The following is a 114,243-nucleotide window of genomic DNA, read 5'->3' as shown; positions in this document are numbered from 1 at the left end:
TTAATGACTTTTCTACAATGTCTTGCAGCTTCTTTTTATTTTTGATGCCGTGAACTCTCGGTCCGTAAGCAACATTATCAAAAATTGATTGCGGAAACGGGTTTCCTTTCTGAAATACCATGCCGATATTTTTGCGTAGATCTACGATATCGACTTTATCCTTTAAAATGTTGCTGCCATTATAGTTCAGCTCACCCGCAAGCTTTACATTCGGCGTCATCTGAATCATTAAATTCAATGTTTTAATAAATGTCGATTTGCCGCATCCTGACGGCCCGATAATCGCCGTGACTTCGTTTTGATTAATGCTCAAATTGATATTTTTCAAGGCATGGTTTTCCCCATACCATAAATTCATTCCGTTGACTTGATATACTTCCTGTTTCTTTACAGCTTCGGTAGCAATACTCATTGCCAGCCTCCTATCCGAATTTCCCGTTAATGTAATCCTCTGTTTTTTGCTGCTTCGGACTTGTGAAAATTTGTTCGGTTTGTCCGTATTCAACGATCTCGCCGTTTAAAAAGAAAGCCGTCCGGTCAGACACCCGCAAAGCCTGCTGCATATTGTGAGTGACAATAATAATTGAGTATTCGCTTTTCAATTCCGTAATCAATTCTTCTATTTTCGCATTCGAAATCGGATCTAGCGCTGAAGCAGGTTCATCAAGAAGAAGAACGGCCGGCTTCATCGCGAGCGTTCTGGCAATACATAAACGCTGCTGCTGACCGCCTGATAACGAAAGTGCAGATGAATGCAAACGGTCCTTTACTTCATCCCAGAGCGCCGCTTTTGTTAAGCTTTCTTCCACGATGTCATCGAGCACTGATTTGTTCCGCTCTCCGGCATATTTTAATGCATGCGTGATATTATGGTAGATCGATTTTGGAAATGGATTCGGCTTTTGGAAGACCATGCCGATTTCTCTTCTTAAGCTGACAACGTTAATATTGCTTCCCAGTATATTTAATCCTTCATACAAAATTTCACCTTCGCTTCTTGCAGAAGGAATTAAGTCATTCATGCGGTTAATATTTCTAAGAAAAGTAGATTTGCCGCATCCTGACGGCCCGATCAAAGCAGTCACCGCATTTTTTTCAATCTCCATATTCACGTGACGAACAGCCTGTTTGTTTCCGTAGAAAATAGACAGATCCTTCACCTCGAGCACATTTTGCTGCTGAGGAATCATAACCACTCTCTCAGGCTTTTCTTTTACCATTTGTTCAGACATTGTTTTCGCCTCTTTCCGGTCTAATTTGCCGTAAGCTTTTTATAGATTATTGTTCCAAGCCATCTCGCCGCGAGATTGAAGATTAGGACTGAAATCACCAGCACTGCAGAACCTCCGTTGGCAATCGCTTCAGCATCCGGAATCATCCCTTGCGTATTTACGTTCCAAATGTGGACCGCAAGTGTTTCAGCGGGTCTGAAAATATTAAGCGGCGATGTTTCAGAAAACGGATTCCACTCTGCAAAATTGAGACGCGGCGTTGTAAGCCCTGCTGTAAATAATAAAGCCGCCGCTTCCCCGAACACCCTTCCTGACGCTAAAATGGCACCTGTGATGATGGAAGGGATCGCACTTGGTATTAAAACGGTTTTTACGGTATGCCAGCGAGAAACACCTAAAGCGAGCGATGCTTCCTTCAAATCTTTAGGGACTGAACGGACCGCGTCTTCTGTCACACGCACCATAACAGGAAGATTAAAGACCGTTAATGCCAGCGCCCCGCCTATGATCGTATATCCCCAGCCTGTCAGGTTAACAAACATCAGTAAGCCGAACATCCCAATGACAATTGATGGAAGAGATGAAAGGACCTCAATACACGTTCTGATAAAATCTGTCACTTTGTTGTTAGGCGCGTATTCCGCCATGAACACTCCGCCGCCCACTCCGAGCGGGATGGTAATCAGCATCGTGATAAACAGAATATAAAAGGAGTTAAACAGCTGGTCTCGTATCCCGCCTCCTGCGACAATGGCGCTTGATTTTGTCGTAATAAAATCAAAGCTGAGCTGAGAAACACCGTTAATAATAATATAGGAAAACAGACCGACTAGAATCGCGGCGATAATGGCTGCGCATAAACCGAACATTCCAGTCGCCAGTTTATCTGTTAATTTGCGGTTCATTACACTTTCCTCCTAGATGACAAGTAGCGAATAAGCAGGATGAATAAGAATGACATCACCAGCAGAACAAGTCCCATTGACCACAGCGTATTATTTTCAACGCTTCCGTATGTGGTATGGCCCATATTCAGCGTAATAATGGTTGTCAATGTTCCTGCGGTGTCAAACAGACTTTCAGGCAATACTCTTGTATTTCCAATGACCATTTGGACAGCCAGAGCCTCACCAAACGCACGCGCCATACCTAGGACAACGGCAGTCATTAATGTCGGAAAAGCTGCAGGAATGAGCACTTTTCTAATGGTCTGCCATCTTGTCGCACCGAGAGCGTAAGAACCTTCTCTTAAGCTTTTCGGAAGTGATGCCATCGCATCAGCTGAGATAGATGTAATCGTCGGCAGAATCATAATAGAAAGCACAATCGTTCCCGCCAATAAACTGTGTCCTGTTCCGCTCGTTTTGAACTGAGCAATAAAAGGCACCAATACTGTAAGACCTATGAATCCATAAACAACAGATGGGATGCCGACCAATAATTCGATCACCGGCTGCAGCACTTTCTTCCCCCAATTCGGCGCAATTTCTGTCATAAAGATCGCACCTGCTATGCCGAGCGGCGCAGCAATGAGAGCGGAGAGAATCGTTACTGCAAATGAGCCAAAGATAAAAGGCAGCACTCCGTATTTCGGATCAGAATCTGTAGGGTTCCAATTCAGACTCGTTAAGAATTCAATTGGGCTTACACCATTTACAAGAAAAGATTGCAGCCCCTTAATGCCGAGGAAAATAGTGATCGCCACAGATGCCGCTATCATTATAAGCGCGCAGGCTGTCACGATCATTCTTCCCCGAACTTCATCCAATTGCCTATTTTGCCTTGAGCTGATTAAACGTTCGCTCACAGACATATTTTCTCTATTGTTTATCATTGTTTTACACTCCTATGAATGTGTTAAGAGGAGAAACGGAAGTCTCCGCACTCCTCTTTTTATTTAGATCAGCTTTGCTTCCCTTTGGCATCGCGAGTTACTTTCATATCAGTCACCGGAATGTACCCTTGGTCAGTTACAATGCTTTTTTGAATGTCTTCACTCTTTAGATAATCAAGAAATTCTTTCGCTAGATCTTTCGCTTCGCCTTTTGTATAAGAATGCTGATAAGCCCAGATTGGATATTCTCCAGTTGTAACGTTTTTCGCTTCCGGCTTCACACCGTCAATAGATAAAGCTGTTACTTTGTCATCTGTTAAATATGAGAATGCAAGATATCCAATCGCTCCCGGAGTATCAGCAATGATTTTTTTCACAGTGTTGGAAGAATCCTCAGTAATGCCTTCTGCTGGTTCTTCTCCGTCAAGCGCGTATTTTACAAATGTAGCACGTGTACCTGAAGAATCAGGACGGTTTACAAGCGTAATTTTTTGGTCCTTTCCGCCAAGCTCTTTCCAGTTTTTGATTTTGCCAGTGAAGATTTTTTTCAATTCATCTTTTGAGATATCTTTTACACCTGTATCAGGGTTTACAGCCGCTGCCATACCGACTACTGCAACTTGATGATCTACAAGCGCTTTTGCGTCGATACCTTCTTTTTCTTCAGCGAAAACATCTGAATTTCCGATTTGAACAGCTCCTTCAGAGACTTGAGAAAGCCCTGTTCCAGACCCCCCTGCTTGTACCTGTATATCAGCATCAGGGTTTTCTTCCATAAATTTTTCTGCAGCTGCAAGTACTAATGGCTGCATGGCCGATGAACCAGAAATGGTTAAAGAACCTGATGCCTTTTCTTCTCCTTTTGCAGAGCCGCTATTTGTTTTTTCACTTTCTCCTGCGTTTCCGCATGCAGCTGCAATCATCATAAAAGCAGCCATCAGAAGCATAAGCACCAATTTGTTTTTTTTCATTTCCTGAATTCCCCCTGCGTATAATGTGTAATTTGTCCTACACGTATAGAGTAAAGGTTCTATGTAAAATAGGTTTAAATCGAATGTTAAGGTTTTGTAAATCCGTGCATTTTTTTTGTATAAAAAAAACGCCCACATGATGTGGGCGTTTCTGTTTAGTTATCAGAAGACGTTGTGTTTTCTGCTTTTTCTTCAATTTTGTCTTTATTTTTTTGCTGAGTATCTTCTTTGTCCTGCTTCGATTTCAGCTCAAAATATTTATCCAATACTTCTCTGCCGATTTCGTTCGTAATTGAATATCTGTCATTATAATCAATGTAGGTCCAAGGAACCACCACAGAAATGGCGATCTCAGGATTATCAGCAGGTGCATAAGCGACAAGTGTCGTATTGTAAGTTGCTGTTCCTGTTTTTGATTTATCTGGCCCGTCATAAAATGACTGTGCTGTTCCTGTTTTGCCGGCAGGCTGATAGGATGCTGAAGCAAATTGAGTGGCAGCTGTTCCTTTTGTCATCACTCGTCTGAACCCAGCCTGTACCTCTTTAACGTATTCATTCTTCATGTCAATTTTATTCAGCACTTCCGGCTGAACAGATTGTACAACAGCACCGATTCCTTTTTGAGCATTTGACTCTCTGACTTCCTTAACAAGCTGAGGCTTCAAGCGGTAGCCGCCGTTTGCAATCGTTGATACGTATTGCGCCATTTCCAGCGGTGTATACGTGTCATACTGGCCAATCGCATAGTCCAGCAAGAATCCCGTCAGTCTGTCTGTTCCTTTATAGCCTGTCATTTCATTCGGAAGATCAATTCCCGTTTTGACACCTAATCCAAATTGGCTAAAGTGATTACGGAATGTATCAAAAGCTGCAGTATCAATCGGTAATGCTTGATGAGGTTTATACTCGCCTTTTCCGAGTGCGATTGCCGTTTTAAACATAAATACGTTGGAAGACTGCTCTAAGGCTCTTTGAATATTAACCGAACGCAGATTTTTCCATGATTTTTTACCGATTTTATCTTGACCGATATACAAAGGTTCATCATAAAATACTGTATTCAAATTGATAACGCCGGTTTGCAAGCCGGTCAAAACAGTTGCACCTTTAACAGCTGATCCCATGGTATAGGATGAAGTCATATTTCCTAACGCATAATCATCAAACTTATAGGCTCCATTTTCTCGTTTAATCTGCTTTCCAGCCATCGTCAGAACTTCACCGTTTCTCGGATCCATCATGACAACGAATGCACGGTCTAACAATTCGGTACTCGGTCTTGCTTTAGCAGCTTTAAGTTTTTTTTCAATAATTTTTTCCACTGATTTTTGTAAATCAATGTCAATTGTTAGCACAAGATCTTTACCGGGTTTACCTTCAGAAACGGTTTTCGTTCCCGTGACATTGCCCTTTGAATCTGTAATGTTTTCGACTTTTGCTTTTTGTCCCTGCAGAAGGCTTTCGTATTGGTATTCCAGATAACTTTTTCCGACCCTGTCATTCCGGCTGTAGCCAAGCGAGAGATAATGGTCGAGCAAGTTAGACGGCAAACCTTCATCAGAGCTGGATACACTTCCGAGCACTGAGCGGAGAAGACTCTTATACGGGTATTCACGTTCCCAATCTGACGTGACATCGACACCCGGCAGTTCATCTAAATGTTCACTCACTACTGCCATTTCCTTCGCCGATACATCCTCATTTTTGATATATTGAGGGGTCAATGCATATCCTGAATCCATCTGTCTTTTGATGGCGAGGATCTGCATGTCTTTATCCGTCAGTTCATTCAGCTGCTTCTCATTAATCCGTTTCAGCTGAAGCTGATATAAATCGTCATCGGATAATTTTTTGTCTTTTACCTTCTGTCTTTCTTCAGAGGTAATCAAATTTTTGGCTTCTTTCGGCCTAGTCAAAATCCAATAATCCTTTTTATCCCGTTCTGTTACTTTTTTTGTCTCGACTTTAATCATATCTGCCAGCTTTTTTGCGATTTTCAAACGCTGTTCTTGCGTTGTAGATTTAGATCTGGTGTATGTAATCGCATTTAAAGCCTTATTTGTTACAATGGCATTAAAATTCCGATCATAAATTTTCCCGCGCGGCACCGCCGAGCTGACTTCACTTTGTTCCTGCTGATTGGCTTGATTTTTGTAATCATCGCCTTGAACGATCTGCTTAATGCCAAGCTCCACAATAATCCAGGTGAATATAACAAAAGCGGCTAAAAATAAAATATTCAGCCGGATCGGAAGCGACTTCTTTTTCTCTTTATGATTTTGCTTTTTTTGTTTATTTCTCCTCATAACATCACCTTTTTCTATTTACAGAAAGAAAAGACACTCAAGTAAGAGTGCCATTTTTCATTTTAAAGGTTTTTTCGACTTTTTTCTACAGATAACCCCTTATTGCCAAAAAATTATCTTTCGCCTTTTAAAAGGTTCGGTTCAGTCACCCGTTTGTGGCCGTCTTCTTCCATAGTTTCATTTTCCTCTTCTTTCTCTTTAAAACGAATATCCTTGACAAAGTAATAAATGAGCGGATGTCCGATACCCAAGATGGCAAGCGACAACGGTATACCCATATCTTCTTTAAAAAGGGCCACGATAAGGAGAAAGCATAAAATCGAAACAATTCTGCCGGCGTTTAAAAACATTTCTCTCAGCACGATATATTCAATTCTCGCTTTTCTGGCATGTCTGGCCCGTCCTATGACATCATATGTAAGCGATACATAAGGCACGAGCAAAAGAGGATAGCCGATCGCAATAAACACGCCGTACGTCAATAATGTCGTAAAGCTCATATGAAAGAGTATCAAAAACAGCGCACCATAGAGAATAAGGCCGCCCAGCAAAATTGATTTTTTACGGGCCTTCTTCTTGATCAGCCTTGAAGCAAAATAATAGGCAAAAAAGGAAACAGCAGAGTTGACGAGACCAAAGGTTCCGAGGGCCAGTTCGCTGTTTGTTTCAATAAACACAAAAACACTGATTAAAAAGACGAAAATCCCTTCTCTCAAGCCCTGAAAAAAATGCGCATTTGTAATTCGCCGCCAGTTCATATTAGTGTGGCGTTCTCCAAATACCTTACTCAGCATAAATTGGCCCTTTGATTCTCTCCGTTTTAGGAAGAAGCTCATCACGACAGCCAGTGCAAATAAACTGAGGGAGAGACTGAAAATGACAGTGTAACCCGTATTATTTTCAAGCCTTGAGATGACAAATCCTGCAACAATCGGACCAATCATTCCTGCGGATGAGGACAGGATGCCCATAAAGCCGTTGAAAAAATCCCGCGTATCAGGCTCTGTTATTTCAAAGGTGAGCACATTAAACGCGAGCCAGTAAAATCCATAGCCTACTCCGAGCACCGCTCCGATGAGAACAAGACGTGATGCAGCAGTTTCTCCAGCCAGCAGCACACTTAAATAAAATGCTGCTAAAAAAATCACTCCAAATCTAAGAATGAAAACCCGGTCTATTTTTTTGGCTAAACGGCCAGCTAAATAAAATGTTATCGGCTGCATCGTCACAATCGATAAGTTGTATATCGCCAAATCAATAAATTTTCCTGACTGCTTCCAGAGATACACATTCACAAATGTATTGGAAAGCGCAATTCCTAACGAGTAAAGACCGCCAACGGTCAGCAAAAGAAGTAATCCTTTATTTACATTTACATCTCCAATTACCTTTTTTAGTTTGCTCATTACTGACTCCCCTTTACTACCCCTTAGTCTGTCTCACTGAAACAGAGATATGTAAAGAGAAGACATAAAAAAACAAGGCCCTTTTATGAGGGCCTTGTTTTGCGTTATTATTTTGCTGCGCTGTAAAGACGAGCAACTTCGTCCCAGTTTACCACATTCCAGAAAGCTGAAATGTAATCAGGACGGCGGTTTTGATAGTTAAGGTAGTAAGCATGCTCCCAAACATCAAGACCTAGGATAGGCGTTTTGCCTTCAGAAAGCGGAGAATCTTGGTTTGGCGTGCTTGTGATTTCAAGTTTGCCGTTATTTACAACAAGCCATGCCCAGCCTGAACCGAAACGTCCAGCTGCTGCTGCAGCGAATTGTTCTTTGAATTTGTCCAAGCTTCCAAATACACTGTTGATCTCTTCAGCAAGCTCGCCAGTTGGCTCGCCACCGCCGTTTGGAGATAAAAGTGTCCAGAATAATTTGTGGTTCGCGTGTCCACCGCCATTGTTGCGGACTGCTGTGCGGATGTTTTCAGGAACAGAATCTAGATCTGCAACAAGCTCTTCAACTGATTTGTTTGCAAGAGCAGTGTTTCCTTCAACCGCTTTGTTTAAATTTGTAACGTATGTGTTATGGTGCTTCGTATGGTGAATATTCATAGTTTCCTTGTCGATATGCGGTTCTAAAGCATCGTACGCATAAGGTAATTCTGGAAGTTCGTAAGCCATGATAATTCCTCCTTAATATATATGTACTGAAATGCCGCTTCACAGCGAGCCTTTCTTCATTCAATGTAACAAAAGAACGCCGTGTAATCAATGAAAAAGCTCACAATTTGGCTATTTCAGCAGACATATTTCACTTTAACCGTTACTTTGCCCCCTTAAACCTCCTGACAGCAATTCTTACAGGACAGTCCATAAAAAATATCCGATCATTAAAAGCTGAATAATTCCCTTTGCAATGACCCCCGTTAAAAAGCCGATCAATGAGCCTAGCCCAATTTTAAACGCTGATTTTACATCTTTTTGATGTACGATAAGCTCTGCGCAAACAGCTCCGATAAACGGCCCTAAAATAATCCCCGCAACCGGAATCACAAAGGGACCGATCAACAACCCGATCGTACTCCCCCAAATAGCAGCTTTGCTTCCGCCGAACCTCTTTACACCAAGCAGATTGGAAACGTAATCTGCGGCGAATAATACTGCGGCGAATACAGCTTCAACCAGCCAGAACATATAGGAATACGGACTGAAAGAAAACAAAAATCCATATAATACAAAACCGGCAACGATAAATACAACACTTGGAATAACAGGATACACAAGCCCGATAAAAGCGATGATAAATAGTGCCGCGATCAACAGCCAATACAAAATATCCATAGAATCCATCCTCCTCATTATGCTTACATCTCTTATCTTACACTTCTGCCAATGCAGGTCTTCCTTGTATTCATACGCAGGCAACGATACAATAAGCAACATATATTGTATAGCTAGGAAGTGAAGACAGTGAATGTATTTCAGCTTTTCATCAAAAGTACATACTCTCCACGGGATATTGCAAAAACAAGATTTCAAGGAATCGGAAAAGCGATTCTTTATGTATTTTTGCTTTCTGTCCTTTTTGCGATCCCCACTGCTTATTATGTAAGCTCAGGGACCGTCCAATCTATGAACGGCTTTAAATCCGTTTTAAACAAAGATTTCCCTGATTTCACAATTTCAAACGGCAAACTTCAGACGGATGAAAAAAAAGCCACAGAATCAAAGGCAAACGGCTTTGTCATTGTGTTTGATCCGACGGATGCATATGGCACTGAACAAATCGAAGCAAAGCAAAACGCAATAGGTATACTTCAGGATAAGTTTGTTTTGGCCATTGACGGACAGGCCCAAGAGATGGCTTACTCAATGATGCCGTCAGATTTAACCAAAAAAGATGTCACTGCAGGGTTAAACCAAAATAAAACAATGATCGTGACTGTTCTCTCGGTACTCATTTTTCTCGTGACAGCGGCGGGAAAATTTATTGAGGTATCATTCTTGGCGCTTATCGGGCTAATCATTAAGAATTCCCAGAAGAAGCACCTGTCCTACCACCAGCTCTGGAAGCTTTCTGCCTATTCCGTCACCCTATCGACTGTATTCTTTACGATCATGCGCGCGTTAGAAGTGACAGTTCCAAGTGAATTTTTGCTGAACTGGTTTGTCAACTTTGTCATCCTGTTTCTCGTGTTGAAAGAGATTCCAACGAAAAAATCAATTGAAAAAGTTTGAGAAAATTGCATTTATTGATACCCTTAAGTAGAGAGTGTTATAGGACAATTACACTTTCCTACTTAAAGGGTAATTGTCGAAAATGGAAAATAGTTGTTCAACTACAGAAGCCCAACAAATTTTAACCAATGGGTGATAAAAAAGAAGGAGCAAAAAAGAATACTTTCGGGACAGAAATTTTGAGAGGTTTTTTTATCAATAAATCTAATGTATTTAGAGTATTATTTTTAGCAAACTCCAAATTATTAGACCCATGTGATTGAAGGTTTAGCAAATTTATTTTTCACTTAAATAAAAAGAAGATTACTTAACTATAAATTAAATAAATTTCAAAAAAAGCTAGATACCAATAGGCATCTAGCAATAACATACCAAATATTTAAGTTGTATTCCAATAGACTTCAAATAAGTTTCACACTACTATCTTCTTTGTGGATTTATATATACAGATGCAGCCCCATAGGCTTTTCCCTTATGTACGGATAATCCTACTGCCCAAGAGACTCCTGTTGGTTTTGGCAATTTACTGAAGTAGAACTTCTTGGTTGGGGTTCTATTTGAAAAGTACCCTGAATAGTGGTGCCCGATCGGTCCTCCCTCAACTATGGATATACCAAAGTCATTATAATATAGTTTACCGCATTTTCCATTTGTTTCAGCGTAAGCATCGATAGATGTTGCACTCTTAGTATATGTATAGGCATCTGTAATAACTCTTATTTTACAACCAGAGATGCCACTCACCGGTTGCCAACCACTACTTGCCGCCTCTGCTTTCTCTTTAGGTACAGCTACCAATGCTAACATAAGTAGCAAAATTAAAAACACTGAAAATTTTCCTTGCTTCATTTTTAGGTCCTCCTTTAAAACTATTACATAATTATCCTAACAAACCCAGCGTCCATTGTAAATACTAGATATAGAAGTTTTATATTATAAAAGACCCTTTTTATTTCTAATTTTATACTATTTTCTAACTGAAGATAATGTTAATTGGAGAGATCCCATCAAAAAAAGCTGCTGTTTAATCTGATATTGCATTCGCTGTCTCTTTTCTTTATGTCATGAATCCAAATGGACAAGCATACTATGTTATAAAATTTTGTATGCGGGAGGCAAAATCAATGAAACGTCTCACTTTTGTATTCAGCATTCTCTTTATCCTTTTTATTATTTTTTATGATCTTAAAATTGGAACGATCCCCATTCAGAACCTCCCTGTCTATAAAGCATCGGCAAAAACAGCTGTACAGGAAACAGCGTATAAAACGGTGACGGTAAAACCGGGTGACACGGTCATGTCAATTGTCGGGTCTGCAAGTTCCCCTGACGATATTGTAAAGGATTTTGAAACGCTTAATCCAAGTGTAAAAGCCAATACGATTCAAGCAGGAACAGCATACAAATTCCCGGTCTACCCATAATTAACGTTAATTTCTTGTCAGTTCGGCGAATACACTGTTACAATATAATTTGTAAAATACATTGACATACACCATACTAGGTTTATTCTATCTAGAAGCGGCAACTACAATTAAGGAGCGATTGACAAGTGAGTGAAATCACCCATCGTACAAAAACGCGTCCCGTTAAAGTGGGACCTTTAACAATAGGCGGTAACAATGAAGTCGTTATCCAAAGCATGACAACAACCAAAACACATGATGTAGAAGCAACGGTTGCGGAAATTAACCGGCTGGCTGAAGCCGGATGCCAAATCGTGCGGGTGGCTTGTCCGGATGAACGGGCGGCAAACGCCATTGCGGATATTAAGAAACGCATCTCCATTCCGCTCGTCGTTGACATTCATTTTGATTATAAGCTTGCGTTAAAAGCCATTGAAGGCGGCGCAGATAAAATACGAATCAACCCAGGCAACATCGGCCGCCGTGAAAAAGTCGAAGCGGTCGTTAAAGCGGCAAAAGAAAAAGGGATTCCAATCCGAATTGGTGTAAACGCAGGTTCATTGGAAAAACGGATTTTAGAAAAATACGGATATCCGACAGCAGACGGCATGGTAGAAAGTGCTCTTCATCACATTAAGATTCTTGAAGATCTAGATTTTCACGATATTATCGTCAGCATGAAGGCTTCTGACGTAAACCTTGCCATCGAGGCTTACGAAAAAGCGTCAAAAGCATTTGATTACCCGCTTCACCTCGGAATCACCGAGTCAGGAACGCTGTTTGCCGGTACAGTAAAAAGCGCAGCCGGACTTGGCGCGATTTTAAGCAAGGGCATCGGTAACACCCTGCGTATCTCATTAAGCGCAGACCCGGTTGAAGAGGTTAAAGTAGCGAGAGAGCTATTGAAATCCTTTGGTTTGGCCTCTAACGCCGCAACCCTCATCTCATGCCCGACTTGCGGCCGTATCGAGATTGATTTGATCAGTATCGCCAACGAAGTGGAAGAATACATTTCTAAAGTGAAAGCGCCTATTAAAGTCGCCGTTCTCGGATGTGCGGTAAACGGCCCGGGTGAAGCGAGAGAAGCTGATATCGGCATCGCTGGAGCACGCGGCGAAGGCCTTCTGTTCCGAAAAGGTAAAATTGTCCGTAAGGTTCCAGAAGAAACAATGGTTGAAGAACTGAAAAAAGAAATCGACATACTTGCTGAAGAGCACTACGCAAAGCTTGAGGCTGAAAAAGCGAAATTAGCTGAAGAAACACAAAAAGCTTGACGGGAACCCGTCAAGCTTTTTTGTATTAGAAAAATGGAATAATAAATATTCCAAGCACTAATGAAACAACACCAATCCCCATGGCCCATGCACCCAGGCTTTGGGCTCCTCTTCTTCTTGCGATATAGCCGACAATAATACCGGCAGCTCCCAACAAAACAGGAAGAACAAACAATGAAATAATGGACAAGGCTAAAGCGATATACCCTAGCCCCCGTCCTTCATTGACATTTCCGCCGCTACGGTCATTCTCTTGGTCACCGCTTCGGTCAGAAGCACGGAAAGGTTCTGCAATTTCAGCAGCCGTTTCCTCAAAAAAACCATCATTGTCGCGGGTAATATTTGTTCCTTCAGAACCATGATCTACATAGTAACTGTTGTTATCACGTTTTTCGTAATCGTTTGCCACCTTCAATTCCCCCTTCTGTTTTATTAAAGGAGCTTTTATAGTTTGATCCATTTTTGCTGATTCATGTTTGCTAAACTTTTCTGGTAATGTTAATTGTTTATGTTACACTTGAAAGGATGAAACTGAAGGAGTGTGGGCATGTTACGGTTAGGAATAGATATTGACGGCACAATCACGGCTCAGGATACATTCGTCCCTTATTTAAACCGCTCGTTTAATCTTTCCATTTCATTAAACGATATGACGGATTATGATTTAACAAAACTGTTACATATTACACAGGAAGAATTTTGGGATTGGATGAATCAAAATGAAGCAATCATATATAAAGAAGCACTTCTTGCGCAGCATGCAAAACAGTCCCTTGACCTCCTCAAAGAGGAGCACCGGCTGATTTATATTACGGCGAGAAGGACTCATTTAAGCGATGTTACGTTCGAATGGTTTGACAGACAAAACATCCATTATGACCACATAGAGCTCGTGGGCGGGCATCATAAAGTCGAAGCGGTCAAAAAACATGACATCGACTTGTTTTTTGAGGATCATCACGGAAACGCAATGATGATTGCAAAAGAAGCCGGTATACCGGTGATTTTATTCAATTCGCCTTATAACCAGCTTCCGATCGATTCAAATATCATTAGAGTTAACAACTGGCTCGAAGCGGTTCAATGGATAAATGAAAATAAACATTATTTCATACGTGTGAAAAATTAAAAAAGGAGCCTGATCAGGCTCCTTTTTCTCTATCCTTAACTCTTACGCAGAAGGTTGATCTTGCTTTTCCTGTTCACAGCTTGGACATCTCCCGTAAATCTCAAATTTATGCCCGCTGATCTGATAGCCATCTAGGTCATCATAGAGCTTATCCATCGGACAAGACTCAATTTCCTTTGTTTTGCCGCAAGCCAGGCAAATAAAGTGATGGTGATGATGAGTAAATGAGCATTTAAATCGGAACAGCTTTTCACCGGAGAGCTCAGTCGTTTCCAAAATACCTAGCTCTTCATATAAAGAAAGGTTTCTGTAAATCGTATCAAAGCTTAAACCGGGATAATCATCATTTAGTGCAGACAGTACATTTTTAGCGGTCAGATACCTGTCCGAATCAGCAAAAAGCTGAAGCATATCTTCCCGTTTGCTTGTATATTTATATCCGTTTTCTTTCAGTAAGTTCAGCGCTTCTTGTACGTTCATGAAGGGCCCCCCTTTTCGCTTTGCTTAAGAACGAACGTATCTTATATATCAAAAAGAAAATGGCAGCTGTCTGACCAGCAAGCCATCTTCTTTACTACTGATAAAATTATACCCATAAAATGAATAAAAGTAAATGAAAGCCTAGTGGATTGCGGTTTTGAATTTACCGCCTCTTGTTTCATGAGTATTCATAATTGTAATAAATGCATTATCATCGACTTCAAACACAATGGATTTGAGCTTGGTCACTTCCAGCCTTGTGACAACTGCATAAATCACATCTTTTTCCTCGTCTGTATAGCCGCCTTTTCCCTTCAGCTTCGTTGTTCCGCGTCCGAGACGGTGTAATATAGCGTCAGAAATCTCATCATACTGGTCCGAGACAATAATCACAGCTTTTGTTTCATCAAGCCCTTGGATGACCGCATCAATGGTTTTCATGGCAATGTAGTAAGTCATGAAAGAATACATAGCTTGCTCAGGACCGAACACAAAACCGGCCCAAATAAAGATAAATACATTGATGAGCATCACAAACTCACCAACTGAAAAGGGCAGTTTTTTCGTTAGAAGGATACCGAGAATTTCTGTGCCGTCCATTGAACCACCGTTTCGAATCACCAGCCCGACACCAAAGCCGAGCAAAAGACCTCCGAATACTGTAGCCAGAATAGGCTGTGTCGTAATGGCTTCTACGTGGTGAAGCGAGGATTCGATTAAGGCAAGGCCGACAATCCCGATAACAGTAGAAACGAGGAAGGTCTTACCTATATATTTATATCCGAAGATCATAAAAGGAATGTTTAAAATGACAACGAATACAGCGAAATTCAGAAAGGGGTTTGACATAAAGAGGTGGTCTAAAATAAGTGATACACCGATAATGCCTCCATCAATAAAATCATTGGGGACTAAAAATAATTCAATACTTACCGCCGCAGACGCAGCTCCAATCAGAATCATGATGACCCTGAATATAAAGTGGGTAAATGATTCTCTTTTGTGTTGTTTTGTTGGGGTCATAAAATCTCCTTTCCTGCAATAACTATTTTAAATAGACTATGACTCTATTTTACCATGAAATGCTGACACATTTTACTGATTTGCCCATACATTATGTCTGAGAGGTGGAATGTTCGATGATATTATTTCAAAGAATTATTTTGCAGAGGCTCAATCAAGCCAGTGCTGAAGATTTATTGAAGTACTCTAAGCAATACGGAATCAGTCTGTCAAAACCGCAGGCAGTTGAAGTAGCAAACCTGTTATACGGGAAAAACGTGAATATTTTTAATGAGCAGGAACGTACGCGGCTGCTGAAACAAGTAGAATCCATTACTTCAAAAGAAACAGCCCAAACCGTTCATGAACTTTTCAAACAGTTCACAAGCTGAAAAAAGGGGGGAATTCAATCCCCCCCTTTTTTTATTGCTGTAAAATCTTTTCGAGTAATGTGTTGTCAAATTGCTTTTCTTTCAGCATTTGAATCTCAAAACGGTACGGCGGTTTTTTGTTCTTTTTATCTTCACCGACATACGGCGTTTCAAGAATTTTCGGGATGTCTTTTAACTGCTCATGATGAACGACATATTGCAATGCGTCAAACCCGATTTCCCCGAATCCAATATTTTCATGACGGTCTTTTCTCGCGCCTTTGACATTTTTGCTGTCATTGATATGGAGCACTTTGATTCTGTCAATACCGACAATTTTATCGAACTCATTCAGCACTCCGTCAAAATCTTCGACAATATTGTAGCCGGCATCATGTGTATGGCATGTGTCAAAGCATACAGATAACTGCTCATTGTGTGTCACGCCATCAATAATTTGCGCAAGCTCTTCAAAGCTTCTGCCGCATTCAGATCCTTTGCCTGCCATTGTTTCTAATGCAATCTGCACATTTTGATTCGGATCAATGACTTCATTTAAGCCTTCAATGATTTTTTTAATGCCTTCTTCGGCTCCCGCCCCAACATGAGCACCCGGGTGAAGGACGATTTGCTTCGCGCCGATAGCAGCTGTCCGCTCAATTTCAGAGCGGAGAAAATCAACACCAAGCTCAAAAGTAGCCGGATTGGTCGTATTGCCAATATTAATAATATAAGGCGCGTGTACGATAATCTCGTCGATCCCGTTTTCCTGCATGTGAGCGCGGCCGGCTTCTATATTTAAGTCTTCAATTTTTTTTCGGCGCGTATTTTGCGGCGCACCTGTATAAATCATAAACGTGTTCGCCCCGTAAGAGACTGCTTCCTGACTCGCAGCCAGAAGCATATGTTTCCCGCTCATAGAGACGTGTGAACCTATTCTCAACAACCGGTTCCCCTACTTTCTTTTTTTAGATTGATTTCTTCGCTGTTTTTTCTTAATTTTCTCCATCTCGTAGCTCATTTTCTTTTTATATCCCGGCTTAACCTTCTTCGGCTTTTTCACGAGACGATGGGCGATTTCATCTGCTTCGTTTGGCGTCTTTTTACGCTTTTGGCGGCGCTGGCGGTCATCGCCTTTTTTCCATTCACCTTTTTCAATCTCCAGGTAATCAAACTCAATGCCCATTTTCTCAAGCTTCACCAATGCATCCTCATCAGAAAGCTCATAAATGGTCATGGCCTGTCCTGAAGAACCCGCGCGCGCTGTTCTGCCCACACGGTGAACATAGAAATCAAGATCATCAGGCAGCTCATAGTTGATGACATGGCTGACACCTTTAATATCAATGCCTCTTGCGGCGAGGTCAGTTGCAATTACATAAGTGAATTCCAAATCATTAATCTGCTTCATGACTTTTTTCCGCTCACGAGGCGTTAAGCCGCCGTGCAGAAGTCCGATTTTCATACCTTTGCCCATCAAATATTTGGCAATATGGTCGGCAGTGTTTTTCGTATTGGCAAACACAATGCCTAAGTATGGGTTCAGATTAGACATGATATCGAAAAGGAGCTTGTCCTTATCACGGTGCTTTGAAGGAATAAGAATATGCTCAATTTTCGCAGCAGTGACCTGTTTCGGCTCCACGTGGGCATATTTCGGGTTTTCCATATATTTTTTCAAAAACGGTTTCAGCTTTTCCGGAATTGTTGCAGAGAACACAAGCATCTGCAGATCCTCTGGCATACGTGAACCAATGTAATCAACGTCTGCAAGGAATCCCATATCCAGCATTAAATCCGCTTCATCAATAACAAGAGATTCAGCTTTATGAACACTTAATGCCTGTTCTTTGATTAAATCCGCAATCCGTCCAGGCGTTCCGACGACTAGATGCGGCTGCGTTTTCAGTTTATCAATGGCTTTCTGCTTATCTGTTCCTCCGATAAAACATTTCGAACGGATCGAATCGCCTTCTGCACCCTGCGTGATTTTCAGCGCTTCCTGATAAATCTGGTTGGCAAGCTCGCGCGTCGGAGCCGTGATGACCACCTGAACGACATCCTTAGCAGGATCAATTTTATTTAACAAAGGAAGCAAGTAAGCGTGAGTCTTTCCGGTTCCCGTCTGAGACTGTCCGATGACGCTTTCTTTTTTTAATACAGCAGGAATCAGCCTTTTTTGAATATCAGTCGGTTCATAAAAACCAAGGCGATGTACTGCATCTATAATAAACGGTTTCAATTCATACACATCAAATTTAGTTTCTTTCATTTTTCCCAGCTCCTTAAAGCGGCACATTATGTGTCCATCATCACATTATACCCGATTTACCTTAAAAACACCACGTTTGGAAGGCGTTTGTTTTATTCAGATAAGGAAAGCAAATACCGAAACCCATGCATATTGTAATAGCAGAGAGAGCTGAAAGGAGGTACAAGTATGTTTTCACAGCAGCAGCCAATGAGAAACTATCCGCAGCCCGGTCCGCCCCGCCCTATGCAAAACCAGCGCATGATGGGAAGAACAGCGCCTGAAATGCGAAGACCTTCATTTGGTCCGCCGCAGCAAGGTTTCCAGCAATCAGGGCAGCAATTTCTTCCTCAGCCAAACGCCGGAGCAAGAAATGGGGCGGGCACAGGCTTAAAAGGGATGCTGTCCAAATTTCTGCCCGGCGCAGGAGGCACAGGGGCCCCCGGAGCAGCCGCAGGCGGAGGAGCAGGTCTGCAAGGCATTCAAAATCTCGCTAATCCGGCATCGTTATCCAGTATGCTCAACAATGTGCAAAAAGTGCTCGGCATGGCGCAGCAAGTCACCCCTATGATCCAGCAGTACGGACCCTTAGTCCGCAATCTGCCGGCAATGATAAAGCTTTACAGTCAATTAAGCAAAAACGATGATACAGAGGGCACTGAAGAAGAAACGAAGACAGAATCGGAAGAAAGTGCAGAAACAGAAAAGAAAACTGCGTCCAGCGACTCTGCCGAAAAGAAAAAATCAAAAGCAAGCAGTTCATCACCTGCAAAAAAAACAGAAGCACCGGACTTGAAGGAACAAGAATCAAAAACATCTGTCTCAAAGAAAAATGAAACGCCCTCTCCTTCCTCGAAAAAAACATCAGGCAGTTCAAAGCCGAGATTATATATTTAACATTCTTTGATATCTGGAGTGAGTTTGGCTATAATGGAGATCAGAAGAATGCAAGATTAGAGCCGTTTGATTACGGCTTTTTATATTGCCTTTACTCACTTCTGTATTGGAGGACAACCGAAAATGGACGTAATTAAAATTTCGCCGCGCGGCTATTGCTATGGTGTTGTTGACGCTATGGTAATCGCTAAAAACGCGGCACTGGATAAAAGCTTGCCAAGACCCATTTATATACTCGGGATGATTGTTCATAATAAACACGTCACTGATGCGTTTGAGGAAGATGGCATTTATACATTGGACGGCGCTAATCGACTGGACATCCTGAAGCAGGTTGACAAAGGAACTGTCATTTTCACAGCGCACGGCGTTTCTCCCGAGGTTAGACGAATCGCCGAAGAAAAAGGATTAGTCGCAATAGATGCTACATGTCCGGATGTAACGAAAACCCATAATTTAATCTTAGAAATGAAAGAAAAAGGATACCACGTAATCTATATCGGCAAAAAAGGCCATCCGGAGCCGGAAGGAGCGGTTGGCGTTGCGCCTGATATCGTTCACTTGGTTGAAACGCCGGAAGATGTCAAAAATCTCGATATCCAAGCTGAAAAATTGATCGTAACAAACCAAACGACAATGTCTCAATGGGATGTTCACGATATTATGGAGCTTGTGAAGGAAAAATATCCTCACGTTGAATATCACCAAGAGATTTGCCTGGCTACCCAGGTACGGCAGGAAGCTGTATCGGAACAGGCGAAAAAAGCGGACTTAACGATCGTTGTCGGCGACCCGAAAAGCAACAATTCAAACCGGCTCGCTCAAGTGTCAGAGGAAATAGCCGGCACAAAAGCGTACCGAATCGGCGATCTAAGCGAATTAAAACTGGAATGGCTTAAAGGCGTAAATACCGTCGCCGTTACTGCCGGAGCTTCAACACCGACACCGATCACCAAAGAAGTGATTCGCTTTTTAGAACAGTTCGATCATGAAAACCCATCAACTTGGACAATCGAACACAATGTTCCGCTCAAAAAAATCCTTCCGAAAGTGAAAGCAAAAAACTGAGGCCCTCACAGCCTCAGTTTTTTTATAGAAAAGTAAATGGATTTGTATCCGTTTCGGAAATAAAGATATTGACGTCTACTTTTTTATCCTTACACATTGACGTCAGTTTTTTTGTGACGCCTTCTTTCATGATTTTTTCAGCGTAATGGCCTGGATCAATGACATTCAGACCAAGCATCATCGCATCATGGGCAACATGGAAATATAGATCACCTGTAACGTAAACATCTGCGCCTTTTCGTTTTGCCTGGTGGATATACTTGTTCCCGTCTCCTCCGAGAACAGCTACTTTCTTCACCATGCTGTCAGCCTGTCCCACCATTCTGACGCCGTTCACTTGAAGCTTGTCTTTCACAAACAAAGCGAATTCCTGAAGCGTCATTTCATTTTTAAGTGTTCCGACACGGCCTAGCCCTTTTTCAGCTGGTGACTGTTCGACAGGATAAACATCATAAGCCACTTCTTCATATGGATGGCTTTTTATCATTGCGTTTATAACGGCTTTTTCTATGCTTTTAGGAAACACAGTCTCCAGTCTGACTTCATGAACGAGCTCAAGCTCTCCTACCTCTCCGATAAAGGGCTGTGCGCCGTCCAGTGGCTTAAAGCTGCCAATGCCCTCAGATGAAAACGCACAATGGCTGTACTCACCGATATGGCCTGCCCCCGCATTTCCCAGTGCTCCTCTGACCTGCTCCTCATATTCTTTCGGCACGTATACGACCAGCTTTTTAAGAGGATCGGTATAAGTAGGGGCCAATACTTCAGTTTCACTCAGCTCCAAGGCCTCAGCAAGCAGATCATTTACGCCGCCGTCAGCAACATCTAAGTTAGTATGAGCCGCATAGACAGCAATATCATGCTTCAAACACTTTTCAATCAGCCTTCCGCCGGGCTGATCAGTTGAAATATGCTTTAGCGGCCGGAAAATAGGAGGGTGGTGCGCAATGATTAAATCAACATCTTTTTCAATCGCTTCATCGACGACGCTTTCCAATACATCCAGCGTAACCATCACATTTTTAACCGGTTTATTTAAACTGCCGATTTGCAGACCGATTTTATCGCCCTCAACTGCATAAGCTTTCGGAGAAAATTGTTCAAACAGCTGGATGACTTGCTGTCCGTTTACCGTTTTAGCCATGATCGATAACCTCCTTTAATAGCTTCATTCGATCGGTTAGTTCCTTCAATTTCTGTTTGTTATCTTCAGATGTTGCAGCACGGCTGATCTGTTCATATATATTTTGAGTATGCTGAAGCTCTTGTGTCCATTTTTTCAAAAATACAGCATTCTTTTCTTTTGCCAAAAATGGGCCTACGAGCATTCCGGCGAGCAAAGAAATTCCGACATAAGCTGCATCTCTGTCTCCGGCTTCGGCCACTAGCACCTCATAGCACTTTCCGTCTTCGTCAAGAATCACTTCATCAATAAGTGCGTATCCTTCTTTATACAGCCACTCTCTAATATGAACGGCATGAATATTCGGCTGTAAAATAAGCCGTTCTTCACCTGTCAGTTTTTCTTTGCCTGCTTCTAAAATATGAGCGATCAGTGACCCGCCCATACCGGCAATTGTTATGGCGTCAGCCTCACCTTTCTGAAGCACTTCCAGGCCGTCTCCTTGCCTTACCGTTATGTGTGCGCTTAAGCCCGATTTTTCGACCTGCCGTTTGGCAGACAAGAATGGACCGTCTGTTATTTCTCCAGCAATAGCTTTGCTGGCTTTATGATTCAGCACCGCATAACAGGGAAGGTAAGCATGGTCAGAACCAATATCCGCTACTACTGCTCCATCCGGTATGTACTCCGCTACTGTTTGTAATCGTTTTGATAATTTTAATTCGTTCACTAGTCATCACAACTTTTCTCAATCATTTTTTCCTTTTCTATCATATAAAAAATCAGCCCGGAATCCAAGCTGAGCGAATGAATTTCAGTTTATTTCTTTGCAGGAACAACATCAAGTATGGGATGACGGACAAAAATAAAAGGCTGTCGAGAACATCTCGGCGGCCTGAGAACGTATAAGGAGAAAGATACATCCTTTATTTAATTTTAGACACCCATTCTGCCATATCATCAAGCTTATCAGCCGGAACAAGACCAGAAGGCATTCCATTACCGCCTTTTTCAATCTTTGTTTTGATTTCAGCGACATCCTTCTTATCCCCTACACCTTTTAAACTCGGACCCGAAACTCCTTCATAATTTTCCCCGTGACACGAGATACAATTCGCCTTGTAAATATCTTCCGGTGAAGCGTTTGCATCATCTTTTTCAGCAGACTTGCTTTCTCCACCGCTCGCAATCTCGCGAGAGTCATCAAGCCCCTTTATTGATAAAAAGAAAGTCAGACCAATTCCTAAAACAGCGATCAGTAAAAATGGAATAAGCGGATTCCATTTCATTTCCCTTCCCCCTTTATGATCCTTCCCCCTATGTAAACACTTCTAATTCTAACTTATTTTTACAAAAAGTAAATGGATTGGCATACAAAAGTTTTTTATTCACACTTTATACAAAATTGAATCAAAACATGCCTATTTCTCTAACATTCCTTTTATTCTATTGTATAATGTATTGTATACGCTTACAATAGAAAATATGGATTGGTATATTGAAATTTTTCATCACAATGTTCATTTGCAAATGACATCATTTTTCAGTAAAATAAAGGCATATTATCCATATATCTTTTTAAAAAAAGAAGAACGGATCTGCAAGACCCGTTCCATCTTATTCTAGAAAATCTTTCAAACGTTTACTTCTGCTAGGATGTCTTAGTTTCCGCAGCGCTTTCGCTTCGATTTGTCGAATACGCTCTCTCGTAACTCCAAATACCTTGCCGACCTCTTCCAATGTTCTTGTACGTCCGTCATCAAGACCGAATCGAAGCCGCAATACATTTTCTTCACGATCTGTTAACGTATCAAGCACGTCTTCAAGCTGCTCTTTCAATAGCTCGTATGCCGCGTGATCTGAAGGTGAAGTAGCCTCTTGATCTTCGATAAAATCACCAAGATGGGAATCATCCTCTTCACCAATCGGTGTTTCAAGGGACACTGGCTCTTGTGCTATTTTTAAGATTTCACGTACTTTTTCAGGTGTTAAATCCATGTCTTCCGCAATTTCTTCAGGTGTTGGCTCTCTGCCTAAGTCTTGCAATAGCTGACGCTGTACGCGGATTAATTTATTAATGGTTTCAACCATATGAACGGGGATCCGGATCGTTCTCGCCTGATCGGCAATGGCGCGTGTAATCGCCTGTCTGATCCACCACGTAGCATACGTACTGAATTTATAACCCTTACGGTAATCAAATTTCTCAACGGCTTTCATCAGACCCATGTTACCTTCTTGGATCAGGTCAAGGAATAGCATTCCGCGTCCGACGTACCGTTTGGCGATGCTGACAACAAGCCGCAGGTTCGCTTCAGCCAATCTGCGTTTGGATTCTTCATCACCTTCTTCAATTTTTTGCGCATAGGCGATTTCTTCCTTTGCAGAAAGAAGGTTAACCCGGCCGATTTCCTTTAAATACATACGAACTGGGTCATTGATTTTGACACCAGGCGGTACACTTAGGTCATTAAGGTCAAATTCTTCTTCGGCTTTGGCAAGCTGCTGAATATTAGGATCTTCTGTTTCTTCATTCTCACTAATTAATTCAACACCTTGTTCACCTAAAAATTCATAATACTCATCCATTTGGTCTGATTCAATCTCAAAGCTGGACATACGCTCAGCAATTTCTTCATATGTCAAAACGCCACGTTTTTTACCAGACTCGGTTAATTGTTCTTTCACTTGGTCGAATGTTAATTCAGTTTCGTGGGTTTGTTTATCAGCCATTATGGATCCCTCCTTCCAAAGCTTGCAACGAATTCTAAAAGCGGTATGATTCTTATTCGGTCCATTCAGGCGTTTTCTATGTGAACTGCCTTTAACAATGTGCGAATAATGAAATGACAATTCATGATGAGGTCAAGCGATCTATTTGCTCCTCCGCAAGGAATCATTGCCAATGAAAGCTCCTCATCAGTTGTCCCGGTTATTTTAAAGATCGGTTCAAAGTAACGATTTCTTGAGCCAGAGATGCCGCTCTCAAAAAATCTTTTTGCCTTTCGGCTTCGGCTCTTTCCGCCTCTTTTTCTTTTATCATTGACCATTTTCTGTGATTCAACACTTTTTTCACATAATCTGATAACTCGGCCTCGCTGAGTTCTTGATTAATCTGAAGCATTAAAATATCAGACAGTACCTGGCTTATATGATCATCCGTCACCCTGGCCATAAGGTGCTGAGGCGTCAGCTCGGCACCCTCTTCATAAAAAGCGTACAGATAGGCGGCCAAAGCGCGGTGTTCATCAATATTAAATTCAAACCCGACCCGGTCAATGACTTTTTTTATGACGCCCCTGTCACGAAGCATATGCGCCAGTAAAAGCCTTTCTGCATTTTCATACGCCGGGCGCAGCCGTTTTTGCCTTGCCTTAGTTGTCAGATGCGCTCTTCTTGTTTTCGTTTCACCGCTGCTGTCAGCAGGTTTGTTTTGCCTGCCGAATACAGTCAGCTGCTCAGTTAATGACTCCTGGGAAATCGAAAATTCGGAAGCAAGCTGTTTCACGTAGACTTCCTGTTCAAGTGATCCTGACAGCGCGCTGATTTCTTTAAGTACTTCTTTAATGTAGGCTAATCGATCGCCTTCATCGGACAGGTTCTTTCCTTTCCGGAAATATTGCATTTTAAACGCCATTACCGTAACGCTTGCATCGACAATGTCGTTTTTGAATTTTTCTCCGCCGTACTGTTTAATGTAATCGTCAGGGTCCAATCCGTCAGGGATCATTGCGACTCTGACTTTACAATCTTTTTTCTGAAGAAGCTCTGCAGCTTTCAAGGTGGCTTCATATCCGGCTTTATCAGAGTCATAGCAAAGAATGATTTCCTCCACGTTTCTTCTCAGAATCTTTACATGATCATCTGTCAGAGACGTGCCCATCGTCGCTATACTCTCTTTTACGCCTGAGTTTACCGCTGATATGACATCAGCGAATCCCTCGAATAAGACAGCTCTTTCCTGCTTTCTGATATGAAGGCGGGCCTTGTGAAAATGATAAAGCAGCTTGCTTTTATGAAAAAGCGGCGTTTCCGGACTGTTCATATATTTTGGCTGCTGGCTGCCAAGCGCTCGGCCTGAGAAAGCCACAACAGCTCCATGATGGTCATGGATCGGAAACATGATCCGGTTTCTGAAACGGTCAAAATATCCGCTTCCGTCTTCGCGTCTGATTAGCAGACCCGCTTTTTCCATTTGTGTTTCACTGAAGCCCCGCTTGACGAGAAATTTTGTTATGAAATCCCAAGAATCAAGAGCATAGCCGATCTGAAATTCATCAATCAGCTCTTTTGTAAACCCTCTTGCAAGCAAATAATCCAGCGCTTCTTGACCTTCTTTTGTATTTATTAACAAATGATGGTAAAATTTCTTCAGAAGCTCATGAGCCTCCGCCATTTTTTGTTCTCCGGAGGATTCTGGCCGGACTGCGGTGTGAACCGTTATATCATCTGGAAAATCAATGTGGTATTTGTCCGCAAGGTGGGAAACCGACTCAGCAAACGAATAGCCCTCCATCTGCCTCAAAAAAGAGAAAACATTGCCGCCCGCTCCGCAGCCGAAGCAATGAAAAATCTGTTTGTCTGGCGATACGGAAAACGAAGGTGTGCTTTCTCCGTGAAAAGGACAGAGTCCAAAGTAGTTTCGGCCTTGCTTCTTTAATTGAACATAATCACCTATGACTTCAACGATATCTGCCGACTTTTGCACCTTGTCTACAATTTCATCTGGTATCCGATTTCCCATCTTATAACACTCCGTCGTACATTATTCGATGTTTTAGTGCAAAATCCCTTCATCGTTCGACAGGATTTTTTGCAGCAGTGTAACAAATCGTTCTCGATCTTCATGATTCAATTTTTTAGGCCCTTTGGCATATATGCCTTTTCTCCTTTGTTTGCCGGAAACATGACGGCCTTCAAGGGCAAAATCAATCGTATCTTCCTTGTAAAGACGCCCTCTCTCCGACATGACGGTGACATTCCTGTTCACAAGCAGGGATGCTAAACCAATATCCTGCGTCACCACGACATCTCCCGGTTTTACATGATTTGCGATATATAAATCAGCAGCTTCTTTATGAGGATCAACATACTTCCATTTTTCTTCCTGACTTCTGGAAAGCTGGTAATGTTCAAATGAAGCGACAAAAAGAACTTGAACTTCATAATCGGATGCTGTTTGTAAAATTTCATCTTTTACGGGACAAGCATCAGCATCGACAAAAATCGTCTTTTCTTTTTCATTAAGAAGAGTAATTCTCCATCCCTCCATTAAACTCCTGCATAAAAGCAAGCAAAATCGCACACCCTGCAAAAATGCGGGTGTATATGAATTTGTCGAAAAATTTCCGGGAGAAATTCTTGACATCTTACCCATAATAGTTTATTCGTATCACACTAACCTTAAACCTAAAATTAATCATTTTATCACAATTTTTTATTATAATACAAACTTCACAAAGATGCTATTGTTTTTCATTATTCCCTTTTGGCAAAGTCAAAAACCCAGGATAGAGCGTCCTGAGTTACATGTTTTTCGTTTTGAGATGATGGATAATATTTGCTGTTTCTTCTACTGCTTTATTTGAAACATCTACAACCTGGCAGCCGATTCGATCCACGATCTTTTCGAAATATTCCAGTTCCTCTTTAATTCTGTTGATATTTGCATAGATGGCCTTGTCATTGAGGCCAAGCGATTTTAACCGTTCTTTTCTGATATGATTCAGTTTATCCGGACTAATCTTCAGGCCGATGCATTTTTTCGGGTCAACATTAAAGAGCTCTTCCGGCGGGTCAACCTCCGGAACAATCGGAACATTGGCAACCTTCAGCCGCTTGTGGGCAAGATATTGAGATAACGGTGTTTTAGAGGTTCTCGATACACCGATCAAAACGATATCAGCTTTTAAAATGCCTCGTGGGTCACGCCCATCATCGTATTTAACAGCAAATTCAATCGCTTCGACCTTTTTGAAATAATCTTCATCAAGCTGGCGGACCCGTCCCGGTTCATATTTCGCCGTTAAACCGTAGGCTGTTTCCATTTTATCAATTAACGGGCCGATAATATCATAATATAAAACATTTGCTTTTTCCGCTTCGGCAATCAAATATTCTCTTATTTCCGGCACCACAAGTGTAAAACAGATAATGCCTCCATCTGCTTTTGCAAGTGAAATCACTTCATTGATAGTGCCAATGTCTTCAACATAAGGAATTCTTCTTACATGTGTATCATCCGCTGAGCCGTTAAATTGGCTTAATGCAGCTTTGACTACCAATTCGGCCGTTTCACCGACGGAATCCGATACAACATAGATGATGCGGTTATTCATATTATCCCCCCGTTAGTCTGCGCTCTTATAGGATTTCATTTTCTGATAAACTGACAAGTATTTTGGTCATATTCGTTTTCGTCACTCTGCCGATCACTTCATATCCTTTATCGGTATCTTTGATGACAGGCAGCGCATCGATTTGTTTTTCAATTAAGTGCTTTGCAATGTCCATCACATAATCCTCGCGTCTGCACACTGTAATATTCGGCATTCTAGTCATAATAATGTGCACAGGGACAGAAGTAAGCTCCTGCTGGCCGATGCTGGCTCGTAGTAAATCCTTTCGTGAAAGCACTCCGACTAAAACAGCATCACGGTCCACTACAAACAGAGTACCTACATCTTCTAAAAACATGGTGCAAATCGCATCATATACAGAAACGTTCTCGTGAATAACGACGGGGATAGATTGAAAGTCTTTCACCTGAAGCTTTTTCAGTTTATCTGCCAAAAGCTGCGTGCCGGTTTTTCCAGTATAGAAATAACCGACTCTCGGGCGCGCCTCAAGGAAACCTGACATGGTGAGTATGGCTAAATCCGGACGCAGTGTTGCTCTCGTTAAATTCAGCTGTTCGGCAATATGCTCCCCTGTAATCGGTCCGTTTTCTTTTACAATCTGCAAAATATGTTCTTGCCGTTTATTTAGTTCGATCGTACTCACCACCTTTTCACTTCGTATCTATGTAAAGAAATAATAAACCATATTATAACGTAAATGCTTTGTAATCAAACAAAAAAACTTTCAAATGGGGAAAAGACGATTACCGATCCCACAGCAACCGCCTTTTCTTTCTTTATTTTACAATAAGGGCATTCATATTAGCAAAGGACTTGATCTGATCCGCCAAGCTTACCATTTGCGCTAATCGGTTTGCCTTTAATGTCTCGTTATCAGCAATAACCATCGTATGGTCGAAATAAGCATCAATCGGTTCCTTCAAGGCCGCAAGGGAAGAAAGTGCCGCCTCATAATCCTTTTTGCTGAAGCTTTCCTGCAGATTTTGTTTAGCAGCTTGATAAGCTTCGTACAGCTTCGCTTCGTATTCATTTTCAAACAAATCAGGCTGAATTTCCGCGCGAACTCCTTTTTTGCTGATAGAGATCACTCGGCCTAAAGCTTCTGCTGTTTCCTTAAAGCCTGGCGCACCCAATTTTTGTTCCAGCACTTGCGCTTTGTGGAGCGCCGAATATGGCTCAAGCTCAGAGCTTTCCAGCACGGCATCTATTACATCATGTCTGATCTGCTCCGCATTTAAGACGTATTTTAGACGCTGAGTGAAGAAATCTAACAGTTCGGTTTCTTTTTCGGTTTGTACGAAAGTCAGCAGTTCTTCAAACGAAATGCCCCAGTTCCGGTCAAGCAGAATAGCGACAATACCGCTCGCTTGGCGGCGCAAGCCGTAAGGATCCTGTGAACCAGTCGGAATGACGCCAATAGAGAAGAAGGATGCGATTGTATCCAGCTTATCCGCCATGGCAACTACCGCCCCAGTGAAAGTGGAAGGCGTTTCTCCGCCTGCAGATCTAGGCATATAGTGTTCGTTGACAGCTGCGGCTACAGCATCATGTTCGCCAAGCATTTTCGCATACTTTTCACCCATAATTCCTTGAAGCTCAGGGAACTCATATATCATATGTGTCACAAGGTCAAATTTAGAAATTTCAGCAGCACGTTTCACATATTTTAATGTATCTTCATCAGCTTGAAGACGGACAGCAAGCTTCTCTGCGATCGCTGTTACTCTTCTTACCTTATCAGCGAGAGAGCCAAGCTCTTCATGGAACACAATGTTTTCGAGCTTCTTTACATTTTCATCAATGTTCAGTTTCTGGTCTTCCTTGTAGAAGAAGGAAGCATCTGATAAACGCGCACGCAGCACTTTTTCATTGCCTCGCGCGACATTTTCGATCGCGTGGCTGTTTCCGTTACGGACTGTGATAAAGTAAGGCAGCAAATCTCCGTTTTTGTCTTTAACAGGGAAATAGCGCTGATGCTCTTTCATTGTCGTTACAAGCACTTCCTCAGGAATGGACAGAAACTCAGATTCAAATGACCCGTAAAGAGCCGTCGGATATTCTACTAAATGATTGACCTCATCAAGGAGGTCCTCGTCAACCGGAATACTCCAATTGTTTTCTTCGGCCATTGCTTCCAGCTGCGATTGAATCATGTGTTTGCGAACATTTGGATCAGCAATAACATGCTGCTGTTTCAGCTGTTCTTCATAACTTGAAGGTGATTCAATAGACACTTCATGCCCGAGGAACCGGTGCCCCTGTGTCGTCCGGCCTGACTCAACATTTGTGATTGCAAACGGAATGACATCCTGGCCAAATAAAGCGACAATCCATTTAATCGGTCGGATATAACGCAGATCTTCATTTCCCCATCTCATGTTTTTCGGGAAATGGAGGCTTGTAATTAAGCTGTTCAGTTCAGGCAGAAGCGTTTTGGTTTCTTGTCCTGCTTGGAATTTTTGCACAAAAACATATTCCGTGCCTTTTATTTCTTTCATATACAAGTCTTCCACGCTGGCACCTTGACCTTTTGAAAACCCAATCGCCGCTTTTGTCCAGTTGCCGTCAGCATCAAGGGCAATTTTTTTTGCAGGCCCTTTTGCTTCTTCTTTTATATCATCCTGCTTTTCTGCTACACCCTTTACTAAAACAGCAAGGCGTCTCGGTGTATTAAAAAGCTTCACTTCACCGTGTGCAATATTTTTTTCTGCAAGCCAGCCTGTCAGCTTTTCACCAAGCTGAACCATGCTTTCATTCAAAAAGCGCGCCGGCATTTCCTCTAATCCGATCTCTAAAAGTAAATCCTGTTTACTCATGAGAAGAACCCTCCCCTTTAAGCATTGGGAACCCTAGTTTTTCTCGTTCCTCATAATAGGTTTTTGCGACTTTTCTTGCTAAATTCCGCACTCTTCCGATATAGCCTGTCCGCTCTGTAACAGAGATTGCCCCTTTGGCATCAAGAAGGTTGAATGTGTGCGAGCATTTAAGCACGTAGTCATATGCGGGATGCACAAGACCGTTATCCATTTGCTTGATCGCTTCTTTTTCATACGTGCTGAATAATTGGAACAGCATATCAACGTCAGATGTTTCAAATGTATAAACGGAATGCTCGTACTCAGCCATCATGAATAAATCTTTCACAGTAAACCCTGACGTCCACTCAAGATCAAATACATTTTCTTTATCCTGAATATAAGAGGCCAGACGCTCAATTCCGTATGTAATTTCCACGGAAACAGGCTTACACTCAAGTCCCCCAACCTGCTGGAAATACGTGAATTGTGTAATTTCCATCCCGTCAAGCCATACTTCCCAGCCAAGACCCGCACAGCCTAAAGACGGATTCTCCCAGTTGTCCTCAACAAAACGGATGTCATGCTCAAGCGGATCAATTCCGAGAGCGCGCAAAGAGTCTAAATACAGCTCTTGAATGTTATCAGGTGATGGTTTAATGATGACCTGAAATTGATGATGCTGATAGAGTCTGTTCGGGTTTTCTCCGTATCGGCCGTCAGCTGGGCGTCTTGACGGCTCAACGTAAGCCACTTTCCACGGCTCAGGACCGATACTGCGCAAAAATGTATACGGGCTCATCGTGCCGGCCCCTTTTTCTACATCGTATGCCTGCATGAGCACACAGCCTTCATTAGACCAATGCTTCTGCAGGGTTAGAATCATGTCTTGAATATTCATTTCAAGCACCTCCACTTTTCTTTCATAAAATTGCTGCGGCAGCAACCCAAAAACTCCCGTCTCTATGCTTGCCAGCCGCAAACATAGGGACGAGAGTTCTCCCGCGGTTCCACCCTAGTTGCTGAGAACAAAATCCCAGCCTCTTTTTTAAAATTGCTCAAGAATGCCTTTCGTTGCGCGCTCATCCTTAGCTTACACCGTCCTAAGGTCGCTTTTATGAGGTAAACGCAAGTACTTCTTTCTCTCACTGCAACATATTTTATAATAAATGATCATATAAAAAGATGGGCCATATGTCAACTTTTGTTTTCACCCATAAGATGTTTCATGCTCTCCATTTGATCTAGAAAACGCTTCGATTTCAGATAAACCCCCGAATATTCTTCGTAGTACAAGTCAATTACTTGCTTTAATTCATCTTTCGTTTCCTGTTTTAAAGACACATTGCCAATTCTTGAAAGGTCGAAGTAATAAAACAGTCTCAAAAGCCTTGCCGTTTGCGGTTTAATCGGCACCTTGTAAGGGTCTTTGTCAAAGCAGCGATGGCAAATAAAACCGTTATCGCGAACAGAAAAATGGAATGTCCCATCCTGGCTTTTACAATGCACACAGTGATTAAGCTCAGGATACAGTCCCATCACAGCAAGCATCTTCATTTGAACAATGAAGGTAATAACATCTGGGTCTGTTCCTTCGTCAAGCTGTTTAAAAGATTCTAAAATAAATTCAAACAAATAGGGATTTGGTTTTTTTTCTTCTGTGCCTTTGTCAACGAGCTCAGCAATAAAAGCTGCATATGCAGTTAAAAACAAATCCTCTCTGATGCCTCTCATGCTGAGAATCATTTCACCCTGCTGAAGGGTTCCGAGGCCTGTTGTTTTCTGCATTAGGAATGAACCATACAAAAAGGGCTGGCTGACTGCTGATAAACGGCTGTTCGGTTTTTTGGCTCCTCTGGCCATAACACCTATTTTTCCGTGTTCTCTTGTCAGTAAAGTAACAATTTTATTCGTCTCTCCGTAATCATTGGTACGAAGAACGATTCCTTCACATTTTGTCAGCATTTCCGCACCTTCCTAAAACAGGAGCGGTCAAGAGGTCTATAAAATTGGAAAATCAAATCGGGCTAGCTCATCTTCTAGTTCTTCGGGTCTTTCCATGTTCTCTTTTTCCAGTTCTTTAAAAAGAAGATACGTATCAACATTTCCTGTTTGAGAAAATACGTTCCAGGTAAAATTCAACACAAGAAACCCACCTTTCTGTAGTTAAACTAGCTTACCTAAACTCCAAATTCTTACCTTTATCTTGACCAGATGTCCTCCATTTCATGTTAAACAAAATTTGCTAATGTATCCCTGTTCATGTGAGATAATGACACAGCAAGTGATTAATATTCATCCTCTTTAAAGCCGAAGTCGCGAAGCTGGGACATTTTGTTACGCCAGTCTTTCTGCACTTTTACCCACAATTCTAGATAGACGCGAGAACCTAAGAGGGCCTCGATATCCGCTCTCGCTCTTTTTCCGACTTCTTTCAGCAGGCTGCCTTTTTTTCCGATGACAATGCCTTTTTGAGAATCCCGTTCGACCACAATTGTTGCCGCCACGTGCACGGATCCGTTGTCCTGCCCTTTAATCGATTCGATGCTTACCGCAATGCTGTGCGGGATCTCTTCCCTTGTCAGATGCAGCACCTTTTCCCTGATCAACTCAGAAATGATAAAGCGCTCCGGATGATCGGTCACCTGGTCACTCGGATAAAACTGCGGACCTTCAGGCAAATATGCTTCAATCTGCGCCAGCAATGTTTCAATGTTATTTCCCTCTAATGCAGAGATCGGAACAATTTCCTTAAAAGGATATCGCCTGCGGTATTCGTCAATTAGCAGAAGCAATTGATCAGGATGAATCTTGTCAATTTTGTTTACGATTAAGAAAACAGGTGTCGAGGTATTCTGCAGTTTCTCAATAATGAACTCGTCGCCCTTGCCATAGCCTTCCTCAGCATTGATCATAAATAAAATCAAATCGACTTCTTTTAATGTATTTTGCGCCACTTTCATCATAAAGTCCCCAAGCTTATGCTTAGGCTTATGAATTCCTGGTGTGTCAATAAAAATCGTTTGTGATGTGCCTGTCGTTAATACCCCTTGCACCTTATTTCTTGTTGTTTGGGGCTTATCACTCATGATCGCGATTTTTTGGCCGATCACTCTGTTCAAAAAAGTAGACTTCCCTACGTTTGGTCTTCCGATAATGGATACAAATCCTGATTTAAAGCTTTCGTTCGTCATGTAAATCCTCCGATGAAAATGCGCCTGGCAATAATTCTTCTGCAGTCATTTCTTGTATTTGTCCTTGTAAATTGGTCAGCACGATAATAACGTCCTTTGTGCAGAGCTCAGAAATCACCTGCCGGCAGGCTCCGCACGGTGATACTGGTCCCGGGGTGTCAGCAGCTACTGCCAGCATCTGAAACTCAGTATCGCCTTCAGAAACAGCTTTAAACAAAGCGGTACGCTCAGCGCAGTTGCACATGCTGTATGCCGCATTCTCTATATTGCAGCCTCTGTACACTTTTCCATCTTTGGTAAGAAGAGCGGCTCCTACTTTAAACTTGGAATACGGTGCATATGCCATGTCACGCGCTTTTAAAGCTTCTGTTATCAATTTCTGTCTGTTCATGTGTGCATGTTCCTCTCTTACCTATAATGGTACCGCTATCACTTTATATTTTACATAATGGCGCTCCTTTTTTCACGCCCATTTCTAAAAATGTAAAATAAATGTAAGAATTTTCAGCCATACAGCTTTGGCAAAAAAATAAGTAAACCAATAATACACGAAATCACGGCAAAAACGCAAACAGCCCCGGCAGCAGCGTCCTTAGCCGCCTTAGCAAGCGGGTGATGCTTATCTGTTACTAAATCAACCGTGTGTTCAATAGCTGTATTTAAAAGCTCCAGTGAAAGCATTCCGCCAATCAAAAGAAAAATAATAGCCCACTCTGTCAGGCTGAGATTAACGAGAAAACTGCAAATGATAACGGCGCAGGCAGCCGCGGCATGAAATTGAAAATTCCGCTCCGTCCGCGCCGTTCTCCATATGCCCCGCCCTGCGTGCACGAAGCTCATTAGGAATCGCTTCAGCTCATTTCTATGATCTCTTGAGTCCATAGGCGTCCAGCAAATCCTTTTGCTTAGTAAACATCTCCTCTTCTTCCTCTTTCGTCATATGGTCATATCCTAAAAGATGCAGGAATCCATGTACCGCTAGAAAGCCAAGCTCTCTCTTGAAAGAATGGTTATATTCTTCAGCCTGCTCTCTTGTACGATCTGCACTGATGATAATGTCACCTAGAACCGGCGGCATTTCAGCACCGACAATTTCAACTTCGTCTTCTCCCTCTTCTTCAAGAGCAAAAGAGATGACGTCTGTCGGCGTATCCTTTCCCCGATACTCTTTATTGATCTGCTGAATGTCTTCATTGGTAACGATCGTGACAGAAACCTCAGCCTGGTCCTGAACTCCTTCGCGCTCAGCGGCAAATTGAAGCAGATTTTCTACTTCTTTAAGCATCTCTTCAGAGACACTTCCGGTTTCATCTACGATATCAATCAATAAACTCATCTATTTCACCTTCTTAGTAGCCTCCGGATATTCAATCCGGGAGTGGAAAATTCCTTTTAATGTTGCACAAAGCGTTTTTGCGATTGTATCAAGCTCTTTAAATGTCAAATCGCATTCACTAAACTGTCCGTCCTGAAGCTTATCGGATATAATACCCCGGACAAGCTTTTCAATTCGTTCAGGATTTGGATTATGCATCGATCTGACAGCCGCCTCGACACTGTCTGCCACTGATATAATCGCGGCTTCTTTTGACTGCGGCTTCGGTCCCGGGTAACGAAATTCTTCCTCTGTAATCTGATCGCCTTTTTCCTTCGCTTTATAATAAAAGAATTTCAAAAGAGAGGTCCCGTGGTGCTGCTCAGCAATATCCACAAGCTCCTTTGGAAATTTATAGTTCCTCAGCATATTCGCTCCGTCAGTGGTATGCGAAATAATGATATTTTTACTGAGCTGCGGAGAAAGCTTATCATGCGGATTGTCAATATTCATTTGATTTTCAATAAAATACTGCGGCCGCTTTGTTTTTCCGAGGTCGTGATAATACGCACCGACTCTTGCAAGCAAACCATTTGCCCCTACCGCCTCGCAGGCGGCCTCTGACAAATTAGCGACCATGACGCTGTGGTGATATGTACCTGGTGTTTCTGTCAGTATTTTTCGAAGCAACGGATGGTTAGGGTTAGACAGCTCGATCAGCCTCATTGTGGACAAAATGCCGAAACCTGTCTCAAAAAACGGCATAAGCCCGATAATTAATACGGAGGAAGCGAAACCCGACACAACCCCCATCAGCATGAGCGTCCCGATTTCCAAGCCTGACAGCGCGGTGTTTTGAATCAATAATAGAGATAGAACCACAATCATATTGATAAACGCCACAAAAAGCCCGGTCTGCAAAATTTTTGATCTGCCATTGTGTTTTCCTAAAAACAAAACACCGGAAATACCGCTGATCAAATAATAAATACCAATGACATAATTAAATGTTCCTGTCACACCTTGATTAAACATCATACTTCCGCAAATCGCAAGAATGATACTTCCTAAAATAGCGATCCGTTCATTCATCAGCAGCTTGATTAAGATTGCACCGGCCGCAATGGGGACAAGATAGCCAATATTGTTATATTCCATCTTTTGAAATAAACTGACAACCTCCATAATAACAAGCAAAAGCGTTGTAATAATGGAGAATAATAGGATCGACTTGTTTTTGAATTTCAGATTTTGATTCTGTTTTTCGAAATAGTAAACGAGTGTAGCAATGAAAAGCCCGATCATAATCAAAAGGCCGCTAATCGGCTTGAACAAATTGGAGTTATTTAACAATCCGGTCAGCTCAAGCTTTCTGTACACTTCCCGATCAATGAGGTCATTTTCTTCCACGAGCACCTGCCCCTGTTTGATCTGAACCTGCTGAACATTGTCTGACGCTTCCTGGCGTTTTGCCTCTGTTGCTTTTGGATCGAAGACGTAATTCGGAATAATGGCGTAACGCCCGATTTCCGTGGCGGCTCCCAAATATTTAGACGGGATAGAATTACTCTTCAGTTCTTTTTGCACTTTATCTTTTGCTTCAGATAATTTATCCGACGGGATTTCACTGCTCATCACTGAGTTTACTGCTGTTATGACAGTATCTCTGACAAATGAAAAATCTTCATGGTCCGCCTTCAGCAAAGTCTTGATGGCATCCTCTGATATAGAATCATTCACATCTGACGTCAGCTTATTTTTCACCGACTTAATCATTGTTTTTTCTGATGGTGAACTGCTGTCTTCTTCTGCTGATTTTTTCACTTCACTGATACTGTCGAATATCGATGACACAAGATCAATTCGATTGTCTGTATAATCTTTCTTTAAGGTATATTGATCTTCGACCGCATCCTCAGCAGCTTGCTTTTTTTCCTCTGTCGCTTTTTGATCTTCCACAGTTGCCGGAGCATAAATGGTCTTGTCGCTGACTGAAAATAGGTCTAAATCAAGCGTTTCCGGCTTCACATGTACAAAAAGCAATGCGAACATAATCGCAGCCAGCAGAAGATACAGCAGTACATGCATGGAACGGGCATTTTTAAAGCCGCGCCACTTTTTTGAGCCGCTTTTGGTCTTCCCCTTCTTTTTCAACACAAGAACCTCCTCTAGAAAATCAAGCTCATAAGCAAAAATGACCCGATAACGCGCGATCGGGTCATTCAGGATTAATTTTGCTTATCGTATGCTTCAATAATTTTCGCAACAAGCGGATGTCTGACCACGTCTGTCTGGTCCAGTTCAATCACAGAAATGCCGTTGATTTCTTTCAGCATCTCTCTCGCTACTGCAAGTCCCGATTTGACGCCTTTCGGCAGATCAATTTGGCTAACGTCACCTGTAATGATCATTTTAGAGCCAAAACCCAGTCTCGTCAAAAACATTTTCATTTGGGCAGGCGTAGTGTTCTGTGCTTCATCAAGTATAACATAGGCATCATCAAGCGTCCGGCCTCTCATATAAGCGAGCGGAGCGATTTCAATGACTCCTCTTTCCAGCAGCCGTTCTGTATGATCTGTTCCAAGGACATCATGAAGAGCGTCATACAGCGGGCGCAAATAAGGATCTACTTTCTCTTTGAGGTCACCTGGTAAAAAACCGAGGCTTTCACCGGCTTCTACCGCAGGTCTTGTTAAAATGATTTTTTTAATATGTCCGTTTTTCAATGCGTGGACTGCTTTTACGACAGCAAGGTACGTTTTTCCGGTTCCCGCCGGGCCGATGCCAAATACAAGATCATTTCGTTTCATGGCGGCTACGTATTCCCGCTGTCCCATGGTTTTCACACGGATCGGTTTGCCTTTTGCGTTTTTTGTAATTTCTTCTTCGTACATGCTTTCAAAATATTCAAGTTCATTCTTTTTTGCCATCTTGATGGCGGAAATCACATCACGTTCAGAGATCTCTATCCCCTTGCGAATTAATGCGAGAAGTGATCCCAGAAGCCTGTCGGCAATCTGAAACGATTCTTCATCGCCTGAAATATAAATCGTTTCGCCCCGCGTAATGATATTTACATCCAGATCTTTCTCCATCAGTGTCAAAAAAGAATCTTGATTCCCGAACAGTGAAAGCGCCTCGTCCGGGCTTTTCAGTTTTTGATTCATCGCAAGTAAATGTTCTGTCATTCTTCAGTCTCCCTGACAATAGGTGTGGTTTGAACGATATCTTCTATAACTTGGTAGAGAATAATCAACTTTACTTTACCATTCTCGACTGTCTGGTGCAAAACTTTTTCACTTTTCACCTCGCCGTCCTCGCCTATTTTACTCTCTACATCCCGTTTACCCATTTTGATTCCTTCTTGAACTGCTTCTTCTTTCGTATATTTTCGCAAAGCCTCTTCACTTTCTCTCGTTTGCTCTTTGATATAAGAAACAGGGAGCTCCAAACCGAGAAAATGAAGCGAATGCTTCTCTTGTTCTGTTTTTGGATGTTTTAATTCTTCTTTTTTAAGCGTTATCCCCCAGATTGGGAAAGCCCATGAGCCAAAAGAAAGCTTGTGCTTTGTCCTTACTTTGCCCGTATAGACGTTAAATAATGTTTCAAGGGGCACCGTTACTTCAGATCTGTACCAGGTCTCGCCGTAAATTTCAGCTTTAGAGGCGACTTCCTGCTGCTCATCTTCGCTTCCGATTAAGCCGGAGACAAGCATTTGCCCCTTTTCCACATGATCATGGATTGCGGCCATGGGCTGTCCTTTCTGAACAAACATTCTTGTAATGGTTGCTTTCTTTTTGGCGACAATGTGGCGCGGACTGACATACTTTTCTTTTTCAGGCTCATTTTTCTCTACAACTTTCATGTGGATGGTCGTGCCTTTCAAATCGACTCCGACCCACGTGATATTGTCTATTCCGTTGGTTAACGATTTTTGTATTTTTTCGGGAGACTGCATTAAAAATTGCAATCGCCCTTTTTTGACGCCGATTTCCTTCAAATGCTGCATCATTTGGTGCTCCGTTTCAGGCTTGGCACCAGTCACTTCAATTTTCCACACCATATTGGAGAGCAAAAACAAAAGGATAAAAAAAAGCGCAAAACCAATGGTAAAACCTAAATTCAGTTTGGATTTCAGCAATAAGAACGGGAACCCTTTTCGATTGATAAAACGGGCTTTACAGTCAAACTCTCTTCTGACACGCCGAAAGGCATGTACATCCTGAAGCTGTATATATAACAAGACGGCTTCTTTCTTTTTTTTCAGATGAAAGATCGGAATCCCTCTTCTTGTGCATTCATTAAGGAGCCGTTCAATGCCTCGTCCCGTCACTTCAAGCTGGACCTTACCACCAAAAAAAGACAGCCATTTATTTTTCACAACATTTCCCCCTCGGCTTTATGACTCAACATATCGAACGACATCAATCGTACCCTCCAAAAGTATTTCTTCCGGAAGAATCGCTTTGATAACAAAGTTTTTTCCTGATATGATGCACTGGCCCTGCTTCAGCATCAGCCTCACTTCATTCTCACTGAACAGCAGAAGGCCTCTGTGGTTTTCTATGTAGATATGAAGTCTGCCGACCATTGTGATCCGCGGCAGATCCATCATAACGTCCGGGGGAATTTCCAATGCTCTTGTCAGCCAAGCTTTTAAACGATTCTTTCTTTGCCCCATACAAAAAGAACCCCCTTTCATCTCATATGTATGATTTGAAAGAAGGTTCTAACACTTAATTTTTGCGGGCTGCACGCATTGTGTGATGAGGTTTTTTTGCCCTTGGCGGACCGAATACCTCGCCTAAGACTATGCCTTGCACCACAGTGTCTTTATTGACCTGAAGCAGTTTTTGCTTGGTATACACAGCTTTATGTTTGGCGGCAGTAAGATCCCGCTCAAGCCCTTTCAGGTTTCTTTCCGTTTCCTTCCGTCTGTCTTCAGCTTCTTGTCTCATCTGTTCCAAGCGGTTTGGAATAGGAGCTTGCGTTTCTTCAGCTGATTGTTTATTTTGAACAGAAGCAGGTTTCATTGTCTGCGGCTTTTTTCTTTTTTGATTTTGATTGTTTTTTTCTTCTTTTTTCACTTTGCCGAAAATCGTTGAAATAATTCCGATAATCGCTGCAATAACAAGCGGATTCGTCAGTATATCTTCCATCACTATTCTCCCTTCTGTATAGAGAGATTATGATTTGCGGTCTTCATCCGATTGGTCTTTCGTTAATTTACCGAATGAATCACGCATATCTGTGTCTGCATCAATGTTTTTAATATTCATGTAGTCCATGACGCCGATATTTCCTTCGCGTAAGGCTTCGGCCATCGCAAGCGGCACTTCCGCTTCGGCTTCAACCACTTTAGCTCGCATTTCTTCTACACGCGCGCGCATTTCCTGTTCTTGAGCAACAGCCATTGCACGGCGTTCTTCGGCTTTGGCCTGTGCAATATTTTTGTCGGCCTCTGCCTGATCCGTCTGCAAGATCGCCCCGATGTTTTTACCAATGTCAACATCAGCAATATCGATCGAAAGAATTTCAAAGGCGGTTCCTGAATCCAGGCCTTTACCGAGAACCGTTTGAGAAATCATATCAGGGTTCTCCAGCACTTTTTTGTGATTTTCGGATGAACCGATTGTAGAGACGATCCCTTCGCCTACACGGGCTACAATCGTTTCCTCACCCGCACCCCCGACGAGGCGGTCGATATTGGCTCTTACTGTAATTCTCGCTTTCGCCTTCACTTCAATTCCGTCCATGGCAACGCCTGCAATAAACGGTGTTTCAATGACCTTCGGATTAACGCTCATTTGCACGGCTTCCAATACATCACGGCCGGCAAGGTCGATGGCTGCACAGCGTTCAAATGTAAGCTCAATATTAGCACGCTGAGCTGCGATAAGTGCGTTAACGACTCTATCTACATTCCCCCCGGCAAGATAGTGGCTTTCAAGCTGGTTTGTTCCAACGTCGAGTCCCGCTTTATGCGCTTTAATCAGCGGATTAACCACCCGGTTCGGTATGACGCGGCGTAGCCTCATCCCTATTAGAGTGAAAATGCTGATTTTAACTCCGGCTGCTAAAGCTGAAACCCAGAGCATAACAGGTACAAATGTAAAAAATACAGCTAAGACAATGATCCCTACTACGACAATAGCCAGTATCATTAATGTTGATGGGTCCATGCTACTTCTCCTCGTTTCTGTTTAAATTTCTCTCACGACAATGCGCGAGCCTTCCACTTTGATTACTTTTACTTTTTTATCTTTCTCTGTAAATAATCCTTCAGATACCACATCAAGACGTTCGTCATCGATAATGACGGTTCCCGCGGGGCGCAGCGGCGTAAAGGTCACGCCCTCCTTGCCGATTAAGTCCGTGCGCGTTTGGTTTGATACATAACCGCTCTCTGTATTTGTAGAATCATTTAATATAAACTTCTTAAAGAATTTCATACGCTTTCCCAACACCCTTGTCAGTAAAATGAAAGCTGTAATGGAAACAGCTGAGGCGATCAAGAGAGAAACCGCCATGACTGTGAAGCTTCCCGCGGCTAAAAATAAGCTCGCAACAATTGCTCCCAAGCCAAGTAAACCAATAATTCCTCCGGGGAGGAGTATCTCCATCAGGATCAGAATCACCCCTGCTATAAAGAGGAGAACCGTTTCATATCCGGCAAGACCCGTTGCAAGATGTCCGTAAAAAAACAGGATCAAAGCGATAAATCCTGCTGTTCCAGGCAGACCGACACCAGGAGAAAAAAGCTCAACAGTAAGACCTAAAAAGGCAATTGTCAATAAAATAGGAACAACAATCGGACTGGTCAGCCACCTTGCTGCCTTTTCTGCAAAGCTTTCCTCAGCATAGCTGATATGTGCATCTTCGTATCCAAGCTTCTTCACAAGCGCGGAAAGATTTTTAACAGTTCCTTCTGAATAGCCTACGTCAACAGCTTTTTCCGCAGTCAGCGTAAGCAGATCTCCCTTCGGCGCGCCCGCTTCTCTTGCATCTACATCAGGGTCTGCCATGGCACGCGCATATTTTGGATCACGGTTGTTTTTTGCTGCAGCATCTTCCAGCTCCGCAAGCCAGAATGATTCAGCTTTTTTGTCAGCAGCATTGCCTTTACCGTCTATGATCGCCGCGGCTCCCATTTTCCCTCCGGGTGCCATATAAATGGCGTCAGCCTGTAACGCGATATATGCACCAGCAGACAATGCCCGTTTGTTTACATAAGCAGTTATCGGGATATCTGTTTCGTTGATCGTGTCCGCTATTTCAATAGCTGATTTCACCAGTCCTCCCGGTGTGTTGATATCAAGAATAATATGGTTTGCATGCTGAGCCTCTGCATCTTGTAGCGAACGCGACAAAAACGAGGCAAGACCCTTTTCGACATTTTTTTCAACGGGAATGACGTAGACGGTTTGTTTTTCTGCTTTTGTGTGCAGCTGAACTCCTAATAATGATAGTAGAAATATGCTCAAAAGAGCCGCTCGGAATCCTTTTGTTTGAAGCAAGGGCGATGTATCCCTCCTTCCTCGTATATTAAGTGCCTTCTCTTCATACGTAACAAATGTATCAAAGGTTTCATTTTTTTATGTATAAAAAAAGACATCTCTCTTAGAAAGATGTCCTTTTCTTCGCCATTTAAGACAGTTGACTGCTCACAAGCTTATTAATTAAACTTCCGTCAGCTTTACCTTTTACTTTAGGCATAATTGCCCCCATCACTTTGCCCATGTCCGCTTTTGAGCTCGCACCGACCTCCGCGATGGTTTCATTTACGATTGTACGCAGCTCTTCTTCTGATAGCTGCTGTGGTAAATAAACTTCTAAAATGTCCAGCTCTTTTTGAACTTTATCTACTAAATCTAAACGATTAGCGTTTGAAAATTCCTGGAGGGAGTCTTTACGTTGCTTAAGTTCACGAGAAAGGACAGTGAGTTCCTCATCCTCGGTCAAACTGTCTTTCTTAAGCTTAATTGCTTCGTTTTGAAGTGAAGCTTTAACCATTCGAACGACAGTCAGTTTGTCTTTCTCACGGCTTTTCATATATAGCTTCATATCTTGGTTAAGTCGCTCAAGAAGACTCATAAATCCACCCTCTTTTAGAATTTGCGTTTTCTAGCAGCTTCAGACTTTTTCTTGCGCTTTACGCTAGGTTTTTCATAAAATTCGCGCTTTCTTGCTTCTTGCAAAGTACCTGTCTTTGATACACTGCGTTTGAAGCGACGAAGAGCATCTTCAAGCGATTCGTTTTTTCTAACGACCGTTTTTGACATTCTCTTTCCCTCCCTCCGAATACACCAATCGACTACCTTTAAGTTACACATATAAACATGTACTTTGACATTATAATATAAGCCTTCAGTCAGGTCAACTAAGTGAGTTCACTTTTCTGTCATGAGCGGGACTGCCTGTCTATATAATGATAGAAAGGGGTTGGTGAATAAAATGTTGCTTCTGATTAGTTTTACCGCTCTTATATTATTCTTTCTCGCAGGAATGAACATGCTTCGGAAAGGTTTAATTTCGCTGACGTATTCAAAAATTGAAGAGCAGCTGCTGATTTTTACGGATCATCCATTAAAAGCATTCCTCATCAGTATTGTTTTTACAGGATTTCTCCAAAGCAGCTCCGCCTTTATGGTAATTGTCATCGGATTTGTAAGTGCGGGGGCCCTTTCTTTCAAACGGACAATACCGATGATCCTTGGAACAAATGTCGGATCTACCTTTACAACCGAATTTCTTGCAATCAAAATGGATGTGTTGATTTGGATTCTATTGATTGGCGGTTTGCTGTTTTTTCTGACGGGCAGGTATCCGTTCAAACAGCTGGGAACAAGCTTCCTCGGACTCGGAATTATCTTTTTTTGCATCAGCGGCTTCAGCCGTCTTGCAGAACCGCTTACTCAGCTGAAAACAGGTGCAGGGATTCTTCATCATGTAAACGACTCAAACTGGTCTGCTTTGCTTATCGGCATGGTGTTAACTGCAATCATTCACTCAAGTTCTGTCTGCGTCGGCATTTTAATGAGCTTTATGAATGAAGGCGTTATTGGACTGACACAGGCAATGAGCGTTGTGCTTGGGTCAAACATCGGGACATGCATTACCGCTGTCATGGCTGCTGTATCCGGTGGATATGCGGCAAAACAGACAGCGTGCGCCCATGTTTTGTTTAACATAATCGGCGTAGCAATTGTATTCCCGTTTTTGGCGGCAGCGACCGGCTTTGTTGAACAGCTCTCGGCAGACCCTGCCCAAAGAATCGCCCATTTCAGCCTGCTATTTAATGTCGTATCAGCTCTTTTGTTTTTACCGCTTACCAACTTGTTCTACAGCTTTATTAAACTGCTTATTCCAGCTAAAAACTGAACATAAAAAACCGGCACATTCAGATGCACCGGTTTTTCAGATTAAGAAGACATACGCATTTGTTCTGTTATGTCATCCTCAACAATACGGACAAACTGTCCTTCATTGTATGGATAGCCTGCTTTTAGTATTTTTACTTTCACGATTTTGCCGATCATGTCTTCCGTACCTTTGAAAACAACTTTCATGTAGTTGTCTGTGTAGCCGACATACATGTTTTCTTCATCTGATTCTTTAAATGCTTCCTCAGGAATAATTTCAAGGACTTCATTTTCATAATCAGAGGCATATTCCTTCGCAAGCTGGTCAGAAAGTGCAATCAGGCGGTGTACACGTTCGTTTTTGACGTTTTCTTCCACTTGGTCTTCCATCCGCGCAGCTGGGGTTCCCGTACGTTTGCTGTAAGGAAAAACATGCAGTTCAGAGAATCTGTTTTCTTTAATAAAGTTATAGGTTTCCATAAATTCTTCTTCTGTTTCGCCAGGGAAGCCTACAATGACATCGGAGGTTACGGCTAAGCCCGGAAGTGCTTTTTTCAGCTTATTTAAACGGTCAGCGAAAAATTCCATAGTGTATTTGCGTCTCATCCGTTTAAGCACTGTGTTTGATCCGGATTGAATCGGAATGTGCAAATGGCGCACAATCTTATCTGAACGGTCTAAAACTTCAATCACTTCGTCTGTGATCTGGCTTGCCTCGATGGACGAAATTCTGATCCGTTTCACACCTTGAACACGGGCGTCAAGTTCTCTCAAAAGCTTGGCAAAGTTGTAATCTTTCATATCTTCACCGTAGCCGCCTGTATGAATACCAGTAAGTACGATTTCTTTATAACCCGCATCAACAAGCTGCTGTGCTTGTTTAATAACTTCCTCCGGGTCACGTGAACGGAGAAGTCCGCGCGCCCACGGAATGATACAGAACGTGCAGAAGTTATTGCAGCCTTCCTGTATTTTTAATGACGCCCTTGTCCGGTCTGTGAAAGCAGGTACATCAAGCTCTTCATATACTCTAGCTTTCATAATGTTGCTGACGCCATTGATCGGCTGACGCTCTTCACGATATTGATCGATGTAGCCAAGCATTTTTTCACGATCCTGAGTTCCGACTACAATGTCAACACCCGGGATTGCCATAATCTCAGCTGGCGAGGTTTGCGCATAACAGCCTGTGACGCAGATGACGCCGTCAGGATTTTGACGAATGGCGCGTCTGATCACTTGGCGGCTTTTTTTATCTCCCGTATTTGTTACCGTACATGTATTAATGACATATACGTCAGCTGTTTGTTCAAAGTCTCTTCTTTCATAGCCCGCATCTTTGAAAAGCTGCCAGATTGCTTCTGTTTCATAATGATTGACTTTGCAGCCAAGCGTATGGAACGCAACAGTTGCCATTATTGATCACCTCTTAATAACTCTGTATGATAAGAAATTGCGCTCAGCGCGTATAGCGGAGCGGTTTCTGTCCTTAAAATTCTCGGTCCGAGGCCGCACGGAACAGCGTTTTTCGCCGTGAGCCGCTCAACCTCCGCTTCTGTTAAACCGCCTTCGGGACCGAATACGATCAAAAGGGATGATCCTTTCGGAAGGCTGCTTACAACTGCGCTGAACGAGCTTGTTTCTCCTTGCTTCGATGACTCTTCGTATGCAACGACACATTTATCGAAATTCTGCACCTTTTCAAGAAGCTGCTGAAAGGAATGGATATCCAGCACTTGCGGCACTTCGTTTCGGTACGATTGCTCCGCCGCTTCCTTCGCAATTTTTGTCCATCTTTCCCGCTTTTTCTTAGCTTTCTTGTCATCCAGCTTGACAACAGAGCGTGCGGCTTGCAGAGGAATAAAGGCATGAGCTCCCAGCTCAGTCCCCTTTTGGATAATCCATTCAAGTTTATCCCCTTTCGGGAGGCCGCTTGCAATATAAACCTTTATCGGAAGCTCTCTGTTTTCATTCGTCCATTCTATCATAAGACAGGACACTTTTTCTTTGGAAACAGATTGAAGTTCACATTTTGCTTCGAAGCCGTCCTGAGAGCAGCAGATAATCTCGTCTCCCTCGTTCATTCTCATGACATTTACAATATGATGAACATCTTCTCCGGTAATTGAAATAGCCGGCGCTTCCTCCATTTGCTGCTTCGTGAGCTCGATAAAATATCGTTGCATACGCTGTGACACCTACTAACTGTTATTTTTTCGCAATAATGCTGACCCAATCTTCCATTGAGAGAATTTCCACAATCGTAAAGCCAGCCTGTTCCAATGCTTCTTTTACCTCTTGTTTTTTATGGCTGATAATTCCTGAAGTAATAAAATGCCCGCCGTCTTTCAGCAGATGGTATGCCTGTGAAGTAAAACGAAGGATGACTTCAGCCAAAATGTTAGCAACGATCACATCATGTTCTCCTGAAATCCCGTCTAGCAAATTATTTTGTTTGACTTGAGCTATATCGCTAACCTTGTTTAACTTCAAATTGAGACGTGCGCTGTCTACAGCAACGGGATCAAGATCATAGGCATGAACCGATTCAGCCTCAAGCATTGCAGCCGCAATACTTAAAATTCCGGAACCTGTACCTACATCAATCACCTTATCACCCTTTTGCACAAAGCGTTCAAGCGCCTGAATACAAAGTACGGTTGTCGGGTGTGTGCCTGTTCCGAATGCCATTCCCGGGTCCATTTCAATAATTAGCTCATCCGTATGTACCGGCGTATATTCCTCCCACGTCGGCACAATCGTAAACTTTTCAGAAATTTTCACGGGGTGGTAATACTTTTTCCAGGCAGTCGCCCATTCCTCTTCGTTCACTTCGGAAATGGTGATATGGTTTCTGCCCAAATCAATATCATAAAGAAGCAGATTATTAATTGTTTCTTTTATGCCCTCTACCGTTTCTCCAAGAAAGCTGTTGACCGGCAGATACGCTTTGACAATGACACCCTCGTTCGGATAATCATTGGGGTCGAGCTGGTAGATTTCCCCGTACACATTCTCACGTTCTTTAATTAAATCAAGCGGGTCCTCTATCACAACCCCACTGGCACCAGCTTCATGCAAAATATTTGAGATAGGTTCGACCGCTTCATGTGTTGTGTGAATGCTTAATTCGGACCATTTCAAAACTACCAACTCCTCATCCAATAATTAATCGCCTTTAAACGCGCGTTTTACCTTATCAAAGAAACTCATTTCCTGTTCATCAGGCAGGTTTCCGCTGACTTCGGCAAATTCGCGGATAATATCTTTTTGTTTATCTGTCAAGTTTGTCGGAGTGACAACGCGGACGACGATATGCTGGTCACCCTGTCCATAGCCTCTGACATTTTGAACGCCTTTGCCTCTTAATCTGAATTTTGTTCCTGTTTGTGTACCGGCAGGGATTTTCAATTTCACTTTCCCGTGAAGCGTCGGAACTTCCACTTCATCTCCAAGCGCGGCTTGAGCAAACGTTAACGGCATTTCACAGTAAATATCATCTCCGTCGCGCTCAAAGAATTCGTGGGCGCGCACGTGGAATACGACAAATAAATCCCCGGCAGGGCCGCCGTTTACGCCTGGTTCACCCTGTCCTGAGAGTCGCAGCTGCTGCCCGTCATCTACACCGGCAGGAATTGTGACGTTGATTTTTTTGCGTTTTTTGATTTTTCCTTTGCCGCCGCAATCCGCACATTTGTTTTTAATGATTTTACCTGTACCTTCGCAGTGGTGGCAGACTCGTCTGTTGACAACTTTACCAAACGGCGTGTTTTGCTCCACATTTAGCTGACCGGAGCCTCCGCAGTGTGAGCACGTTTCCGGATTTGTACCAGGTTTCGCCCCTGAGCCTTTACATGTATCGCATGTTTCCTCACGCGGAATCTCGATGGTCGTTTCTTTTCCGAAAACGGCATCCTCAAATGACAAAGTCATCGTATATTGCAGATCCGCCCCTTGGCGCGGTGCATTCGGATCTCTTCGTCTAGTGCCGCCGCCGAAAATACTTGAAAAAATATCATCGAAACCAAAACCGCCGAAGTCGCCGCCGCCAAAACCGCCGCCGCCGAAGCCTTGGTTAGGATCAGTATGGCCAAATTGGTCGTAATGAGACCGTTTTTGGTCATCAGACAGCGTTTCGTATGCTTCTTTGACTTCTTTAAACTTTTCATCTGATCCGGCTTCTTTGTTAATGTCAGGATGATATTTTTTTGACAGCTTTCGATAAGCCTTTTTTATTTCATCCTTTGAAGCGCTCTTACTTACACCCAGCACTTCATAGTAATCACGCTTACTCATCTACTTCACTCTCCCGAATTTCTCACATAAATTAGATTGTATCATTTTGAATTATGATTTTTCAATTCCTTTTATCCCGGGCAAGAAAAAAAGTCAAAGCCAAGAGATGCCTGACTTTGACTTTCTAACCATTGAATCAGATTATGAAATATGTTCTTTTCGGCCAGCCCAAAAGCGGGCTGACTCAGAAAGAAACTTATTTTTTGTTTTGGTCGTCGTTTACTTCTTCGTATTCAGCGTCGACAACGTTGTCATCAGCTTTGCCTTCAGCGTTTGCTCCGTCTTGAGCTTGCTGTGCTTTAGCAGCTTCTTCGTAAAGCTTCATAGAAAGCTCTTGAACGATTGCTTGAAGCTCATCTTTTTTCGCTTTGATCTCTTCAAATTCGTTTTTCTCAATCGCTGCTTTTAAAGCGTCTTTGGCATCGTTGGCTTTTTTCACTTGTTCTTCGTCCACTTTGCCTTCAAGATCTTTTAATGTTTTCTCAGTTTGGAAAACAAGCTGATCTGCTTCGTTGCGGACTTCGATTTCTTCTTTTTTCTTCGCATCAGCGTCAGCATTTTCTTCCGCTTCTTTTACCATGCGTTCGATCTCATCATCAGAAAGACCTGAAGAAGATTTGATTGTGATGTTTTGTTCTTTTCCTGTGCCTAAGTCTTTTGCTCTTACATTTACGATACCGTTTTTGTCAATATCGAAAGAAACTTCGATTTGAGGCACGCCGCGCGGTGCTGGCGGAATATCAGTAAGCTGGAAGCGGCCGAGTGTTTTGTTGTCGGCAGACATTGGGCGCTCACCTTGAAGAACATGGATATCAACAGCTGTTTGGTTATCGGCAGCAGTTGAGAACACTTGTGATTTGCTTGTCGGAATTGTTGTGTTGCGGTCGATCAGTTTTGTGAACACGCCGCCCATTGTTTCAATACCGAGAGAAAGCGGTGTAACGTCAAGAAGAACAACGTCTTTTACGTCACCAGTGATAACGCCGCCCTGAATTGCAGCACCAAGCGCTACAACTTCATCCGGGTTTACGCCTTTATGCGCTTCTTTTCCAGTTTCTTTTTTGATTGCTTCTTGTACGGCAGGAATACGAGTTGATCCGCCGACAAGGATGACTTTGTCGATTTCGCTTGCAGAAAGTCCTGCATCTTGAAGCGCTTGACGGACAGGGCCCATTGTGCGCTCTACTAAATGAGAAGAAAGCTCTTCGAATTTAGCGCGAGTTAATGTAAGTTCAAGGTGAAGCGGTCCTGCTTCTCCAGCTGTGATAAACGGTAAAGAAATTTGCGTAGAAGATACGCCGGAAAGATCTTTTTTCGCTTTCTCAGCTGCGTCTTTCAAACGCTGAAGCGCCATTTTGTCTTTTGACAGATCAATGCCGTTTTCTTTTTTGAATTCAGACACAAGATGATCGATAATGACTTGGTCAAAATCGTCTCCGCCCAGACGGTTGTCACCGGCAGTTGAACGTACTTCGAATACACCGTCGCCAAGTTCAAGGATGGAAACGTCGAATGTACCGCCGCCAAGGTCGTATACCAGGATCGTTTGATCTTCATCTGTTTTATCAAGTCCGTATGCAAGCGCTGCTGCAGTCGGCTCGTTGATGATACGTTCTACTTCAAGACCTGCGATTTTACCAGCGTCTTTTGTCGCTTGACGCTCAGCATCGTTAAAGTATGCAGGAACTGTGATAACTGCTTTTGATACTGTTTCGCCAAGATAGCTTTCAGCGTATGATTTAAGGTGTTGAAGGATGATAGCAGACACTTCTTGAGGAGTGTAATCTTTTCCTTCAATTTCAACTTTGTAATCTGTACCCATATGGCGTTTGACAGACATAATTGTGTTAGGGTTTGTGATAGATTGGCGTTTAGCCACTTCCCCTACTTGGCGTTCGCCGTTTTTGAATGCGACAACTGATGGAGTTGTGCGGTTTCCTTCAGCGTTAGCAATAACTTTAGGCTCGCCGCCTTCAAGTACTGCCACACATGAGTTTGTTGTACCTAAGTCGATTCCGATAACTTTACTCACTTGAATAACCTCCTGCTATGTAATTATTGATTCACTTTTACCATGGAAGGGCGAATGACGCGATCCTTCAGCTTGTAGCCTTTTTGCATTTCCTCAACGACAATGTTGGAACCGTAGTTTTCATCTTCAGCCTGCATAACGGCTTGGTGAAGGTTCGGATCAAATTCCTGTCCTACAGCTTCGATTGCTTCTACGCCTTCTTTATTCAAGGCTTCTACGAGCTGGCGGTGGACCATTTCCATTCCTTGGAGCAAACTTTTCGTCTGTTCATTGTCGGCTTCAACCTGAAGCGCTCTTTCAAAGCTGTCAAGAGCCGGCAGCAATTCAGTAACGATGTTTTGAGAACGGTATTTCTGTGACGCTTCCATTTCTAAGCGGCTGCGTCGTTTATAGTTTTCAAAGTCTGCTTGAACACGCAAAAGTTTGTTTTCCTTTTCCTCAAGCAAACCTTGCAATTCGTTAATTTGATTTTGAAGAAGTTCGCTTTCGTTTGTTTCTTCCTGCTGTTCTTCAGCGGCAGCTTGTTCTTCAATTACTTCTTGCTCTTCTGTTTCGTTTTGTTCCGCGGTTTGTTTTTCTTCTGACATTGTGTTCACCTCCCTCAAAAGTGTAAGGAGAAGGGCGGGTGATGCCCTTCGATAAAATTTGCCAAATTTCCCTTACTCATCATACAAACTTGTTAATGCTTTTGACAAGTCTGAAGTCACATGCTGAAGCAGACTGACGACCCGTGAATAATTCATGCGGGTTGGTCCGATGATCGCAATTGAGCCTATTTGCTTCTTATCTACTGAATAAGAGGCTGTAATCAGGCTGCAGTTTTCCATCTCTTCATAGTCATTTTCTTTTCCGATTTTAATCGAAATGCCTGTATCTGAAGATTGGACGAGCTTCAAGACGTCCTGCTCCTTTTCGATTAGAGAAAGCAGCGACCGCACTCTGCCGATATCATGGAACTCGGGCTGGTTCAGCATATTGATTTTCCCGCCGAAAAACAATTTTTCAACGTGACTTGTCGAATGAAATGTTGACCGTAGCGCTTCAAGTATGTTGTCGTAGTTCTTAATGTGCTGCCTTAAGTACATGACAACTTCTTTAAAAATGCGTTCATTCAGTTCATCCATCGGAACACCGGTTAAACGGTCGTTCAGTATATTTACCAGCTTTTCAATATCAGACAGATCCATTTTGGTTGGAAAATTAATCGTTTTATTTTCCACATGCCCCGTATTGGTAACGAGAATGGCTACCGCTTTATCAGGCTGAATCGGTATGATTTGAATCTGTTTAAGATAATTCTCGCTCAACTTCGGCCCGAGTACGATAGACGTATAATTCGTAAGATCGGACAAAATTTTTGCTGATTTTTGAACTGTCTTTTCCAGCTCGAATATTTTTTCTTTGAAGATCGAGTGGATTTGGTCTAGGTCGGTTTTTGTCAGTTTGACGGGCGACAGCAAATGATCCACATAATACCGGTACCCTTTTTCCGACGGAACACGTCCTGAGGAAGAGTGGGTTTTCTCAATAAAGCCCAGTTCCTCCAAGTCAGCCATCTCGTTTCTTATTGTTGCAGAGCTAAATGTGATTTCATCTTTTTTCGAAAGAGTTCTAGATCCGACAGGCTGCGCCGATTTAATAAAATCGTTGATTATGACCTGAAGGATCAGCAGCTGACGATTTGTTAACATCATCATCACCTCTGTTAGCACTCTCAACAAGCGAGTGCTAAATCTATAACAAAAGTATCAAACCACAAGAAAAATGTCAATTATAACTCACCCAAAAAAGCGCCAAAAACTTCATTACCCAATAATTTTCCCTGATGAGTCAAACAAACGGCAGATTCTGTGTTAAGAATCAGTCCCTTTTCAGAAAGCTCTTTTAAAACGCCGGGAAAAAGTTTATCAAGAGAACGACCGTATTTCTCTTCAAACCGTTTTTTGCTGACTCCGGATGTTTTTCTTAATCCCAAAAACATCTCTTCTTCAATTTGTTCTTCCATCGTCACTTCATGTGTATCGCGATAAGGAAAACCTTTTTCAGCTATCAGGTCAATATAATGTTTAACAGGTCCGACGTTTACTGTTCGAATTCCGCCGATATACCCGTGGGCTCCTGCTCCGAAACCGAAATATTCCTCGTTGCTCCAGTACGTCAGATTGTGCTTAGATTCCATGCCTTGTTTTGCAAAATTGCTGATTTCATATTGATGAATACCGGCAGCTTCCATCCGGCTCATCACCGTTTCGTACATTTCGGCTTCCTGTTCCTGCGCCGGCAGATGAAGCCGCCCTTTTTGCATCAAATTATAAAATACCGTTTTCGGTTCTACAATGAGAGAGTAAACGGAATAATGCTCTGCGTTCAGGGATAAAGCAGTTTTTAAAGAATGATCCAGATGTTTAAGCGTTTGTCCGGGAAGACCGAACATCAAATCGAGACTGATATTATCAAAACCAATTTCCCTTGCACGTTCAAAAGATGTAAATACGTCTTTTTGTTTATGCACCCGTCCGATTTTTTCTAGAAGGTCGTCTTCGAATGTTTGCACACCGAAGCTTAAACGATTAACGCCCGCTTCCTTGAGTATTTTCAGTTTTTCTGCCGATAGGTCGTCCGGGTTCGCCTCAACAGCGAATTCCTTTAAAGTGTCTGAAGGCTTCAGCACACGGCTGACCATGTCCATCAATTTTTTGAGCTGGTCCTCTGAGAGGGATGTCGGCGTGCCTCCTCCGATAAAAATCGTATCCAAATCAGGCTGCCCCGTTTTTTCTATCGTATTTATCATTTCCTTCTCGAGTGCGTTTAAATACTCGCCGACGGGCTGGCTTTGAATAAAATATTTATTGAAATCGCAGTAGTGGCAAATATGCTCACAAAATGGAATATGGATATAAGCTGATTTCAATGTATTCACCTTCTTTACAGAAAGAAGCCGCAGTACAGGACTGCGGCGGCTTCTATTATTTTTTCGGACTGTCGTCCATTTTCAGGACCGCCATAAATGCTTCTTGCGGCACTTCAACTGAGCCGACCTGCTTCATTCGGCGTTTTCCTTCTTTTTGTTTTTCAAGAAGCTTCCGTTTCCGCGAGATGTCTCCGCCGTAACATTTAGCCAATACGTTTTTACGCATCGCTTTAATGGTAGAGCGGGCCACGATTTTCTGGCCGATCGCCGCTTGAATCGGTACTTCAAAGTGCTGGCGCGGAATAAGCTCTTTCAGTTTTTCTACAATTACTTTTCCGCGTTCGTACGCGTAATCGCGATGCACGATAAATGAAAGGGCGTCGATTTTTTCTCCGTTCAGCATAATGTCCATCTTGACAAGTTTAGACGGTTTGTAGCCGATCAGTTCGTAATCAAAGGACGCGTAGCCTTTTGTGCTTGATTTCAGCTGATCAAAAAACTCATAAACGATTTCCGCTAATGGCATGTCATAGACAATGCTGACACGATTTGCGTCTAAATATTGCATATCGATAAAATTGCCGCGTTTTCCTTGACAAAGCTCCATCACCGCACCGACATAATCGTTCGGCACCATCATTGTCGCTTTTACATACGGCTCCTCGATTCTTTCGATCTTTTGTGGATCAGGCATGTTGGACGGGTTGTCGACAACAACCTTTTCGCCGTCTGTCATATACACATCATAGATAACACTCGGTGCCGTTGTGATCAGGTCGATTTTAAACTCACGCTCAATCCGCTCCTGGATGATTTCCATGTGAAGCATACCTAAAAATCCGCAGCGGAAACCGAATCCGAGCGCTTGGGATGTCTCTGCTTCATATTGAAGTGATGAGTCATTCAGTTCAAGCTTTTCAAGAGCTTCCCTTAAATCATTGTATTTGGCCGTATCGATCGGATACAAACCGCAATACACCATCGGGTTCAGCTTGCGATACCCAGGCAATGCTTCGGCAGCCTGATTGGCGGCGCTTGTTATCGTGTCACCGACGCGTGTGTCACCGACATTTTTGATCGCAGCAGTTAAAAAGCCTACATCGCCGACGGTCAGTTCATCTGTCGGAGTTGCTTTCGGCGTGAACACACCGACTTCTGTCACTTCAAACTCTTTGCCGGTTGCCATCATTTTGATTTTTTGCCCCGGCTTTACCGTTCCTTCAACGACTCTGATATAAGCCACGACACCGCGGTAAGCGTCATAAAGCGAGTCGAAGATCAGCGCTTTAAGCGGCGCTTCTGGATCTCCGGTCGGAGCAGGCACCTTTTCCACGATCTGCTCTAATATCTCCTCAATCCCGATCCCGGCTTTTGCTGAAGCGAGCACGGCTTCCGATGCGTCAAGGCCGATGACGTCCTCCACCTCTTGGCGAACACGTTCCGGCTCTGCGCTTGGCAGATCGATTTTATTAATAACTGGAAGAATTTCAAGGTCATTATCAAGCGCCAAGTAAACGTTCGCAAGCGTCTGCGCTTCAATTCCTTGCGCCGCATCCACGACAAGTATCGCTCCTTCGCAGGCAGCAAGGCTTCGGGATACTTCATATGTGAAATCGACGTGTCCCGGTGTGTCAATCAGGTGGAAAATATATTCCTCTCCGTCTTTCGCTTTGTATTTAAGCTGAACAGAGTTTAATTTAATGGTGATGCCCCGTTCGCGTTCAAGATCCATAGAATCAAGCAATTGTTCTTTCATTTCTCGTTGAGTGATTGCCGACGTTTTTTCTAAAATACGATCCGCTAAGGTCGATTTTCCGTGGTCAATATGGGCGATGATGGAGAAATTCCGAATTCTCGACTGCCTCTCTAAACGCTTTTCTTTATCTGTCACAATCTATCACTCCTACTATTAAACGCAAAATACACTAGCTTAGATTATATCAATAGGATTGTAAAGATTCAATGTAAAACAAGAAAGAGAAAAGTTCCCTCTCATACTGGGGCTGCTTTTCTCTTTCAAGCACTTATTTTCTCATATCCCGTACCCATTCATACATCGATTGGGCTGTGTTGGTCACTGTGTCAGAAAGCGTTTTTCCGGCTTTAGAGAAAACGTTAAAGGTTTCCACCTGTTCCAGCTCTTTTTGTTTCTCTTCTAAATCTTTCGAGGTTACTGTTTCCCCTAAAACGGTCGCTTCTTTTTCATTATTTTCTCCGTCTGTGAGCGTAAACGCGCCTTTCAGTGAAGGATCATGATAGCCTTTCATGCTCAGCATGCCATTATTCGCCTGCTGCATGCCGAACAGGACGCCTATAAACATCATCGCCACAAGAAGCAAGCATTTGCCAAGATATGCAATCAACTCGACCACCTATTTCTTATTGTTTTTTCGTCTCGCCGCTTTCAGCGTTAACCTTTTCAGCATCCCAGTACATTTCGCTGAATACGTCAGCGGTTGCGTCAGCCGCCCGCTGCAGCTCTTCGAGATTGTTATCCACTCCGCCGAATTCAAGCAAAAGCGCTCTGTCGTTTAAGTCTTGGTTGTAAACTCCGTTATCGCCTGGTGAGCCTTTAGAAAAAACCCCTGTGCTGAGTCCCGGGTATTTTTTCTCCATCAGCTTGTGAAGCTCACTTGCAATTTTGTAGTTTTCTTCGAAATTCTTGCTTTTTTTGCCGACCACAAACGCCACCCGGGCATAGCTTTTCCCTTTAATGGTTGCCGTCGTATTTTTCTTGCGCCTGGAGTCTCTATGGATGTCAATGATATATTGCAGATTTTTGTTTGACGCAAGGGCTTCCTGTACGACCGGCCTTGATTCATCGTAGGATCTGGCATAATTCAAACCTTTTTTGCTCAGTTTTGCCTGTATATCCGTTTTATTAACTGTGGCTCCGATACCTTGAGATTGCAGCGCTTTTCCGAACATGTCCCCCACGAGGGTGACGTTTGCTTTAGAATGACGCGCCATATCGGGGTCCGTCTCACCTTTTAATAGCGGGAGATAAGATTCCGTATTATGCGTGTGATAGATAAAGACAACCTTCTTATCGCCGGTTGTTTGTTTTGGCGGGTCTTTTTGCGTATTGTCTGTTTGCGTCTGCTGTTTTTCAATCTCCGCCAAATTCGCTTCTCTTTCTTCCTGCATCACCTTTGAAGGCGGCGGGGATTCCGACGGCATGTTTGTATAATCGGTGCCTTGTCCCGCTAAAAGAATCTCTGTGTCAAATTGCGCAAACCCAGGCAGCTCGCGTCCAAGAAAACTTCGCGGATCTTCGAGATTAATACTTGTCGCCAGCTTTAAAGAAAGACGTGATAGATGAAATGAGCTGTCGGTTTGAGAAAGGTCAGAAGCGAAATAATGGTTTTCCATCCGCAGCAAGTGTGCAAATACGTCACCCGGCAGTTCGTCGGCAACCCCGTAAAAAGAGTCAGACGAAGGCCTGAGTTCCGGCCGGAGAGACGTCAGCACACCAGATAAAACAAAAATCACTACTAGGCTTGCGATAAATAGAAAGATCGCCTTTATCGCTTTCCCGCCATTCACCGCAACAACAATTTGTCTGTTTCTGCGTTTATTTCTCATTGAATCCCTCCAGCGCTTGTCTAGTAATTACTCTATGAACAAGCTAGAGGAAGTAGAACCGTTTAGTGATTATAGGAGCCTTTGTTTTCTTGAGACACCTTTTCATGAAGCGCTGTATTTAATCCGTTTGCCAGCACATTTGCCATATCGTCAATAAATGAATCGACTTCCTTCGGCGTGACCATCAAATTATGGCCCAGAGGCGCCAGCACCTCATGAATGAGCTGCCGCTTTTCGTTTTCTTCAAGAGTTCCGACAATGCCGAGAAACGATTGACGCTGCTTTGGGTCGGGAAGATCCTCTTCAGTAAGCACTTTCTTTTTCCCAAACGTCATCCCCGCCGGAACAAGCGATCTCGACGGACTGTCATCTCTCATTTCTCTGCCAAAATGCTTTAATATGTAGTCAACCGTATCGCTGGCAATTGTTACCGCGTCAACGACCGTCGGTACACCGATTGCAATGACAGGTACGCCCAGGGTGTCCTTGCTCAAGTCTTTACGTTTATTTCCGACGCCTGACCCCGGGTGAATTCCTGTATCTGATATTTGAATGGTTGTGTTGACCCTTTCTACCGCACGCGCCGCAAGTGCATCAATGGCAATCACAAAATCAGGTTTTGACTGTTCGATTACCCCTTTAATAATGTCGCTTGTTTCGATGCCTGTAATTCCCATGACACCAGGAGCAAATGCGCTGACAGGTCTGTAGCCCTCCTGCACATTTTCAGGCTGGAGTTTAAATAAATGTCTTGTCACCAATAGATTTTCTACAGCCATCGGACCGAGCGCATCAGGTGTCACGTTCCAGTTGCCGAGGCCGACAATTAAACAGCTCGCATCCTTTGAGATCTTAAGGCTTTCCAGAAAGGCAGAGAATTCTTCCGCAAATACAGCAGAGACTTTCTCTTGCATTTCCGAGTCATTTTCTCTGATCCCTTGGGCCTCAATCGTTAAATAACGTCCTTCTTTTTTTCCTGAAAGCTCAGCGCCTTCCTTCGTGATATCAACAGTGCGGATTTTTATTCCGCCATGATTGCGTTCTTTTTCGATAAAACCTTTTATCTCTTTTGCAGGCACAGCCTGCTGATTAGCCATGGCTTCCTTCGTTTCAACCGCTAAATCCGTACGCACTAAATACTGATTTACATCCAGCTCACTCTTTTTCATACAGGGCCTCCTTCGATATTCAGTATCCATATTGTTTCCATTTATAAAATGAATCATGCTTAAAAGCATTTCTTCAATGAAAAATACTTTACATTTATATTGCAATCTAAAGGTGTGTTTGATAGAATACAATTTGTTCTATTGTGAAGAAGATTTAACCTTAAGACACTGTGCTACAGGTTGTATCTTAGGAGGTGAAACACATGCCAAACATTAAATCAGCGATTAAACGTACAAAAACTAATAACGAACGCCGCGCTCATAACGCGACAATCAAATCTGCTATGCGTACTGCAATCAAACAAGTTGAAGCTTCTGTTGCAAACAACGAAGCTGACAAAGCGAAAACTGCTCTTACTGAAGCAGCTAAACGTATTGATAAAGCAGTGAAAACAGGTCTTGTACACAAAAATGCCGCAGCTCGATACAAATCAAGACTAGCGAAAAAAGTGAACGGACTTTCTGCATAAAACAAAAACGATCCTCATAATTGAGGATCGTTTTTTTCATTTCTTTTTAACAGCTGCAAGAGAAAAAGCTCTAGTAAAAGCTGCTTGTCCTTTTTCCCGGTTTTCATCTCATAGTCCATAACGGCAAGCTGTTCAATAATAGACCGGAGCTCGGCTTCTGAAAAAAGCCTCGCTTGATCCATCGCCAGCTTTACCCGGAATGGATGCACCTTTAAATTAGAAGCAATCTGTTTTTGTCCGTACCCTTGTTCCGCGAAATATTTCGTCTGCAGGATCAGCCGGAACTGGTTCGATATAAGAGCCATAATTTTGATCGGTTCTTCATTTTGTTTGAGCAAATCATAAAAAATTTGCAGACTCTCAGTTCGTTTCCGATTGACGATTTTATTAATCAGTTCAAAGATATTTTGTTCCAGGCTTCTCGCCACAAGCATTTTCACATCATCCAGCGTAATCTCTTCACGGTCTCCAATAAACGTGCAGAGTTTCTGAATCTCCTGAAAAAGAGATGACAGATGCCCGTTTACAAGCAAAACCAAATGCTCTGCCGCCTCGGTGCCGATCGTTTTCTGCTCGGTTCTCGCCAGATTGATCGTAAAGTCTGTCGTTTCCTTCGCGTTTAATTCCTTTGCCTCCATCATGAACGCCTGCTTTTTTAGCGCTTTGGTCAGTTTTTTCCGCTCATCCAGTTTTTCATAAGGCGCAAGCAGAACAAAGACCGTATATGGTGCCGGTGATTGTATATACGATTCAAGCGCGCTGACGTTGTGCTCAACTTTTTCTTTCTTTTTCTCACCCGTTAAAAAATATGGATTTTTCACAATGACAAGGCGCCGCTCCCCCATAAACGGGAACGTTTCAGCGTCAGCAATCGCCTGATCCAGCGGGTCTTCTTCCAAATCAAAAACAGACAGGTTGAAATCTTTTGTCTCTTGATCAATCACCGTCTGTCTGATCCTGCTGACGGTTTCTTGGAGCAGATACGTCTCTTTTCCGTATAAACAATAAACCGGATGGACTTCTCCTTTTTCCAGTCTTTTCCACACATCAAATACCATTGTTGTACGACTCCCTCTCTTTCATCATCCCCTTCTATCCTAAATTGTGTTTGCAAAATAGTAAAGAGGAAGCCTGACAGCTGCTTCCCCATTTATATTAAACGCCTGTTCGCAAGCCCCCGGGACAGCTTGTAAAAAGGCGATAATCACCAGAACAGAAAACGTTACCTTAGCTTCTAGATTTTTCAAAACGATTCCATTATACTTAAGTCAGTCAGGGGGGATGAAATTGAATGATTTTGAAAAAAACGTTCAAAGCAAACGAAATGATGCTGTAGATTCAGCGGTTGGTTTTGTTGTGTCCTTCGGATTTTTCGCCTTATTGTTTGTCATGGCAACGGTTATTCACCTGGTTGGTTCATAACACGACTGCCCGGGCTGCTGATTTCTCGGCAGTCTTTTTTAATTCGTCTCTGTCATATCTGATGTATCATATGGAGGATAAACAGAAAAGGTTCCAGATCCGCTTTTGTACATGTATTGGATCGTGCCGCTTTGATCAGTGCGCAGCACACGGATGGATCGGCTCTTTAACAATTGAAGAACTTCTTGATGCGGATGATGGTACCTATTGTTTTCACCCGCTGAGATGACCGCCGTTTTGGGCTGAAGCTGTTTGATGAATTCTTCACCGGTCGAGCCCTTGCTTCCATGATGCCCCACCTTTAACACATCCGCTTTTATATTTGGGAACACATTGATAACCTCCTGTTCCCCCTCTTTTTCCAGATCACCCGTCAGGAGCCAGCTGAGCCTGCCTGTTTTCATCCATAGAACGAGAGAAGAATTATTTTTACTTGCCGGATCAGGCGTTTCCGGTGACAGCACATGAAACTGTAAGTCCTTTATTTGCAATACATCACCCCGCTTCACCTCTTCAATTGTCACACCCTCCTGTCTGGCAGTCCGCAGCACTTTCTCATCATGAGATTCAGAAACAAACCCTTTCGGAATGATGAGACGGTTCACTTTATGATGCTTCAGCAAAACCTCTGCCTCTCCGATATGATCTTGATCTGCGTGCGTCAGTATCAGCGCATCAAGCTGCTTGATGCCCTTTGCCGTTAAAAAAGGGATCAGCACCTTTTCCCCCAGTGAAAAAGGATGCTGTTTTTCCCGCCAAGGCTCTGACGAATAAGACAAAGTGCCTCCCGTATCAATTAAAACACGGCCTTTCTGATACGGTGCACTGACAAACATACTGTCACCTTGTCCGATATCAATCATATCTACTTCTCCCTCTGAACTAACATAAGGGAAAACAAAGAGCAGGATAAGCGTTGCACAAAAAAGGCTTGTGGACACTGTCAGCCGGGGAAACGAGGGTTTCTCAATACTCATAAGCAATATGATGACAGCGAGCGTGAATAAGAGAAGAAGAGCAGGTGCAGGACGTGAGATGATGATTGTGAATATATCTATATCAGCGATTTTAGTGATCAGTCTGTTGGTCCAGGTCATCATTACATCAAACCAATAGAACAGAAATTGACCGACGGACGCTGAAAAAAATAATAGAATAACTCCTATAATAGCAGCCGGTAAAATACAGAATGTATAAAAAGGCACCAACACCATATTCATCGGAATGCTAATGATAGAAAACTGCTGAAAATGATACAGAAGAATGGGTAGTGAGCCTAGCTGGGCAATAACAGATACGATCGTCAGCTGTCCCAGACTCGTTTTGATATGCTGAAAAATAGATGATGAGAGAATTAAAGAAAAACTGACCGCAAATGAAAGCTGAAATCCAGCTTCAAAAAGGTAGTAGGGATTAAAAAGCAAGAGGACAATATACGAAAGACAGATTACCCCGGCAGAATTCACCCGCTGCTGAAAAAGGCTTCCCGCTAAGTAGATGCCCGACATCAGAGCGGCTCGGAGAACAGAGGGCGCTGCACCTGTCAAAATAACATAGATCGGCAGAAACAAAAGCAATAGGATTGACGCATTTTCTCTTGTTATGCCCAGACGGATCATTGCGTAAAATAGGCCTGCTGTCAAAATTCCGATATGGAGCCCTGAGATTGCTAACAGATGGACAACGCCTAGATTTTGGTAAGCATTAAGCACTTCGTCATCCAAATAAGATCTTTCACCTACTGTAAGCGCCTGTACGATTCCTGCTGAATCTGGCGGAAGCTGTGTGTTCGTGAATGATATGATGTATTTTCTCAAACTGAGAAGCTTATATCGGACACCTGAAGGCTCGCTGCAATTTCCAATAGATGTGACAGAATAGCTCCAATGAATATGCTGCCGGTAAAGATACTGTTGATAATCTAATGTTCCCGGCACTGTTGCTTGTTTTGGCTTCTCCAAATCACCAGTCAATTCGCATGCCATACCCGGCTCTAGATGTGACAGTTTGTCTTTTTCAGCTAAAGACTGAATCCGATAAGAGGCAGCCCATTTTTCGCCATCGGGCGTCTTGATCAGCATAGACATCCGATCCCCGTCAATTTTAGGAATACTATGAATAACCGCCTTGAAGTGATAGCTGCCCTGCTGATACGAAGAAGTATTTTGAGAATCTGTGATCTTAAACAGGGCAAAATTGAGTACAAAAGAGAATAAACAAACAAAAATGAGTGGAGCGTGCCTTGTTTTGATTGACACAATAAGAAGAAAGAGGAAGAAGAGAAAGACAGCGGAGAAATAAGAGGCGGCAGCAATTCCAGCCGTTGTTGAAGCTGCCGCCAAAGGCAATAATAGACGCGAATTCCGCATCAATCACACATAACTCGTAAAAAGTTTATTAGCCTGTTCATGTATTGTCTTCAAATCTTCCTCTGCAAGACCGGCATCCGCTAATTTTTCTAAAAGCCCCGCTACAAATGAAAGCTTTTCTCTGTTTTTCAGATCAACGATCATTTCATCGAGTTCAACCTGTTCAACCGTAACGCCTGATTGCTCAAATAGCTCCTGGGCATACGGATGTGTTTTATAATCCTCAGCGTAATATACTGTTTTGATACCGGCTTGAATGATAGACTTACAGCATTGAATACACGGATAGTGCGTGACATATATCTCCGCTCCATCTGTCGGCACTCCAAATTTAGAGCATTGAAGAATCGCATTCATTTCCGCGTGAATCGTTCTCGCGCAATGATCGTCTATCATTAAGCATCCTTCGTCCGCGCAATGTACGCCGCCTGCGATTGATCCGTTATAGCCTCCTGCAATCATGCGTTTATCTCTGACAATGGTAGCGCCGACAGACAATCTCGGGCAGGTGCTGCGCAGTGCCAGTAAATGGCTTTGAGCCATAAAATATTGGTTCCATGAAATTCGTTCCACGTTGTTCCCTCCAAATGTTGTGTTGCCTGTTCTTTAGTTTACCTATCATCATGCATGACCGTCAATTCACTTTACTGTAATGGAAGACTTTATTTTTTCAAAAGATTTTTCGCCAATTCCCGAAACCTTTGTGATATCTTCAATTGTTTGGAAACGCCCGTTCTCTTCCCGATATGCAATAATCGCTTCAGCTTTTGAAGGCCCTACTCCCGAAATGTTTTGTAAATCCTCTAATGTTGCTGTGTTGATATTGACCAATGTCTCCTTCCCCTTACTGCTTTGTACAGCGCCGCCGGCCGCTTGCTGTGCCGCCTCTTCTCCCTTACTCGGTATATACACCACTGTACCGTCCTGTAAAAGTTCCGCCAAATTCACTTGTGTTTCATCTGCTTTTTCACCAATGCCGCCTGCTTTCTCAATAGCCTGCGATACTCTGTCTCCCGTATTCATTTCATAAACGCCGGGATGCTTAACAGCGCCTTTTATATCAATTACAATATTTTCTTCCTCTTTGTCTTTTGCCGCTTCCTGCTTGACCTCCGCATTTTCCTTTTCACTAGATACAACTTGTTTTACAGGCTCTTTGTTATTTCCGCTGAAAAAAAAGAGGCAAAGAACTGCAATGAGAACAGCAGCAGAGCCAACTGACATGATTATCGTTTTATGTTGATTCAACCAATTCAACTTGCATGCGCCCCGCTTTCGTCATATTTTGTTTCTTTATCACATATGGTTTAGAGGATAATAGCTCAAAGGAGGGGAAATCATTGAAGATTGGCTTTATCGGCACTGGAAATATGGGTACGATCCTTATAGAATCATTTATTGAATCACAAGCAGCCGATCCCTCAAACATCACAATCACAAACCGCACAATTGAAAAAGCGTTGAAGATAAAAAACCGCTACAACAGCTTAAACGTAACAGAAAGCCTTGAAAAGCTTGTTGCAGAAAATGAGATCATTTTTATCTGTGTAAAGCCGCTTGATATATATCCATTATTGTCAAGGGCAGTCCCTTATTTAACAAAGGATCACATTCTCATTTCAATTACAAGCCCGCTTCAGACTGATCAGCTGGAACAGTATGTGCCATGTCAAGTGGCACGAGTTATCCCGAGTATTACAAACCGGGCGCTTGCCGGCGTTTCTCTTGTCACCTTCGGTAAAAGCTGCGGGGAGGCAGCAAAAACAAAAATCAACGAGCTGATGAAGCACATTTCTAATCCGCTGCAAATTGAAAGTGACATCACAAGAGTAGCGTCAGATATCGTAAGCTGCGGACCCGCTTTTATGAGCTATCTGGTTCAGCGGTTTATAGATGCAGCCGTTACGGAAACGTCAGTGTCTAAACAGGACGCTATACTCATGTGTAAAGAAATGCTTGTCGGTCTGGGAAAACTGTTAGAAACCGAATTGTATACCCTTCCTGCATTACAGGAAAAGGTTTGCGTAAAAGGCGGCGTGACAGGAGAAGGCATTAAAGCACTCGAAAGCGGTGTACAGGATATGTTTCATCGGGTGTTTCAAAATACGCATTTGAAGTACGAAGAGGATATTTCCGCGGTGAAGAAGCAGTTTCATGTGTAAAAGAGTATGTCATAGCCGTTTGTTGTATGCAAAAGGGTAAAAAGGCATTTTAAAAACCATCGTCTTAGTAAACGATGGTTTTTGATTTCTGTGCTTTAAAGAACAGGCGTTCAGATTGTGGTGACGGCGCTGAATCGGTAAAATCAGCGGTGACCTTATGAAGCTGAAAGCCGCAGCTTGCCAGCATTTCTTCGTATTCATCCACTCGGAACGTTCTTTGCTCATGTGTTTCGTCGAAGCGGTCGTACGCCTCTCCGTTCCAAACAAAAAACGACATATCATGAATGGCGGAAAGCTCTTCACTTCCGGCAAAGCTTTGCCAAATATAGCTGATATCTTCGTCCTGATCAGCAAACGTGCTCCCAGGAAAAACCTCGGTTATTTTATACGGTGAATGAACATCAAACAGCAATATGCCGTCCGGCTTCAGCACCTGAAATACACTTTTAAAGGTATTCATTACGTCATTTTTCGTTTTTAAATAATTCAAGGAGTCACAGCAGATCACAACCGCGTCAAACTGGCCTTCAAATCCGGTAATCTCTCTCATGTCCTGCTGAAGGAAAAGAATCGGCTGTTTAGCTGGTCCTTTTTGCTGGGCGTAAGAGAGCATTTCTTCACTGAGATCAATCCCGGTGACTTCAAAGCCTTTTTCGGCAAGCCGGATTGAAATCTCTCCGGTGCCGCATGCCAAATCGAGAATACCGCCTTTTTCCGGTAGAGATGTTTCAATCCACTTTGTCCATTTGTCGTAAGGTGCGTGAGACATTAACTCGTCATACACGCTTGCAAAGCCTTGGTAAATCATTGGTTCAATCCAAGTTCCAGGTCTGCGAGCGGAGCGTCTCCCCACAGTTTTTCTAGGTTGTAATAGCTTCTTTCATCCTTATGAAACACATGGGCAATGACATCCCCAAGGTCAACTAATACCCATCTTGCTTCATCGAAGCCTTCCATCTTTTTGACTTCAATGCCGTTTTCTTCAGCCTGGTCCTTGATTTCACGCGCAATGGCCTGCACTTGTTTGTCTGAATTACCGTGGCAGATCAGAAAATAATCAGCAACCAGAGAAATTCCTTCCATATCCAGTGCTAAAATATCCTCTGCCCGCTTATCGTCGCAAGCCGCAGCTGCAATCTTTAAAATGGACGTTTGATTCATTCACATATTCCTCCTGTTCATTTGCCAGACACAAGCCAGTTATAAGTTAAACATGTATCTGGGAAAACCTGTTGATTTTTTTTCATTAGAAAAATCATTGTATTTTTGATCGACTGAATCAACGCTTGATTCAAATCCGTTTCTGCAAGTTCACGCACCTCATCGACACCGGGAAATTTACGGCCTGGTTCAATATAATCAGCAACGTAAATGACTTTTTCCAAAAGCGTCATGCCCGGACGCCCAGAGGTATGGTATCTGATCGCGTCAAGAATATCTTCGTCATGAATTCCCGCTTCTCTCTGGACTAGGTAAGCGCCGACCGGAGCATGCCACAGCTCCGGGTTGTGATCCAACAGATGCGCGGGCATTTTTTCTCTGGCTATAATTTGTTTCATTTCTTCTTTCGGGCGGAATTTGGCGTAATCATGAAAGATAGCCGCCGTTTCCGCTTTTTTGGAGTCGGCGCCAAAGCGCTCCGCAAGTTCAATCGCCGTGTTCATTACGCCAATTGTATGGATATATCGATGCTCGGTCAATTGCTGCTTAACGCAGGCAAGTGCCTCCTCACGATTCATATAAACCATTCTCCTCTACATACTTCTTCACTTTATCAGGGATTAAGTAGTCAGTGGGCTTCTTGCTTTTAAACCGTTCCCTTATCATAGTCGATGATACCTCAAACTCCGGAACGTCTGCAAAGAGAAGCGGATAAGGGGTTTCAACAAGAAAACCGGGGCGCTTTACTCCGATAAATTGAATAAGGTTCAGCAGCTCGTCCAGCTTATACCATTTAGGCAGGTATTCAATCATGTCAGCACCGATAATAAAGAAAAGCTGATCATTCGGATATCGCTGCTTTAGTAAAGAAACGGTATCAAAGGTATATGACGGCCCTTCTCTTTCCATTTCAGCCAGCTGCAGCTTAAAGGATGGATTAGACTGAATAGCAAGCTTCAGCATTTCCACCCGATGTGTGCTGTCTGTATAGTCTTCATCCTGTTTATGCGGAGGAATTTGATTGGGCATAAACCAAATTTCGTCGAGCTCCGCCTGATACAGCACCTCATTCGCCATTAAAAGGTGACCGTTATGCGGAGGGTCAAACGTGCCTCCGAAAATTCCGATTTTCTTCATTTCAACCACCTTAAGGAAGCTCGATTTGTTTATTTTCCTTTGATTCCTTATATAAAACAATCGTATTGCCGATCGTCTGAACCAACTGTGCGCGGCTTCCTTTTACAAGAGCTTCCGCAACATCATTTTTATCGTCTTCGCAGTTTTGAAGAACGCTGATTTTAATCAGCTCTCTCGCTTCAAGCGCTTCAGAAATTTGTTTAATCATGTTGTCATTGACTCCGCCCTTTCCTACTTGAAAAATCGGGCTTAAATGGTGCGCTTTTGAACGCAAGAAACGTTTTTGTTTTCCTGTTAACATTATTTTCCTCCTAATTTCCCTACTACAATAGATCTCATTTTTTCAACATCAGGCTCATGTCCCGTCCACAAGCGGAAAGACAATGCCGCCTGCTCAACAAACATGCCGACTCCATCCAGTGTGTTCAGACCTTTTTGCTTTGCTTCTTTTAATAGTGAAGTCTGAATCGGATTATACACGATATCGCAAACAACCGCACTGCTTGCAGCACGCTGCAATGAAAGCGGAATATCTTCCACGTTTGGATACATCCCTACAGATGTTGTATGGATAATTACATCATACTGCTCAAGCTGTTCTTCTGCTTCATTTATGCTTAGCACTTCTACATTGCGGAACGAGGAAGCAGATTCTGCGAGCTGTTTGGCTTTTTCTATCGTTCGGTTGCAAATATCAAACTTTTCCGGATTGCAGCGGACGATCGTTGTAAAAATCGCTCTGGCTGCCCCGCCCGCGCCGATCATCAAGAAAGACAGTTCGGAGATAGGTTTGTCCAAAATTCTCATTAAAGATTTCACAAAGCCTTCTCCGTCTGTATTATATCCGACAAGCTTGTCTCCTTCTCTTCTGACAGTGTTAACGGCACCAAGCACTTTTGCGCTCTCATCAATATGATCGAGATGATCCATGATGGAAACCTTGTGCGGAACAGTCACATTGATGCCTTCTACACCAAGAGCTCTTATCCCTTTTACCGCATCTTCCAGACGATTCTCTTCCACCTTAAATGCATGGTAGTGTCCGTCCAAACCAAGATCCTTCAAAGCCGCGTTATGGATATCCGGCGACATGGAATGCGCAATCGGATTTCCGATAACCCCGTACAGCTTCTTCATACTCCTCTCCCCTTTTTGTTAAATTAATGAGCGCCGAACAAATACGTGAACGCCTTTTGGCGCATAAGCCGTTATTTTTTTATTCGCGTCATGCACCGTTACCCAGCCTAACCCAGAGAAAACGATATCTGTCTTTTGCTCTTTCATCGTAAACGTATGGGCAACCAGCTCTGGAAACTCATCCATATCATCTTTTCCCGGCGGTGTGAGCAATTCCCCTGCGTGCTTTTCATAAAGCGCGTCTGCATTTTCCAGTTTCGTTCTGTGAATCATTAATTCATTCGGCATATAGCAGACAAAGGCAGCTCTTTCACCTGAAACATAATCAAACCTTGCCAGTCCGCCGAAATACAGCGTTTGCTGATCGTTTAGCTGGAATGTGCGCGGCTTCAGTTCCTTTTTGGGCGAGAGTACTTTTAAATCCTTTTTGTTTACATAGTGCGCCATTTGATGGTGATTGATGATTCCCGGTGTATCATAAAGCGCAGAGCCGTCATCTAACGGAATTTCAATTGCATCAAGAGTTGTGCCCGGGAATTGGGATGTCGTGATAATGTTGTCTTCACCTGACACTTCTTTAATAATCCGGTTAATGAACGTTGATTTTCCTACATTGGTACAGCCGACAACGTAAACATCCTTGCCGTTACGGTAATGCTCAATCGCATCAATGACTTCTCTGATTCCCTGGCCGCGTCCCGCACTGACCAAAAATACGTCAATCGGTTTTAAGCCAAGCTCTTTCGCCTCGCGCTTCATCCACTGGATCAGCCGTTCTCTTTTGAGCGATTTAGGCAGAATATCTGCCTTGTTTCCGACTAACAATATAGGATTGCCTCCGACTAAGCGCTGCAATCCATTAATCCAGCTGCCGTTAAAATCGAAAATATCAACAATTTTAACGACGAGAGAATCCGTTTCTCCAATTCCATGAAGGATGTTTAAAAAGTCATCATCCGTTAAGGAAACGTCTTGTATTTCATTGTAGTTTTTCAGTCTGAAGCAGCGCTGGCAAATCACACTTTCTTTAGAAAGCGAAGCCGGCGGCGCGTATCCCAGACCATTTTTGTCTTCGGTTTGGATTGTGACTCCGCAGCCGATACAAACAATCTTTTCCATTCTTACTCCTCCCACTGAATGTGCCCTTTTCGTTTAAGAGCACTCAGTATTCTGCGTTCGACCTGGCGGTTAAAGCGCGTAATAAAGCCATCCGAGGAAGCGACAGGCACAACCAGGATCGTATGGTAGCCGTTACGGTTCCCGCCGAGTACATCAGTCAGCAGCTGGTCTCCGATGACAACACAGTCCTCTTTTTTCAGCTCCATATTGCGCACTGCTCTATTAAAGGCTTTGCCCATCGGTTTTCTTGCTTTATAGATGAATGGTATGCCGAGCGGTTCCGAGAAAAGTTTTACTCTTCGCTCATTATTATTAGAGACAATCGTCACTTTAATGCCGTGCTCTTTCATTTCTTCAAACCACTCGATCAATCGCGGCGTCGCGTTTGGTCTGTCCCATTCAACAAGTGTATTATCCAGGTCAGTGATAATTCCTTTTACATTTCGTTCCTTTAATTTTTCAGGTGTAATATGAAAAATATTTTTAACAAACTCGTCAGGTAAAAAAAACTTCTTTAACAAAACCCGCACCCTTCCCTTTTCTTTCTCTTAAAATTCATGTCGAAAAAAATCGAACTTGCGCTTAAAGAAAAACTGAGCAAAAAAATTTCGACAAAAATTGGGTTTCTTCACCAGGTGTGGATAAATTTACACACACTATCCACTCTTATTACATCACTCTTTAGACAAATTATAAACACGATACTCACAAGTTATCCACTTTTTGGTGTGGATAACAGAACGATTGTTCTTATATGCAATTCATGGTAGATTAAAGATAATCTTCAGCTTCAGATGAACGCAACCTATAAATGTATGTCACAAAGTCATGAATGATTCCAACTATGAAGGAGGTGCCTCTCCCATTAATTGGGTTCCTAGCATGAGAAAATTGTCTGATGAATTATTAATAGAATCTTATTTCAAAGCCACCGAAATGAATTTAAACCGCGACTTTATCGAGTTAATCGAAAACGAAATAAAAAGAAGATCGCTCGGACATATTATTTCCGTATCTTCTTAATAGGAATTTGTCTATTTTTTCCGGGCGTATTTCCTTTTTTTACTCAGATGACTGATATTATATCACTTCAGTTACGCGCTTTACTACTGTTTTCAGCAAAAAACACCCCTAAAAAGAGGTGTTTCCAGGGCTGGATTTCATGTGAACCAATACACTCCGCCCACAATCAGGAGAACAACAATCAAAACAACGATAAAAGCGTATCCGTATGCTCTGCTTGCGCCATATGGCCAGCCGCCGAAAGGATACGTGTATAAATAACCGCTGTACATGTGAAGCGCGCCTCCTTAAAAATGTTTCTATAACAGCCTATGTAGGAGAAATAAAACGGCTTAGGCCTTTGTCCGGATCAGCGCTTCAGGACCTGCCCATCTTGTATTCCTTCATAAACTATCCTTGCTCCTTTAGGTGTCATATGATTGCCTGAAGGATCTATCAAGCCGGATTGGATCAGCGCTTCATCAGTAGCTTTTCCGCCGTCTGCTTCTATAAAGTGCTTCCAGTTGTCTACAAGAGGCACATTCATATGTTTCGCGACATCTCTTGTAATATCATTGTATGAGTTATGCCACTTTCTCGCCCCGCCTTTTGATTCAAAAGCAGCCGCTTTATACCTGGAATAGTAAAAGAGGTGATGCTTCCCGTTTCCTTCAATAATAGGGATACACGTCATTAAAACAGGCTTGATGCCGTGTTTTCTGCTTTCTTTTATAAAGTAAACCAGATTCTCTCTGAAACGCAGCTTTGACACTCTTGGCTTTCCTTCAGCCAGAATCCCAGCGTCATTAGTGCCAAACATAATAAAAAGATGCTTAGGTTTTTGATCGAGTACATCTGTTTGAAACCGTAAACGGGCATCTTCAGTCGTTTGTCCTCCAATTCCTGCGTTGAGGATATCAAGATTCCCGCGTTCAGCCGTTTTTAATATATTGACCCACTGCTGCGCTTTTGGATAGTCACGATAATCCCAATTAGAGCCGCGTGTATTGCTGTCACCAAATGCTACCACGTCTTCGTATCCCTTTCCTTCACATCCTGCTGTAACGAACAGCAGAAGGAAAAGGATGAACATATACTTCATCTTTACACCCCCAAAAGCTTCATCTTTATGTTATACCTCTGTTCTGTTTCATTCAACGCAGAGTTTTTTCGTTATAGCGTTCTCTCTATTGTTAACGTGTCCCTCTCGACTAAAATCATTCTGTTTCCAGTAAGGGGTGAGATATCTATTTCAGTTCCCGTCTTTTTCTGCGAAAAAACACTTCAGAGAGTTGAGTGCAATAACCTGCTTCCGCCAGAGGAAACAGGCTACTGATTACCTCTGCATTTATTTTAATTTCGCTTTAAGCTTGGCCTTTGTTTTTGGTCCGTAAATACCATCAGCTTTTAATCGATTCATCAGCTGAAAACGTTTCACGGCATTTGCTGTTTTCGGTCCATAAATGCCGTCAATACCGTTATTCTTCGCGCCTTTATCGGGGTAAAAATGAAGTGCGGCTAAAGCCTTTTGCAGCTGAAGAACTTTAGTGCCTTTTCTATAAGGCGCAGTGAGTTTTATTACTCCTGAAGGCAGAGGATAAGATTTGGGTGATTCTTCAGATGGCGTATCAGAGGAAGAAATTCCGTTTTTGAAAGCACTCCATTGATGTAAGAGTTTGCGGGGACATTCTTTTCCAGACCATTTTTTGTGGGGAACAACACGATCCAGCGAAATATTGTGATCCTTCATCAATTTTTTGATCAGCCACTGCGCATTAGCTACTGCTTTGTCAAAATCGCCGTCTGCATTTTCACAGATTTCAATCCCGATTGATTTGCGATTCCCTGTCCCATTGGTGCCGTCGCCAGCATGCCACCCGTTTTCAGTAAGAGGAAGATGCTGATAGATGTCTGAATCGTCTACTGTAAAATGCCAGCTGACAGATGTACTTGGGTTTTTCACATAATCAGCGTGCATTTTTGCATCGGCACCTTTGGCGGTATTTGCTGTATTGTGCACGGTAATATATGCAGGTGTCATCGCATAGCCGGGACGGTTATCGTTTGATTTTGGTATAAAATCCTTTTTTATCGCTACCATTTCTATCCCTCCCTGCTATTAAAGAATGCAGCAACAAGAGAAATGGACAGCCTATTTTACTAGATAAAAAAGAATTGTATTTCCCCCCACTCGTATTACAGTTGAACCACCGAAACGGTACAAGTTATACTAACGTAGATGCCGGAGATTCTGCCTCCTGACATCGCCACAAGTGTTGGGAGTGGATAATTGATATGTTAAAAAAGACTTTAGGTATAATCTTGATCATCGCCGTTATTGCAGTCGGTTTCTATCAGAAAGAAGCTTGGCTTGATGCTATAAAAGCAGGCGGATTGATCTCCGTTTTATGTAGTATGCTGCTGATAGCCGCCGACGTCTTTTTCCCGATTGTGCCGTTTGCAATCATTGCAGCTTTAAATGGCGCTGTGTTCGGAATTGCAAATGGTGTTTGGATTACACTGGCCGGTTCAATGCTTGGCACGATATTGCTGTTTTTTCTTGCGAGGTACAGCTTTCGAGATTGGGCCAGAAAAAAAATAAAAGCTTATCCTGCTATACAAGGCTACGAGGCTTCATTCGATAAAAATGCGTTTACCGCTGTTTTATTGGGAAGGCTTATCCCTGTTATCCCTTCTCTTGTCATGAACGTTGTATGCGGACTAAGCAGTGTTCGGTGGCATGTTTTTTTCTTCGCCTCTTTAATAGGAAAAATTCCTAACATTTTAGTTGTTACCATTGCCGGCGCCAATTTCTCCAGCAACAAATTGCTTTCTTTCAGTATTTACGGGGCCTACGTTCTGATCCTGATGCTAATCATATATATAAAGTTTCCTCATCTGGTGAAAGCGTCAAAAAAATAAGGGCGGCCCGCTTCGCCCCCCTTACTTTTTTTCTGTTGCATGTCCTCCAAATTCATTACGGAGCGCAGCAACGACCTTTCCTGTAAACGTATCGTCTGTTAACGAACGGTATCTCATCAAGAGGGACATCGCGATCACCGGAGCTGCTGTCTGCAGATCTAGTGCCGTTTCCACTGTCCATTTCCCTTCCCCGGAGGAATGCATGACGCCTTTGATCTGATCCAGCCTCGCGTCTTTAGAAAAAGCTCGCTCAGTCAGCCCCATAAGCCACGACCTTATGACAGAGCCATGATTCCATACCCTTGCGACTTTCTCATAGTCAAATTCAAACGGACTGTTTTCCAGCACTTCAAATCCTTCACCAATGGCAGCCATCATTCCGTACTCAATGCCATTATGAATCATTTTTAAAAAGTGGCCGCTGCCCGCTTCTCCGGCATATAAATATCCATTTTCAACAGCAGTATCCCGAAACAGCGGCTCCGCGATACGCCATGCTTCGGGGTCTCCTCCAACCATATAACAAGCCCCGTGACGCGCTCCCTCCATACCGCCCGAAGTTCCGGCGTCGAGATAATGAAGACCGGCATCTTTCATTTGATTGTAGCGCCGGATCGATTCTTTATAATGAGAATTTCCAGCCTCAATGATAATATCCCCTTCGTTTAATAACGGTGCCACATCACTCAGTACAGCATCTACAACGCCGTGCGGCACCATCACCCACAGAATTCGCGGCGTATCTAATAATGAAATCAACTCTTTTATATTTGTTGTCCCCTCAGCCCCATAAGATATCAGTTCATCAACAGCCGCTTGATTCACGTCATAACCGATTGCTTGATGATTGCGGTCGATCAATTGCTTTCCTATGTTTATGCCCATTTTCCCTAAGCCGATCAATCCTATTTTCATGTGAGTTCCTCCTGGTTGTCTAAACTCTAAAGCCATTACTCTTTATGTTCCCTGTGAACTGCTATGTGATACGTCCTGTTTTCTCAAAGGCCGCGATCAGCAAGAGTAATTCCTTTTATCCCCAGTAACTTACTGCTCCGTGTCATATCGTTTTTGTATGATCTTTATCATAAAGAAGGCTTGATAATCATTTGGCGGCTTCATGCATGACAGCAAAAATCGCGGAAACATTCTTGATTTCCTCTCTATTTAAGTTAAAATATGGGAAGGGAATTCAACTTATTTCTAGTTAAGAAGGTGACAACTTGCAGGATCAAACACAAACTATCATTGGAATTACGAAAACCGCGAAATGTTTATTATACGGTACACTTGCAATCATCGGTCTTCTCATTGGTTATTTTTTTCATCAGCTTGCGAAATGGGCATTATCCCTGCCGTGGATTCCATTAGAAGGCCCTCTTCGGCTTGTTACCTCTTTTCACGGATCACCGGTTAAGTTTATCACCGCGCTGCTTGGCCTGATTGCAGGTATATGGTTCGCTCATTCAATCATGAAATTGCTGTTAACTGTACAGATTACAAACGACTCCGTAGCATTAATGAAAGGCAAGTATGTTCAAACGATCAACTCCGAAGACATTGCTCTGGTATTTATTGATCACAAACGGCTTGTCCTCTTAGGAACAGACGGATATGAACTGGCACGTGAAGAAATAGATGAAAAACCTAAAATCATTGAGCAGGCCTTTAAAAAGCACCATTACGTGTGGTCGGCTGAAGGTGACCCGTTTAAAGATAGATTTCGGCGATGGGTACCTGAATCACCCGATCTCTCTCCAAGCGCTCATGCTATATTGAAGGCTCGTCAGAAAGCACTGAAAGAAGAGGAAACAGACGACATTGAAGATTTCCGTCTTGAACTCGCAAAGATCGGAATTGTTGTACGTGAAGAAGGAACACGCCAGTATTGGCGAAAAGCAGAATCGTATCCTCCTCAGGAAAATCAGCCTAGCGGCAAAATAGGATCATAGCAAAAGAGGCTCAGAATTGAGCCTCTTTTTTTATTACTGAACAATAAACAACACTTTGGTGCCATCTGGATAACTGCTCATTTGATTTCCTACCCATGAACCGGCACCGCGATTATCAGAAGGCGTTACATATCGGACATCGGCTCCGGCGCCTCCTTCTTCACAAACTGCCATCGGCCATTCATCCCGATCGTAGCCAGGCTTCGTCGGAATTCCTTTTAATGATTCCTCCCGCCTTTTGTCCGCTCCATCACGATCAATTGTACATATATCAGAATGTCCTTGGGCAATCGCATCTCTTATATGATCGCCGGTTTCCGGATAACGAGACAACGGAAAGTATAAAATTTTGTCATATAAAGCAGCCCCCTTGACCTGTTGCGGAGCCGTCATATCCTTTCCCAACAAACAAAGAAAAACTGCTGCCGCCAGAAAAAGCATTGCCATCCATCTTTTCATCCTCATCCCCCCATACAGTTTCGTTCATTTAAATGTATGGGGGCAGCGTAAAGATTATTTAAAAAAACAAAACCTAAGCTCTCCATTGAGAAATTTCTCGGTACAGACACAGACAGCCTTCCGATCACATACATTGACATATAGGCTTTTGCCTACATAATCATGTGGAGGTGACGATGGTGACAGGTGTTTTCGCAGCGCTCGGTTTTGTAGTTAAAGAGCTTGTCTTTTTAGTATCTTACGTGAAAAACAATGCCTTTCCACAACCGCTCTCAAGCAGCGAGGAAAAAAAATACTTAGAGCTCATGGCTAAAGGGGATGAACATGCCAGAAACATGCTGATTGAGCATAATCTTCGCTTGGTCGCCCATATTGTAAAAAAGTTTGAAAATACAGGTGAAGACGCAGAGGACTTAATCTCCATCGGAACAATCGGGCTGATCAAAGGAATTGAAAGCTATTCCGCCGGAAAAGGGACAAAACTGGCGACGTATGCTGCGCGGTGTATTGAAAATGAGATTGTAATTACAAAAGGGGGGTGCATACACCCCTCTTTAATAAGTTTCAATATATACGGTGTCAGAATCCACAACGGTAACCTCTTTCACGATAAAGTTTACAATTGTTTTTTTATCTTCAAGAGTTAGGTTATCCGCACCGATTGATTGAAAATAGTCGATAGCTCTTTTTAGAGCATTTTCGCTTGAGCTTGTATCATCTAATACTTTCATTTTCGATTGAATTTCGTTACACTTTTCAGTAAGCTGGTTTTGCTTTTTTTGCAGCTCAATAATTTGTGCTTTGATTTCATCAATATCTAAATCATCGTCATCGCTTAGGCTGATTAGCGTTAAAAGACGCTTGCGGCCTTTTTTTGTTTTCTCTATCTCTTTTTGAATGAGTTCTAATTCATCAGACAGGTGATTTGATTGTTCAATCTCTTTAAAAGAAGCATACTTTTGGGGATTTGTGATAAATTTAAAAATCTCACCCCATACATGCCGGTTTAATTTATTCTCAGACATTTCTTTTCCGCAGCCGCGGTCCTTTGCTCCAGAATAATTTTTCCGGCAAGTATACACATAGTAGTCTTTACCGTGTGATTTTCTTTTCTTTCCTGTCATTGTATTTCCGCATTTCCCGCATCTAACCAAACCCGATAACAAGTAATTGTGAGGGCTGATACTCAAGTGCTTTCTTTTACTTTGACCTAAGAGTTCTTGAGCATAATCCCATTGTTCCGCTGGGATTATTGCTGGAATTGACACTGTGATCTGCTCCTCTTCAGGTCTTATTTTAATTATTGATTTATTCCCTGCCTGTTTTGAAACATAGGAACCCTCTGTATCATATTTATACTGTCTATGTTCACCCTTATAAGAAGAGTTCATTAATATCTGTCGAACAACCTGCCTGTGCCATACTTTGGCACCTTTTTTTGTTTTAACTCCCATCTGAGTTAAATGCAGAGCAATACCGTTTACTCTGCCGAAAAAAGGGCTTTTATGATCGGTGAAATATTTGAAAATCATCCGAATGATTTTTGCTTCCTCTTCAAATATCTCAAGAGTTCTTTTCTCTTTAACAAATTTATAGCCATATAGTTTAGAATCTTTAATGATCATGCCTTTTTTCATTTTCTGAAGTCGGCCGCTTGATGTCCGTTCTTTGATTTTGGCTTTTTCAAATTCTGAGATTGCTCCGCGCATAGCGAAAAATAATTGACCTTCTGGAGAATTGGCGTATTCACCATTTACAAAAATCAAGGGTATGTTTCGCTTTCTCAGTTCATCATCAATGATAAGCTGATTCATTAATTTCCGAGAAAGACGGTCAGGATCGTAACAAATGACTTGACTTATAAGTCCTTTGCTTGCATCCTCCCTCAAGCGATTCAAAGCCGGTCGTTCTAAAAGCTCTCCAGAAAACCCTTCATCTGCATACTTCAGCACATCCTTAGTCCCTGCTTTCTTTATGCAGGCCTCGATCTGGCTGTCGATGCTCGATCCCTTGATCGCTTGTTCCTCGGTCGATACCCTTACATATATTGCTATCACCCTGGATCTCCTTCCTATAAAGTTTTATTAAATAATGATAGCAATCGTTAATGCATTTGTCAGCTTGCGGTCCCTCGATGATTATTACCTTCATTAAATGCATCACCCCTTGGGTAATGCTATGTAAAAGGTGTTTGTCCTAATGAGGTAATTTTCAATATGAAAACAGATAAAAAACCGCTAGTTTGAAACCATCGGTTTTTATCTGACATTTACTAATGCCTAAGTCCCCAATAACGATTTTTCTTTTATAACTAGGCAAATAACATGCACTGGTGCCATGTCCACTAAAATAATCACAATAAAAAACTAGCCGTATATTTTAAATCGACTCAATTCTTTTAAAGTAATCACAGGTTCACCCGTTTAGCTACTTAATGACTTACACTGCCAAGCACCATCTCCCGAAAGAGTTTTATCCTCTAATGCCTACTTTGAACATATTTAATTGATTTTCATTTAAGAAACAATTGTGGCTTCTGGTTCTCCGTATTTCATACCATGCGGGATTCTAGATTGCTCAAACTTATGTAGAATATCAAAGCTCATCTTCCGCAGCCTCTGCATCTACTCTTTACTTTGTGATGGTGAAGTTTTTCTTGTAATTAACCACAACAAATAATTACAGAATATTCCCTATTTATTGAATACGCAATATCATCAAGAATAATTTTGATCGTTATATTAGTCCTACATAACATATCATTTTGATTCATAAAGTTCATCACAATTAAGCAATTTATAAAACCAAAAATTAACGGACTTTCTTTTTAATTCTACATTGTTAGGTAGAACAATTATTGTTAAAGCAAATATGTAAGCTGCTTATGAACAACAGTGTCTTAAAATCTTCTAAGTGCTCATAATTGCATGATAGAATTCATTACATCAGTAAATAAATATCTCCTTTTTTTAAAATACTAGAATTATTGAGCTCTAAGTTTAAGCGATTTAAGTTAAATTACATACATATATTAAATAGAATACAATTGAGAGGAGTATTAAAATGACTGGTTTACCTATAAATATTAACAATGTGTCTGGAAACGGAGTTGTTAATGTTGGTGGGGCATTTTCCATAAGTCCCTTAACAGTTTCAAAAACAGCATACGGGTCGGGAGGTTCTAATACTGGTATTGTCTTTCAATATAATTTTATTAGTCAAACTAAATCTTTAAATAGTCAGTATTCGGATCAGAATGTGACAAGAACAATATAACTTACTCTCCACTTATAAAAGTACGGGGAAATTAATTCCTTTGAATCAATTTCTGAATAACATAGTAAAAATTTAAACAAGCGCCTCTGAGGTTTTTTCTTGTTATCTTGCTTATTGAGAAACTATCGTTTAATTTTTTCCCTTTTTAAAATACGCCAACTATTAAATAACAGGTACGTTAAAATGACTTCTACAATCATTCTTAAAGGATAAAATTTGTACTTGATCACAATAAAATCATTCCTTTATTTCCCCTCCCTTTTAAATCATTTTTACCTGCTTTATCCATCTAAAACGTTACAGTAAATCATGATTCAAGAGATTGATATAAAGCATTCTGTACAGAAAGATGTAAGGGCGTGATGAGATGCCATCCACAGTGATCAACCTATATTATTTGAATATAAACTGCATCGGGCAACGGGTCAATTACAATAGACGAAGCTGCGTATAACAGGCCTATCATCAAACATCTATTGGCAACTCTGTTACTTCTTTTGAAGCCCCATGTAAATTACCTAAGGGCTTTTTTTATTTCAATCTCGCTTAAAGTTTCGCTTTAGTCTTAGATCCATAAATCCCATAAGCAGAAAGTTTCTTGCATTAATCGGATCGTCTAACTGCATCTTCTGTTGTTTTAAAGTTATAACATCAGATCGGGACAATTCCCCCAACAGTTCAGCTTAAAATCTACAGGGAATCCAATTAATATAAATTTTTTGCGTTTGCCAGCAAGTTTTGCATTTATTCTTTATCAATAGAATAATTTATAAGATCTTCATATGTATCTATATAGATATTTCTATCAGGTGAAAATACTGCATAAAATACTTTATCTGTGGATAGACCCCGCTTTTTCAACTCAGCTTGCAACCATGCCTGAGTGAGTTGATTTTCTTTCAAGTTTTCCTCTTTCATTTTCCCATCCATGATTAACTCGATGGGGAGCTTCCCTTCTTGTGCAGTAGCAACCCATAAATCCTTATTTGTCACATTTCGAAATTGAGGTTTTTTTAGTACTGTTAATGTCCCGTTTGTTTCAATGATCGCATAGAGCACTTCTTCAATTTTGAATACATCTTTTTCCCTTAATTGTTGATTTAAATAGTCAATTGTATAACGCATCTTGCGCATGTTGTGTTCAAGAATTTTCCCGTTTTCAATCACAACGGTTGGATCTCCAGCAAAGAGTTTCCGAGCTTTTTGATTCCAAAGTGATAAGTAGGCAGTGGCCAAGATAACAAATACTAATATAAAGAAAGCAAGTACCATGTGATGAATTTTAAGAGAAGTATTAAAAGCCAGATTTGCAGTAATTGCTCCTAATGTAATTGAAGCAATAAAATCAAAGATATTCATTTGTGAAATTGTTTGTTTTCCCAATAATCTTGACCCTACCAATAAAATGCTAAAGGCAAGAATCGATCGAAGGATTACTTCAACATGTTCACTCATAGATCTCACCAACTTATTGTATTTTCTAAAAACATCATAGACAAAAGAGATCTTATATATACTAGAACGATTCTTAATCAATATATACATGCACTCATTGTTGTATCAGACATATGCTACATTAGTAAATTCCGCAAATAGGACGGTGAAATTGTGTACCCTTATTTTATTTATAACCCTTATATAAGCGATACATTTCGTATGTCTACTGACAGGAAACTAATTAATGACATCCACAAGGCAATTAACGGAGAGTATAGCGCCATTCTCTGTTATAAGCAAATAGCCACACAAGCCCCCACAGAAGAAATAAGAAAACAAATACTTGAAATTAGACAAGATGAACAACGGCATTTTGAAGAATTCAGCACGATTTACACTAATCTTACAGGCAGAAAACCAATTCCAAAAATTACGGAAGAATGCCCTAAAAGTTTTAGAACAAGCCTAGAGTCTGCTTTTAAAGATGAGCAGGAGACAGTGGATTTTTATTTAGATTTAGCAGATCGAATACAAGATAAGTCAATTAAAAAGATTTTTCAGCGTGCTGCCGCTGATGAACAAAATCATGCAGTATGGTTTCTATTTTTTTTAAACCCTCGGTCTACACAACAAACCCGTCAAGTTAATTATGGGGCAAAGGGGGCTTTAAATGCCGGTAGACTCACCTTACCACAAATGCTTACCTTTGCCATTCAGGATGAGTACTTAGCTCAAGCAAGGTACAATGCAATTCTAAGAAACTTCGGGGATATCCGAACCTTTGTACAAATTAAAGAAGCAGAATTACGTCATATCAATGCATTACTTTCTCTTTTTGAACGATACCAAGTACAGATACCTAAAGACACCTCACAATTATATGTCACTATACCAGTAACCCTTAAGGATGCATATGCTGCTGGAGTCCAAGGAGAAATTGATAACATCTCCATGTATAACAAGTTTCTAACTTTTGATCTTCCATCAGATGCAAGAACAGTTTTTACTTCATTACTCAACGCATCATTAAATCATTTAGAGGCTTTCCGAAGAGGTCTTGAGAGATTAGACTAAAACTTCTAAAATCAACATTACAAAAAGAAAAGTTCAATTTGTAGGGGTAGAAACAAAGCTTTTTACCAAATTTAAGATTGTCATAATCTCAAAGGTCTATCTTTTTGTATTTCCACATAATCCTTAGGGGAACTGGCACTACCAAGAGAATACCGATAATACCTTCGAAACCTTATTACATTTATTGAACGTGACCAAGTGTCATAACATAAATAGGAGACCAACGATTGATGAACTTGTTGACCTTTCATTCAGCTGACTCATATTAAAGGATCTCTAACCAAATTTTAATGGCTGTCGCTGATATTAATAGCGCCAAAATCCATTGCAGGAATTTTGTATTTGCTTTTTGTCCAACTATTGCGCCAATAGGAGAAGCAGTTAAACTAGCAATAATAAGAACAAGAGCCGGTATAAAAAGAACCTGGCCCGTGATTACTTTTCCAACTGTTGCGCCAACAGATGAAAGAAATGTAATCGCAAGAGATGAGGCGACGGTGATTCTAACAGGAATATTTAAAATCGATAACATAATGGGGACCAGGATAAAGGCGCCACCAGCTCCTAAAATACCTGATACGCCACCAATGATAAACGCAAGGGACGCAGCCAACCATTTATTAAATATCACTTCTTCCTCTTCCCTATGTCCTTGTCCATTTTTAGGTATAAACATTAAAACAACAGCTATAATTGCAAGAATTCCGTATATAAAGTTAATTCCTTGTTCAGATAAGCGATGAGAAAAGTAACTCCCCAATACACTCCCTAAAAGGATGCTACTTCCCATGTAAATAATTAATGCTTTATTTAAAAAACCACTCTTCCGATAAGCCCAAACACCGCCAAGTGTCGCAAAGAAAACTTGAATAGCCCCTATCCCTGAAACTTCATGGGCAGTTAATGACATCACTCCCACTAAAGAAGGAATGTACAATAGCATTGGATAATTAATAACAGATCCGCCAATACCAATCATTCCGGAAATAAAGGCACCAATAAACCCTATAATGAAAAGAGTTATGATAAAGGCAATATCCATTCGGGTTTCCTCCTTTTCAAAGGAAAAGGGTATCTTTTTATTCGATACCCTTTCACATTAATTAGCCTTTTTGAACCCAGAATTTCAGTACATCTCCTTCTTCAGCTTGCTCTAAGACGTCATGCCCACCTGATTTAGACCAAGCCGCTAGGTCACTTTTGAATCCTTTATCCGTTGCATGTACTTCTAGTATTTGACCTGATTCTAATTCATTCATAGCTTTCTTTGTTCTGACGATTGGCATTGGGCATGCCAGTCCTTTAGCATCTAATACTTTATTTGATTTCATGGTCATCTCTCCTCTGTTGTTATTGATCATGTAGTATTACCGAATTGCACAACGGTTTGGTCCAATCTCCATTTCACGCTGTTTTTCTTCATCCGGGTTGATTTTCCCCATATTTGTTTCACGAATCTCTTGATACGCATTGGGTTGCGGAGGCAAATGATCTGTCACTAAGTGCCTAAAATCTGCTTCATCAATCATGTTCAAACCGTGGTTCTCGGCAAATAATGTACTTAATTTTTTACCAACACTTCCATCTTCATTTAGCTCATCAATGATCATAAAGTGTGCAGGTAATACAATTAAATCCTTTGATAATGCTTTATAACGACTATAAAGAGTTTGCCTTAAATCTCCTACCCAATCTTCTGCCATACCTGCTAAATCCGGTCTGCCGATGGAATCAATAAACAAGACATCACCTGAAAAGAGATACTGATCATCGACAATGAAAGAAGTGGAGCCGATGGTATGTCCTGGAGAATAAATCGGTTGAATTCTAATCCTTGTATTCCCAATAATAATGTCATTTCCTTCTTCCAACGGCTGATAGTCGAATACCACTTTTTCAGCATCTTTAGGCGGTAACCAGTAGGTTGCTTTTGTTTTTTCAGCAATGACTCTGCCGCCTGAAATATGGTCCGCGTGAAGATGTGTATCAAATACGTGAGTAATCGTTACACCTTTCTCCTTTGCAAAATCTATAAACACTTCTGCCATACGCGTAGCATCTACTATGGCTGCTTCTCCATTGGATAATATCATGTATGATAGGCAACCTTTCCCAATTCGAACAAACTGATAAATTTCCCCACCATCTTTTAAATCCCCGACTTTTACTGGCTCTAAATGTTCACTCCATGCTTTCATTCCGCCTTTAAGATAGAATACAGAAAGGCCTGCTTCTGAAAGCATCTCGGATACCATTACTGATGAACCTTCTTTTGCGCAAACGACTAGGACTTCTTTATCGGAAGGAATTTTCTCTAATATATCTTCTACGCCATCTAAAAGATCGAAATAAGGAACATTCAAATGGTCAAAGTCATGCCCTTCAATCTTCCAATCACTAAAATCATTTTCATTACGCACATCCAAAATAAATAAAGGTTCTTTGTTAAAGATTTTTTTTGTCACTTCTTTTGGGGTCATTGCCTTTACGGTCATGTTTAAATACCTCCTATATCGAATCTTTTTTAACGGGACTAAAATGTTAAGGATACATCAGCATCTTTAGCAAAATTTAAAAAGGTAACAGCCCCGCCTACTTCAATTCCTTCTACAAAATCATCTTTTGTTAAACCCATAACGTCCATCGTCATTTGACAACCAATAAATGTAACACCCATCTCTTGTGCCATTTCAATCAGTTCAGGAATAGACTGCACGTTTGCTTTCTTAAATCCTTCCGCAAAGTGTTCTTTCCCTTTCGGCATTTCTAATTCTTGATGCGCTTGCTTATGAATCAGATTTAATCCCTCGAATGTAAAGAAGATAGATACTTCTTGATCACTTGCTGCTGCGGCAGTCGCAATATTAAAAACTTTATAGGCATCAAATAGACCACCATTTGCCGCAATAATTGCTACTCTTGTACTCATTTGTTATCATCCTTTTCTTATTTATTCTGTTTTACCTGTCCAATCACGCATACCAGGGACAACATTAATAACCTTTTTAAAACCTTGTTTTTTCATCGTTTGGGCTGCCATTTCACTCCTTCTTCCTGAATGGCAAATAATATAAATTTCATCATCTTTGTTTAACTCGTTAGAGCGCTTTTCTACTTCACCAAGAGGGATATGCACAACTCCTGGGATATGAGCTTCTTCATACTCATCTAGCTCGCGGACATCTAAAATGTTAAGAGACTCCTCACTTTCTACTTTCTGTTTGAAAATTTCTAGTGAAACCTCAGGAATAGAAGGTGTGCTTTCTGATGAATGTTCTCCTCCTTTACGAAGAAAATGATGAAGTATTTCTCCCTCTGTTTCAGTACCTAGATATTCATGAACTGTGCTATTTGCCCATGCTTGTAGATCTGCCGTAGAGCCTTTATCTGTTGCTTCAATTTCTAGTATCTCACCAGCTTTTAAATCCTTAATTTTCTTCTTCGTTTTTACAATGGGCATTGGACACGTCAAACCTTTAGCGTCTAACACAATATTTGCCTTCACCATTTTTTCCTCCTTTTTAAATAGGGGTGGGGGTATATAAATATACAAAAAAATACTACCTAAGGTTCTATGACCATGTATTCATACCACCTTTAATATTTGTGATATTTTTAAATCCTTGTTTTTTCAATACCTTACTCGCCTTTAGACTTCTCATTCCACTTTGACAAATAATAAAAACTTCTTTATCTTTCGAAAGTTGATTGGTTTGACGAGGCAGATTTGACAAGGGAATGTTTTTAAACCCTTGAATATGTCTTGTACGAAATTCATGAGGTGTTCGTACATCGATAAATTGTTTGCCTTTATTTTTTAGCTCTGATTTTAAATCAGCAGTTGTTATTTGTTTAACACCTTGCACTGGTAAAAAACGTCGAAATACAATCCAAAGTAAAAATAAAATAAGTAAGGTATTGATGATTACGCCACTATCCATTGTGTTCCACCTCCTTTATTTAATTTGCAATTGGTAACATTAAATAAATAAGTTGACACTGCCTTCTTCAGCATCTGCCAAATAAGCTGCTACACCCGCATAGTCGATATCATCTGATAGTTCTTTTTCCTTTAAACCAAGAAGATCCATTGTCATCGTACAAGCTACGAGCTTTACACCCTGTTCTTGAGCCATCTCAATCAACTGAGGCAATGTAAGTGCATTGTGCTTTTTCATAACATTTTTAATCATTTTAGGGCCCATACCTGCAAAGTTCATTCTAGATAAACCCATCTTATCAGCACCGCGAGGCATCATCTTTCCAAACATTTTTTCAAGCAAGCCTTTTTTCACAGGAACCAGCTCTTCTTTACGCAAAGCATTTAATCCCCAAAAAGTATGAAAGATCGTCACTTCATGATCGTAGGCAGCAGCTCCATTTGCAATAATATAGGCTGCCATCGCTTTATCATAATCTCCGCTAAATAAGACAATCGTTGTGCGTTTTGTTTGTTCTGGCATGTTTCTCCTCCTAAACTAAATTACCCCCATGGGTATTTCAAATTCTAAAAATTTTTGAATGAAAGATATACAATTACGCAATCCGTTAAAACTATATACCCACAGGGGTATATTATTCCACAAATAAAAATTCGTCAACCTTAAAGATAATAGGTTGATGAATTTTTTATCGACTCTTTACTAATAAGTCTACTGCCTCTTTTACTAAGTTTGCTGTGTCTTCTCCCTGTTCTATGCTTTCACGAACACAATGTTCAAGATTTGTACTAACTATAACACCTAAAGCTCGGTCGATAGCATTGCGTGATGCTGCCAATTGAGTCACAACTTCTCTACAGTCTTTTCCTTGCTCCATCATAGTCAATACACCTTTAATTTGTCCTTCTATCCGTCGTAAACGATTTTTAATCTTTTGATCATAGTCCATATATCGATGAAATCCTTTCTATAATTTATTTTTACATTTACATGTTGCCAATTCATAACTATTTACATGGATACCTTTGTTCTTCAGAAAACGCACTCCTAAATTTAATTCCACCCTATCATGAGCTATTATGTGTATTTTATCACGTGGAATCTCTAAATAGAAACGTTTTAGATACGCGTATGGAATGTTTAAAATAATATCATCCGAAAAAGTGGGTACATCGTTATAATGGCGAATATCTAATATTGTCATGTCCATAGCCTCTAATTTATCTTTATGAATACAAGAGATTCCGACTATAGGATAATAACGTCTAGACGTGGCAATGGTAATAACAAAAATAATCAGGAATGCAATAACTAAATAATTGATACCTACACCACCTTATTAACTCTATGTTATTCACAAAATAACTATATACCCCCACAGGTATATAGTCAAGTGTGAAAGTTAATTTCTTTGAACTGTTAGATTAATTTTAATCTCTGAAGTTTGAAAAAGTGCTTACATTTCGCTAATGCCAATTCGACTAATAGTAACTCGAATAAAGAAACAAGCTGATTTTAATTTAAATCGACTTGTTTAATCAGTTACTTCTAAAATGTTCATCTGCTCAGCAACTATTTTTAATACGCTGCACAGCATGCAATCCTCCGCTGCTTGGATATTAAATTGAGTTTCATTTGTATAAGAACAATTTGTAGGTACTGGTTCCCTATGTTTCATGCCGGATGTGACTCGAATTACTCAGAATTCTGCAGAATATTATGCTAATCTTTCCGCAGCGGCTGCATCTGCTTTGGTTTTATGAACTGTACCAAATGGATGGTTTGGAGGAGCATAAATTGAGTATAGTTTTAACGGCGTATTACCTGTATTAATCACATTGTGCCAAGTGCCAGCAGGTATAACAATGGCAGAATCATCATAGATATTTCTTTGGAAATTTAAATTATCTTTGCTCTTCCCCATTTTAACGATCCCTCGACCCTGCTCAATCCGTAAGAACTGATCGACGTTTGAATGCATTTCCAAACCAATATCTTCTCCAATACCGATACTCATCAAAGTTACTTGAAAATGTTTTCCTGTCCATAAGGCAGTACGGAACGTATTGTTTTGTTTTGTGGCTCTATTGATATTTACAACAAATGGCTTTGGTCCATAATCCTTTAAGAGAAGGTTTCTATCTTCATAAGAAGAGCGCAAATCGGCACATCTGTGTACGTGCTCCATCTCATTTGGAATAGTCCAATAATTAGATCTTCCATCGTTATACATCGGTACAGTCACATAATAATAACATTGAGGCGAAAAAGGTATATAGTACATATTTTGATCCCCACAATTATAAATTTTTGTGATAGTATCCTATGCATTTATTAAGGGAGTGTTACTAAATCAAGAAAATTCATATTTAACACAAAAATGGACGTCTTAAATAATGTAAAATGTGTTATTTAAAAAGACCTGCTTTGTATGTCACTTTACGAATTCTCATAAAACCTATATTCATAAACCCTGATTTATTTGCACTAGATGCTTCTATAATATCGACTTCTAAGTAACGTTTTGTTCGATCACCGTTTGATTCACGAATGAACAATTTATCGCCGACCTTATAATCGTTTTCTGCAAGTTGAATTTCACTGACCTTTGTTAACAAGACATCAAATACATCGGACGACACTTTTATATGATGGATTATCAAAGGTCTACACTCCTAAATGTTTTTTGAACATTTACATAGTACTACAAACGGGTATACGAAAATCTGTTGTTTGTCCTCCTTTCCCTGCTCTTTAGATTTATCTCTTCGATAGCGCTACAAACGAGGTTTGTAATTCTTTACTTATCTTCACCTATATTTCCTAATTCAAACAACGATATTAGTAACACGATAGGCCCCACGTATCATATTTGTGTTTGTCTAAATTCAGGTTTGTAAAATCCCTAAAATAATCTGCATAGACTATTTTGATTAGATCAGGCAAAAAGTTATTGCGGTCTCACCGAAAATTTAAATTGCGGTGCCCTATTGCCTTTTTCTCCGAATGAAAACTTGTTAATATTTACATTACTAGCAGAGTTAAGGGAAGGGTGAATATCTTGATATCAATCACATCAGCTGAAGTGGGAATGAAAATTAATGAATGGCATAGGCATATTCAAAAATTCAACGTAACTGATGCTGAAATGTTAAAAGCTGAAATCGAACGTGATATAGAGGTTATGGAAGAAGATCAAGACTTGCTTATTTATTATCAACTAATGGCCTTTCGCCATAAGATCATGTTGGAATACACGCTACCTTCTGATGAAAACCGAATGGAACTTTCAGAATATTTGAAGAAAATCGAAGGACATAAGAAAAAACTAGACAATATGCGGGCATATTATTATAACTTCTTCCGCGGGATGTATGAGTTTAGAAACGGTGAATACACAAAGGCCATTACATATTACAAAAAAGCTGAACGCAAAATTCCAACGATTTCCGACAAGATTGAAAAAGCTGAGTTTTATTTTAAGTTATCCGAAGTCTATTATCATATGAAAATGACTCATATCTCAATGCACTACGCCGAGCTTTCATACAATATCTATAAAAAACATGAACTTTATTCTGTTCGGCGTATACAGTGCCATTTTGTCATTGCCGGTAACTATGATGACCTTGAAAATCATGAAAAGGCTCTCCCCCACCTTCAAGAAGCTTTAAAAGGTGCCGAGTTGCTTAAAAGTAAAAATACTCACATCTATGCCACCGCATTTTTCAATCTCGGTAACTGCTATCACAAAATGGACAACTTAAATAAGGCTGCACGTTACATCGAACAAGCCTTGGTTCAATACAGAAAAATAAACTCTGACGTACTTCCGCAAGCTTATCATGACTTAGCGTTGATTTATTTTAAACAAGGCAAAAAAGAACAAGCAATGGATTGCTTCCGCAAAGGAATAAGAAGTGCTGTAGATTTTAAAGACGAACTTTTTATGAACTTATTTGAAGCATTAGACGTTCTTTATATAAGAAATGGCGATACACCTAAACTCCTCAACATTTTTTCTCGTTTAGAGAATGGCAAAGGATACCCTTATCTGGAAGATCTGGCATTGTTAGGAGGCAACCTTTTCGATTATAATGGAAAAATAGAGGATAGTATCATCTGTTTCAAGAAGATGGTATATGCTCAAAAGCAAATATCGAAAGGGGAATGCATGTATGAAATCTAAATTGTTTATCAGTTTATCCGCCGTTTTAATTGGACTTGCCTTTTTTGGATCTATGTCTAATGGCGAAATGAAGGAAGCATCCCGGAATGTAACTCTAGCACCTACTCATGAATTCCTTGTTTGATTCGATAAACAACATTAGTTCTGATTCCCTTTAGCCGTTTCATAACGGCTTTTTCTTATTTTAGACATCAAGAACCTCTCGACCAACTATTACACCCCCCAAACAGGTCAAAAGACACAGATCAAATGATTCATTTCCACCATTTGATCCACATAACAGTTAGTTTCATCATTCTTCCATGGTAATATTTTGTTATATGATTAAATGAGAGGGTATGAATATGAAAGTCTTTGAAGCTAAAACACTTATGTCCGAAGCTACAGACCGCGCCAAAGAATATAAAGAACTAAGGACGCAAATGGTCAACTTGAGAAAAGCTTTACAAAGCGTCGCTGAACTTGACGACAGCGAATTCTCAGGTAAAGGCGCTAATAACATTAAAGCATTCTATCACGATCATGTTGGTGTCACTGATCAATGGATCGACTACATTGACATGAAAATCGCATTTTTTAACAGCATTGCTGGAGCTGTCGAGGACAAAGGTCTCTCTGATGCTTATATTGAAGAATCTTTTCTAGAACATGAACTAGCTAACGCCCATAAAAAATCAAAGTCCATCATGTCTGAGCAGAAAAAAGCCATGAAAGATATCCTAAACGACATTGACGACATCCTCCCGCTCGACTTGTTTTCAACAGAAACCTTCAAAGATGAGCTTGCAGATGCCAATGATAAACGCAAAAAAACAATTGAAAAACTAGGTGACCTTGACGAAGATTTACTGACAGAATATGCTTTGTCAGAACCAAATGAACAATTCATCAAGTCAGATTTCCAAAAGCTCCAAGAAGCAACGGGCAAAGGAAAAAACGCTACACCCATTCACTACAACGCCAAGGCGTACCGTGAGAGTGATATACATAAGAAAAAAGGCGATATTGAAAAGCGAACGGAAGCTTATTTGACGATTAAAAAGAAAGAAGAAAAAGAACGAGAAATTAAAGATTTAAAGAAAAAGCTAGCTGACGGAGTGACTGACCCGGATGAATACTTAGAAATTGCCAAGAAGATCGGGTATGAGAACCTTGAGCCTGCACAGTTACAATATGTGGTGCAGCTTGAACAAGCAAAACAGCTCGAAGAAGTTGGTGAAAGTGTGATCAATGCCGGTAAGGCAGCAATTGATTTCATCGATGGAGTTAATGATGGACTTAACGATGCGATTGACGATACGATATATGGCGTCAAAGACTTGTTTGTGGGCGCTTGGGAATATTCACAGCTTCCTACCGAATTAAAACTTACAAAAGCAATAACAACAGTATTAAGCGTCCCCTCTTATTCAAAAATCATCTGGACAAACCTAGTCGACTCATGGAATGATAAAATGGTAAATGGCGATGCATACGAAAAAGGGCATTATATCAGTTATGCGATAGGAAATATCATTGGTCCAAAAGGTGCGGGTGCCGCAGTGCAAACCACTACCAAGCTTTCTAAAGTAGGTAAAGTGGTTGAAGGTGGAACAGCTGCTGCTCATGTCAATAAAGGGATAAACAAAGGCAAAGCTTACATTAATTCTATTGTTAGAAATAAGAATGATCTTGCACTTGTCGGGATTGCCCAAGACATCGATAATACGTATAACGCAAAAAACACTCCTCTACTAAAAAGTATTATTGAAGATAAAAAAGAGAGTGTACTTAGAAAATCTGAGACGTCTAACAACATGGGTATAGGTAATGTCAAACAAGGTGATAGTACCCCTCTCGCACCTGGTGGAGGATTAGCTGCTCATGAGGCAAAAGGCGGGCATCTTATAGAAAGACATGTTGGGAAGACTGATGGCGAATTATTTCAACGTTTAATAAAAGATACAAAAATCTCTGGGTCTTCTTCATTTAAAGATAGAGCTACTGCAGAAAAAGTCGCCAGTTCAGTTCTAAGTGATCCAAAAAACATTAGTAAAATAAAAAAATGGCTCTCTAATCCTAACAGTAGACCTACTCTTCCTTTAAGATACAAAGGTGATGGAGAAGTTCTCGGCAGAAGGGTAGAAAAAGGTTCAAATGTTGCTAAGGATGCTACCAACGCCACAATAGTATTGAAAAAGAGTAAAAATGGGGAGTTTATTTTAACTGGCTATCCTACAATATAAAAGGAGTTCTGAATAACAATGTACGAGAATTATGATACTCTGGAAGAATTAAGTGATTTTTTAGAAGGAACATTTCACCAGGACATGGGTTCACCAGAACATGCTCTGAAAGAATTTATAGCTGAATCAAGTAAAGAATGCTTAGTTTTCACAATAAAATTTTGTGAAGAGTTTTTAAATGAAAACATATCTGATCAAGAGAAAGAAAGTTTTATAAAATCAAATACAGAGATTTATTTTCCGGCAATCGATTTAACTCCTTTACAATGGTTGAAAAAAGTAATTACAGAAATAAAAGAGGCTATTTAGTATATAAGCAATGATTGAAATTAAAGTTTGTGATCCTGTATTTAGATTTCTCGGTGGACATTTCCACCAAGATATAGAGTCTCCGGAAAAGGCCCTTGATGAATATTTAAATGAAGCATCACAAAAACTAAAAGAAAGAGATTTAATAGCACTAACTGAGTTTGTAAATAATGATTATTCAGAAGAAGACAAGAATGAATTTATAGAAGAAGCAGCTGATGGTATATACTTTCCTGAAGATGATATAACTCCATTAGAATGGCTTAAGCAAGTCATTAAACAAATTAAAGAACACCTTAAAACAATATAGTTAGAAAAGGAGCCCCTCTTTTAAGAAGGGCTTCTTTTATTATTTCAAGAACTCTTCAAGTTTCGCTTTAGTATTAGGTCCATAAATGCCATCGGCTGAATGCCCATGCATTAACTGAAACTACTTATTTAAGATACGAGAGAAATTGTGAAATTTCAAATGCGAATCTAGTCTATTTTTGTCGAAATTCACTAAATAAAAATTATTTCAGTTATTATAGATGTAAATATCTTGATTTAATAGAGGGAGATCATAAATGAATGAATACAAAGAAAATTACTTTAAAACTGCTCAGCCAAGTATCTTAGATAACAAAGGATTACGAAGAGCACAGAAGGATGCCTATATTAAAATTTGCAATCATTTCTTATTGGATAAATCAAAAAATCATGCTGTTGCAATTTTACCCACTGGAGCTGGTAAAACTGGTGTTATGGGCCTAGCCCCATATGGTATCTCAAGAGGAAGAGTGCTAATTATAACCCCTCAATTAGTTATTAAAGATCATGTCTTAGATTCATTAGACCCTTCGTCTCCGGATAATTTTTGGCTAAAGCATGGAGTCTTTGAAGATTATAGTGATCTTCCAAAAGTTGTTGAATATGATAAAGAAACGTTTATGGAGGAACTGGAAGAAAGTAATATAGTCATTCTTAATATTCATAAGCTAAGCACCCAAAATCGAAATTCATTATTAAAAAAAGTCGAAAGTGACTTTTTTGACATGATAATTATTGATGAAGCACATCATTCACCGGCGGAAACTTGGTCAAAAGCTTTAGAATACTTTAAAGACACAAAAGTTTTAAAAGTTACAGGTACACCCTTTAGAACTGACAGGAAGCAAATTGAAGGACAAGTAATAATGAATTACCGGTTAGGAAAAGCTATGAAGGAAGGGATAGTTAAAACCCTTAAAAATTTTGTGTTAAAACCTGAAAAGGTTTACTTAACATTAGACGGAGACGAATCAAAAAAATACACACTCAAAGAGTTTGAACTTTTAAATATAAAAGAAAAAGACTACATATCAAAAAGTGTTGCTATGTCAAAAGAATGCAATCAACAAATCGTAAATGCAAGTATTGAACAACTTAATGAACGATTATCAGTTAGTGATGTGCCTCATAAAATAATTGCTGTTTGTTGTAGTATTAAACATGCAGAAAAAGTAAAGTTACTGTATGAGGAATCAAATTTAAGAGTTGTAATTGTTCATAGCAAACTTCCTAAAAATGAGAAAATAGAAGCATTACGGAAAATAGAAAGTCATCAAACAGATGTAGTAATACATGTTGCTATGTTAGGGGAAGGATATGATCATCCTTATCTTTCGGTTGCAGCTATTTTTAGACCTTATAGAAGCTTAGCTCCATATTCACAATTTATTGGTCGTATTTTACGAAGAATCCCTGATCAAGCAACAGCAAATCCAATTGATAATATTGGTACAGTTGTTGCACATAGGGACCTGGGATTAGATCCCCTTTGGAAAGAATATATGCAAGAAAAAAGATTTTGTGAAGTATTAGAAGCTGTAATAAAGAACGAAAAAAAAGAATCAAAATTAATTAACTCCTTCAAAAAAGAAGAACCAGATTTAGGTCAAGTTATTTTTGATGGAGAAATTGATACAGAAGAAGAATATTACGAGTTCACAAGTGCAGCTGAAGCATACGAGGCATACGAAAAAGAAATTGAGGAAACTGTTGAAAAACTCAAAAGTATATTTCCAGATAAAACTGAAAAAGAATTGTCAAATTTAGCTCGAAAAGAAAAAGCTGAACCAGAGTTTAATCCTCTCCTTAAAAATCCTAAGAAATACCGAAATGTATTACGAGAAGGATTTAATGAGAAAGTTCAATATGAAATACCTGCACAATTAATACTTGAGTTCGATCTTACTAAAGAAGGTGTTGAATTTAAAAACCTTCCCCTACAGCGTGTACATCAATGGACGTTGCAAAAACCTGATAATACTGCAATAATAGCAGCATATTTAAACAGCTTCTTTAAAAACAAATATGGTGAAAGAAAAAATTGGGTGGTAGATGACTATTTAAATGCAAACAAAGAATTGGATGCTCAAATCGAATATTTAAGGATGTTAATAAGAGGAACGTTAAAGAAGGAGAGTTGAAAATTGTTAAATGAGTTAAGAAACCAGTTATGGAAAGCAATGCACCTAAATCCGGTTTGGCCGTCAGACCTTTTAGTCAATGCCAAAGACCCTGATTACGAACAAGTAAGCTTTAAGCAAATAAACGATCATTTAGAAGTTGAACTATTTTTCACAGAAAATGGAGATATTGTCAAGGCAATTTATCTATTCGATGATAATGAATATCTTCAACACGCCTCAATAATAGAGGGAGATTCTCAAAGTACAATTTACGATAGACAAAAGGAGATTGAAACGATTTTAACTAAAATAAAAAAACTAACCACTTCAAACAAGATTACTTCAGCCTAAAACATTTGCCCTTCCTCTAGAGAAGGGCCTTTTTTATTTCAATAACGCTTCAATTCTCTCTTTAGTCTTAGGTCCATAAATGCCATCTGGAGTCAGCCCGTACATAGACTGGAATCGTCTAACTGCATCTGCAGTTTTCGGTCCATACACACCGTCAATTCCGTTATCCTTAGCTCCTTTATCCGGATAGAAATAAAGAGCCACCAGCGCTTTTTGAATCTGTGTGACAGACGAGCCTTTCATCATTGGGCTCTTCACTTTAAAAATACCGGAAGGCAGCGCATATGATGTTTTTTTGCTGCTGGAGTTTGTTGTTTTCTTTTTAGCTACACTTGCTTTGCTTGAGTTGGTTTTTCCGCCCAACTTTTTCAATTCTTCTTCAATTGCAGTCTTAACTTGAATCCATCTTCCCTCTGACAAAATACGGTGCGGGCAATACTTGCCGTTCCAGTCTTGGTGCTTACGGACACGATCAACACTCCATCCGCGTTCTTTCAGCAGCTGCGCCACAAACTTAATAGCGAGCTTTTCCGCTGCCTTATATCGTGCCCCTCCTGACTTGCTATAACAAATTTCGACACCAATCGACTTACGATTCCCTGTACCGTTTGTTCCATCTCCTGTGTGCCATGCATTTCGATTAGTTGGAATTCCTTGAATAACTTGTTTATCGTCTACCGCAAAGTGAAAACTCGTTGAGCTAGAGTTATTTTTCATGTAGGAAATTTCATTGGCTGCTGAAGCATCATTCGCAGTGTTGTGAATAGTGATGTATTCAGCTTTCATTGGATTAGGACATTTCAATCCATATTTTGATTTAGAGACTAGATTTTTAACAACTTTAATGGCCATATATCCTCTCTCCCTCTGTCTGTGTAATAAAAAAAGCCACTGGCTTAGCCAGCAGCTTTGTCTGCTTTATTCTTACTCTGTTCTTTTTCGTTCTCAATTGTTTGTAATCGATCTGTTATCGTTGAAGGGATTTTAACACCGATCTGTGCTAAGTTTTCAGTTATTGACAAGCCTTCATTAGCGATATAAAAAAGAACGGTGCCAAAGGTTAGGACACCGTTCAAATTGAGGACTGTATCAATAACGTTTGCTAAAATGACTGCAAAGAAATTGAGTAGCTTGCGGACATATCCAAACCATGCGCTCCGACTCCGGAGTTTTTTGAATTTCCATGCTTTAATTACTCCTGTTAAGACGTCAATTATGCTAAGAACTAGAAGTAAATCAAGATACTTCACCCCACCAAATAAATATACTCTTGCTAAATCTAATGTTTCAAAATTGATAAACAAACTTGTCTCCTCCATTTCTAATCACCTCCTCCGAGGCAAATAAAAAAGGACAGCCGGATCTTATGAGACGGCCGTCCCTCTAACTGAAAAGTTTCCATTTGTTAAAGCTGTGAGCTCCATAACAATTTCTTTAAAACCAGTAATGTTAAAAGACCAAGCTTCTGATTTCCCTTTTGTGCTAGTGGCAAACGTTCCGTCATCCACTTTCTGTCCTCTAAGGGCTCTTTTTGTTCCCGATAATGATTTACCCCAGAATTTCAATTCACTTGTCTCAGCCGTCCCATAAACCTCAATGAGTAACGTTTTGAATGATCCAACGGTGAATGGGTTACCCTCACCTATGGTTTCTGTTTTATCATGAAAAACAACATCCATTGTTTTTGCTTGAGTGTCTAATAAGCTAAGATCCAAGCCTTCAGTCTGAACTTTTAAACGACCATCATCAGTTAAGCTGCTTTTATCTAGCTGGACAGAGAACGGAGCAACTGCTGTAATAGGAACAGTGTGGTTAATGTTTATATCCTCTTCACCTGCGCCCAATGACTGGTACAGTAAAAATTCAGATTGCTGTAGGTTACCATTTGCGTATCTGAAACGGAAATAGCGTTTAGTTAAATGAATCCATTCAGTCTCGCCAAGTGTATTTGCTTTAACAACCAACGAAGAGACTGTAGTCCATGAATTCATATCGTTACTTTCTTCAATGAATAAGGTACCTTCACGATCAGAATAAGCGTGACCTTTTACTTTTGAAATTAAAACCTGACCTAATCGATCTTGACCATATTGCGTGTATACTTCAGTGGCTTTTAAAACTGCGTTCGTCAGCAGCTCTGCATTACCGGAAATTGAAGCTACCGGCACAACAAAATCTCTGTTTCCTTCTCTGTATGGCTTGGCTGCCCCCGGCTTACCGGTTGCATCTGTTGGAAATTGAAAACTATATGATGCCATTAAAGATCCTCCTTGCTATAGTAGATCATTAGTGGTGAGCATGGGTTTACAACGGAACCACCCCCTTTAAGGCAAAATAAAAAAGCCTTAAATGGCTTCTCCTGTGATCTCTCTATACTGTTCAGCTGTAATGAGTTTTTTCTCTACCCCTTTTTGTAAATCCTCAGTTGAGCAATCTTTATAATGGATTGCCTTTTTCACCATTTCAGAAGAAGCCCAGTCATAATGCAAAGCTAGCACCCAATAATTCATGAATCTTTCCCTCCTTGTAGAGTAAGCAGTTGTAACTTTATTTTTGAAAGCTCGCTTCCCAAAGTTTGGTTTAATTCTTCAAGCTGTTTACGAGCTAGCTTCTCCTGAGATAACTCTTGCGCGAGTAGCTCAATCTGATTGGGAGGTTCATAAGACGTTTTTTTCTGTGACTCCTTCCACCAGTCCTCTAATTCTTCTTGAGTCGGTAACGGCGCCCTGATATTCCACTTCTCAATGTATGAACCGTTCCCGTCATTCCGTAATTCAAAATCTTTTCTCGGTACTGCGTTAGGGTACTTGTACATAATCGCATCATACAAAATCATAGAAGCACCTCCTAAAATCTCAGGTAATTTCTACCGCCGATTTCTGTGATATCAAAGTAGTTATACCACCCTGAGTTATCAGAGATATACCGTGAAGTATTACCGTCATAACCCACATAAAGATACATCTCTATATAGTCCCCCTTCTCAGCTGGAACAGTGGCTGCTCCATATACTCCTACATTGAAATATGTGGTATCAGACGGGCTAGCAGGACTATTTCTATAATGTGCTATGTTCTTATAAATCGTTCCGTTTAAGTAGATCTCTAATTCATAGTTGGCATATCTCTGAACGTTTTCGATATATACACCGGCATTGACTAGAAACATTCCACTGTTTGGACAGATAAACCGGCAATTATTAGTGTCAAAGGCATTATGACTGTCTTTTATCTTTCGATTAAAACGAATTTTTTGCTTTTCGCCTTTAATAAGAAGTTGCTTACCTGTTGTTCCAATATTGGCATGAGCGAACCCTGATATCTTTTGCCAAGAGGTCCACCCTGAACCACTCCACCAGTGTCTAATCCAAACTCCTGTACTGTCGTAGTAAGTCCCAGACTCATTTCCTGTCCCATAAAAGTATTGTGTAAATCGGTAATTATTATATTTTTCATTTTTGACTATGCCATAACCTAAAGGGTAGCCAGTGGTATTCCCTTGACCAATGTCCATTAATGTCAATCCTAAAGGATATTCTTCCCCTCCTGTTCTTGCATCTTGAATAGCATTGTCTCCAGTAATTAACGTCAGATTGTTATTTTTGTAGTTGGTATCCACGTAATGTTTCGCATCCAATAAAGCCTTATCAGCTTTTTCCTGAGCTCCAGCAGTTGACTCTTTCGCATTCCAATTCTCCCGCTCTACTAGTGTTATGTGCCGTTGTAAATCATTATGATGCTCTTCAAATTCTTTTTTCGAAGCTTGCTGTACATTATCAACGTTCCCTAGCCCGATTTGCGCCTTTGTTGTATTGTGAGGGTTGTTCATGTCATTTTTATGTACAGCTAAATCTTTATGCGCATCTTGAATGCCTTTCTCCCAACGGTTCACATCATCTTCATTAATCGGATCGTCCGGGAGCCAATCCGTTTTTGCATCATAAGCCATTGTTACACCACCTCAAAAGTAATGCTAAAATCTAGCGTTCTGTTATTACTGACGTCTAAATCTGTTGTTCTTTCCGTAATTACGTTGTTTTGTTCATCAAGGATCTGCACACTCTTAATATGCTTTATATCTTCCTCTCGTTGAGTAAGCACCGTGACAACGGCACCCTGAATGGTGAGTTCCACAATTTTTGTTTCATTTCCATTCAACAGCACTTTCGATATTCTATTTTTCAAATCTGCAGCTGTTCGCTCTCTATAAAGCTGTGTAATCATACAAGGACCACCTCGTTATTATTGAGCGTGACGGAATAACCTACCTTTAGCTCACTTGCTTTTCGATACCTTCTGTTATTCAAAATGACAGTATCTTTTATCTTGAGTGGCTCATTCACAGCAGCTCGCAGAGTATACGCTAAGTGGGCCGGCTTCATATTCTCTAAAGTTTCTATAAGCTCGCTCATGTGCTGCATATCATCTATATCAATATCCACGTTAAAACGGTACTCTCCGGGAAGCAGCCGGACCTGAGCGGACGGATTCTTTAAGTACCGGTTCAATGCCTGTTCAATAGCCTTATATGTTGCCGGCGGTATATTGGACATTTTAGAGATTAGGCGCAATCGGCGGATCTCATCGGTGTCACCTGATTCCCGCGGTACGTTCAAAATCTTTTCCCACCGTTCAAGCCCCCAGGTTGCCGTAGTAACAAACAGCTGATCTGTTAGATCAAAGGTGCTGTTATTTTGCTTCTCAAATTCCGGAGATTCCCCTTTAAGAATTTCAGCCATTTCCTTTAGCTTGGTAAGGAACGGCGGCAGGTAAGCAGTCATTTCATCGAGTTTGCTCAATAATGTTCACCTGCCCCAATTTAGGGATTTCGACGTCACTCAGAACCAAATTTTCGGCCACGCCGTTGATTTTAATATCTGCGTAATCACTTACTGAAGGTGAATTGTAGACGATATTATTAATTTGCGATAAACGGATGACGTTATCTTCAAAGGCAATCTTTTTAAAGAGATTTAGAACTCCTGATTCGATTTCTTTCTTCACCTGATCAATAGAGCTGTTGACCTCGGGAAGCACCTCAGCTGATATCTCAATCTCTTTCCAAACCGCACTCTCCACTGTGACAAAGGCGCCAATTGGCGCCTGTCCCTCGCCTTGTCCTGGTTCAGGATCAATATAGTTTTTAACATTAGAAATCAATATATCGGAAGCAGGTTCCAAGTTAGAATTGGTCACGACAATTTTGACTGTGCCGTCCCCGTTCCAAAGCGGAAAGATTTTTGCCTTTCCGACTCCGTCAACTTCTTCCGCCCATTGTTTATAATGCTCTTTATTTGCACTGACAGCTTCTCGGCGAACACGGGTAAAATATCTAGCCCTTAAACTGTCATCATCCTCTTCATCACGTCCTGGAATCAGGATTTCTTTCACAATAGCCTTTTGAAGTCCAGGTATAGTGTCAAGTGACAATAGATTCTGGCCGGATATGTTTGCGTTCCCTGCTTCTCCGGCTGTTTCGCATTCCAACGTCCCGTCTGCTGTGTATTGAAAGTAGAGGTTTTCAACAAAAAAGCGGGCACCCACCGGAATGGTTACACCTTCAGAAAACTCCGCCGCCCTGACTGCTTTTGTGGCAGCCGTTCGCTCGATGCCGGCTTCCGTAGCCCGTCGATCTAAGAATTCACCTTGTGCTGTGTCTGAGAAGACAAGTTCCAGCACAGTATCGAGCCAAATATAAGACTTGGCCAATTCTGCAGCTGCAGGAGCTAAGGCGTTATAGATAACGCTGCCTTCCCTTGTATCGATGTCCGCGGAAATGCTGTTCAGCATACGGTCCATAATTTCTTCAAAGGTTTGATCTTCAAACATCCTCACCAAGCACCTCCTCGATCTCCAGTGTTCCCTCGTACGTTTCGACTGCAAAGGAAACATGGAACGAATCGCCTTGTTTTTCTATTTCAAAATCTGACACGGAGGAAACACGATCGTCATAGATCAGTGCTTCCTCTATCAGCCGCGGAATCTCCATTTTCTTATATGCGTCTGTTGTTTCATTATCTGCCAGGACGTCTTGAAGCTCATTTCCAATGTCATGACTGAAAACAGAATAGGCGTATCGCTCAGTATGAAGGGATAAATATACAAACTGCTTGATCGCTTCAAGGCCTGTGATGATTTCATTTGTGATACGGCCATTTTCAAAATCTATTTTGTAGGTTTGCGAGGTCTCTATGACTTCGCCGTCATCTTCAATATCATCAAATTCAATTTCTGGCGAAAGGGGCATGATAAGATCACTCCTATAACGTTCTTCCATTTATTGATTGAATGAATCATAATAAAAACCGCTCCTAAAGAGCGGTTTTAAAATATAAGAAGGAATCATTCTAAGAAGAAATCGAAAGGGATTTATTTACTGCTTTTTGAGCATGGATTAAAGTCGTATCAAATAATGGCACTTCTGAATCCTCTACCTTTACTAATAATCCAATTTCAGTGCATCCAAGAATGATTCCTTCTGCTCCTCTATCTACCAAATTATTTATGATCTTCTTATAAATGTTTTTGGAAGACTGTTTAATTTCACCTAGACATAGTTCTTGATAAATAATATTATTTATTAATTCTCTTTCATCATCATCAGGAACAATGACATTAATATCATGAGACGCAATACGTGATTTATAAAAATCTTGTTCCATCGTATATTTAGTACCAAGCAATCCTACTGAACGAATGTCTTGTCTAATAATTTGTTCTGCAGTTGCGTCGGCAATATGCAAAATAGGTATAGTAATCATTTCTTGTATATATCCAAGAACTTTATGCATAGTGTTTGTACATATTACAATAAAATCCGCACCCGCTTTTTCTAATGATCTTGCAACTTCCCCTAAAGCTTCACCTGCTTTATCCCAAGCCCCTACAGATTGATAATGTTCAATACCCTTAAAATCAACACTGTATAAAAGACATTTTGCCGAGTGAAGCCCTCCTAACTTCTTTTTTATTTCTTCATTGATAATTCGATAATACTCAGCTGAAGATTCCCAACTCATTCCACCAATAAGACCAATAGTTTTCATAACCCACCTCGGATAAAATTTTCAAAATATTATAGTTATTCTAAAGCATAGATTAGGTCTTTACAATTATTTATTTTTTCAGGATTACTATTATTAAATTTTATCGAGAATAAAAAATGATTGTCCGCCTTTTAAGGAGACAACCATCACATTCTCACCCATCTTTAGTTCTTCATCTCCTCCAGCGCGCAGCCGCTTAGGAATAATAATCAAATCAGACGGAATAATTAGCTTTTCATTTTCATTGAGTTTAATTTCAACAGGAGAAACGGAAACCACTTCAGCCGGCAGGATATCCACCGGCGACTCTGAACTAACGGCACCGACAGCCAAATGCTTGATCGCTTCACTTAGTCTCATGAGGAAACACCATCAGGAATAGAGTTTTTCTCCACCACATCAATGGTCATTGTGTGCGTGGATCCTTTAAATTCGTGTTTGTCTGTATCGATCCAATATGTTTTCTTAACCCCGACTTCCGGAATTGAGATATAGACGGGCAATCCGCTCTGAAGATCCGGAATACCGATCGCTTGAATACTTTTGAGTTCTTTTTTGACACCCTTTTTCTGTGCCTGTTTGACTTTCGCACGTTGCTGAAGCTGTGCCTGGTTAATGTTATCTGATACTGTTTCAACATACTGAAGGACGCCGTATTTGCTTATGCCTGCGCTGTCGCTTGCGGTGGCCGTGTATGTTTTATTGTCTTTCTGACGCCGTAGCTTTACTCTTGTGATTGTGTCATTAATGGAGGTGCTGTATTGATAACCAGTAATGTTCACACCCGTTTCCAGTACCCATACTTCTGACGGATCAGGCCAAGCTCGTAGACCGAGCTTTCCTTTCGCAGAATATAATTGATAATTCCTTCCGGTTTGGCTTTTCGTTTGTTTCAAGGCTTTTAGAATCATGTCATAAAGGCTCGTATCATCTTTAAACACTAATGATTTAATGGTGTAACCTGTATTTGCAATGGATGTCGTTGGGATTTGAAAATCTCTTGCCAGGCGCTTAATAATCTCGTCTGCACGCTTATTGGAGAACACATAAACATCTTTGTTCTTAACCAGATATTGCAGCATGTCATAAGCCGTAAAGGTCAGCCCATGTTCTTCCGGATTGCGAGAAAACACAATACCTCGAAACAGCTCTTTCCCCTTCCACTTAAACAGAACCGTATCCCCTTCTGATACGCTGTAATATGAATGGGTTCCTTGTTTCGTTATGATCTTTGCTGTGATTGATCGAGGTGCCTGATACCGTTGTCCCTCAAGAGAAACACTTTCTGTCACCAGCTCAAGCCAATCCGTTTCTTTAATGACGAAAAGTTCTATCATGTCATCACCTGCTTACTGCGGTATCTTTAATTTTTGCCCAGGAAAGATCCAGTGTCCTGGCTGTCTTATATTCCGTTTGCTTCGTTTGATCATAGCCTTTTTATTGACGTTCCAGATCTTGCGCCATTTTGTGCTGTCTCCATAAAATTTGCCGGCAAGGTCCCACAGTGTATCGCCTTTCTTAACGGTGTATGTTTTAGGAGCTGATTTAGACGGCCGTTTCTTCTTCGTCTTTTTCTTCTGCTTGATCTTCCGCGGCGAAGCAGTTTTGTATTCCTTCAGCTTTATTTCATAATCACGATCACCTATATCTTTTTGGCCCTCGCTATAAGAAAAAACCTCGATACTGCAAGTTAAATTAATTTTCGTTCCAGTAATTAAGAATTGAACCGGCTTTTTAGATTTCACCCATTTCTCGATCTTTGCAATAGCATTTTCAGGAGAAGGAAATCCCTTATACTCAGCAAGCGGGCTGTGTTTCTTTGGAAAAAAAGAAGAGAACGAAATTTCTTTCGCTCCCGGTTTATCAATAAAAGTGATCTCCCCAAAACTAGCCACTTTTACTGATTCATTTTGAATTGTGTTTGAAACATCAATTTGTTCAGGAAGGACAGGAAGCCGCAACTTGTCCTTCCCTTGTGAAATCCAGAATTCATATATGGATTTAGTCAAAAGCAACGACTCCCTTCGTTCCAATGTTGATATCCTGTTCAAGCTCATCGACAAGGGCCTGCTTAATCTTAGCTACAAGACTGTTCATGTCTTGGTCATTGTGAAAATGCTGATCGCCATTAAACTGAATAATGACCTCTTTGCCGCCTGCAGCTGTAACTGTTGTTTGATTACGACCCGTTGTGGCAGCTGTTACCTGACCGGAAGATAATTCAGTTTGCCCGTTTTTAGATGGGTCTGTTACTTCCATTCCGAGTGCCTTAGCTGCTTGTGCTAACAGATAACGTCCACGGATACCTCGCTCCTCTGGAATGATCCATTCCCGTTTGTTTCCTTCACCGACACGTGCAATCTGCTCTTTGGTAATAAGTCCGCCGTTAGCGTAGCCAACATATGGACCTCCGTGCCTCATGCTTCTAATGCCTGGTACATTATTAATAGATCCATACCTGCTTTTGATATAGCCAATCGCAGCAGCAGCGTTGTGTATCGGGTTAAGAATATTATTCATGCCCGGCAGTTTGTGTGCGTTGAAGGTACTTGGGATTGTCTGCATGAGCCCCTGAGATGGATGTCCTGCTTTCGCATTACTATCCCATAAGTTGATTGCCTTCGGATTACCGCCTGACTCATGCTGAGCAATTGTCATCAGCCCTGGGAGCCAGCTCATAGGTGTCTTTGTAGCCATAATAGCAGCCATGAGCCATTGCTTCACATTTCCGCTAACTGCTCCCATTCCGGAATAAGCAGCAGCCAGTGAACCTGCTTGTTTTTCAGCAAACTTTTTCACATCAACAGAATCCAGACCTTTTACAATACCAATAGAGGCAAAACGACCGAGACTCATCATGACACGGGAAGGTGAATGAATATCTAGCTCTTCACGAAATGCCTTCTCAACTTTTTTCGCCAGTTCCTTGGCAGCCTCATGGACTTCACTTGCCTTAGAAGTCATGCCTGAAACAAAATTACCGATCATACCGCTTCCCCATCCGTTTGATGATTCTTTAGAACGGATAAACGGCTTGTTAATATGAGTGCTGACGTATTGATCAGTACCAGTTTGAGAACTATTTTGTCCGGAAGCAAAACCTTTGACCGTTCCGCTTCCCCATGAAGAGGATTTATTTACGGTGTTTTGGAATGGTGTTTTAACCTTCGTCTGCAAGAAGCCATCTGTACCAGTTGAAGTACTGTTCTGACCTTTAGCATAGCCATTAACCACTTGCTTTCCATAATTCGGAGAATAAGAGATTAAATTGTTCATTGGCTGGCCAACGTTTTTCTGTTTCCAAGCGTCCATAGAAACAACATGATCTCCAATTCCTTGATCAAAGCCTTTAGTGAACTGTTGACCAAATGAAGTCGCTTGTTCATCAAGACTGGATGTGTCAATGATAGGAGATACAGAAGCAGTCACCGCCGCTCTACTGATTAGCGGAGAAGTTTCTGGTTCACCTCCTGCAGATGAAGCAGACGCTATATCATCAACCACACTCATCCCTAATTTCGAAGCAGCTTGAGAAAGGAGCATTTTGCCGCGACCTTTATTATTCTCAACAGGGATAATGAATTCTTTACCAGCTTCACCAATCCAAGATATTGTTGGCTTCGTAATGTAACCACCAGTAGCATGTTTCTTTGGCTTTTCTTTTCCCGAACCAAATAAATAATTTACGCCACTCTTCACATATCCCCACGCTTTACCAGCAGTTTTTTTCGCACTTGAAGCTACTTTACCACCAACTTCTTTTACCCCGCCTAAAATACTGCTTCCCAATTCCTTTACACTCTGCCACTTTTCAGACCACCACTTCTTACTAAAAAGGGTTTCTGAGATGGAACTCTTAACACTTTTCCATATTGATTTAGCATTGTCCCATTTATTTTTTGACCAGCTCTTTACACTTTCCCATTTTCCTGACCACCATTTCTCGCTAAATAAAGTGGACTTCAGCTTTCCTTTAACTGATTGCCAAACAGAAGACGCGCTGTCCCATTTACTTTGAGCCCAACTTTTTACGCCTTCCCATTTTCCTGACCACCACTTCTCACTGAATAAAGTGGATTTTATTTTTCCCTTTACGGACTCCCAAACAGATGATGCACTATTCCATTTGTCCTGTGCCCAGCTTTTAACGCCAGACCACTTCTCAGACCACCATTCACTATTAAATATCGTAGACTTCACCTTTTCTTTTACATTAGACCATGTATCACTTAACCCATTGAGAGAAGTCTTCGCATTACTCTTAATACCGGACCATTTTTCAGACCACCATTTTTCATCAAATAATGTACTGTCTAGTTTCTTTTTTACTTCTGAACCATCAAACGCCTTACCTAAACTTGAGCCGCCCATGGTGCCTGCTATACCACCAACTAATCCACCAATAGCTGTTCCCACTCCTGGAATAACACTGCCAATAGCTGCTCCTGTAGCCGCTCCAGCAAGACCACCGCCAGCTGATCCAATCTTTTCACCAACATTATCTTTATTCATCCCAATTAAATCGGTTGCCGCTAACGCTGTTCCTAATAGAGGGACTCCCTTTGCAAACTTGCCAACACTTTTCAGAGGACTTAAGACTTTCCCGAACTTCGATATACCGCCTGCAGCTCTACCAGCTGAGTATAGCTCCGATCTCGTAGTGGTTATTGCTGGTGTTGATCCTCTGGTTGGATTAGTACCTACAGCTCTACCGGAACGCCTTCTCTCCAACCGTTCAGATGACACAACAATTGAACTGTCAGAAGGGTTCATTCGGTTTGGATTACCGCGTCGACCTAAAACTCTTTTCCCTCGTCTTCTATGAATGCGATCATCTTTACCTCCATCGCTACAACAGCAACATGTTAAGCTGCCGCTTCGAGGTAAACTCGTTGGACTTGTGGCAGTTTTGGATTCTCTGCTCCTTGTGCTGGCATTACGATTACTGTTTCTGTTCCTCCTTTCACTTCGCGTATTAGCGCCAGCTTCAGGAGTACGTTTGGGAATTAGCTTTCGGATTACGCCTGCTGCATCACTTCCGACAGTACCTATGCCTTTTAACAGCGGACGTAGTATTTTCAAATAACCAATCAACCCAATTAAAGAAGGGATCACAACTTTAATCGCTGTTTTTAAATCATCCCAATGGTTGACGCTCCACTCAATGGCTACGTTTAACTTATAACCTATCTCCTTACCAAGATCAGCAATATCTTTTTTGATCTCTTTAAGCTTTTCCTGACCTTCTTTACTGTTAATGAACGAGCTGATTTTATCAAAGGCTGGCCCTAATCCAGTTAGCAGAGATGTTCCCATATCCTTAGATATGCTTTCAAAATCTCTCATTGCATCATTAACTGGTGTCATCGGGTTATTATCCCGAAGTTTCGTAAAACTGCGTTCCAATTCACCGCTTGTTTTGGCACTTGTACCAATACCCTCAGCCATATCTAAAATCGGTTGCTTAAGGTCTTCATATTGTGTTCCAATAAGCTCAGTCGCAATAGCAGCCCGCTTTGTTTTATCTTTCACTTTAGAAAGGGCTTTTGCCACCCTAAATAAACTTTCCTCACCGCTTATTGAACCATCTTTGAAGCCCTTGAACATTTTCTTAGTTTCCTTGGCTCCGAACAGCGTTTTAAATGCGTCCACTTGACTATCAGACATTTCGGTTCGGCGGATGTTAAACTCACGCATACTATCGGCTAGGTTATCGAAGTTTCTGGCTCCACCCTTTGTTCCTTTTATCATGGCGTTTGCAATTTGCGCGCCTGTAAGTTTCAGGTCTTTAAAAGTGGAACTGTATTCATTCATCGTGTCCAATAAATCGTCAGCTTGGTCACCGGCATTCCGATATACATAAGCAATTAAGTCTCCGCTTTGTTTCCCGGACAATTTCAAGTTGTTATACATTGAACTGAAAGCACGATCTACCTCTGCCTGATCAGCATTCATGAGCTGGGCAATTTTACTTGACGACTCAGCCAATTCAGCCAGAGCTTTTTTAGACGCCCCTGTCTGTTGCGATAAGTTTCTAAGAGATAAACTGACTTCTTCCCGAGAACTGCCCGCTTTATTATTGAAATAGATCTGATCCGTCATTCTTGCAACATCTTTTTTATTAACGTTTGAAGTTGCTGACACATAAGCTTCCTGAGACATTGCACTTTTACCAGAACCCATGATTGAACCTGCAGAAAAACCTCCTGCAACTGCCAGAGTAATGGTAGCATCCTTTAAGCTGTCTATTTTCGCTTCAATTGCATCTAGAGCCGCTGAAGCTCTATCCTTAATAGAAACAGTTGGCTCTGCATGTTCGCTATCTACATCGGACACATGACGACGGATCTCATCTAATTGGTTTGAAGCATGATCACGAACTGAAACAGTTGGCTCAGCGTGCGTGCGATTCAAATCAGTGAGACCTCCACGGATCAAACGAAAACGTGGTGTAGCTTGATCATTTACAGAAACCGTCACCTCATGACTGCCTTCGGTAAGATCCTCTGCTTGCTGACGTATAGAATGTAAGCCATTCGAAGCTCGATCATCTAAATCCACTTCAAGCGATCGAGCCCGTCCGGTCAAACGGTTGGCCGATCGGTCAATCCGCCGCATAACTCTCTCAGTCCGGTCTTCAGCCTCAAAAATAAGAGGGCCATTAGCGGCCCTCTTAAGTCTTTCAGCATTGCCTTGTATCATTCGAAGCTTGCGGGAAATCTTATCATGTAATTCAAACGTGGCTGTTAGTTTAGCCATAGTTAATTACCTCCCTTCTTCGCTTCTTTTTCTAACAGCTCAAGCTTATAACCGATTAACCCATATAAGAGCGCCTTGAATGCTTTCGGAGCCTCATATAGTTCTCTTAATTCTGACGGGGCGTATTTGAGCTCATGCATCGCGTAATAAAGATATACAGCCTCTTTGTCCCCGTCCTTTACTAGTTTTTTGCCGCTTCTTCAAGGTCTTCGAGATCATCATCAAAACCGTTGATTTCAATTGCTTTGTTTAGCCAGTTCGCATACTCACCGCCGACTGAAAGAACACGTTTTGCAACTTCCACCGGATCTTCTGTTTTGTAAGCCTCACGTAGTTCCTTAGCTTTAAAGTTAGGGTAAACAGTCGTTTCAACCGCAATACGCGCATAAAAGCGTTGGCTGTCCAAGTCCTTCACACGACCGCGGCCTTTTACATTCTTGTAAGTCGTATTCTCTTTCTCAAGTTCGTCAATTCGTTCAGTCGTAATTGCTTTGAAAATGAATGGAACAACGTTGCCCTCTTTGTCTACAAATCGTTTAGAAATCGGCACTTTTACTTCTTCCGCTTCAATTGTTTGTCCTGGCATAAAGAATGAAAGATCGTATACTTTTTCGTTTTGTTTTTCGCTCATGTTTATTAGCTCCTTATATTTTGAGTTTTTGGCAATAAAAAAAGCACAGTTTCCTGTGCAAATAAAGCAAATTGAAAATTTATTTAGGGGATGTGCTTACCATAATATTCATGTATAATAAATTCTTGAAGCTACCTTTTTATATTCATAAGGAAGGTGGTAAATAATGAGTTCAAGTAAATTACCTCCTGAAGGGAGGTGAAAAACAATGAACCCTTTTGAAATTTTGCAAGCTGTAGTATCACTTGCTGATTTAGCATTTACCACTGCAGAGTATTTCAAAAAAAAGAAAGACACAAACGGCTCTAATAAAGACATTGCAGTGTCTAAAAGAGAAAGTTTGTGTCAACAGAAGCGACGCAGGAGACCTCCGTATAAAAGATACAAACGGAAGACTCATACGACAAACATTTGAACAGGTAGCTTCTTAAAGCTAGAGTGTTGCAGCACTCTGGCTTTATAATATTATATGCAAAAATCCAAGGTGTTAATCTCACTATGTTTTTTACGTTAGTAATAACATAGTTTACTCACGTAAAGTATATATTCAGTATACATTGGCCATGGTTACGTTGTAAACCGAAAACTGATAAAAAAAGTAACGATTCGATATGTTTAAAATGTTGATTTTAATTGCTCAGGAACATCAAAGTCCTCAAAAGTAAACGGTACTTCTTCCTCTAATGCTTCAGAATCAACATCAAGCCCAGCGATTTTCGCAGAATCAAAGTTCACGTCGTACAAGGTGACTCGTTCAGTACCTCGACCGGAAGATGCGTCATCCAGTACAGCTTGCAACGTGAAATAAGGATCGCTTCCCTTTTTCACATAATCCATCATAATAAGAACAAATTGAGAAGTCACTTTATAAAAAGTGGCTGTTCCCGTTCCATTTGCTCCAGTCGTTTTGTGCCCCGTCATCCGACGGCCCATGATATTGACCTCGGATTTATTTTTCTCCACATTGGCCTCAAAAGTTTTGATATGGGCCATTTCTTCTCCATCAAGAAACAGCCTGCCCTCTTTACCTGAAATGGTGTTTTGCGCTTTTAATGCCATTCCTATTTCACCTCAACATTAAAGTAGAATTTTTCAGCTGCATCCACCGGTTGAACTGCAAGATCAATCAGGAAGCCGTCACGATCATTATTCAGAGCAATTGCAATGTCATTCTCTGAATCAAAATCAGTAATGCCCCCGTTATCTTGAAGAACACTCAAGTATTGAGTAATCAGCGTTTTTACAAACTGCAGTCCGTCATTTGTAGCAGGAACGTCACTGCCGCTTGCTTTGCGAGACTTGATCAATGCTTTCAGTTGAGATGTTAGATCGTTATTGATTGTATCAAGTACACGGACAATTTTGTTTTTCTGGAACATCTTATTTTTCTCTGCTGTTAGGCTTGTGAGTGAATTAATGTCCTTTTCAACCGATACTGATTTATCACGAGGATCATAAGTAAACAAGAATTCCCCATTTGACAATCGTTCAACGATTTCGTCGTTGTCAATTCGGTTAAGGACATCTACAGCACCCTCGTATTCTACAAATGTAAGTGATTGATTAAATGTAGCCCCCGCACTTGCGCCGGCAACCCAAGCAGTAGCTTTTTCAGGAGTGATCTCCGTTCCATCTTCAAGTAGGACGCCACCAGTTACATTGATAATACCCTCATGGTCTCCCTTGTAATTTGAAAGCACACCTTGAACCTTTTGCCCTTGGTTGTCTCTCAGCCGTTTGATAAACGCAACAAACGTTGCTTTTAATTGCTCGTTATCCTCTACAGGTAGTGCAATTGTGTCAAAGTATTCCGTTTCAGCCGCTTCCAAGAAAGCTGTATAATCAGCATTGGTCGGTGTTTTGTCTGTTCCACCTGACAAGCCGATTCCGGAAGTTGCCGGAAGAGCACCGCTGACGTCTTCAGGGGCCGTACCGGTTAACGGAATAGTGACTGTTAAATCCCCTTTCCCCGTAAACGTGACATAGTTATTTGGTTTAAGCTCTTCAGCTTTAGAAACCGTTTGTTTATCAACTTCTGACTGATCAAGGTAGGTAGTGACATCAACTTTCGAAGAGTCAATAACGTTCTCCGTGATGCTGATAATGATGTCATTTCCTTTAGTACCGCCATAAAGAGCAGTAGCCTTTACACCTTCGCTAATGTCTGCTGAAGCACGAAGACCTTCCGTCAGACGATAAAGCAAGACTGTACTTGCCTTTTTCATTGCCTCACGTAAAAGCAACAGCGATGGATCATCAATATTCAACCCCACTTTTTTATTCAAGTCCTCGATGGAAGAGATAGAAATGAATTTCTTAACCTCACCCCAGCTGGATGCTATCGGCAGCGCAACTGTTCCACGTTCTCCGGCAGAAACACGGTTCTCCGCGGTCGTTTTGAAGTTAAAGTAAATACCGGCACGCTCTTTTTCCTTGCCGGGTGTGAATGTTCCGCCATTCATCTATTTGACCTCCTTTTGAAGAAACTGAGTAATCAACTTCTTCGCTTCCGTTTTTGTAATACTCGTTTTATGAACATGAAAAAGAGCACCGTCAAATACCTCGGGTTTTACCCCAAAGAGCTCTCGACTGTGCTCTCGCAAATCCCTAATATAAAAAGCATTTTCCGCTTTCTCTTTTTTAGTGGCCATCATTTCACCCCACTTTTAAATTTAAAACCATCAATTGAACGTTGTTCCTCCCGCTCATACCAATAGCGACTCGTCCAGTTTAAGACAATGGTCGCGTAATCGTCTGACACCCGTGTTTCTATTCGAGATAGCCGAATAAAATCCCCCGTATCCTCGCCAGATTCCTGCATGAGCGGAATTATGCCCCTATTGCTTCTAAGTGTATCCGCAATTCTTTCCGCTTCGTTATGGGCTTTCTGTGCGTTCTCGTGAAAGAGTTTCACGTTTAAAACATAGGCTTTCTGAAACGTAGATACTGTGTCCGTCCCATCGACCGTGGAAGCCGGTGGAAAGTAAAGAGACGGAACAGCAAAGTCCTGCGGTATTTCTTCTTCATACACTTGAACAGGATACAATTTGTATAGATAGCCCATAATTGAACCTACTTCTTGATTCATGGTAGCACCGCCTTAAAATTCTTCGTCAATCCATTGTTGCAGCTTCCGTTCAAGGCTTCTCTCAAACATCAACTGAAATATAGCGATGGCGTTATCCCAAAAGATAGACCCGTCGACCCATTGGAACTTCAGCAACATTCCGGTTTTTCTTTCAGCAGGGTCATACTCGAAACGATCTCCTTTCCATCGTCCTGGAACCCACCGGCTATCCTGATTTTTAGACGGATCGATAGTAAAGTGCCCGTCATTGACGTATGAGGCGTATTCCAGATTTGTTCCAACATCCAACTTTAAGCTGCCTTTTGTCATAGAAAAGATATTATCCTGGTCACCTCGTTGAAAAGAGTTAAGCAAGCGGCGTGTGTCTACCGTCTTCGTCCTGATAATTTCATCTTGGATAATGTCTAGGAACTCAAAACCCATAGCTTCAAGCCACTCCTCGTATTTCCCTTTCAATTCTCCACGAGAAGCACGGTTTAATGATTGAATGAACTGATCAAGACCTTTGATCTTCACAAATATTCAACCTCCCGTACTGCCGTAACTTCCCAATGATGATTCCTGACTTTGCGGGGCTTCTGTAATTTATAAGCAGTACCATCCCAAACCGCCCTGTCATTTACTCGAATATCAGTAATAGCAGGGAAATGCACAAGGAATGATTGATAAATAGCTACATTCGGTTCTTGTTGGATAATGGACTGACTCTTTTCTGTAAAATAACACGGCTGATTTTCTATGTCCGGCTCATCAGGGTACGAAAAAACCGGTTGAACATCTTCAACCGGCACCCCGAATTTTTGCTGTCTATTTTCTTTTTTCTCCTGCAGATGGTAAATGTCACATCTGTGAGTCAATAAGGATTGATAACTCATATTGATCTCATCCGCACTTTCGCTTCAATCCCTTCTAAATCAGGGTCAGCCGGTTTCACATAATCTTTTATTAATGCATACACATCAGGTTTTTGAAGAGAACTGCCATCCCCTAGAGTATATGAATAGTCACCAATTTTTTCAGTTGTATATCCTTTAATAATTGACTCGTCGCCATTTATAAGAGCATAAAACTGAGACAACTTTAATAGGGCCAGTCGAACCGTTTCAGGCAAAGGAATATACTCTGCATCTGAAAAATCATGTCCAACTTTAAGAATGATATCGGCAGTTGCCTCAAGTATATCCTGTTTTAACAACTCGTCAGGTCTGGTCTTTACAGACTCAAAAACTGAATAACTCTTTAATTCTTCGGGAGTGATTAACAGCATAGGTCACTCCCCTTTGTTATCTATTTGGTTAAGGATGTAGGCAATTCTTTCATCTGCGTTTTTGAAGTCAGACGGATTGCCACCAAGATTAGAAATAATGGATTCATGCTCTGCTTTATTCATACCTTTCAATTCCGATTCAGTATAATTTATCGGATCAGCCTTTTGATTATTAAGCTCTCGGTTTAGTACAAAATATGGATTTTCATTTAAATACTCATAGAGTTTTTTCGATACTGTTTGACTGACACCTGCTCGAAAGGTAACTCCCATCACATTGTATGTTTTGCCTTTAATAAGCTTTGCAGTATACAAGCCAGACCACCTACTCCTTCACTTTCACAATCTTGGCTACTGCGTCTTCTTCTTCAAAAACACTATCCAATTTCGCTGTCAAAACAATGATAAACATACGGCGACGGATGTCCTTATCTACTTCAATCCGAATGTTACGAGAGAATCCGAGAATAATATTCTTCGGATGAGTTAGGATGATATCAGAAACATCGGCTGCAGTATCTCCCTCTCCAATCGTATAAGGTTGTAAATTTGCAATACCTTTGATCGGAACACCAAAAGCAGATGAAAGGCCACCTTGAACAGCTGCATCCCCTAAATTTGTTTGACGATCAGCTACGCGATCTTTCCATTCGACCTCAATACCAGGCGATGTATAGAAACGGAACTCCTGTGGAATTCGCAAATATTTTGGAGGTACAGCTTTGTATCCTCGCTTGAACGTTTGGCGTGTCAGTTCCTCACCTGCAGCATCAACAATGTGAGATGTAGCTTGTTTTCTGATGCCATCTAATTGTGCAAGATATGAGTCGGATGAAGATGTATCTCCATTTACAAGCAACTCTTCAATA

General features: G+C 41.3%; 132 protein-coding genes, 5 pseudogenes and 1 other annotated feature (2 of these 138 running past the window's edge). Of the genes and pseudogenes, 26 read left to right on the top strand and 111 right to left on the bottom strand.

All coding sequences use genetic code 11. From position 1 onward, the window contains the following. The 9 genes from pstB (MTN95_RS06825) to MTN95_RS06785 all read right to left on the bottom strand — a co-directional run. Positions 1-412: the 5' portion of a phosphate ABC transporter ATP-binding protein PstB gene (gene pstB, locus MTN95_RS06825; RefSeq protein ID WP_024122064.1), read on the bottom strand. 371 nt of this gene lie to the left of the window's left edge; only the first 412 of its 783 coding nucleotides appear in the window; its start codon is at positions 410-412; its stop codon lies beyond the left edge, outside the window. Positions 413-422: 10 nt separating this feature from the next. Next, the gene (pstB, locus tag MTN95_RS06820) at positions 423-1,232 is read right to left on the bottom strand and encodes a phosphate ABC transporter ATP-binding protein PstB (protein ID WP_105990438.1); all 810 of its coding nucleotides are present in this window, start codon (positions 1,230-1,232) and stop codon (positions 423-425) included. A gap of 20 nt (positions 1,233-1,252) precedes the next feature. Beyond that, the gene (gene pstA / locus MTN95_RS06815) at positions 1,253-2,137 is read right to left on the bottom strand and encodes a phosphate ABC transporter permease PstA (protein WP_248337440.1); all 885 of its coding nucleotides are present in this window, start codon (positions 2,135-2,137) and stop codon (positions 1,253-1,255) included. Continuing rightward, entirely contained in the window at positions 2,137-3,066 is a 930-nt protein-coding gene (pstC, locus tag MTN95_RS06810; RefSeq protein WP_024122067.1) for a phosphate ABC transporter permease subunit PstC, read from the bottom strand. Before pstC ends, pstA begins: the two co-directional genes overlap by 1 nt. A 68-nt stretch (positions 3,067-3,134) precedes the next feature. After that, entirely contained in the window at positions 3,135-4,037 is a 903-nt protein-coding gene (locus MTN95_RS06805; protein ID WP_024122068.1) for a phosphate ABC transporter substrate-binding protein, read from the bottom strand. Positions 4,038-4,192: 155 nt separating this feature from the next. After that, complete coding sequence (gene pbpA, locus MTN95_RS06800) at positions 4,193-6,343, bottom strand: peptidoglycan D,D-transpeptidase FtsI family protein (RefSeq protein ID WP_248337438.1); 2,151 nt, start codon at positions 6,341-6,343, stop codon at positions 4,193-4,195. A gap of 113 nt (positions 6,344-6,456) precedes the next feature. Next, positions 6,457-7,749, bottom strand: a complete 1,293-nt coding sequence (locus MTN95_RS06795) for an MFS transporter (protein WP_024122070.1) — start codon at positions 7,747-7,749, stop codon at positions 6,457-6,459. Between the two features lie 107 nt (positions 7,750-7,856). Next, on the bottom strand, positions 7,857-8,465 hold the full coding sequence (sodA, locus tag MTN95_RS06790) for a superoxide dismutase SodA (RefSeq protein WP_024122071.1): 609 nt from the start codon (positions 8,463-8,465) through the stop codon (positions 7,857-7,859). A gap of 177 nt (positions 8,466-8,642) precedes the next feature. Then, positions 8,643-9,125, bottom strand: a complete 483-nt coding sequence (locus MTN95_RS06785) for a DUF456 domain-containing protein (RefSeq protein ID WP_010334953.1) — start codon at positions 9,123-9,125, stop codon at positions 8,643-8,645. 129 nt (positions 9,126-9,254) lie between these two features. Here MTN95_RS06785 and MTN95_RS06780 point away from each other — a divergent pair, with 129 nt between their 5' ends. After that, positions 9,255-10,022, top strand: coding sequence for a DUF1189 domain-containing protein (locus MTN95_RS06780; protein WP_248337436.1), 768 nt, complete (start codon positions 9,255-9,257; stop codon positions 10,020-10,022). 420 nt (positions 10,023-10,442) lie between these two features. Here the strand turns inward: MTN95_RS06780 and MTN95_RS06775 are convergent, their stop codons facing one another. Then, positions 10,443-10,871 carry a cell wall-binding protein gene (locus tag MTN95_RS06775; protein ID WP_248337434.1) on the bottom strand — a complete coding sequence of 143 codons (429 nt, stop codon included), beginning with the start codon at positions 10,869-10,871 and terminating at the stop codon, positions 10,443-10,445. 275 nt (positions 10,872-11,146) lie between these two features. On the opposite strand from MTN95_RS06775, the gene MTN95_RS06770 reads away from it, so the two are divergent. Beyond that, positions 11,147-11,446 carry a LysM peptidoglycan-binding domain-containing protein gene (locus MTN95_RS06770; protein ID WP_095713288.1) on the top strand — a complete coding sequence of 100 codons (300 nt, stop codon included), beginning with the start codon at positions 11,147-11,149 and terminating at the stop codon, positions 11,444-11,446. A 137-nt stretch (positions 11,447-11,583) separates the two neighbouring features. Next, positions 11,584-12,702: a flavodoxin-dependent (E)-4-hydroxy-3-methylbut-2-enyl-diphosphate synthase gene (ispG, locus tag MTN95_RS06765; protein ID WP_174754447.1), complete on the top strand. Its 1,119-nt coding sequence runs from the start codon at positions 11,584-11,586 to the stop codon at positions 12,700-12,702. 25 nt (positions 12,703-12,727) lie between these two features. Here ispG and MTN95_RS06760 read toward each other — a convergent pair whose 3' ends face one another. After that, entirely contained in the window at positions 12,728-13,117 is a 390-nt protein-coding gene (locus MTN95_RS06760) for a DUF308 domain-containing protein (RefSeq protein ID WP_248337464.1), read from the bottom strand. A gap of 132 nt (positions 13,118-13,249) precedes the next feature. Between MTN95_RS06760 and MTN95_RS06755 the strand changes: the two genes are divergently transcribed. Continuing rightward, the gene (locus MTN95_RS06755) at positions 13,250-13,831 is read left to right on the top strand and encodes a nucleotidase (protein ID WP_024122075.1); all 582 of its coding nucleotides are present in this window, start codon (positions 13,250-13,252) and stop codon (positions 13,829-13,831) included. Between the two features lie 42 nt (positions 13,832-13,873). Here the strand turns inward: MTN95_RS06755 and zur are convergent, their stop codons facing one another. Further along, a complete protein-coding gene (zur, locus tag MTN95_RS06750; RefSeq protein ID WP_248337432.1) occupies positions 13,874-14,311 on the bottom strand; it encodes a zinc uptake transcriptional repressor Zur in 438 nt (145 codons plus the stop codon). Between the two features lie 141 nt (positions 14,312-14,452). Continuing rightward, positions 14,453-15,334, bottom strand: coding sequence for a YitT family protein (locus MTN95_RS06745; RefSeq protein ID WP_010334965.1), 882 nt, complete (start codon positions 15,332-15,334; stop codon positions 14,453-14,455). Between the two features lie 116 nt (positions 15,335-15,450). Between MTN95_RS06745 and MTN95_RS06740 the strand changes: the two genes are divergently transcribed. Then, positions 15,451-15,705, top strand: a complete 255-nt coding sequence (locus tag MTN95_RS06740) for a DUF2624 domain-containing protein (protein ID WP_105953600.1) — start codon at positions 15,451-15,453, stop codon at positions 15,703-15,705. A 31-nt stretch (positions 15,706-15,736) separates the two neighbouring features. Here the strand turns inward: MTN95_RS06740 and MTN95_RS06735 are convergent, their stop codons facing one another. Continuing rightward, positions 15,737-16,630, bottom strand: coding sequence for a deoxyribonuclease IV (locus MTN95_RS06735; RefSeq protein ID WP_105953599.1), 894 nt, complete (start codon positions 16,628-16,630; stop codon positions 15,737-15,739). 9 nt (positions 16,631-16,639) lie between these two features. Then, a complete protein-coding gene (cshB, locus tag MTN95_RS06730; RefSeq protein WP_105953598.1) occupies positions 16,640-17,956 on the bottom strand; it encodes a DEAD-box ATP-dependent RNA helicase CshB in 1,317 nt (438 codons plus the stop codon). Between the two features lie 168 nt (positions 17,957-18,124). Between cshB and vrrA the strand changes: the two genes are divergently transcribed. Both vrrA and MTN95_RS06720 read left to right on the top strand, forming a co-directional pair. Next, entirely contained in the window at positions 18,125-18,832 is a 708-nt protein-coding gene (gene vrrA / locus MTN95_RS06725; protein ID WP_105953597.1) for a VrrA/YqfQ family protein, read from the top strand. A gap of 123 nt (positions 18,833-18,955) precedes the next feature. Continuing rightward, the gene (locus tag MTN95_RS06720) at positions 18,956-19,900 is read left to right on the top strand and encodes a 4-hydroxy-3-methylbut-2-enyl diphosphate reductase (protein ID WP_105990428.1); all 945 of its coding nucleotides are present in this window, start codon (positions 18,956-18,958) and stop codon (positions 19,898-19,900) included. A gap of 22 nt (positions 19,901-19,922) precedes the next feature. Here MTN95_RS06720 and MTN95_RS06715 read toward each other — a convergent pair whose 3' ends face one another. The 25 genes from MTN95_RS06715 to rpsU form a co-directional block, all read right to left on the bottom strand. Next, positions 19,923-21,044, bottom strand: coding sequence for a Nif3-like dinuclear metal center hexameric protein (locus MTN95_RS06715; protein WP_024122080.1), 1,122 nt, complete (start codon positions 21,042-21,044; stop codon positions 19,923-19,925). Then, positions 21,037-21,705 carry a tRNA (adenine(22)-N(1))-methyltransferase gene (gene trmK / locus MTN95_RS06710; RefSeq protein WP_248337462.1) on the bottom strand — a complete coding sequence of 223 codons (669 nt, stop codon included), beginning with the start codon at positions 21,703-21,705 and terminating at the stop codon, positions 21,037-21,039. Before trmK ends, MTN95_RS06715 begins: the two co-directional genes overlap by 8 nt. 244 nt (positions 21,706-21,949) lie before the next feature. Beyond that, a complete protein-coding gene (cccA, locus tag MTN95_RS06705; protein WP_105990425.1) occupies positions 21,950-22,312 on the bottom strand; it encodes a cytochrome c550 in 363 nt (120 codons plus the stop codon). 328 nt (positions 22,313-22,640) lie between these two features. After that, positions 22,641-23,756: an RNA polymerase sigma factor RpoD gene (gene rpoD / locus MTN95_RS06700; protein ID WP_003226225.1), complete on the bottom strand. Its 1,116-nt coding sequence runs from the start codon at positions 23,754-23,756 to the stop codon at positions 22,641-22,643. A gap of 199 nt (positions 23,757-23,955) precedes the next feature. Then, positions 23,956-25,767 (bottom strand): DNA primase, encoded by a 1,812-nt coding sequence (gene dnaG / locus MTN95_RS06695; protein ID WP_024122082.1) that lies wholly within the window; start codon positions 25,765-25,767, stop codon positions 23,956-23,958. 33 nt (positions 25,768-25,800) lie between these two features. Continuing rightward, positions 25,801-26,295, bottom strand: a complete 495-nt coding sequence (locus MTN95_RS06690; RefSeq protein WP_024122083.1) for a YaiI/YqxD family protein — start codon at positions 26,293-26,295, stop codon at positions 25,801-25,803. 253 nt (positions 26,296-26,548) lie between these two features. Next, entirely contained in the window at positions 26,549-27,361 is an 813-nt protein-coding gene (locus MTN95_RS06685; RefSeq protein WP_003237056.1) for a pyruvate, water dikinase regulatory protein, read from the bottom strand. A 25-nt stretch (positions 27,362-27,386) separates the two neighbouring features. Further along, the gene (gene ccpN, locus MTN95_RS06680; protein WP_024122084.1) at positions 27,387-28,025 is read right to left on the bottom strand and encodes a transcriptional regulator CcpN; all 639 of its coding nucleotides are present in this window, start codon (positions 28,023-28,025) and stop codon (positions 27,387-27,389) included. 133 nt (positions 28,026-28,158) lie between these two features. After that, positions 28,159-30,198 (bottom strand): glycine--tRNA ligase subunit beta, encoded by a 2,040-nt coding sequence (gene glyS / locus MTN95_RS06675; protein WP_248337430.1) that lies wholly within the window; start codon positions 30,196-30,198, stop codon positions 28,159-28,161. After that, on the bottom strand, positions 30,191-31,078 hold the full coding sequence (gene glyQ / locus MTN95_RS06670; protein WP_010334976.1) for a glycine--tRNA ligase subunit alpha: 888 nt from the start codon (positions 31,076-31,078) through the stop codon (positions 30,191-30,193). Before glyQ ends, glyS begins: the two co-directional genes overlap by 8 nt. Before the next feature lie 82 nt (positions 31,079-31,160). Further along, positions 31,161-31,335 (bottom strand) — a binding site (T-box leader). A 39-nt stretch (positions 31,336-31,374) separates the two neighbouring features. After that, positions 31,375-32,142 (bottom strand): DNA repair protein RecO, encoded by a 768-nt coding sequence (gene recO / locus MTN95_RS06665; RefSeq protein WP_105953592.1) that lies wholly within the window; start codon positions 32,140-32,142, stop codon positions 31,375-31,377. Between the two features lie 36 nt (positions 32,143-32,178). Next, positions 32,179-32,322, bottom strand: a complete 144-nt coding sequence (locus MTN95_RS06660) for a YqzL family protein (protein ID WP_024122087.1) — start codon at positions 32,320-32,322, stop codon at positions 32,179-32,181. Between the two features lie 143 nt (positions 32,323-32,465). Further along, positions 32,466-33,371, bottom strand: a complete 906-nt coding sequence (gene era, locus MTN95_RS06655) for a GTPase Era (protein WP_101864543.1) — start codon at positions 33,369-33,371, stop codon at positions 32,466-32,468. Then, complete coding sequence (gene cdd, locus MTN95_RS06650) at positions 33,352-33,762, bottom strand: cytidine deaminase (protein ID WP_024122088.1); 411 nt, start codon at positions 33,760-33,762, stop codon at positions 33,352-33,354. Before cdd ends, era begins: the two co-directional genes overlap by 20 nt. Before the next feature lie 113 nt (positions 33,763-33,875). After that, positions 33,876-34,253 (bottom strand): diacylglycerol kinase family protein, encoded by a 378-nt coding sequence (locus MTN95_RS06645; RefSeq protein WP_248337428.1) that lies wholly within the window; start codon positions 34,251-34,253, stop codon positions 33,876-33,878. Continuing rightward, entirely contained in the window at positions 34,234-34,707 is a 474-nt protein-coding gene (gene ybeY / locus MTN95_RS06640) for an rRNA maturation RNase YbeY (protein WP_010334982.1), read from the bottom strand. Before ybeY ends, MTN95_RS06645 begins: the two co-directional genes overlap by 20 nt. Then, the gene (gene pgpH, locus MTN95_RS06635; RefSeq protein WP_248337426.1) at positions 34,708-36,843 is read right to left on the bottom strand and encodes an HD family phosphohydrolase; all 2,136 of its coding nucleotides are present in this window, start codon (positions 36,841-36,843) and stop codon (positions 34,708-34,710) included. 71 nt (positions 36,844-36,914) lie between these two features. After that, entirely contained in the window at positions 36,915-37,874 is a 960-nt protein-coding gene (locus MTN95_RS06630; RefSeq protein ID WP_248337423.1) for a PhoH family protein, read from the bottom strand. Next, positions 37,871-39,067 (bottom strand): sporulation protein YqfD, encoded by a 1,197-nt coding sequence (gene yqfD / locus MTN95_RS06625; RefSeq protein WP_024122092.1) that lies wholly within the window; start codon positions 39,065-39,067, stop codon positions 37,871-37,873. The genes MTN95_RS06630 and yqfD overlap by 4 nt, the downstream gene beginning before the upstream one ends. Positions 39,068-39,085: 18 nt before the next feature. Beyond that, positions 39,086-39,367 carry a sporulation protein YqfC gene (gene yqfC / locus MTN95_RS06620; RefSeq protein WP_024122093.1) on the bottom strand — a complete coding sequence of 94 codons (282 nt, stop codon included), beginning with the start codon at positions 39,365-39,367 and terminating at the stop codon, positions 39,086-39,088. A 55-nt stretch (positions 39,368-39,422) separates the two neighbouring features. Next, positions 39,423-39,845, bottom strand: coding sequence for a hypothetical protein (locus MTN95_RS06615; RefSeq protein ID WP_248337421.1), 423 nt, complete (start codon positions 39,843-39,845; stop codon positions 39,423-39,425). Positions 39,846-39,872: 27 nt separating this feature from the next. Continuing rightward, positions 39,873-40,868 (bottom strand): flotillin-like protein FloA, encoded by a 996-nt coding sequence (floA, locus tag MTN95_RS06610; protein WP_105953586.1) that lies wholly within the window; start codon positions 40,866-40,868, stop codon positions 39,873-39,875. 21 nt (positions 40,869-40,889) lie between these two features. Next, positions 40,890-42,203 (bottom strand): NfeD family protein, encoded by a 1,314-nt coding sequence (locus MTN95_RS06605; protein WP_248337419.1) that lies wholly within the window; start codon positions 42,201-42,203, stop codon positions 40,890-40,892. A gap of 130 nt (positions 42,204-42,333) precedes the next feature. Next, a complete protein-coding gene (locus tag MTN95_RS06600) occupies positions 42,334-42,780 on the bottom strand; it encodes a GatB/YqeY domain-containing protein (protein ID WP_010334989.1) in 447 nt (148 codons plus the stop codon). A 14-nt stretch (positions 42,781-42,794) separates the two neighbouring features. Beyond that, a complete protein-coding gene (rpsU, locus tag MTN95_RS06595) occupies positions 42,795-42,968 on the bottom strand; it encodes a 30S ribosomal protein S21 (RefSeq protein WP_003152957.1) in 174 nt (57 codons plus the stop codon). 172 nt (positions 42,969-43,140) lie between these two features. Here rpsU and MTN95_RS06590 point away from each other — a divergent pair, with 172 nt between their 5' ends. Continuing rightward, positions 43,141-44,067: a Na/Pi symporter gene (locus MTN95_RS06590; RefSeq protein ID WP_105953584.1), complete on the top strand. Its 927-nt coding sequence runs from the start codon at positions 43,141-43,143 to the stop codon at positions 44,065-44,067. 41 nt (positions 44,068-44,108) lie between these two features. Here the strand turns inward: MTN95_RS06590 and mtaB are convergent, their stop codons facing one another. From mtaB to gpr, 12 genes are all read right to left on the bottom strand, one after another. Continuing rightward, positions 44,109-45,464, bottom strand: a complete 1,356-nt coding sequence (mtaB, locus tag MTN95_RS06585; protein WP_105953583.1) for a tRNA (N(6)-L-threonylcarbamoyladenosine(37)-C(2))-methylthiotransferase MtaB — start codon at positions 45,462-45,464, stop codon at positions 44,109-44,111. Further along, positions 45,464-46,234 carry a 16S rRNA (uracil(1498)-N(3))-methyltransferase gene (locus MTN95_RS06580; protein WP_105953582.1) on the bottom strand — a complete coding sequence of 257 codons (771 nt, stop codon included), beginning with the start codon at positions 46,232-46,234 and terminating at the stop codon, positions 45,464-45,466. Before MTN95_RS06580 ends, mtaB begins: the two co-directional genes overlap by 1 nt. 22 nt (positions 46,235-46,256) lie before the next feature. Further along, entirely contained in the window at positions 46,257-47,192 is a 936-nt protein-coding gene (prmA, locus tag MTN95_RS06575; RefSeq protein WP_105953581.1) for a 50S ribosomal protein L11 methyltransferase, read from the bottom strand. A gap of 24 nt (positions 47,193-47,216) precedes the next feature. Beyond that, positions 47,217-48,344, bottom strand: coding sequence for a molecular chaperone DnaJ (gene dnaJ, locus MTN95_RS06570; protein ID WP_024122101.1), 1,128 nt, complete (start codon positions 48,342-48,344; stop codon positions 47,217-47,219). Between the two features lie 196 nt (positions 48,345-48,540). Continuing rightward, on the bottom strand, positions 48,541-50,376 hold the full coding sequence (dnaK, locus tag MTN95_RS06565) for a molecular chaperone DnaK (RefSeq protein ID WP_024122102.1): 1,836 nt from the start codon (positions 50,374-50,376) through the stop codon (positions 48,541-48,543). Positions 50,377-50,399: 23 nt separating this feature from the next. After that, on the bottom strand, positions 50,400-50,963 hold the full coding sequence (gene grpE, locus MTN95_RS06560; protein WP_024122103.1) for a nucleotide exchange factor GrpE: 564 nt from the start codon (positions 50,961-50,963) through the stop codon (positions 50,400-50,402). A 72-nt stretch (positions 50,964-51,035) separates the two neighbouring features. Further along, positions 51,036-52,067 (bottom strand): heat-inducible transcriptional repressor HrcA, encoded by a 1,032-nt coding sequence (hrcA, locus tag MTN95_RS06555; RefSeq protein ID WP_024122104.1) that lies wholly within the window; start codon positions 52,065-52,067, stop codon positions 51,036-51,038. Positions 52,068-52,147: 80 nt separating this feature from the next. Then, positions 52,148-53,287 (bottom strand): radical SAM family heme chaperone HemW, encoded by a 1,140-nt coding sequence (hemW, locus tag MTN95_RS06550; protein WP_105990417.1) that lies wholly within the window; start codon positions 53,285-53,287, stop codon positions 52,148-52,150. Positions 53,288-53,342: 55 nt separating this feature from the next. Continuing rightward, a complete protein-coding gene (lepA, locus tag MTN95_RS06545) occupies positions 53,343-55,178 on the bottom strand; it encodes a translation elongation factor 4 (protein WP_044154493.1) in 1,836 nt (611 codons plus the stop codon). Between the two features lie 133 nt (positions 55,179-55,311). After that, a complete protein-coding gene (locus MTN95_RS06540) occupies positions 55,312-55,650 on the bottom strand; it encodes a YqxA family protein (protein WP_105953578.1) in 339 nt (112 codons plus the stop codon). Positions 55,651-55,666: 16 nt separating this feature from the next. Continuing rightward, the gene (spoIIP, locus tag MTN95_RS06535) at positions 55,667-56,872 is read right to left on the bottom strand and encodes a stage II sporulation protein P (protein WP_248337417.1); all 1,206 of its coding nucleotides are present in this window, start codon (positions 56,870-56,872) and stop codon (positions 55,667-55,669) included. Positions 56,873-56,934: 62 nt separating this feature from the next. Continuing rightward, the gene (gene gpr / locus MTN95_RS06530; RefSeq protein WP_248337415.1) at positions 56,935-58,041 is read right to left on the bottom strand and encodes a GPR endopeptidase; all 1,107 of its coding nucleotides are present in this window, start codon (positions 58,039-58,041) and stop codon (positions 56,935-56,937) included. Between the two features lie 203 nt (positions 58,042-58,244). Between gpr and rpsT the strand changes: the two genes are divergently transcribed. Next, entirely contained in the window at positions 58,245-58,511 is a 267-nt protein-coding gene (gene rpsT / locus MTN95_RS06525) for a 30S ribosomal protein S20 (RefSeq protein ID WP_010335003.1), read from the top strand. A gap of 14 nt (positions 58,512-58,525) precedes the next feature. Here rpsT and holA read toward each other — a convergent pair whose 3' ends face one another. Beyond that, positions 58,526-59,569 (bottom strand): DNA polymerase III subunit delta, encoded by a 1,044-nt coding sequence (gene holA / locus MTN95_RS06520; protein ID WP_248337413.1) that lies wholly within the window; start codon positions 59,567-59,569, stop codon positions 58,526-58,528. A gap of 39 nt (positions 59,570-59,608) precedes the next feature. Then, positions 59,609-59,758: a hypothetical protein gene (locus tag MTN95_RS06515; RefSeq protein ID WP_125825438.1), complete on the bottom strand. Its 150-nt coding sequence runs from the start codon at positions 59,756-59,758 to the stop codon at positions 59,609-59,611. A 40-nt stretch (positions 59,759-59,798) separates the two neighbouring features. Here MTN95_RS06515 and MTN95_RS06510 point away from each other — a divergent pair, with 40 nt between their 5' ends. Then, complete coding sequence (locus MTN95_RS06510; RefSeq protein ID WP_010335005.1) at positions 59,799-59,933, top strand: YqzM family protein; 135 nt, start codon at positions 59,799-59,801, stop codon at positions 59,931-59,933. A gap of 38 nt (positions 59,934-59,971) precedes the next feature. On the opposite strand, the gene MTN95_RS06505 is transcribed toward MTN95_RS06510, so the two are convergent. The 3 genes from MTN95_RS06505 to MTN95_RS06495 form a co-directional block, all read right to left on the bottom strand. Further along, entirely contained in the window at positions 59,972-62,302 is a 2,331-nt protein-coding gene (locus MTN95_RS06505) for a DNA internalization-related competence protein ComEC/Rec2 (RefSeq protein WP_248337460.1), read from the bottom strand. A 3-nt stretch (positions 62,303-62,305) separates the two neighbouring features. Then, positions 62,306-62,875, bottom strand: coding sequence for a ComE operon protein 2 (locus MTN95_RS06500; protein WP_105953575.1), 570 nt, complete (start codon positions 62,873-62,875; stop codon positions 62,306-62,308). A gap of 66 nt (positions 62,876-62,941) precedes the next feature. Then, positions 62,942-63,559 (bottom strand): helix-hairpin-helix domain-containing protein, encoded by a 618-nt coding sequence (locus MTN95_RS06495; RefSeq protein ID WP_248337411.1) that lies wholly within the window; start codon positions 63,557-63,559, stop codon positions 62,942-62,944. Positions 63,560-63,642: 83 nt separating this feature from the next. On the opposite strand from MTN95_RS06495, the gene comER reads away from it, so the two are divergent. Beyond that, a complete protein-coding gene (gene comER / locus MTN95_RS06490) occupies positions 63,643-64,464 on the top strand; it encodes a late competence protein ComER (RefSeq protein WP_024122113.1) in 822 nt (273 codons plus the stop codon). Between the two features lie 64 nt (positions 64,465-64,528). Here the strand turns inward: comER and MTN95_RS06485 are convergent, their stop codons facing one another. From MTN95_RS06485 to MTN95_RS06450, 8 genes are read right to left on the bottom strand one after another with little or no spacing between them, the layout of a single operon-like run. Then, positions 64,529-65,272 carry a class I SAM-dependent DNA methyltransferase gene (locus tag MTN95_RS06485; protein ID WP_248337409.1) on the bottom strand — a complete coding sequence of 248 codons (744 nt, stop codon included), beginning with the start codon at positions 65,270-65,272 and terminating at the stop codon, positions 64,529-64,531. Next, complete coding sequence (gene rsfS, locus MTN95_RS06480) at positions 65,269-65,625, bottom strand: ribosome silencing factor (protein WP_044154484.1); 357 nt, start codon at positions 65,623-65,625, stop codon at positions 65,269-65,271. Before rsfS ends, MTN95_RS06485 begins: the two co-directional genes overlap by 4 nt. A 17-nt stretch (positions 65,626-65,642) precedes the next feature. Next, the gene (gene yqeK, locus MTN95_RS06475; protein ID WP_024122116.1) at positions 65,643-66,203 is read right to left on the bottom strand and encodes a bis(5'-nucleosyl)-tetraphosphatase (symmetrical) YqeK; all 561 of its coding nucleotides are present in this window, start codon (positions 66,201-66,203) and stop codon (positions 65,643-65,645) included. Continuing rightward, positions 66,193-66,762: a nicotinate-nucleotide adenylyltransferase gene (locus MTN95_RS06470; RefSeq protein WP_202852920.1), complete on the bottom strand. Its 570-nt coding sequence runs from the start codon at positions 66,760-66,762 to the stop codon at positions 66,193-66,195. Before MTN95_RS06470 ends, yqeK begins: the two co-directional genes overlap by 11 nt. Before the next feature lie 10 nt (positions 66,763-66,772). Next, a complete protein-coding gene (gene yhbY, locus MTN95_RS06465; protein ID WP_024122118.1) occupies positions 66,773-67,063 on the bottom strand; it encodes a ribosome assembly RNA-binding protein YhbY in 291 nt (96 codons plus the stop codon). Continuing rightward, positions 67,063-67,899 (bottom strand): shikimate dehydrogenase, encoded by an 837-nt coding sequence (aroE, locus tag MTN95_RS06460; protein WP_248337407.1) that lies wholly within the window; start codon positions 67,897-67,899, stop codon positions 67,063-67,065. Before aroE ends, yhbY begins: the two co-directional genes overlap by 1 nt. An 18-nt stretch (positions 67,900-67,917) precedes the next feature. Further along, complete coding sequence (yqeH, locus tag MTN95_RS06455; protein WP_248337405.1) at positions 67,918-69,018, bottom strand: ribosome biogenesis GTPase YqeH; 1,101 nt, start codon at positions 69,016-69,018, stop codon at positions 67,918-67,920. 2 nt (positions 69,019-69,020) lie between these two features. Then, positions 69,021-69,539 carry a YqeG family HAD IIIA-type phosphatase gene (locus MTN95_RS06450; protein ID WP_003226126.1) on the bottom strand — a complete coding sequence of 173 codons (519 nt, stop codon included), beginning with the start codon at positions 69,537-69,539 and terminating at the stop codon, positions 69,021-69,023. 361 nt (positions 69,540-69,900) lie between these two features. On the opposite strand from MTN95_RS06450, the gene sda reads away from it, so the two are divergent. Continuing rightward, positions 69,901-70,041 carry a sporulation histidine kinase inhibitor Sda gene (sda, locus tag MTN95_RS06445; RefSeq protein WP_003226124.1) on the top strand — a complete coding sequence of 47 codons (141 nt, stop codon included), beginning with the start codon at positions 69,901-69,903 and terminating at the stop codon, positions 70,039-70,041. A gap of 137 nt (positions 70,042-70,178) precedes the next feature. Here sda and MTN95_RS21525 read toward each other — a convergent pair whose 3' ends face one another. From MTN95_RS21525 to MTN95_RS06435, 3 genes are all read right to left on the bottom strand, one after another. Then, entirely contained in the window at positions 70,179-70,313 is a 135-nt protein-coding gene (locus tag MTN95_RS21525; RefSeq protein ID WP_010335019.1) for a hypothetical protein, read from the bottom strand. A 77-nt stretch (positions 70,314-70,390) separates the two neighbouring features. Then, positions 70,391-71,122: an SGNH/GDSL hydrolase family protein gene (locus tag MTN95_RS06440; protein ID WP_105953571.1), complete on the bottom strand. Its 732-nt coding sequence runs from the start codon at positions 71,120-71,122 to the stop codon at positions 70,391-70,393. A 246-nt stretch (positions 71,123-71,368) separates the two neighbouring features. Further along, the gene (locus MTN95_RS06435; RefSeq protein ID WP_248337403.1) at positions 71,369-72,121 is read right to left on the bottom strand and encodes a peptidoglycan recognition protein family protein; all 753 of its coding nucleotides are present in this window, start codon (positions 72,119-72,121) and stop codon (positions 71,369-71,371) included. Between the two features lie 194 nt (positions 72,122-72,315). Between MTN95_RS06435 and MTN95_RS06430 the strand changes: the two genes are divergently transcribed. Next, positions 72,316-72,942 carry a TVP38/TMEM64 family protein gene (locus MTN95_RS06430; RefSeq protein ID WP_024122122.1) on the top strand — a complete coding sequence of 209 codons (627 nt, stop codon included), beginning with the start codon at positions 72,316-72,318 and terminating at the stop codon, positions 72,940-72,942. Positions 72,943-72,963: 21 nt separating this feature from the next. Here the strand turns inward: MTN95_RS06430 and gnd are convergent, their stop codons facing one another. Further along, positions 72,964-73,857, bottom strand: a complete 894-nt coding sequence (gnd, locus tag MTN95_RS06425) for a phosphogluconate dehydrogenase (NAD(+)-dependent, decarboxylating) (RefSeq protein WP_248337401.1) — start codon at positions 73,855-73,857, stop codon at positions 72,964-72,966. A gap of 305 nt (positions 73,858-74,162) precedes the next feature. Here gnd and MTN95_RS06420 point away from each other — a divergent pair, with 305 nt between their 5' ends. Further along, positions 74,163-74,891 (top strand): YqeB family protein, encoded by a 729-nt coding sequence (locus tag MTN95_RS06420; protein ID WP_248337398.1) that lies wholly within the window; start codon positions 74,163-74,165, stop codon positions 74,889-74,891. Between the two features lie 33 nt (positions 74,892-74,924). Here MTN95_RS06420 and MTN95_RS06415 read toward each other — a convergent pair whose 3' ends face one another. Further along, positions 74,925-75,350 (bottom strand): NucA/NucB deoxyribonuclease domain-containing protein, encoded by a 426-nt coding sequence (locus MTN95_RS06415; RefSeq protein WP_105953566.1) that lies wholly within the window; start codon positions 75,348-75,350, stop codon positions 74,925-74,927. A 176-nt stretch (positions 75,351-75,526) separates the two neighbouring features. On the opposite strand from MTN95_RS06415, the pseudogene MTN95_RS06410 reads away from it, so the two are divergent. Then, positions 75,527-75,877 (top strand): annotated as a pseudogene (locus tag MTN95_RS06410) (sigma-70 family RNA polymerase sigma factor); the annotation flags it as partial. Between the two features lie 27 nt (positions 75,878-75,904). Here MTN95_RS06410 and spoIVCA read toward each other — a convergent pair. Both spoIVCA and MTN95_RS21590 read right to left on the bottom strand, forming a co-directional pair. Next, positions 75,905-77,365: a recombinase family protein gene (spoIVCA, locus tag MTN95_RS06405; RefSeq protein ID WP_248337458.1), complete on the bottom strand. Its 1,461-nt coding sequence runs from the start codon at positions 77,363-77,365 to the stop codon at positions 75,905-75,907. Continuing rightward, a pseudogene (locus MTN95_RS21590) lies at positions 77,323-77,501 on the bottom strand (hypothetical protein). The gene spoIVCA and the pseudogene MTN95_RS21590 overlap by 43 nt, the downstream one beginning before the upstream one ends. 912 nt (positions 77,502-78,413) lie before the next feature. Between MTN95_RS21590 and MTN95_RS06395 the strand changes: the two are divergent. Next, positions 78,414-78,626: a spore germination protein gene (locus MTN95_RS06395; RefSeq protein WP_029726695.1), complete on the top strand. Its 213-nt coding sequence runs from the start codon at positions 78,414-78,416 to the stop codon at positions 78,624-78,626. A 367-nt stretch (positions 78,627-78,993) separates the two neighbouring features. Then, positions 78,994-79,087, top strand: a pseudogene (locus MTN95_RS06390) (spore germination protein); the annotation flags it as partial. Positions 79,088-79,370: 283 nt separating this feature from the next. Here the strand turns inward: MTN95_RS06390 and MTN95_RS06385 are convergent. After that, positions 79,371-80,081, bottom strand: coding sequence for a DUF421 domain-containing protein (locus tag MTN95_RS06385; protein ID WP_029726694.1), 711 nt, complete (start codon positions 80,079-80,081; stop codon positions 79,371-79,373). A 201-nt stretch (positions 80,082-80,282) separates the two neighbouring features. Between MTN95_RS06385 and MTN95_RS06380 the strand changes: the two genes are divergently transcribed. Further along, entirely contained in the window at positions 80,283-81,137 is an 855-nt protein-coding gene (locus MTN95_RS06380; protein WP_248337456.1) for a ferritin family protein, read from the top strand. Positions 81,138-81,402: 265 nt separating this feature from the next. Here MTN95_RS06380 and MTN95_RS06375 read toward each other — a convergent pair whose 3' ends face one another. The 11 genes and pseudogenes from MTN95_RS06375 to MTN95_RS06325 form a co-directional block, all read right to left on the bottom strand. Further along, a complete protein-coding gene (locus tag MTN95_RS06375; protein ID WP_153939892.1) occupies positions 81,403-82,179 on the bottom strand; it encodes a sulfite exporter TauE/SafE family protein in 777 nt (258 codons plus the stop codon). 61 nt (positions 82,180-82,240) lie between these two features. Continuing rightward, positions 82,241-82,468, bottom strand: coding sequence for a sulfurtransferase TusA family protein (locus tag MTN95_RS06370; protein ID WP_153939893.1), 228 nt, complete (start codon positions 82,466-82,468; stop codon positions 82,241-82,243). 36 nt (positions 82,469-82,504) lie between these two features. Continuing rightward, positions 82,505-83,636: pseudogene (locus MTN95_RS06365) on the bottom strand (MBL fold metallo-hydrolase); the annotation flags it as partial. A gap of 34 nt (positions 83,637-83,670) precedes the next feature. Further along, positions 83,671-84,066, bottom strand: coding sequence for a DsrE/DsrF/DrsH-like family protein (locus tag MTN95_RS06360; protein WP_248337396.1), 396 nt, complete (start codon positions 84,064-84,066; stop codon positions 83,671-83,673). Between the two features lie 21 nt (positions 84,067-84,087). Further along, positions 84,088-84,645, bottom strand: coding sequence for a sulfurtransferase TusA family protein (locus tag MTN95_RS06355; RefSeq protein ID WP_029727084.1), 558 nt, complete (start codon positions 84,643-84,645; stop codon positions 84,088-84,090). A gap of 64 nt (positions 84,646-84,709) precedes the next feature. Next, positions 84,710-85,078: a rhodanese-like domain-containing protein gene (locus tag MTN95_RS06350; protein WP_029727085.1), complete on the bottom strand. Its 369-nt coding sequence runs from the start codon at positions 85,076-85,078 to the stop codon at positions 84,710-84,712. Positions 85,079-85,117: 39 nt separating this feature from the next. Continuing rightward, on the bottom strand, positions 85,118-85,600 hold the full coding sequence (locus tag MTN95_RS06345) for a DsrE/DsrF/DrsH-like family protein (RefSeq protein WP_029727086.1): 483 nt from the start codon (positions 85,598-85,600) through the stop codon (positions 85,118-85,120). Between the two features lie 166 nt (positions 85,601-85,766). Further along, the gene (locus MTN95_RS06340) at positions 85,767-86,027 is read right to left on the bottom strand and encodes a metal-sensitive transcriptional regulator (RefSeq protein ID WP_029727087.1); all 261 of its coding nucleotides are present in this window, start codon (positions 86,025-86,027) and stop codon (positions 85,767-85,769) included. Positions 86,028-86,045: 18 nt separating this feature from the next. Continuing rightward, a complete protein-coding gene (locus MTN95_RS06335; protein ID WP_248337454.1) occupies positions 86,046-86,372 on the bottom strand; it encodes a sulfurtransferase in 327 nt (108 codons plus the stop codon). 423 nt (positions 86,373-86,795) lie between these two features. Continuing rightward, positions 86,796-87,362 (bottom strand): cupin domain-containing protein, encoded by a 567-nt coding sequence (locus MTN95_RS06330; RefSeq protein ID WP_248337394.1) that lies wholly within the window; start codon positions 87,360-87,362, stop codon positions 86,796-86,798. A 124-nt stretch (positions 87,363-87,486) separates the two neighbouring features. Beyond that, complete coding sequence (locus MTN95_RS06325) at positions 87,487-87,741, bottom strand: DUF3850 domain-containing protein (protein ID WP_248337392.1); 255 nt, start codon at positions 87,739-87,741, stop codon at positions 87,487-87,489. A gap of 398 nt (positions 87,742-88,139) precedes the next feature. On the opposite strand from MTN95_RS06325, the gene rapE reads away from it, so the two are divergent. From rapE to MTN95_RS06300, 5 genes are all read left to right on the top strand, one after another. Next, positions 88,140-89,267, top strand: a complete 1,128-nt coding sequence (gene rapE / locus MTN95_RS06320) for a response regulator aspartate phosphatase RapE (RefSeq protein ID WP_069839531.1) — start codon at positions 88,140-88,142, stop codon at positions 89,265-89,267. Further along, positions 89,257-89,391, top strand: a complete 135-nt coding sequence (gene phrE, locus MTN95_RS06315) for a phosphatase RapE inhibitor PhrE (protein ID WP_014114495.1) — start codon at positions 89,257-89,259, stop codon at positions 89,389-89,391. The genes rapE and phrE overlap by 11 nt, the downstream gene beginning before the upstream one ends. Positions 89,392-89,611: 220 nt before the next feature. Further along, positions 89,612-91,492 (top strand): ribonuclease YeeF family protein, encoded by a 1,881-nt coding sequence (locus tag MTN95_RS06310; RefSeq protein ID WP_248337386.1) that lies wholly within the window; start codon positions 89,612-89,614, stop codon positions 91,490-91,492. 18 nt (positions 91,493-91,510) lie between these two features. Further along, on the top strand, positions 91,511-91,801 hold the full coding sequence (locus MTN95_RS06305; RefSeq protein WP_248337384.1) for a contact-dependent growth inhibition system immunity protein: 291 nt from the start codon (positions 91,511-91,513) through the stop codon (positions 91,799-91,801). Between the two features lie 10 nt (positions 91,802-91,811). Next, positions 91,812-92,111: a contact-dependent growth inhibition system immunity protein gene (locus MTN95_RS06300; RefSeq protein ID WP_248337382.1), complete on the top strand. Its 300-nt coding sequence runs from the start codon at positions 91,812-91,814 to the stop codon at positions 92,109-92,111. 39 nt (positions 92,112-92,150) lie between these two features. On the opposite strand, the pseudogene MTN95_RS21640 reads toward MTN95_RS06300, so the two are convergent. Next, a pseudogene (locus MTN95_RS21640) lies at positions 92,151-92,231 on the bottom strand (peptidoglycan-binding domain-containing protein); the annotation flags it as partial. Positions 92,232-92,367: 136 nt separating this feature from the next. Here MTN95_RS21640 and MTN95_RS06290 point away from each other — a divergent pair. Together MTN95_RS06290 and MTN95_RS06285 are read left to right on the top strand one after the other, a co-directional pair. Next, a complete protein-coding gene (locus tag MTN95_RS06290; RefSeq protein WP_248337380.1) occupies positions 92,368-94,251 on the top strand; it encodes a DEAD/DEAH box helicase in 1,884 nt (627 codons plus the stop codon). Between the two features lie 3 nt (positions 94,252-94,254). After that, on the top strand, positions 94,255-94,584 hold the full coding sequence (locus MTN95_RS06285) for a hypothetical protein (protein ID WP_099566923.1): 330 nt from the start codon (positions 94,255-94,257) through the stop codon (positions 94,582-94,584). Between the two features lie 33 nt (positions 94,585-94,617). Here MTN95_RS06285 and cwlA read toward each other — a convergent pair whose 3' ends face one another. The 17 genes from cwlA to MTN95_RS06200 all read right to left on the bottom strand — a co-directional run bounded on the left by cwlA (position 94,618) and on the right by MTN95_RS06200 (position 109,019). Continuing rightward, positions 94,618-95,436 carry a peptidoglycan recognition protein family protein gene (gene cwlA, locus MTN95_RS06280; protein WP_248337378.1) on the bottom strand — a complete coding sequence of 273 codons (819 nt, stop codon included), beginning with the start codon at positions 95,434-95,436 and terminating at the stop codon, positions 94,618-94,620. 44 nt (positions 95,437-95,480) lie between these two features. Then, positions 95,481-95,903 carry a phage holin family protein gene (locus MTN95_RS06275; protein WP_248337376.1) on the bottom strand — a complete coding sequence of 141 codons (423 nt, stop codon included), beginning with the start codon at positions 95,901-95,903 and terminating at the stop codon, positions 95,481-95,483. A gap of 45 nt (positions 95,904-95,948) precedes the next feature. Further along, positions 95,949-96,842, bottom strand: a complete 894-nt coding sequence (xepA, locus tag MTN95_RS06270; protein ID WP_248337374.1) for a phage-like element PBSX protein XepA — start codon at positions 96,840-96,842, stop codon at positions 95,949-95,951. Positions 96,843-96,929: 87 nt separating this feature from the next. Beyond that, on the bottom strand, positions 96,930-97,094 hold the full coding sequence (locus tag MTN95_RS06265; protein ID WP_248337372.1) for an XkdX family protein: 165 nt from the start codon (positions 97,092-97,094) through the stop codon (positions 96,930-96,932). After that, positions 97,091-97,420, bottom strand: a complete 330-nt coding sequence (locus tag MTN95_RS06260; protein WP_248337370.1) for an XkdW family protein — start codon at positions 97,418-97,420, stop codon at positions 97,091-97,093. The genes MTN95_RS06265 and MTN95_RS06260 overlap by 4 nt, the downstream gene beginning before the upstream one ends. An 11-nt stretch (positions 97,421-97,431) precedes the next feature. Beyond that, positions 97,432-98,532 (bottom strand): hypothetical protein, encoded by a 1,101-nt coding sequence (locus MTN95_RS06255; RefSeq protein WP_248337368.1) that lies wholly within the window; start codon positions 98,530-98,532, stop codon positions 97,432-97,434. Positions 98,533-98,534: 2 nt separating this feature from the next. Then, positions 98,535-98,807 carry a hypothetical protein gene (locus MTN95_RS06250; RefSeq protein ID WP_248337366.1) on the bottom strand — a complete coding sequence of 91 codons (273 nt, stop codon included), beginning with the start codon at positions 98,805-98,807 and terminating at the stop codon, positions 98,535-98,537. Beyond that, positions 98,804-99,382, bottom strand: a complete 579-nt coding sequence (locus tag MTN95_RS06245) for a YmfQ family protein (protein WP_248337364.1) — start codon at positions 99,380-99,382, stop codon at positions 98,804-98,806. The genes MTN95_RS06250 and MTN95_RS06245 overlap by 4 nt, the downstream gene beginning before the upstream one ends. Further along, positions 99,366-100,412 carry a baseplate J/gp47 family protein gene (locus tag MTN95_RS06240; RefSeq protein WP_248337452.1) on the bottom strand — a complete coding sequence of 349 codons (1,047 nt, stop codon included), beginning with the start codon at positions 100,410-100,412 and terminating at the stop codon, positions 99,366-99,368. The genes MTN95_RS06245 and MTN95_RS06240 overlap by 17 nt, the downstream gene beginning before the upstream one ends. Next, positions 100,405-100,830: a DUF2634 domain-containing protein gene (locus MTN95_RS06235; protein ID WP_248337362.1), complete on the bottom strand. Its 426-nt coding sequence runs from the start codon at positions 100,828-100,830 to the stop codon at positions 100,405-100,407. Before MTN95_RS06235 ends, MTN95_RS06240 begins: the two co-directional genes overlap by 8 nt. A gap of 100 nt (positions 100,831-100,930) precedes the next feature. Beyond that, positions 100,931-101,629 carry an aspartate/glutamate racemase family protein gene (locus MTN95_RS06230; protein ID WP_248337360.1) on the bottom strand — a complete coding sequence of 233 codons (699 nt, stop codon included), beginning with the start codon at positions 101,627-101,629 and terminating at the stop codon, positions 100,931-100,933. Between the two features lie 93 nt (positions 101,630-101,722). After that, the gene (locus MTN95_RS06225; RefSeq protein ID WP_248337358.1) at positions 101,723-101,989 is read right to left on the bottom strand and encodes a DUF2577 family protein; all 267 of its coding nucleotides are present in this window, start codon (positions 101,987-101,989) and stop codon (positions 101,723-101,725) included. Next, positions 101,986-102,966, bottom strand: coding sequence for an XkdQ/YqbQ family protein (locus MTN95_RS06220; protein ID WP_248337356.1), 981 nt, complete (start codon positions 102,964-102,966; stop codon positions 101,986-101,988). Before MTN95_RS06220 ends, MTN95_RS06225 begins: the two co-directional genes overlap by 4 nt. A 12-nt stretch (positions 102,967-102,978) precedes the next feature. Further along, positions 102,979-103,638, bottom strand: coding sequence for a LysM peptidoglycan-binding domain-containing protein (locus tag MTN95_RS06215; protein WP_248337354.1), 660 nt, complete (start codon positions 103,636-103,638; stop codon positions 102,979-102,981). Next, the gene (locus MTN95_RS06210; protein ID WP_248337352.1) at positions 103,631-108,388 is read right to left on the bottom strand and encodes a phage tail tape measure protein; all 4,758 of its coding nucleotides are present in this window, start codon (positions 108,386-108,388) and stop codon (positions 103,631-103,633) included. Before MTN95_RS06210 ends, MTN95_RS06215 begins: the two co-directional genes overlap by 8 nt. A 2-nt stretch (positions 108,389-108,390) precedes the next feature. Continuing rightward, on the bottom strand, positions 108,391-108,528 hold the full coding sequence (locus MTN95_RS06205; RefSeq protein ID WP_215797094.1) for a hypothetical protein: 138 nt from the start codon (positions 108,526-108,528) through the stop codon (positions 108,391-108,393). Between the two features lie 41 nt (positions 108,529-108,569). After that, the gene (locus MTN95_RS06200) at positions 108,570-109,019 is read right to left on the bottom strand and encodes a phage tail assembly chaperone (RefSeq protein WP_032725183.1); all 450 of its coding nucleotides are present in this window, start codon (positions 109,017-109,019) and stop codon (positions 108,570-108,572) included. A 208-nt stretch (positions 109,020-109,227) separates the two neighbouring features. Between MTN95_RS06200 and MTN95_RS06195 the strand changes: the two genes are divergently transcribed. Then, positions 109,228-109,434, top strand: coding sequence for a hypothetical protein (locus MTN95_RS06195; RefSeq protein ID WP_248337350.1), 207 nt, complete (start codon positions 109,228-109,230; stop codon positions 109,432-109,434). 200 nt (positions 109,435-109,634) lie between these two features. Here the strand turns inward: MTN95_RS06195 and MTN95_RS06190 are convergent, their stop codons facing one another. The 9 genes in view from MTN95_RS06190 to MTN95_RS06150 are tightly spaced (at most 12 nt apart) and all read right to left on the bottom strand, a layout consistent with a single transcriptional unit that may run on beyond the window. Then, positions 109,635-110,078: a phage tail tube protein gene (locus MTN95_RS06190; protein ID WP_003229930.1), complete on the bottom strand. Its 444-nt coding sequence runs from the start codon at positions 110,076-110,078 to the stop codon at positions 109,635-109,637. Between the two features lie 2 nt (positions 110,079-110,080). Then, a complete protein-coding gene (locus MTN95_RS06185; RefSeq protein WP_248337348.1) occupies positions 110,081-111,481 on the bottom strand; it encodes a phage tail sheath family protein in 1,401 nt (466 codons plus the stop codon). Continuing rightward, positions 111,482-111,673 carry a YqzN/YkzM domain-containing protein gene (locus MTN95_RS06180; protein WP_153940217.1) on the bottom strand — a complete coding sequence of 64 codons (192 nt, stop codon included), beginning with the start codon at positions 111,671-111,673 and terminating at the stop codon, positions 111,482-111,484. Beyond that, positions 111,670-112,107, bottom strand: a complete 438-nt coding sequence (locus tag MTN95_RS06175; protein WP_153940218.1) for a phage tail terminator family protein — start codon at positions 112,105-112,107, stop codon at positions 111,670-111,672. The genes MTN95_RS06180 and MTN95_RS06175 overlap by 4 nt, the downstream gene beginning before the upstream one ends. Before the next feature lie 12 nt (positions 112,108-112,119). After that, a complete protein-coding gene (locus tag MTN95_RS06170; protein WP_153940219.1) occupies positions 112,120-112,623 on the bottom strand; it encodes an HK97 gp10 family phage protein in 504 nt (167 codons plus the stop codon). Next, positions 112,620-112,982, bottom strand: coding sequence for a YqbH/XkdH family protein (locus MTN95_RS06165; RefSeq protein ID WP_248337346.1), 363 nt, complete (start codon positions 112,980-112,982; stop codon positions 112,620-112,622). Before MTN95_RS06165 ends, MTN95_RS06170 begins: the two co-directional genes overlap by 4 nt. Continuing rightward, on the bottom strand, positions 112,979-113,374 hold the full coding sequence (yqbG, locus tag MTN95_RS06160) for a protein YqbG (protein WP_153912322.1): 396 nt from the start codon (positions 113,372-113,374) through the stop codon (positions 112,979-112,981). The genes MTN95_RS06165 and yqbG overlap by 4 nt, the downstream gene beginning before the upstream one ends. A 3-nt stretch (positions 113,375-113,377) precedes the next feature. Beyond that, positions 113,378-113,689, bottom strand: coding sequence for a YqbF domain-containing protein (locus MTN95_RS06155; protein ID WP_153912324.1), 312 nt, complete (start codon positions 113,687-113,689; stop codon positions 113,378-113,380). 10 nt (positions 113,690-113,699) lie between these two features. Next, on the bottom strand, positions 113,700-114,243 hold the 3' portion of the coding sequence (locus tag MTN95_RS06150; protein WP_003229922.1) for a phage major capsid protein. The gene runs 392 nt beyond the window's last position; the window shows 544 of its 936 coding nt (coding positions 393-936); its start codon lies beyond the right edge, outside the window; the stop codon is at positions 113,700-113,702.

The organism is Bacillus sp. 2CMS4F (genome assembly GCF_023161785.1).
Taxonomy (GTDB): Bacteria; Bacillota; Bacilli; order Bacillales; family Bacillaceae; genus Bacillus; species Bacillus halotolerans.
Note: the sequence above shows the minus strand (reverse complement) of the source record. Positions and strands in the feature narration are given on the sequence as shown.

Coding starts and splice junctions, on each gene's coding strand:
- pstB (WP_105990438.1), bottom strand. CDS start 1,232: ATGTCTGAACAAATGGTAAAAGAAAAGCCTGAGAGAGTGGTTATGATT.
- pstA (WP_248337440.1), bottom strand. CDS start 2,137: ATGAACCGCAAATTAACAGATAAACTGGCGACTGGAATGTTCGGTTTA.
- pstC (WP_024122067.1), bottom strand. CDS start 3,066: ATGATAAACAATAGAGAAAATATGTCTGTGAGCGAACGTTTAATCAGC.
- MTN95_RS06805 (WP_024122068.1), bottom strand. CDS start 4,037: ATGAAAAAAAACAAATTGGTGCTTATGCTTCTGATGGCTGCTTTTATG.
- pbpA (WP_248337438.1), bottom strand. CDS start 6,343: ATGAGGAGAAATAAACAAAAAAAGCAAAATCATAAAGAGAAAAAGAAG.
- MTN95_RS06795 (WP_024122070.1), bottom strand. CDS start 7,749: ATGAGCAAACTAAAAAAGGTAATTGGAGATGTAAATGTAAATAAAGGA.
- sodA (WP_024122071.1), bottom strand. CDS start 8,465: ATGGCTTACGAACTTCCAGAATTACCTTATGCGTACGATGCTTTAGAA.
- MTN95_RS06785 (WP_010334953.1), bottom strand. CDS start 9,125: ATGGATATTTTGTATTGGCTGTTGATCGCGGCACTATTTATCATCGCT.
- MTN95_RS06775 (WP_248337434.1), bottom strand. CDS start 10,871: ATGAAGCAAGGAAAATTTTCAGTGTTTTTAATTTTGCTACTTATGTTA.
- MTN95_RS06770 (WP_095713288.1), top strand. CDS start 11,147: ATGAAACGTCTCACTTTTGTATTCAGCATTCTCTTTATCCTTTTTATT.
- MTN95_RS06755 (WP_024122075.1), top strand. CDS start 13,250: ATGTTACGGTTAGGAATAGATATTGACGGCACAATCACGGCTCAGGAT.
- zur (WP_248337432.1), bottom strand. CDS start 14,311: ATGAACGTACAAGAAGCGCTGAACTTACTGAAAGAAAACGGATATAAA.
- MTN95_RS06745 (WP_010334965.1), bottom strand. CDS start 15,334: ATGACCCCAACAAAACAACACAAAAGAGAATCATTTACCCACTTTATA.
- MTN95_RS06740 (WP_105953600.1), top strand. CDS start 15,451: ATGATATTATTTCAAAGAATTATTTTGCAGAGGCTCAATCAAGCCAGT.
- cshB (WP_105953598.1), bottom strand. CDS start 17,956: ATGAAAGAAACTAAATTTGATGTGTATGAATTGAAACCGTTTATTATA.
- vrrA (WP_105953597.1), top strand. CDS start 18,125: ATGTTTTCACAGCAGCAGCCAATGAGAAACTATCCGCAGCCCGGTCCG.
- MTN95_RS06720 (WP_105990428.1), top strand. CDS start 18,956: ATGGACGTAATTAAAATTTCGCCGCGCGGCTATTGCTATGGTGTTGTT.
- MTN95_RS06715 (WP_024122080.1), bottom strand. CDS start 21,044: ATGGCTAAAACGGTAAACGGACAGCAAGTCATCCAGCTGTTTGAACAA.
- cccA (WP_105990425.1), bottom strand. CDS start 22,312: ATGAAATGGAATCCGCTTATTCCATTTTTACTGATCGCTGTTTTAGGA.
- rpoD (WP_003226225.1), bottom strand. CDS start 23,756: ATGGCTGATAAACAAACCCACGAAACTGAATTAACATTCGACCAAGTG.
- dnaG (WP_024122082.1), bottom strand. CDS start 25,767: ATGGGAAATCGGATACCAGATGAAATTGTAGACAAGGTGCAAAAGTCG.
- MTN95_RS06690 (WP_024122083.1), bottom strand. CDS start 26,295: ATGGAGGGATGGAGAATTACTCTTCTTAATGAAAAAGAAAAGACGATT.
- MTN95_RS06685 (WP_003237056.1), bottom strand. CDS start 27,361: ATGAATAACCGCATCATCTATGTTGTATCGGATTCCGTCGGTGAAACG.
- glyS (WP_248337430.1), bottom strand. CDS start 30,198: ATGAGTAAACAGGATTTACTTTTAGAGATCGGATTAGAGGAAATGCCG.
- glyQ (WP_010334976.1), bottom strand. CDS start 31,078: ATGAATATTCAAGACATGATTCTAACCCTGCAGAAGCATTGGTCTAAT.
- recO (WP_105953592.1), bottom strand. CDS start 32,142: ATGCTGACAAAATGTGAAGGAATCGTTCTTCGTACCAATGATTACGGA.
- era (WP_101864543.1), bottom strand. CDS start 33,371: ATGACGAACGAAAGCTTTAAATCAGGATTTGTATCCATTATCGGAAGA.
- cdd (WP_024122088.1), bottom strand. CDS start 33,762: ATGAACAGACAGAAATTGATAACAGAAGCTTTAAAAGCGCGTGACATG.
- MTN95_RS06645 (WP_248337428.1), bottom strand. CDS start 34,253: ATGGACTCAAGAGATCATAGAAATGAGCTGAAGCGATTCCTAATGAGC.
- ybeY (WP_010334982.1), bottom strand. CDS start 34,707: ATGAGTTTATTGATTGATATCGTAGATGAAACCGGAAGTGTCTCTGAA.
- MTN95_RS06630 (WP_248337423.1), bottom strand. CDS start 37,874: ATGACAGAACATTTACTTGCGATGAATCAAAAACTGAAAAGCCCGGAC.
- yqfC (WP_024122093.1), bottom strand. CDS start 39,367: ATGGGGCAAAGAAAGAATCGTTTAAAAGCTTGGCTGACAAGAGCATTG.
- MTN95_RS06615 (WP_248337421.1), bottom strand. CDS start 39,845: ATGGAAGATATACTGACGAATCCGCTTGTTATTGCAGCGATTATCGGA.
- floA (WP_105953586.1), bottom strand. CDS start 40,868: ATGGACCCATCAACATTAATGATACTGGCTATTGTCGTAGTAGGGATC.
- MTN95_RS06600 (WP_010334989.1), bottom strand. CDS start 42,780: ATGAGTCTTCTTGAGCGACTTAACCAAGATATGAAGCTATATATGAAA.
- rpsU (WP_003152957.1), bottom strand. CDS start 42,968: ATGTCAAAAACGGTCGTTAGAAAAAACGAATCGCTTGAAGATGCTCTT.
- MTN95_RS06590 (WP_105953584.1), top strand. CDS start 43,141: ATGTTGCTTCTGATTAGTTTTACCGCTCTTATATTATTCTTTCTCGCA.
- mtaB (WP_105953583.1), bottom strand. CDS start 45,464: ATGGCAACTGTTGCGTTCCATACGCTTGGCTGCAAAGTCAATCATTAT.
- MTN95_RS06580 (WP_105953582.1), bottom strand. CDS start 46,234: ATGCAACGATATTTTATCGAGCTCACGAAGCAGCAAATGGAGGAAGCG.
- dnaJ (WP_024122101.1), bottom strand. CDS start 48,344: ATGAGTAAGCGTGATTACTATGAAGTGCTGGGTGTAAGTAAGAGCGCT.
- grpE (WP_024122103.1), bottom strand. CDS start 50,963: ATGTCAGAAGAAAAACAAACCGCGGAACAAAACGAAACAGAAGAGCAA.
- hrcA (WP_024122104.1), bottom strand. CDS start 52,067: ATGTTAACAAATCGTCAGCTGCTGATCCTTCAGGTCATAATCAACGAT.
- spoIIP (WP_248337417.1), bottom strand. CDS start 56,872: ATGAGAAATAAACGCAGAAACAGACAAATTGTTGTTGCGGTGAATGGC.
- gpr (WP_248337415.1), bottom strand. CDS start 58,041: ATGAAAAAGAGTGAGCTGGATGTAAATCAGTATTTAGTGCGTACGGAT.
- rpsT (WP_010335003.1), top strand. CDS start 58,245: ATGCCAAACATTAAATCAGCGATTAAACGTACAAAAACTAATAACGAA.
- holA (WP_248337413.1), bottom strand. CDS start 59,569: ATGGTATTTGATGTGTGGAAAAGACTGGAAAAAGGAGAAGTCCATCCG.
- MTN95_RS06505 (WP_248337460.1), bottom strand. CDS start 62,302: ATGCGGAATTCGCGTCTATTATTGCCTTTGGCGGCAGCTTCAACAACG.
- MTN95_RS06485 (WP_248337409.1), bottom strand. CDS start 65,272: ATGATTTACCAAGGCTTTGCAAGCGTGTATGACGAGTTAATGTCTCAC.
- rsfS (WP_044154484.1), bottom strand. CDS start 65,625: ATGAATCAAACGTCCATTTTAAAGATTGCAGCTGCGGCTTGCGACGAT.
- yqeK (WP_024122116.1), bottom strand. CDS start 66,203: ATGAATCGTGAGGAGGCACTTGCCTGCGTTAAGCAGCAATTGACCGAG.
- MTN95_RS06470 (WP_202852920.1), bottom strand. CDS start 66,762: ATGAAGAAAATCGGAATTTTCGGAGGCACGTTTGACCCTCCGCATAAC.
- yhbY (WP_024122118.1), bottom strand. CDS start 67,063: ATGTTAACAGGAAAACAAAAACGTTTCTTGCGTTCAAAAGCGCACCAT.
- aroE (WP_248337407.1), bottom strand. CDS start 67,899: ATGAAGAAGCTGTACGGGGTTATCGGAAATCCGATTGCGCATTCCATG.
- yqeH (WP_248337405.1), bottom strand. CDS start 69,018: ATGGAAAAGATTGTTTGTATCGGCTGCGGAGTCACAATCCAAACCGAA.
- sda (WP_003226124.1), top strand. CDS start 69,901: ATGAGAAAATTGTCTGATGAATTATTAATAGAATCTTATTTCAAAGCC.
- MTN95_RS21525 (WP_010335019.1), bottom strand. CDS start 70,313: ATGTACAGCGGTTATTTATACACGTATCCTTTCGGCGGCTGGCCATAT.
- MTN95_RS06440 (WP_105953571.1), bottom strand. CDS start 71,122: ATGAAGTATATGTTCATCCTTTTCCTTCTGCTGTTCGTTACAGCAGGA.
- MTN95_RS06435 (WP_248337403.1), bottom strand. CDS start 72,121: ATGGTAGCGATAAAAAAGGATTTTATACCAAAATCAAACGATAACCGT.
- MTN95_RS06430 (WP_024122122.1), top strand. CDS start 72,316: ATGTTAAAAAAGACTTTAGGTATAATCTTGATCATCGCCGTTATTGCA.
- gnd (WP_248337401.1), bottom strand. CDS start 73,857: ATGAAAATAGGATTGATCGGCTTAGGGAAAATGGGCATAAACATAGGA.
- MTN95_RS06415 (WP_105953566.1), bottom strand. CDS start 75,350: ATGAAAAGATGGATGGCAATGCTTTTTCTGGCGGCAGCAGTTTTTCTT.
- MTN95_RS06395 (WP_029726695.1), top strand. CDS start 78,414: ATGACTGGTTTACCTATAAATATTAACAATGTGTCTGGAAACGGAGTT.
- MTN95_RS06385 (WP_029726694.1), bottom strand. CDS start 80,081: ATGAGTGAACATGTTGAAGTAATCCTTCGATCGATTCTTGCCTTTAGC.
- MTN95_RS06380 (WP_248337456.1), top strand. CDS start 80,283: ATGTCTACTGACAGGAAACTAATTAATGACATCCACAAGGCAATTAAC.
- MTN95_RS06375 (WP_153939892.1), bottom strand. CDS start 82,179: ATGGATATTGCCTTTATCATAACTCTTTTCATTATAGGGTTTATTGGT.
- MTN95_RS06370 (WP_153939893.1), bottom strand. CDS start 82,468: ATGAAATCAAATAAAGTATTAGATGCTAAAGGACTGGCATGCCCAATG.
- MTN95_RS06360 (WP_248337396.1), bottom strand. CDS start 84,066: ATGAGTACAAGAGTAGCAATTATTGCGGCAAATGGTGGTCTATTTGAT.
- MTN95_RS06355 (WP_029727084.1), bottom strand. CDS start 84,645: ATGGTGAAGGCAAATATTGTGTTAGACGCTAAAGGTTTGACGTGTCCA.
- MTN95_RS06350 (WP_029727085.1), bottom strand. CDS start 85,078: ATGGATAGTGGCGTAATCATCAATACCTTACTTATTTTATTTTTACTT.
- MTN95_RS06345 (WP_029727086.1), bottom strand. CDS start 85,600: ATGCCAGAACAAACAAAACGCACAACGATTGTCTTATTTAGCGGAGAT.
- MTN95_RS06340 (WP_029727087.1), bottom strand. CDS start 86,027: ATGGACTATGATCAAAAGATTAAAAATCGTTTACGACGGATAGAAGGA.
- MTN95_RS06330 (WP_248337394.1), bottom strand. CDS start 87,362: ATGTACTATATACCTTTTTCGCCTCAATGTTATTATTATGTGACTGTA.
- phrE (WP_014114495.1), top strand. CDS start 89,257: ATGAAATCTAAATTGTTTATCAGTTTATCCGCCGTTTTAATTGGACTT.
- MTN95_RS06310 (WP_248337386.1), top strand. CDS start 89,612: ATGAAAGTCTTTGAAGCTAAAACACTTATGTCCGAAGCTACAGACCGC.
- MTN95_RS06305 (WP_248337384.1), top strand. CDS start 91,511: ATGTACGAGAATTATGATACTCTGGAAGAATTAAGTGATTTTTTAGAA.
- MTN95_RS06300 (WP_248337382.1), top strand. CDS start 91,812: ATGATTGAAATTAAAGTTTGTGATCCTGTATTTAGATTTCTCGGTGGA.
- MTN95_RS06290 (WP_248337380.1), top strand. CDS start 92,368: ATGAATGAATACAAAGAAAATTACTTTAAAACTGCTCAGCCAAGTATC.
- cwlA (WP_248337378.1), bottom strand. CDS start 95,436: ATGGCCATTAAAGTTGTTAAAAATCTAGTCTCTAAATCAAAATATGGA.
- MTN95_RS06275 (WP_248337376.1), bottom strand. CDS start 95,903: ATGGAGGAGACAAGTTTGTTTATCAATTTTGAAACATTAGATTTAGCA.
- xepA (WP_248337374.1), bottom strand. CDS start 96,842: ATGGCATCATATAGTTTTCAATTTCCAACAGATGCAACCGGTAAGCCG.
- MTN95_RS06265 (WP_248337372.1), bottom strand. CDS start 97,094: ATGAATTATTGGGTGCTAGCTTTGCATTATGACTGGGCTTCTTCTGAA.
- MTN95_RS06260 (WP_248337370.1), bottom strand. CDS start 97,420: ATGATTTTGTATGATGCGATTATGTACAAGTACCCTAACGCAGTACCG.
- MTN95_RS06255 (WP_248337368.1), bottom strand. CDS start 98,532: ATGGCTTATGATGCAAAAACGGATTGGCTCCCGGACGATCCGATTAAT.
- MTN95_RS06250 (WP_248337366.1), bottom strand. CDS start 98,807: ATGATTACACAGCTTTATAGAGAGCGAACAGCTGCAGATTTGAAAAAT.
- MTN95_RS06240 (WP_248337452.1), bottom strand. CDS start 100,412: ATGTTTGAAGATCAAACCTTTGAAGAAATTATGGACCGTATGCTGAAC.
- MTN95_RS06235 (WP_248337362.1), bottom strand. CDS start 100,830: ATGCCCCTTTCGCCAGAAATTGAATTTGATGATATTGAAGATGACGGC.
- MTN95_RS06230 (WP_248337360.1), bottom strand. CDS start 101,629: ATGAAAACTATTGGTCTTATTGGTGGAATGAGTTGGGAATCTTCAGCT.
- MTN95_RS06225 (WP_248337358.1), bottom strand. CDS start 101,989: ATGAGACTAAGTGAAGCGATCAAGCATTTGGCTGTCGGTGCCGTTAGT.
- MTN95_RS06220 (WP_248337356.1), bottom strand. CDS start 102,966: ATGATAGAACTTTTCGTCATTAAAGAAACGGATTGGCTTGAGCTGGTG.
- MTN95_RS06210 (WP_248337352.1), bottom strand. CDS start 108,388: ATGGCTAAACTAACAGCCACGTTTGAATTACATGATAAGATTTCCCGC.
- MTN95_RS06205 (WP_215797094.1), bottom strand. CDS start 108,528: ATGCATGAGCTCAAATACGCCCCGTCAGAATTAAGAGAACTATATGAG.
- MTN95_RS06200 (WP_032725183.1), bottom strand. CDS start 109,019: ATGAGCGAAAAACAAAACGAAAAAGTATACGATCTTTCATTCTTTATG.
- MTN95_RS06195 (WP_248337350.1), top strand. CDS start 109,228: ATGAACCCTTTTGAAATTTTGCAAGCTGTAGTATCACTTGCTGATTTA.
- MTN95_RS06190 (WP_003229930.1), bottom strand. CDS start 110,078: ATGGCATTAAAAGCGCAAAACACCATTTCAGGTAAAGAGGGCAGGCTG.
- MTN95_RS06185 (WP_248337348.1), bottom strand. CDS start 111,481: ATGAATGGCGGAACATTCACACCCGGCAAGGAAAAAGAGCGTGCCGGT.
- MTN95_RS06180 (WP_153940217.1), bottom strand. CDS start 111,673: ATGATGGCCACTAAAAAAGAGAAAGCGGAAAATGCTTTTTATATTAGG.
- MTN95_RS06175 (WP_153940218.1), bottom strand. CDS start 112,107: ATGAATCAAGAAGTAGGTTCAATTATGGGCTATCTATACAAATTGTAT.
- MTN95_RS06165 (WP_248337346.1), bottom strand. CDS start 112,982: ATGAGTTATCAATCCTTATTGACTCACAGATGTGACATTTACCATCTG.
- yqbG (WP_153912322.1), bottom strand. CDS start 113,374: ATGCTGTTAATCACTCCCGAAGAATTAAAGAGTTATTCAGTTTTTGAG.